The following is an 86,924-nucleotide window of genomic DNA, read 5'->3' on the forward strand; positions in this document are numbered from 1 at the left end:
CGAAATATTAACTTATACGCAGTTTAAAACGCTTAATGGAATAATCAATTCTATTGTGTTGTTTGGGGACAGAGGCTTTGATAATAATGAAGAATACTTTAAAAAAGAATTAAAAAGAAATTTCCCAATATTTCAAGCGAATAAGTATATTAGTTTAAATCAAATAAGGAAAATAAAACTTTATTTGTTTTCAAGATCTATTTATAAAAACTTATTAAGAGTGAAAAGAAAGTATTATAAACGTCCGCTTTATGGAGAAGAATAACTTTTATTTATGAGGAAATATAATGAATAATAAAAGAATGGCAATATCGTTAATAGCTAATATTATTGCGTTTGCTGTAAATATGGGGATAAATTTTTTTCTGACACCATATATAGTAAATCGTGTTGGATCAGAAGCTTATGGGTTTGTTTCATTGGCTAATAATTTTACTAATTATGCGATGATTCTAACAATAGCTTTGAATTCTGTGGCTGGACGTTTTATAACAATAGAATATGAAAATAAAAGATATAATGAAGTACAAAGATATTTTTCTTCAGCACTTTTTGCTAATATTTTTATGTGTGTTGTTTTATTAATTCCATCGATATTGTGCGTATTCTTTTTAGATTCGATTTTAAGCATACCAGAAAAAATAGTAAATGATGTAAAAGTGCTATTTGCTTTTATTTTTTCATCTTTTTTTGTAACATTGATAAATGCTACATATTCTACTTCTTTATTTGTTACTAATAGAAAAGATGTCGAAGCACAAAGAAATATAGAATCTTATATTTTAAAAGCCGCAATATTAATTGTTGTGTATATAGTTTTCAAACCGGCAGTTTATTATATAGGAGTTTCTATGTTGTTGACTTCCGTTTATTTGTTACTGACAAACATTCATTTTACAAAAAAATATTTGAATAAGATACATCCTACTTTACATTCTGCATCAAAAGAGAAAATTAAAATATTGATCTCATCAGGTATTTGGAATTCTTTGACTAAATTAAGTAATATATTAACTGATGGTTTAGATTTATTAATAACTAATTTATTTATTGATTCTCAAGCGATGGGGGTACTTTCAATTGCAAAAATCTTACCAAATGTTATTATAACATTGGTAAGCACAATAGCCGGAGTATTTGTTCCTAATTATACAATTGCATATGCACATAATGATAAAAAAGAATTCATGTTAAAAATTAGGCAGTCAATGATCGTTAGTGGAATTATGTCAAATATGTTTTTAGTTGTTTTAGTCGTTTTAGGAACTGATTTTTATAGTCTTTGGGTACCTTCTCAAGATAGCAACCAACTTTACAAGTTATCGCTTCTAACAATAGCTGGAATGATGATAAATGGAGGAATACAGTGTGTTTATAATATTTTTACTGTAGTAAATAAAATTAAGGTAAATGCTATTGTTAATCTTGTGACAGACTTTGGAATAATTGGAACAGTTTTTTTATTGTTAAAAACAACAAATTTAGGTATATATGCTATTGCTGGCGTAAGTTCTTGTGTAATTATTTTGAGGAGTATTTTCTTTTCAATACCATATGCCGCTTATTGTTCGAAAATTAAGAAGTGGTTTTTCTATAAACAGGTTATTTTAAATTTAATTGCATTTGGTATATCATTGATAATAGTGAGATTTTTTAAACAGCATATTCAAGTTGATTCATGGATTAAGTTGATATTGCAAGCAATGATTAGTTGTGTTATTTCTTTTATTGTAAGTTCTTTAATGGTTACAAATAAACAAGATAAAAAAAGTATCTTTTTAAAATTGAAGAAAGGTTTTGGTTATGAAAATTATTAGTAGAATAAAAAAATTATGGTATACATTTACTTGTAACAGCTATAAAATTCAACAGATTAGAAATGAAGAATTTGTAAAAGCAGGTGGAAAATTAGGGAATAACTTTCATGGTAATGGAACATTTCCTCATGCAGAACCGTATTTGATAGAAATAGGGGATGATGTAACAATTGCAAGCGGCACTCATTGGGTTACTCATGATAATTCTGTAATAAAACTAGGAATAAATGCGACTGATTATTTTGGAAAAATAAAAATAGGTAATAATTGCTTTATTGGAACAAATGTGACATTGTTACCGGGGGTTATGCTTGGTGATAATACAATTGTAGGTGCATCAAGTGTAGTGACAAAAAGTTTTCCAAATGGTAATGTTGTTATTGCGGGTAATCCAGCTAAAATTATTTGTACTGTCGATGAGTTTAAAGAAAAAAAGAAAAATATTTGCATCAATATTGATGAATTGGGCAGAGATAAAAAGAAAGAAATATTATATTCTTTACCAGAAGAAAAGTTTGAGCACAAATAAATAAAAAAAGAGAAATAGTATGAAAAACGAAAACAGAATTGTCTACATAGATTTTTTTAGAGGAATTGGTATTCTTCTTATGGTAATGGGTCATATGTCATTTGGCGGGCTGTATGGGTTTGGTCCTGAATTTGATAAGTTTATATACGCTTTTCATATGCCTATGTTCTTTGTTATTTCGGGATATTTTTTTCATATGAAAGATAACTATAAGGTGTTTTTTAATCAAAAATTAAAAACGCTAATTTTACCGTATGTATTTTTTGGATTTTGTTATAGTTCTTTGTGGATATTGTCGAACAAAGCTACAAATTTTAAACCTGTTTTAAGATTATTGTGGAACAATGATTCGGATTTGCCATATGAAGGTGCGCTATGGTTTTTAACAGCAATCTTTTTTTCATATGTAATTTACGATTTAATACATAGGCTTGTTTATAGAAAAGAATATATATTATTTATAACAGTTATATGCGTTGCAATAGGACATTTAACTTGCTTTTATAATATTGATCTTCCGTGGTCATTAGACGCAGCTTTGATAGGAGTTGGTTTAATGTATTTTGGTGAATTGATACACAGGAAAAAACTATTATATTTGAAGTGGTATTGGTTAATCGCTTTGATTGTTGTAGTTGGACTTGGTATATATTTAAATAAACCTGTAAATATGAATAGTGGAATATATGGAAATGTTTTATTATTTTGGATAAATGCAATTGGAGCCACAGTGGTCGGACTGAATTTGAGCAGATTATTGTGCTGTAAATTTTCAAAAAGTATAATTATTAATTATTTTTCTTGGATAGGAAATAACTCGATAGTTTTTTTATGCTGTAATCATTTACCGATACTTTTTGTATCAAGGTTTTTATTGCGGTTCGGATTGTCAAATACAGTTTTAGCAACAATAATTTCAATGATGTTAATTTCGTTTATTTGTTTAGTGTTTATAAATACACCATTAATTTTATTTATAGGAAAATATAAAAAGAAAAACAATAGAACTTAAGAAGGGATATTATGCAAAATATTGAGTTAAAAAACAAAATGGTTTTAATAACAGGTGCTGCTGGCTTTATTGGCAGTAATCTTGTTCTTGAATTGTTAAAGACACAATCTCCAATAAAGATTGTTGGAATTGATAATATGAATGATTATTATGATGTGTCAATTAAGGAATGGCGCTTGAAGCAGATTGAAGTTTGTGCAAATAATCACGATAAATCAAGATGGAACTTTGTAAAAGGTGATATTTCTGATTCGTCGCTCATTAATTCACTATTTGATGAGTATCAGTTTGATATTGTTGTAAATCTGGCTGCACAGGCCGGCGTTCGTTATTCAATTACAAATCCTGATACATATATTAAGTCTAATTTGATAGGCTTTTATAATATTCTTGAGGCTTGTCGACATTCTTATGATAATGATAATACAGGAGTAGAACATCTTGTGTATGCTTCTTCTTCGTCGGTTTATGGTTCTAATAAAAAAGTTCCTTATTCCGTTGAAGATAAAGTTGATAATCCCGTCTCACTTTATGCCGCAACAAAAAAGAGCAATGAGTTAATGGCTCACGCTTATTCTAAATTGTATAATATTCCATCAACAGGACTTCGTTTCTTTACTGTTTATGGTCCTGCCGGACGACCGGATATGGCATATTTCGGTTTTACAAATAAATTGCTTAACGGTGATGTGATTCAAATTTTTAATTATGGAAATTGTAAGCGTGATTTTACATATATAGATGATATTGTAGAGGGCGTAAAACGAGTAATGACAGGTGCGCCGGAAAGAAAAATTGGGGATGACGGCTTGCCTTTGCCTCCATATGCTGTATATAATATTGGAAATCAAAATCCTGAAAATCTTTTAGATTTTGTTGATGTTCTTCAGCAGGAATTAATCAGAGCAGAGGTTTTGCCTGAGGATTATGATTTTGATGCTCATAAGGAACTCGTTCCAATGCAACCCGGGGATGTTCCTGTAACTTATGCGGATACAAGTGCATTAGAACGTGATTTCGGATTTAAACCAAGCACTGATTTAAGGACAGGATTGCGTAATTTTGCCGAGTGGTATAAAGATTTTTATTTGGATAAAAGGAGAAAATAATGAAAATTGCTGTTGCCGGAACAGGATATGTCGGACTTTCTATTGCTACGCTGTTATCACAAAAAAACGAAGTAGTTGCTGTTGACATAATTCCTGAAAAAGTTGAATTGATAAATAATAGAAAATCACCGATTCAGGATGATTATATCGAAAAATATTTGAAAGAAAAAGAATTGAATTTGACAGCAACGTTAGACGCGCTAAATGCTTATAAGGACGCTGATTATGTTGTTGTAGCTGCGCCTACAAACTATGACAGTAAAAAGAATTTTTTTGACACTTCTGCTGTTGAAACCGTAATAGAAACGGTTATAGAGGTTAATCCAAATGCAATTATAGTTATTAAGTCTACTATTCCGGTTGGATATACGGAACAAATCAGAGAAAAATATCAAAATGAAAACATTATTTTTAGTCCTGAGTTTTTAAGAGAGTCAAAAGCTCTTTATGATAATTTGTATCCTTCCAGAATTATTGTTGGAACAGATTTGAATAATGATAGACTTGTAAAAGCCGCTAATGACTTTGCTAAGCTTTTGAAAGATGCTGCATTGAAACCTAATGTTGATGAATTGATTATGGGGTGTACCGAGGCGGAAGCTGTTAAACTTTTTGCTAACACCTATCTTGCTTTAAGAGTATCGTATTTTAACGAGTTAGATACATATGCCGAAATGAAAAACCTGGATGCGAAAGCGATAATAGAGGGCGTATGCTTGGACCCAAGAATAGGAAATCACTATAATAATCCGAGTTTCGGATATGGTGGATATTGTTTGCCGAAAGACACCAAGCAGTTGCTTGCGAATTACGCTGATGTTCCTCAAAACATGATGTCTGCAATAGTAGAGAGCAATAGAACGAGAAAAGATTTTATTGCCGACAGAGTATTAGAAATTGCAGGGGGATATGGAGCAAATGGAGAGTATAGCGCAGAACTTGAAAAAGAAGTCGTTGTTGGCGTTTATAGATTAACCATGAAATCAAATTCTGACAACTTTCGCCAAAGCTCGATTCAGGGCGTTATGAAAAGAATAAAAGCAAAAGGTGCAACTGTAATTATTTATGAACCGTCACTCGAAGATGGTACAACATTTTTTGGAAGTAAGGTTGTAAATGATCTTGAAGCTTTTAAGAGTCAAAGTGACGCAATTATAGCTAATAGATATGATTCTTGTTTAGATGACGTTAAAGATAAAGTTTATACACGTGATTTGTTTTTTAGAGATTAAAAATATAATATTGATAAAATGAAAATAGTGCGTTGTGTTATTTTGCAGGCTTAACTGTGCTACTGGCAATTTAGGATAAAAAAGATGGATATATGATACAGAAATTCGAATGTTGAGGCGTTGAAAGTTATTGTGTTTTTCATTAAGTTTTATTGTTAATTATTGCCAATCCTTTAAAAACAACTGATTCCGTTTTGTGGGGTCAGTTGTTTTTTTATAATATGAAAAATATTGAATATAAGAAAATTTAAAAATAAAAGCATTAACTTTTAATTTTACAATAATTTAATAAGCGAGTAAAGGAAATGCAGAAAATAGAGAATATTTATGGACAAGTGCTATTTATTTTGACAAAAATATTTACAAAGCTGAAAATGTGTGGTATACTTTAATTGTTCTTATAACATACCAAGAACAATTGGGTTACTACAAAAAGGTAGAAAACCGAAAAGCTCTGACGGCTCCTTTTTGGAGCCGTTATCTTTTTCTATCAAAAAGGAGAAACATTATGAAGTACGGTATCGGATTGGATTGCGGAATCACATCTGTTGGCTATTGTGTAATAGAGCTGGATTCAAATGATGAGCCTAAAAGAATTGTTCGTCTTGGCTCGAGGATTTTTGACAAAGCCGAAAATCCAAAAGACGGCAGTTCTCTTGCAAAGCCGAGGAGAGAGGCGAGAGGACTTCGCCGAAGAATAAGACGCCATCAGCACAGGCTTCAACGCATTAGGTATATGCTTGTAAGTGATGGAATTGTGACTCAAGATGAGCTTGACACAATATTTCAAGGTCAACTGTCCGATATATATGAAATAAGAACAAGGGCACTTGATGAACCGATAAACAATGTTGAGTTTGCAAGGGTGCTTATTAATCTTGCGCAAAGAAGAGGTTTTAAGTCAAACAGAAAAGTTGACGAAAACACAAAGGATAAAGAAACAGGAAAACTCCTCGGTGCTATTGAAAAAAACAGGGAAAACATTGCCAAAAACGGCTACCGTACAGTCGGCGAAATGCTGTATAAGGACGAAAGATATTCAAAGTACAAGCGTAACAAGGGAGAGGATTATCTCAACACGGTATCTCGTGATATGATTGCCGATGAAATAAAGATGATTTTTTCTGTTCAACGCAGTTTTCGAATGCATTTTGCAACGGAGAAAATTGAAGCAAAATACACGGATATAGTTATGTCACAAAGACCGTTTGATTTAGGTCCGGGCGAGGGCAATGAAAAATCTCCGAGTCCGTATTCAGGCAACCAAATTGAAAAAATGGTTGGCAGATGTACTTTCTTCCCTGATGAATATCGTGCGGTAAAAGCAAGTTATTCTTTTCAACTTTTTTCGCTTTTGCAGGGGATAAACAATATCACTTTGGTTGATGACGGAGGCAACGCATTTCCTCTTTCGCAACAGGAGCGTGATGAATTAAAGGAATATTGCTTTAAAACAAAGTCGGTTACTTATGCTTCAATAAGAAAAAATCTTAAAATTTCGCCTGATTTAAAATTTAAGAATATTACTTATACCGAAAAAGGTGTTGAGGAGTCGGAGAAAAAGACAAAATTTCAACATCTGAATATTTATCATCAAATGAAAAGCACATTGGGCGATGCTATGAATTCGCTCTCACATGATGAACTTGATGAAATCGGCAGAATATTTACATTCTATAAAAACGATACAAAGATAGTTGAAGCCCTCGAAAAAACAGACATAGACAAGGGTCTTTATCCTGCACTTTTAAATCTTCCGTCATTTAGCAAAACAGGACACATCAGTGTTAAGGCGTGCAAATTGCTTATTCCGTTTTTGGAAGAAGGCAAAACATACAATGAGGCTTGCGAATGCGCAGGTTTGGATTTTAAGGCGCACAGCAATTCCGAAAAGCAAATTTTGCTTCCGCCAAAATCAGATGAACTTGACGATATCGTTAATCCTGTTGTAAGGCGTGCGGTGTCACAAACCGTTAAGGTTGTAAATGCAATAATCAGAGAAATGGGAGCTTCGCCTACTTATCTTAATATAGAACTTGCACGAGAACTTTCAAAGAGCAAGAAAGAGCGAGATGAGATTGAGAAAAATTATCTGCTTAACAGAGCTAAAAATGAAAAGATAAAGAAAGAGATTGTTGATAATTTTGGTTTTGAGCCAAAAGGACAGGATATTGTTAAGCTAAAACTATATCATGAGCAAGACGGAATTTGTCCGTATTCATTAAAATTAATCGAATATGACAGATTGTTTGAGGTTGGATACGTGGATATTGACCATATAATTCCATACAGCGCTTGCTTTGACGACAGCTACAACAATAAAGTTTTGACTTTTTCTTCTGAAAACAGACAAAAGAGGAATCGTGTTCCGCTTGAATATTTGGCTGAAAATAAAAAATCGGATTATCGTGTTTGGGTAAACAGCTATATCCGAAATTACAGAAAAAAGCAGAATTTGCTTAAGGAACATTTTACAGAAAAGGACAAAGAGGACTTTAAGCAAAGAAACCTTAATGACACAAAATATTTGAGCAGAGTTCTTTATAATTACATAAATGACAATTTGATTTTTGAGGATTTCGCAAACGGCAGAAAACGACATGTTATTTCTGTTAACGGTGCCGCAACGGCTCTTATGCGTAAATGTTGGGGCATTGACAAAATCAGAGAAAACGGTGATTTGCACCATGCTGTGGACGCTGCGGTTATTTCTTGCGTAACTCAAGGAATGGTGAACAAAATATCAAAGTATTCGTTTTACAGAGAAACTATGTTTGATGTTGATTATCGCACAGGAGAGGTCAAAGAGCGCTTCCCGCTTCCGTATCCGAACTTCAGGAAAGAACTCGAAGCAAGAAGCGAAATTGAAGATGAAAAGCGACTTAAAAGTGTGCTATTGTCATTTTCAAATTATAGCTATGACGATGCCGAAATTGCAAAACCTGCTTTTGTATCTCGTATGCCTCGCCGAAAGGTTACGGGTCCTGCACATAAGGACACAATTCGTTCGGGTAAGGTTGACGGATATAAAATTTCAAAGGTTGAGTTGACAACACTTAAACTCAAAAACGGTGCTATAGAGAATTATTATAATCCCGAAAGTGATACTTTGCTTTACAATGCACTTTTGCAAAGGCTTATTGAGTTTGACGGAGATGCAAAACAAGCATTTGCAGAGGAGTTCCATAAGCCAAAAGCAGACGGGACACCGGGGCCGATTGTAAAGAAAGTTAAACTCATTGAGCGTTCATCATCAAGTGTCAAGGCGAGAAATGAAAACAAACTCGGAATTGCAGATAACGGCTCAATGATTCGTATAGATGTGTTTTATGTTGAAAATGACGGCTATTATTTTGTTCCGATTTATGTTGCCGACACTATAAAACCGACATTGCCTAATCTGGCTTGTGTTCCCGGTGGAAAGTCGTGGAAAGAAATGGATGATAAAAATTTTGTATTCTCGTTATATCCAAATGATTTAATTCGCATAACGGCTAAAAAAGATATGAAATTCAGTGTGGCTAATAAAGACAGCACCTTGCCGGCAAATAAATATGACAATGAAGTGCTTGCTTATTATGTAAAAGCCGGAATTTCTACTGCAAGTATTACTATTGAAACTCATGACGGTGCATATACTATTCCGAGTTGTGGTGTTAAATCATTGGTTAATATCGAAAAATTTACCGTTGACCCGCTTGGAAATATTAACAAGGTCAACAAGGAAAAACGAATGTATTTTAATTAATTATGGCTTACAGAAATATTTTTATTGCAAACGAAGCAAAGTTGAAATTGAAAAATAATCAGTTGATTGTTTTTAACGGCGAGGAACTTTCGTTTCCTATTGAGGATATTCGTTCGATTGTGGTTGACAATCCGTACACCTCGCTTACGGGTAAGTTGATGTCAAAACTCGCAGACGACGGAGTTTGTTTGATTATATGCAACGACAAGCACATTCCGTCTTGCGAGCTTTTGCCGATCGGTTCATATTGTCGAATGAATAAGCGAATTAATCTTCAGTTTTCTCAATCGAAGCCACGGCTTAAAAAGATTTGGCAAAAAATTGTGCAGGCAAAAATTAACAATCAAGCAAAATGCCTTGAACTTAATGAAGTTGATGAGTCGCAAACTCTTTATTCGATTTCAAAAAATGTTGCATCGGGAGATACAACAAACAGAGAGGGCTATGCTGCGAGATTGTATTTTAAATCGCTTTTTGGTGATGATTTTAAACGAGATGATGAAAACAGCATAAACGCTGCGCTTAATTACGGATATGCGATTTTGCGTTCGTTTATTGCCAAAACAATTGTTGCTTATGGGCTTGAGCCGTCACTTGGCTTACATCACAAAAGCCAGCTTAATCAATTTAATTTGGCAGATGATATTATTGAGCCGTATCGACCTATTATTGACAATTTTGTTTATCAAAATTATGTTGAGTGGGGCGAAGAATTTTTTACTCCGCAAAAGGCAGAACTTCAACTTTTGCTAAACTGTGCGACCGAAATTGACGGCAACCGTCACAGCGTGGCAAATGCAATAGAACTTACAATTCAAAGCATAATTTCTTCGTTTGAAAATGAAGAAATTGCATTGAAATTACCGAATTTGATTGATATATCATATTTTAATTATGACTAAGTTTATGAGGATGATTGTATTCTTTGACCTGCCGGTTACAGAAAAAGCCGCACAAAAGGCGGCAACTAAATTCAGAAATTTCCTTATCAATGATGGCTATTTGATGGTTCAGTATTCTGTTTATTCAAGAGTTTGCAATGGCTATGATGCGGTTAAAACACATGAAAAACGGCTGAAACAACATTTACCGCCAAACGGTTCGGTGCGATTGCTTACGATTACCGAAAAGCAGTACGAATCTATGCAGATTTTGCTCGGCGAATATATCCAATCGGATATTCCCGTTGCATATGAGCAGTTAACTTTGTTGTAAAAAAGAGAAAAGGCACAGCAGAAAATCAATTCTGTTGTGCTTTTTTATCTCAAATTTTTCTTGAAACGCCCTAATTTACTGCGCTTTTTGTTCCCATATTATAACATACCAAGAAAAATTAGGGAACTACAATTTGCAACACCTGCGATTACAAATGTGATGGATTATAACATACCAAGAAAAATTAGGGAACTACAATATAAAAAGCGTTGTGCCTCTTGTCTTTTGTATTATAACATACCAAGAAAAATTAGGGAACTACAATTGCCGTTTCAATGATAATTAATACCGGGGCATTATAACATACCAAGAAAAATTAGGGAACTACAATGGCGCGGTTATGTAGGTAGAGAAAATGAGTATTATAACATACCAAGAAAAATTAGGGAACTACAATTCTTATATCTCTTATTCTTTGATATTTGTAATTATAACATACCAAGAAAAATTAGGGAACTACAATACGGTCACGAAAATCAAGGAATACATATAATTATAACATACCAAGAAAAATTAGGGAACTACAATGTCTATGCTGGGAAAGAGCATATACACGAAATTATAACATACCAAGAAAAATTAGGGAACTACAATTTTAAATAAAATAGGGGATTTGTTTTCGAGATTATAACATACCAAGAAAAATTAGGGAACTACAATTGTACCCTCTTCCCTTCTTTGTCAACAAAAATTATAACATACCAAGAAAAATTAGGGAACTACAATGGAACTACCCTAACCGTCGGGAAGAACTTCATTATAACATACCAAGAAAAATTAGGGAACTACAATCAAAATATTAAGTTTAAAGTACATATCATTATTATAACATACCAAGAAAAACTAGGGAAGCATAATTATAGATTGAAAAAGATTTTTTCTTAAAAACGTTTTGCATCTGTTAAACTAAATTTGACACGTGTGACATAAAAGTATATTATATAATTGTATCAAATTTGATTTAATGTTAACAGAAAGATATAATTGTTAAAGTTTTATGTTAAATAATAAAAACGGTGAAGTTATGAGAGAAGAAAGCAATATTAAAAAAAATGTCTTGTTTGCTACATTTACGCAAATATTGACGATTGCTTTTGCCTTTATTGTTCCTAAATTATTGATTAATTATTATGGACCTCAAATTCATGGCTTGACTAATACTATAAGCAGTTTAATTTCATATCTTACCCTTGCTGAATCGGGAATAGGGTCAGCCTCGGTACAAAGTTTGTATTCGCCTCTTGAAAAGAAAGATTATAAATTAGTTAATGCTGATTTAAATGCCATTGCAATATTCTATCATAAGATAGGACTTGTGTTTAGTTTGTTGGTTTTTGCAGTTGCATTTTTATACCCGCTTTTGGCTTCTGACGGATTAGATTATTGGTTCGTGTTTGCATTGGTGCTGATTTCGGGAATAGCTAATACTGTTGAGTATTTTTTTACAAGCAAATACAAGGTTTTGTTGCAGGCAGATAAAAAACTATACGTTATCAATTTAATTAATGCTGTAGGTATATTTTTACAAGGTACATTGAGAATTGTATTTATATATTTAAAATTAAGCGTTTTTATTATTCAACTTGTTCCCGCTATTGTATATACTACAAGGCTAATTATTATTAGTATTTATGTTAGAAGAACATATACGTATCTTGATAAAAGCATCAAACCAAATTTTAGTGTTGGAAAAAAGCGTTGGAATGTTTTAGTCCATCAAATAACAAACTTAGTTGTTAATAATACAGATAACATTGTGCTGTCAAGCTTTATTGGATATGCATCTGTAAGCGTCTATGGCGTTTATAATATGATTGTTTCTAATATCAGCGACTTCCTTTCGCAAGCTTTGTCAAAAGCTGTTATGGCTAATTTTGGCCACCTTTTTAGCAATGGCGATAAAAAAACAATATGTGATGTTTATAATAAATATGAAAGATTATATTATTACATAATAGGGGTAATTTTTGGAATATGTGGATTTTCTATTTGCCCTTTTATAAATCTATATATGAATAAAGTAAACGGGATTAATTATGTTGATAACAAATTGGGGTTGTTATTTGTTATTGTTGCTGTGTTGGCAAGTGTAAGAATTCCGTCATTGACTATTATAACTGCGGTTGGACATTTTAAAGAAACGCAGAATTATGCTATTATCGAAGCTGTAATAAATATTGTGGCATCTGTTATTCTTGTTAAAGTATGTGGAATATATGGCGTTTTGATTGGAACGATAATATCATTTTTATATGTTGATATAATGTTTATTCGATATGTGAATCGCTTTATACTAAAAAGAAAAATAATGAAGACTGTAAAAAGTACAACTGTTTTGATAGCGGTTATCGGTATGGTTGTTTCAATCGGCACTGTTTGCAATCATTTTATTGGCATGAACTCTTGGGGATTGTGGTTTTTAACTTGTTTGATTACAGCTGTTGTTTCATTGATAATTCTTTTAATAGTAGTTTTTGCTTTTGATAAATCTGTGTTTGAGTATACACTGTCAATGTTTTTTAAGAAAAAGTAAGTTAGCTAAAAAGTTATATAATATAGATAAGGAGAATAAATGAAAATTGCTGTTGCCGGAACAGGATATGTCGGACTTTCTATTGCTACGCTGTTATCACAAAAAAACGAAGTAGTTGCTGTTGACATAATTCCTGAAAAAGTTGAATTGATAAATAATAGAAAATCACCGATTCAGGATGATTATATCGAAAAATATTTGAAAGAAAAAGAATTGAATTTGACAGCAACGTTAGACGCGCTAAATGCTTATAAGGACGCTGATTATGTTGTTGTAGCTGCGCCTACAAACTATGACAGTAAAAAGAATTTTTTTGACACTTCTGCTGTTGAAACCGTAATAGAAACGGTTATAGAGGTTAATCCAAATGCAATTATAGTTATTAAGTCTACTATTCCGGTTGGATATACGGAACAAATCAGAGAAAAATATCAAAATGAAAACATTATTTTTAGTCCTGAGTTTTTAAGAGAGTCAAAAGCTCTTTATGATAATTTGTATCCTTCCAGAATTATTGTTGGAACAGATTTGAATAATGATAGACTTGTAAAAGCCGCTAATGACTTTGCTAAGCTTTTGAAAGATGCTGCATTGAAACCTAATGTTGATGAATTGATTATGGGGTGTACCGAGGCGGAAGCTGTTAAACTTTTTGCTAACACCTATCTTGCTTTAAGAGTATCGTATTTTAACGAGTTAGATACATATGCCGAAATGAAAAACCTGGATGCGAAAGCGATAATAGAGGGCGTATGCTTGGACCCAAGAATAGGAAATCACTATAATAATCCGAGTTTCGGATATGGTGGATATTGTTTGCCGAAAGACACCAAGCAGTTGCTTGCGAATTACGCTGATGTTCCTCAAAACATGATGTCTGCAATAGTAGAGAGCAATAGAACGAGAAAAGATTTTATTGCCGACAGAGTATTAGAAATTGCAGGGGGATATGGAGCAAATGGAGAGTATAGCGCAGAACTTGAAAAAGAAGTCGTTGTTGGCGTTTATAGATTAACCATGAAATCAAATTCTGACAACTTTCGCCAAAGCTCGATTCAGGGCGTTATGAAAAGAATAAAAGCAAAAGGTGCAACTGTAATTATTTATGAACCGTCACTCGAAGATGGTACAACATTTTTTGGAAGTAAGGTTGTAAATGATCTTGAAGCTTTTAAGAGTCAAAGTGACGCAATTATAGCTAATAGATATGATTCTTGTTTAGATGACGTTAAAGATAAAGTTTATACACGTGATTTGTTTTTTAGAGATTAAAAATATAATATTGATAAAGTAAAAGCCTGACAATTTAGTCAGGCTTTGGTTTTGATTGGGGATTTGGGGAGAAGTTTTGTGCTGAGGAGGAGGGTTAGCGGGAAGAGGGTGGCTACGAGGATGCCGACTTTTAGGTTATCCTTTGCCATTGACGACACAAAGCCGACAAGGCTTGGACCTGCGCTACATCCGAGGTCGCCGCCGAGTGCGAGCAATGCAAACATTGCCGTTCCGCCTTTGGTTAGCATTGCCGACGAAATCGAGAATGTTCCCGGCCACATTATGCCCACGCAGAAGCCACAGATTGAGCAACCTATCAGCGACAGCGCCGGTATCGGTGAAAGCGATATAACCAAATACGCTCCGATACACACAACGCACGAAATCGGGATTAATTTTTCTTGCGGAATTCTATCCCCAAACTTGCCGTATAGTGCTCGTGATGTGCCCATCAACAGTGCGAATGACAGCGGTCCTGCAAGGTCACCGACCGTTTTGGAAATTCCCAACCCCTCTTTCGCAAAAGTTGAAACCCATTGCGAAATTGCCTGCTCGCTTGCACCCGAACAAACCATCATTATGAACAGAATTATAAATACCTTTGATGTGAAAAGCTCTTTTATGCTCATACCTTTTTCGCCCGAATCAATCAAGTTTGCTATTGGCACTTTTGCAAAAACAATACCGTTGATTATTGGTAATATCGCCCAAATCACGGCGACAATTCGCCAATTTTCGATGCCGAAAATATTGAAAAACACGGTGCTTAACAGCACGACTGCCATATGTCCCCAGCAGTAGAACGAGTGCAAAAGACTCATTGCTTTTTCCTTGTTATCGGTTGGGCACGCTTCAACTATCGGGCTGACCAAAACCTCCAAAATTCCGCCTCCGACTGCATAAATCATAACCGAAATCAGCAAACCGATAAACGGACTTGGTAATACAAACGGCAGTACAGCAAGGCTTGCCAGACCGAGTGCCGACAGAAAATGTGCCAAAACCATTGATGTGCGGTAGCCGACTTTGTCGATTGCCTTTGCCGACAGCAAATCAACCAAAAGCTGAACCGTGAAATTGAAAGAAATCAGCAATGTAATTTGCGACAGCGGAATGTCAAATTCTTTTTGAAAAGTAACAAACAGCAACGGTGCAAAATTGTTGACTATTGCCTGAACTATGTACGCCGTGAAGCAAGCGTTGACGGTTGACTTGAAATTCTGTTTCATATTTTTACCTTATTTAAAAAAATAATGCGTGAATTTGTCATACACACATCAATTCTATTATATCATAAAAAAGGAATTTTACAATACTTTTATTAGCTTATAATACAGGGTATAATGATTATAGGGAGGAAAGATATTTCTCTCACTATTGTTCGAATGGAGGCATAAGTATGATTAACATTACAGCAAGAGGCTTCGATTTGAAGCAGGGCGCAAAAGACGGCATTGAAAAGGAACTCAAGAGAATTGAAAGAATGCTGCCGGATAACGCAACATTTGATGTTACGCTCAGCAAGGAGCGTGGAGAATACGAATGTGATATTACGGTGAAAAATGTCGGTTCTTTCATCAGAGGTGAAGCAAGAGCAGACCGCATTGAGCCGGTTGTTGATATGGCGGTTGATGATTTGAAGCGTAAACTTCGCAAGCTCAAGACCTTCTTTGTTGACAAAAAACGCAAAGGCGGAATTGATGAAATCGCAACTGCATTTGATGATTTGGATGAAGATGTTACAATGGATGATTTCGACCAAGTTTATTATGATTCGGTCGATGTCAACAGAGTTAAGCACATCACACCAAACACAATGACGGACGATGAAGCAATCGTTCAGATGGAAATGCTCGGACACACATTCTTTGTGTATATCGGCATTGACGGCGAAACAAAGATAGTTTACAAGCGTAAAAACGGTTACGGCGTTCTCGTTTGTGACTGATTCATAATGATTAATTTAAAAAAACGATGCGGTCGAGAGACTGCATCGTATTTTAGACTGTCGATAAAGCCCCTGAACCACTCCAAAATATAATCAACCGAATTATGCCTCCCATTTTTTAAAAGGTGATTCCCCCGTTAATCGGGGGAAATGTCTGCAACGCAGACAAAAGGGGGCGTCTACGCAGTAAAGGTGGCAACACGAAGTGTTGCCGGTGGGGTTTAAAAAATGCTGTAAGTATCGAACTTGCAGCATTTTTGGCGTTTTTTGTTTTTTGCGAACAAGCGGTACCATCGTACAGCAATGTTCGCAAGAAAACAAAATTCAGAACCTTTCTCAACAGTCTACAGCGTGTTTATTTTGAAATGATGAGTTTGAGGACTTCCTGTGCGGCGGAGCAGGCAGGGCAATCGCAGAATTTTTCACCTTTTGCCTGAAGTTCTTTTGCGTGTGCAAGGAATTCTTTTGCGGTTTCTTCGCCGAATTTTTCCATTGCCTGCGGTGAAGCCATAAACTCAACCATTGCGTCAACGGGGATGATGTCTGCCTTGATTTCGTCAACAAGTTCTCTGAACTTTTTGTCCTCTCTTGTTGTGCCGACAGCAACGAGGTATTCATCAGCCTTTGTTTTGAGTTCCTGACAGCAGGACGGTGCAGAAATCATCTCTCTGATTTTGTCTATAATTTTATATTTAAGCTCTTGTGTCATAACGATTACTCCTTTTATACTTTATATTATAATTGTAACATTACATTTATCGGTTGTAAAGGTTGAAAATCATTTTTTACTTTGGTATAATAAAATATAAATTATATGAAAAAAGGGGATTGCTGTGAGAAAGTTAAAGAAAATAATGGCGCTTGTGCTCAGTGGTGCTATTGCCGTGAGCCTTGCGGGTTGTGGTGCAACGCAGGCACAAAACAGTGCTGTTCAGGAAATATTTACGGACAGCACAAAAATTTCGTACAGTCTTGACTATAAAGAATTAAAAGAGAACAGTAAGAACAAAACCAAAACATGGCGTGAAGGTATGGTTTCCGGCAACGGCTTGCAGGGATTTGTCGAGAGCGGTTCGCCATATGAGGATACATTTATTTTTCAAAATATGCACTTCATTATGCCTAACAAAAATATTCGTACATGCCCCGATACCTCAAACGAACTTGAAACAGTTAAGCAAAGCATCGTTAAAGGTGAAGATATAACGGACGATGCGTCTTACGATGAAGTATACAGCTTTCACCCGGGCGGCCAACTCCGTATTTCTATGGACGGCAAAGGTGCAAAAGATTACATCCGTTATACAGATTTTGAATCTTCGCAGGTCGGTGTGAGATTTACGGATGAAAACGGCACTTGGGACAGAACTTCGTTCACCTCAATGGCAGACGGTGCGGTTATAACAAAGTTGTCGCAGTCGTCGGAGGCGGCTCAACTTAATGTTACATTGACACTTGATGACCTTTCGACCATGGCGAATTTCGGCGATGGTAGTGAAGCGGATATGGAATACAAAAAGGTTGTTGATATTAATGCCAATACGATTTCGCTTGTTGCACATTATCCTAATTACAAAAACAGCGAGCTGAAAAACGGCGGATATGCCACAACTACCTATGTTGTGACCGACGGCACAAAGGAAAAAATCGAGCTTGAAAAGAAGAACAAGGAAGATATTTTCCGTGGTCAAAACAGCGGTATCAAAATCAGCAATGCACAGAATATTTATCTCATCACAATCAGCGACAGAACCTATGATATGGGAAGTTTTGATGAATTTGAGGACAAGGACAGTTATGAACTTGTTGACAATTTGACGGCACAGGCAAAGGCTATCGGGGAAAAATACAGCACAAAAAAAGATTTTGATTACAACAAGGCTTTGAAAAATCATCTTGAGATTTATCAGCCGCAGTTTGATGCGGTTACTCTTGAACTTGAGGACAGCGACAAATCAAATGACGAACTTTTGAAAGAGCAAAAAGGCGAAAAAAAGCTTTCTACCGCACTTGCACAGCGTTCATATTATGCAGGCAGATACGCATATCTCTGCTGTTCGGGATATTCCACAAGCAGACTGTACGGAATGTGGACAGGCGAGTTCAACACAGGTTGGGGAAGCAAGTACACGATGGACGCAAATGTGAATTTGCAGACTTCTTCAATGAATACGGGCAACCTTTCGTCATCTCCGATTGGATATACATATTTTATCCTCCGTCAGCTTTCTGATTGGGAGGAAAACGCAAAGGCGACTCACGGCTTTACAGACGCTATTCAAGCACCGGTGAACACCGACGGCGACAAGGCGGTTATCACAGAAACTTGCTATCCTTATCCGTTCAGATATTGGAACGCAGGCACATCTTGGATGATCGAGCCTTTATATGAAACCTTGCAAACTTACGGAAATATTCAAATTCCGCTTTCTGACGAGTTCGATTTGAACAAGTTGAAGTCCGTGCTTTCGATTGACAATGATGATATTGCAAGATACAAAGAGCAGGACTATATGATGCTCGAAGAAGATATTTTATTGCCTCTTCTTACCAAGTCGGCAAATTATTGGGCACAGCTTTTGACTCCTGAATATTACACCGATAAAGACGGTGGAATTCATTACGAAAAAGGCAAAACAAAGCTGAATGACGGCGAAACATATTGCATAATTCCGTCATATTCTCCTGAAAACAATCCGTCAAATTATGACAGCCCGTCAGATGCAAACTGTGCTATTGACATTTCGGCTTGCAGAAATAATCTTGAAATGTTAAAGGCTGTTATGGCTGATGTTGCACCTGAGGAGAGCTTCGAAAAATGGCAAAACCTTATGGATAAGTTGCCGCCGTATTTGTATGATGAAACAGGTGCTCTCAAAGAATGGGCAACCACAAGTTTTGAAGAAAACAACGAACACAGACATTTGAGCCATCTTTATTGTGCATGGCCTCTGTTTGAAACACAGCATAACGAGGAACTCACAAAGGCTTGTGAGCAGGCTATCGCAAACAGAGAGAGTGAAAACGAGGCTTCGCATGCACTTGTTCATCGATCACTAATTGCGGCAAGGCTTAAGGACAGCGAGGCACTTACCGATGCACTCTTGAAGCTTCAAAATCATAAAATAAGATATGCTTCGCTTATGACAAATCACGATTACGACCGTGGAAGTTGCTATTGCACAGACTTTGCTATCGGCTATCTCGGAATAATCAACGAGGCACTTGTTTATTCAAACGAGGGTGAGATTGAGTTCCTACCTGCACTTCCGACAGGGTTTGAAAAGGGCACAATCAAGGGAATCAGAGCAAGAACAAGGGCAACTGTCGACAGCCTTTCTTGGGATGCCGATTCCGATATTGTCGAAGCAAAAATCACTTCCGATATTGACCAAAAGATTAAGGTTAGATACGGAGATACAGAAAAAACACTCGACCTAAAAGCCGGAGTGTCACAAACAGTTAATTTTTAAAATTATATATGGAGGATATGTTATGAACATTGTTTGTTTGGATATGGAGGGCGTGCTTGTTCCTGAAATTTGGATTGCATTCGCAGAGGAAACAGGTATTCCGGAACTTAAACTCACAACCCGTGACGAGCCTGACTATGACAAGCTGATGAATTACAGAATTAAAATTCTTAAGGAGCACGGCTTGGGCTTAAAGGAAATTCAGGATGTTATTTCAAAAATCGACCTTATGCCGGGAGCAAAGGAGTTTTTGGACGAACTTCGAACAATCACACAGGTTATCGTTTTGTCAGATACTTTTGAGCAGTTTGCAACTCCGCTTATGAAAAAACTTGATTGGCCGACAATTTTCTGCAACACTCTTGAAGTTGCCGAAAACGGCGAAATCACAGGCTTCAAGATGCGTTGTCCACAGTCAAAACTCACAACGGTTAAGGCACTTCAGTCAATCGGCTACGATACTATCGCAAGTGGCGACAGCTTCAACGACCTTGGTATGATTCAGGCAAGCAAGGCAGGATTTTTGTTCAAGTCAACCGACGCAATCAAAAAGGATTATCCTAATATTCCTGCTTATGAGGAGTACAGCGAACTTCTTGACGCAATCAAAAAAGCATTATAAGATAAAAAGGTGTATCAAAATGATGCACCTTTTTTTACTTGATTTTTGTGGCTTATTGTATTATAATCTTCCTGTCAGTTCGCAAAATCCTGACCAGTCACATCCTGTGGCTTCTAAAAACAAAACTAAGGAGATAATTTAATGAGTATCAAAAAGAAAAATGCTTTTATTGCACAGACTGCAATAATTGCGGCTATGTACGCTGCGCTGACTTATGCGCAAACAATCATTTTGCCCGGCTCAACAACAATGGCTGTGCAGTTCAGGGTGTCGGAGGCACTCAATGTTTTGGCATTGTTCACTCCTGCGGCAATTCCGGGGCTTACGCTCGGCTGTATTGTTTCTAACCTTGCAAGTATCGGACAGGGTTTGCCGCTCGATATGATTTTTGGCTCGCTTGCAACCCTCGGTTCGGTTACTTGTATGTACTTTTTGAGAGAGGTTAAGGTCGGCAAATATCCGCTTCTTGCAATGCTTATGCCTGCAATTTGGAACGGCGTAATCATCGGCTGGGAGATTGAGCATTTCTTCATTGACGGCGACTTTCAGTTCGTTGGATTTTTGACACAGGGCGGATGTGTTGCTCTCGGTGAGCTTGGAGTTATGGCGGTTCTCGGCACGGCACTCTATTTTGTGATTATCAAAAACAATCTTCACAAGAAGATTATCAAAAAACCGGAATAAAATAAAAAAATGCGTATGCTTGGAGCGAACAGGCATACGCATTTTTTGTCAGTTTTTTTCTTGTTTTGCGCCGAAAATGTCGGCAACCTCGGTGATTGAGATATAAGCATTTGGGTCGACCGAATGAACAATCTCTCTCATTTTGCCAATCTGAAATCGATTGAGCACAAAGTAAATCACGGTTTTGTCGCTGTCGGAATAATAACCCTTAGCATCAAAAAATGTGATTCCGTTTTCGAATTGCTTTGAAAGTTTTTCGCAAATTTCTTCGTGCTTATCGGTGATAATCATTGCTGATTTTGAACGGTCAAAGCCCTCAACAATGTAGTCGATAACTTTAAGTGCAACGATGTAGGTCACTATCGAATACAGCGGTAAAATCCAGCTGTGGTAGATGACACCGCAAACGATGTAAAGAACAACATTGTATATCATCACGAAAGTTCCGACTGTGAGCGACAGCTTCTTGGCAAAGATAACTGCCAAAACTTCTATGCCGTCCATAGCTCCGCCGTAGCGGATTGCAATACCGCTTCCTGCACCCGAAATGAGTCCGCCGAACACCGCACAGAGGAACAAATCGTCCTTTGCAAACGGCGACAAAAACGAAACATCAATCGGCAAAACATCGGTTATCAGCCACGCTGACAGCGAATAAATTGCAACTACATACACGGCGTAAACCGTAAACAGCCAGCCTTGTTTTTTCGTGCCGAACAAAAATATCGGAATGTTCAGCACGGCAAGGAACAGCGACAGCGACATCCATTCCGGCGTCAACTGACCGAGAAGCATTGAAGTGCCCGATATTCCGCTGTCGTATAATTTTACGGGCGCCAAAAACATTGTGACGCCTATTGCGTTGATTATTCCGGCAACGGTGAGCATAAGAATATTTTTGATTTTGATTTGCTTTAGGTATTTCATCAGTCGTCCTTTATGAGTCGTGGTGATGGTTGCAGTTAGCTTGACTGTTCTGCTTCATTTCTCCGTGTAAAAATTTGATAACGGCAGAGTCGCAGTTGCCTGTGTTGCCACCGTAAATTGTGATTCCTGCGGCTTCGAGTGAGTCAACCGCACCTTGTCCCAAGCCTCCGCAAATGAGGATGTCTACACCGATTTCCTTGATGTAGCCTGCAATTCCGTGGTGGCTGTGCTTGCCCATACTTTCAAGGTGAACTTTTTGGATTTCGCCGCTTTCATCTGTTTCATAAATCTTCATATACTGTGTTTTGCCGAAATGCTGATTAATCATTCCGTTGTCGTAAGTTACTGCTATAATCATAATTTTCCCTCGCTTAGATTATTTATTTGATTATACATTATTTTGCAACTTTTAACAAGGTGGATAATTGTAAAAAAATTATATACGCTGTTTCATTTGTTAATTGTTTTGGTTATAATAGTTTTGTACAGAAAGGAAATTTGATTATGAGCATTGAAGAAGTAAACAAATCATTGGAAAAACTGAAAACCCTGCCTAAGGTTGATTATTCAAAAAAAGACGAGCTTGCACAAAAATTGATTAATACCGTCGGTCATCCGCTTTATACTCTTAGCAAAGAAAACGAGGCACTTAAAAGTCTTATTGAAAAAGCACACAAGGCACTTGACAACGGTTGGGAACTTGACGAGGTGTTTAATGACATTCGTGATGTGTCAATCCATTATGCCGAAAAGGGAGATTTGCTCTATCCGCTTTTAAAGGTGAAGTATGAAATTTCCGGTCCGAGCGATGTTATGTGGACCACGGATGATGAAATCAGGGACGATATTAATGCTCTTGCAAAAGATGTTGAGCGTGGGGAAGAATGGAAAGAAAATTTCAAAATGCTTCTCGGCAGGCTCACCCAAATGATAAAGCAGGAGGAAAAGGTGCTGTTCCCCGTGTCTGCGGTTAATTTTACCGACGAGGAGTGGCACGGCATTTACCGTGACCGATTTTCTTATGACTCGGCGTTCGGAATAAAGGAAGAAACTTGGGATGAGGTAAAGGATTTGCCGAAGAGTGTGGTAGGCTTTACCGATAAAATCAATATGCCGACAGGCAGTCTTTCGCTTGAACAAATTGAAGCACTTATGGACACAATTCCGATGGAGATAACCTTTGTTGATGTTGATGACACAAATGCTTATTACAATGATAACGGTGAAAAATTCTTTAAGCGTCCGCAAATGTCACTCGGACGCAAGGTTTATTCGTGTCATCCGCCCAAGGTTGAAGCAATGGTTAGGGCCATTATTGCCGATTTTAAATCGGGCAAACGCAATGAAGTTCAGGTTTGGAGTGAGAAAAAGAGTATGCCTATGTGTATAACTTATCGTGCGGTGCGTGATAAAAACGGTAATTATATCGGTACTGCGGAGTTTGTGCAAAATATGACCTTTGCAAAAAATTATTTTACAAAAGGAGAATGAAAATGAGTTTGTTTTTGGGCCCCGTCCATTTTTGGCTTTATGATAAAATAAAAAATCAGGAAGCGTTAACCTCGTTGATTGCCGAGCATTTCGACAAAGGCGCCGAATATACAAAGCAATTGCTGCCGCTTGAAGAAGTTATAGATGAGGGCAACATTCACGGTTGGCTGCAATCGCAAATTACGGATGCCGAAACAAGATATGCAAGTCTTGTATCTGTGATTATGAACGAAAATGAAAATGCCCTTGATGAAATAAAAAAAGTCGCCTATGATTTCGGCAGGCAAAACAGCCTGAACGAAAACACAGACGCAGAAAACGCATATCAAGCGTTTAATGATTTTTTTGTAAACGGTATGCCGTGCGACAGAGTGAATATGATTGTATGCAGCGATGTTAATTCGCTCAAATTTAAGGAAACAGCCGATGTTCACTCACAGTATTGGAATGGTGACAGCTCCGTTTATTATCAAATCAGAAACGAAATTATGCGTGGAATGCTGGACGGCACAAGCATTAAATTGAAAGTTGACACAGACAGCTATGTGTTGATTAAAGAATGAATATATATTTTAATCATTTAAAAATGCTTTTATTTCATCGGCACGGTCAAGACCTTGCTTGTAGCCGAGTTGATAAATTGCCTCAAGTTTGGAAAGATCTCGTTCAAGCGATGTGGTTTGAAGCGGTGTATTCGGTTGAATAACAAGCGCCCTGCCGTTTTCTTCGCATTGCTTAACGAATTCAAGTTGAGCATTGTACATAATATGGCGGCTAACTGCCGCTTCACCGATTTTCGGATGCTTTTTGAATAGCTTTTGCACCTTTGGGTTCATCGGCTCTTTGACATAGCTTTTGTGCTGTGTGAGAATAACAACAGCTTTTTTGCAACCGTCATCAAATGCTCTTTCAAGCGGAATCGAATCCACAAGACCGCCGTCAAAAAATGTTGTTCCGCCGATTTCGACTCCATTTGTAACACCCGGAAGCGAACAGCTTGCTTTCAGTTCTTCACAGCCGTCACGCATACTTTTTGGATAAAAATATTCTGCCTTGCCCGTTTGAGCGTTTGTTGCAACCGCACAGAGCACCGACTTGCTTTTGTCAAATTCCTCTTGATTGAGTGGCTTTAGCTCATATGCAAGCTCGCCGAAAATCCAGTCGGTATTCAAAAACGAATGACCCTTTAATATGTTGCCGAACCCCATATAGTTTTTGTTATTTGAGTAATTTATAATTATATCATGCTGACGGCGATAATCCTTTGCAATGAACGATGTTGCATTGCAACTGCCTGCCGACACACCGATTACATACGGAAATTCAATGTTCTTTTCAATGAAAGCATCAAGCACGCCGCTCGTGTAAATCGAACGATTGCCTCCGCCTTCAAGAACCAAACCTACATTGTACATAGTCTGCCACCTCAGTAAAAAATAAGAGCAACAATTCTATATCGTTGCTCTCTGATTATTATAATATTGCTTATTCAGCGTCAGCCTTTTTCTTTGCAGTCTTCTTTTTTGGAGCGTTTTTTTTCTTTGGCTCAGCCTTTGGAGCTTCTTCCTCAGCTTCAACTTTCTCTGTTGCATCTACGATTTCAATATCGTTGTCGCACTCAAAGAAGTCGTTGTCGTCAAAATACTCAGGCTCTTTTTTTGCTGTGAGCTTTTGGATTGCAACATATGCAGCAGCTGCAAGCGCCACGATAGCGGCAATTACGCTGATAACTTTAACAAATTTCTTAAATTTCATAGGTGACCCCTCCTTGATTTATATAATCATTATAATATTTGAAAATGATAAAGTCAATAGCAGAATTTTTAAATTAATTTTATATTCATATGTTTAAAAACCACTATACTTTTTTGGGTTTTGATGTTATAATGAACACGGTGATGCTATGACTAACGAACAGTATATCAAATCAATAGAAAATCGACACTCTCGCAGAGCATATAAGCAAAAGCATTTGTCGCAGGAAATAAAGGATGTCATCAAGCAGATGGTTGATGCCGTCAACGAGGAAGCAGGTCTTGACTTTTTATTCATAGACGATGCGACCCCGTTTTTCAGAATTTTCAGCGGCAAATTCAGTATGATTGTTGTTGCCGGAGATGACAGCCAAAAGGTTCGTGAGGACTGCGGATATTATGGCGAAAGCATAGTGCTTCAATGTGTTTATCACGGTTTGGGCACTTGCTGGGTCGGCGGCACATATAACGAAAACAAGGTGTATGAGGCAATCAAACTTCCGTCAGAGAAAAGAATATATGCCGTTATTACAATCGGTTATCCAAAGGATAAGTATTCTTTTGTAGAAAAGACTATGTACAAGGCAACTCACAAAAATAACAAATCGTATCAAGATATGATTGAAGCGTGTGACGCAAAATTGCCTGAGGCGTATGCTTACGGACTTTCGCTTGTTGAAAAAGGACCGTCTGCCGTTAACAGACGACCTGTAAAATTCAGATATGAAAACGGCGTGTTCAGCGGAAGAGTTGACGAGCCGTATTCTGACAAAAGTGTTGATTTTGGTATTGCGAAGCTTCATTTCGTCATTGGTGCAATGGCAAAAGGGGTAAAAGGAAAATGGAGCTTTGAAAATGTCTTTGAACCTGTTGACAGTCAAAGACTAAAGTTTGAACCGAAAAAGAATGAGGAGGAAAAATCCAATGAGTGAAGCAAAAAAGAAAATGAGCAAGGGCAAAAAAGCGCTGATTATAATTCTGAGCATATTGGCATTTTTGCTTGTCCTTGTTGTTACCGGCGGTGCAGTTGCATTGCATGAATACTGCAAGGTTAAGGATTACACAGTAGCTTCGGCCGGAGATATTGCTGACGATTACACTGTTATGGTTGCACACAGAGGCTTCAGAGCCGTTGCTCCCGAAAATACGGCTCCTGCTTTCAGAGAAGCGGGCAAGGCAGGCTTTGCAGCCGCTGAATGTGATGTTTATCGTACAAAAGACGGTGTTTGGGTTGTTCAGCACGACAGGTCAACATATCGAATGATGGACATAAGCAAGTTTGTTGAAAAGGCAACTTATGAGGAACTTGTAAATGCCAATACCGACAACGGCGTTAACATTGACCAATATCCAAACCTTAAAATCTGTACTCTTGAAAAATTCTTGCAAATTTGCGACAAGTACCAAATGCAGGCTGTTATTGAGCTTAAAGAAGAAAACAATCAGGAATACTACACAGAAATTATTGACCTTTGCGACCAATATCCTAATGTTAAGGTGACATTTATATCGTTCAAAATCACAGATTTGCAAAAACTTCGTGAACTTTGCGATAATGATATGATGTATCTTGTGCAGGAAATTACAGAAGAAGATATTGAACTTGCAAAGGGAATATACAACTGCGGTATAGATTTTAACGGCAATAAGGAAAAGAACTATGATTTTGATTCTTATATGATAAAAAGATGTGTCGGAGAATTTGATCTTGTCGGTGCATGGACTATTGATGACCCTGAGGTTATGAAAAAACTTGTTGACCTTGGAGTAAGATATATTACGACTGATTGCATAACTTATTAATAATCAAGATTATAATATTTTTACTTTTATATATAGTGGGGTGCTCGGATGAGTGCCCCTTTATATTGTGGTTGAATAATAGGCGGATTTTTGGTAAAATAATTTTATTGTTTATTTTGAAAAGAGGTGGGCAAAATGCAGTATCAAATTGTACCTGTTGGCAACGCTTGGCAGTATGGAATGGTTGCCGTGCCGAAAAAAATCGCAACAGATTACATAAAACTTGCAAGTGAATATCAACTAAAGGCATTGTTGCTCATTTTGGCGAATAATGCACCGTGCGACAGCAAATTTGTTGCAAAGGCTCTTGGGTGCACCGAGGCGGATGCAACTGATTTCTTGGAGTTTTGGGTTGAAGAAGGCATTTTGTCGTGTGACGGAGTTGTCAATTCTCAACCGCTTGCGGAAACTGCTCCTGTTACAGAACCACAAAAAAAGGAAGAAGTCAAAGCCGTCAAGGTCAAAGAGTCAATTCCTGTTCCGAAGCTTAATCCGAGCGACATTGTTACTATGTGCAGGGACAATAGTCAGTTGACAGAGCTTATTCATCACGCTCAGGAGGTTTTCGGCAGAACAATCAGCCATATCGAGCAGGAACTTGTTATAAATATGGTGACGTATTATGGGCTTCCGTGTGATGTTGTTCTTGTTATTTTGGAATACTACAAGACCGAAAAGGCAAAGGGCAGAGCAATCGGAACTTCGTATATCGGCGCTATGGCTAAGAATTGGAGCGAGGAGGGGATTGTTACCCTTGAGGCTGCGGATGAAAGATTGCGTATGCTTGAAGCTTCTGACAGGCTGTGGAACGAGATTGTGGCAATCAGCGGAATCAAGCACAGAAATCCTACTATTAAGCAACGAGAAATGATTAGTCGTTGGAGCGAGGATTTTGATATGCAGATGATTACGATTGCCTGTGATATTATGAAAGAAAACACCGACAAGCCAACATTGAAATATGTTGATTCGGTGCTTAAAAATTGGAAGAAAAAGGGCATATTCACTCCTGAGGCTGTTGCCGAGGAGGAAAAGGACTTTCATTCAAAAAAAGAGCAAAAAGGCAAATCTGCCATTGATGAAACTTATGATATTGACGAAATCAATCGTCGTGCAATGCTCAATGATAATTACGATATATAAAGGATAATTATGGCTTATTCAAACGAAATGTACAACAAGGCAAAGAGAATACTTGAAAAAAGACACGACTCCGCTGTTATGGAGGCGGATATGCGTTCTATGCAGATAAAAGAGGAAATCCCCGAAATCAAAAAAATTCAATCGGGACTTCAGCAAATCGGTTTAGAAATCAGTCAGTTGTTTTTCTACAAGCAAAACACGGATGAAAAACTTGCGGAACTTCGTGCAAGAAGTGAGGCACTTGTTGCGGAACGTTCAAGGCTGCTCATGGAAAACGGTTATTCAAAGGATGCAATGAAACCGCATTTTGTTTGTGAAACTTGTGAAGACAAGGGCGTCATCAACGGTAGAATGTGTTTATGTCAAAAGCAGGTTTTAAAAGATTTGATGCGAAAAGAGGTTTGCCGCTTTGCACCTCTTGACAAGTGCACTTTTGACAATTTTGAACTTGGTTATTATAGTGAACAGCCTATGGAAAATGCGATTGTCCCTCGTCAAAGAGCCGAAAAAATCTTTGACACTTGCAGAAAGTATGCACAGAATTTTTCGCTCAACAGCAAGAGTTTGTTTTTCTTTGGCGGTGCAGGGCTCGGCAAAACTCATTTGAGCCTTGCGATTGTGAATGTTGTTATTAACAAGGGATTCAGCGTTTGCTACGGTACAAGTCAAAATATTTGTGATGATTTGCAGAGCGAACAGTTTGGCAGAACCGACAATATTAATTACACCAAAAATCAGGTGCTCGGATGTGACCTTTTGGTGCTTGATGATTTGGGCACGGAAATTGACAATCAGTACAGCATTGCAACGATATATAATATTGTCAACACCCGTTTGCTCACCGGAAAGCCGACTATCATTTCAACGAATTATGCCTTTGACAGGCTTGAGGAAAAATACGACAAGCGTATTACAAGCCGACTCACAGGAGAATATATTTCATTCTATTTTATCGGTAACGATATCAGAAATTTATAATATAAAGTAAAAAGCCTACTTCAAAAAGTAGGCTTTTAGATTGTCGATAAAGCTCCTGAAACACGCCAAATATAATCAACCGAATTATGCCTCCCATTGACGCAAGGGGAGGTGGCAACACGAAGTGTTGACGGTGGGGTTTAAAAAATGCTGTAAGTATCGAACTTACAGCATTTTTGGCGTTTTTCGTTTTTTGCGAACAAGCGGTACCAGCGTACAGCAAAGTTCGCAAAAAAACGAAATTCAGAAACTTTCTCAACAGCCTTTAGCGTGTCGAAAACACTTTTTTGACACGCTGAAAGCCTAATTTAAAAAGTAGGCTTTTTTATTTGACAGGTGATCAGTCACTTGTCTTTTTTCTTTTTGATTTGATTTTTTCAACCAGTTTTTTTATGCCGAGGGTGATGGCAATGCACAGCGGAAAATAAGGAGTGAACGGACCCGCCCAGAAAGCAAGGTATGCCGTTGCCATAACACTGCCCCACGATTTTTTGAATATAAGGTGGATGAGGTAGCCGCCCCACACAGGTGTGTACATAATAACTACTACAATAATGAATAGCACAAGCGTATGCCAATCTTTACATTCGCTCCATATCCAATCGCAGAAGCTTTTGAATTTTTCTATGAGCTTTTGCATTTTTTCTTTCACGGGCGTCACCTCCTTTTTTTATGATTATATCATTTGATTTTTTACATTACAACAGGCTTGTATAAAAAACATTAAAATCTTTATATTTCTTTGAAAACATTGCCTACTGATTTGCAGGGATATACGCTTGGATTGAATGAATGAAGAAAAACAAATTTATTTTGCGATTTTTGGGGTGAAATATGCAGAAACGGTGAATAAAAACGCCGTTTTCAGCCTATAGGTGAAAGGGTTTTGTGACGACAGGTCAACAGACACTTTCAAAATATCGACTTGAGGTGATGAAATGGTGAAGAAAAAGATGTCGCTTGAAGAACAAATTGAAAAGGGGTTGACCGAGCTTGCGTTTGGCTCGTGCTGTGATGCCGTGAAACTCCTTTTTATGAGCGAGGAGGAAATAATGCAGAAACTTCCAAAACTGAAACTCATCAATGTGAGCGAGATAAAACGGCCGAAAGGCGGCGGAATGGAAATCAAATTTTTTGACCGCATAAAGGCGTTTGAAAAGCTGATTGAAAACGACGGCGAGAAGCAGGAAAACGGCTTGAGCTTTTATGAAGCACTTGAAAAGAGTGCTCAAAGCTCGGCTGAGGATGTCGGCAATGGTTAAGTTTTTTCCGTTTTCGCAAAAACAGCTTCAAACGCTTAATTGGTGGTGTGCCGGCAGCAAATATAACACAAAAAACGGAATCATCTGTGACGGTGCCGTGAGGTCGGGCAAAACACTTTGTATGTCGCTGTCGTTTGTGTTCTGGGCATTTTATGCTTTCAATGACACGTCATTTGCACTTTGTGGCAAAACTATAAGTTCGCTCAGGCGAAATGTGGTGACTCCTATGATACCGATGCTCAATTCGCTTGGTTTCAATGTGACGGAGAAAATCAGCAGAAATATGCTCGAAATTCAAAGAGGAAGCGTTAAAAACAGATTTTACATCTTTGGAGGCAGGGACGAAAGTTCTGCTTCGTTGATTCAGGGTATGACCTTGGGCGGTGTCCTTTTTGACGAAGTTGCGTTGATGCCTCGTTCGTTTGTTGGACAGGCTCTTGCAAGGTGTTCGCTTGATGGTTCACGGTTTTGGTTCAACTGTAATCCTGAGCATCCTTTTCATTGGTTTTATAATGAGTGGATTAAAAAGGCTGACGAAAAGAATATGCTCTACCTCCATTTTACTATGGACGACAATCCCTCACTTTCGCCAAAAATCAAAGGTCGATATCAGAAACTTTATACAGGTGCGTTTTATGAACGCTTTATTGAGGGCAAATGGGTTGCCGCAGACGGATTGGTTTATCCGATGTTTTCTCCCGAAAAGCATATCAAATCGGCAGACTCGTTCAGCGAATATTATTTAAGCTGTGATTACGGAACGGTTAATCCGTTTTCGCTTGGTCTTTGGGGCAAAGGCGAGGACGGCTGGTACAGGGTGAATGAATATTATCATTCGTCAAGAGAAAAAGGCGTTCAGTTGACGGACGAGGAATACTACGGTCATCTGAAAGAGCTTGTCGGGGACAAAACTATAACGGCTCTGATAGTTGACCCGTCGGCAGCTTCGTTTATAGAAACGGTACGCCGCCATGGTGAATTTACAGTCATCAAGGCTGAAAACGATGTGCTTAAAGGAATAAACAGAGTTTGCATGGCTTTGAAGCAAAATGAGATTTTTATATCTCCCGTTTGCACCGACACGATAAGGGAATTTTCCATTTATCGTTGGGATAACGATATAAAGCGTGACGCACCAAAAAAAGAAAATGATCACGCAATGGACGACATACGGTATTTTGTCAACACCGTTCTTGATATGAGGAGCGATGACTGTGCGTTTTCCGTTGCAGTAGAAAGGATGTGAAGCCTTGAGTATATTCGGCAAAAACAAAAACAAAGAGCCGTCCGATGCCGTTGCTTCTGCTTCGGTTCAAACGGCGGGTAAAAATTGCCATCCGTTTAGGTATCTCGGCGGTTACACACCGCTTGTGGCATCAAACAATATGGTGTATCGCTCAATCAGAGAAGGAGTGCCGATTATTGACAGTGCAATTAACAAAATTGTGCGTCTTATGGGCGGCTTTGAATTTGATTGCGGTGACGAGAGAATAAATGATGATATGAACAGATTTTTTTCGACAGTAAATGTTGGCGGAAATCAGTGTGGAATACAGTCGTTTGTTGATAATTTTATGAATCAGCTTTTGACTTATGGCACGGCAATCGGCGAAATGGTGGCTGACGAAAACGGTTTTTATGCTTTGTACAACGGCGAACTCGGCTGTGTGAGTGTGAAAAGGGCAGACAATGATATGGATTTGATTTTCTGCTCGGGTCATATGAACAGTCAGACACCGCTTGAACATCAGGAGCGAATTCTGTTCTCGGTGCTTAATCCTGAGCCGGGAGAAATCTTGGGCACAAGTTTGCTCAGAGGTCTGCCGTTTGTATCGGATATTTTGCTGAAAATTTACAACACAATAGGCACAAATTGGCAACGACTCGGAAATTTGCGTTATGCCGTGACCTACAAACCGCAGGGTGACGGAATGGACAAGGCATTTGCAAAAGAGCGTGCCAATCAAATGGCGAAAGCGTGGAAAGACGCTATGAGCAGCACCGACACAATCAAGGATTTTGTGGCGGTCGGAGATGTTAAGGTCAGCGTTATCGGCGCAGACAATCAAATCTTGGACAGCGAAATTCCTGTTCGCCAAATGCTTGAGCAGATTATTGCAAAGACGGGACTTATGCCGTATATGTTTGGTCTTTCGTGGTCAACGACCGAAAGAATGAGTCAACAGCAGGCAGATATTTTGACGACCGAGCTTAAAGCTTATCGCAGAATTGTCACCCCGATTATCAAGAAAATCGGCGAAACATATTTGTCCACACTCGGAATTTACAGAAGTGTTGATGTTCAATGGACGGATATAACCTTGCAGGATGAAATCCAAATAGCACAGGCTAAACTTTACAATGCTCAGGCGGACAAATTAGCAGAGGAGGTAAATCAGTGACAGACGCTTTTATTCAAAAAAGTGCTCCGAGTGAAGAGGATATGAAAAAAATCGGCAAGTTTTCCAGACGAGAGATGTCGGCTGAAGAAGTCTATATCTTCAATGTTGACCTTTGCAACAATGATGTTGACCGAGATTTTGAAAAGTTTTCGGTGGCAACTCTCAACGAACTTGCACAGCAGTTTGTCGGCAAAACAGGAATTTTTGACCATTCAATGAAAGCCGAAAATCAAAAGGCAAGAGTTTTTGATGCTTGGGTCGAAAAGGTTGCAGGCAAGAAAACTGCCGACGGTGAAGATTTTTATGTTCTCAAGGCAAGAGCGTATATGCTCAACAATGATGAAAACAAGGCTCTTATTGACGAAATTGATGCCGGCATAAAGAAAGAAGTTTCCGTGTCGTGCAGTGTTGAAAAGGCGATTTGTTCAATTTGCAACACGGACAATCGTCACGGCAGATGCGAGCATATTCCGGGCAGAAGCTACGGCGGAAAACTCTGTTTTAATGTTTTGAGCAATGCAAGGGATGCCTATGAATTCTCATTTGTTGCCGTTCCTGCACAGCGTGAGGCGGGAATTACAAAATCATTTGAAAACGCAAAGGAGAAAAATATGCAGGATATTATCAAAAACATTGCCTCGGGTGACGGTGTTACCCTCACAAAATCGGAGGCAAACAGGCTCAATTCCTACATCGAGGAGCTAAAGGATGAGGCTGCTCTCGGCGAGGAATACAAAAAGAGTCTTTCAAAGGAAGTTGTTGATTTGTTTAAGTCGGCATTTCCGAATATGGACTCAAAACTTTTTTCATCCGTTACGGCTGTTATGACGGCAAGTGAACTCATCGGTTTTCGTGACGGAATGAGAAGCAATGAATCAAAATCAAAAATTAAGCCTCAGCTTGCACAAGCAACTGAGAGCAAGGCGATAGATTTTTCGCAATTTAGAATTTAGGAGGAAAAAATATGATTTCTTACAATGGATTTGATACAAAGTATATCACTATGGAAGGCTTATATGATGACCCGAAAAGATTGAAAATCGGGGACTTCGTAAAAGTTACAGATGAAGGCACTGTTGATTTGGCTGATCCAAACAAACCGTTTTTCGGAATGGTTGTCGGCAATAATGATAACTACTATACCGTTCAGGTATCGGGATATGCCGAAATCGATTTTGCCGGGGCAGGCTTGCCTATGTATGCAAGACTTATTGTTAATAAAAGAGGCACACTTCAAAACTCTACTTCAACAACATATGACGCACCGCTTCGCAAAGTTATTTGGGTTGACAAAAATGAAAACAGAGCGGGCGTAATTCTTTAATTTAAGGAGGAAATAGAATATGACATTTGATACTTTAAGACTAGATAAGGGACTTTATACTTCTGAAAAGGGATTTACAAAGGCGCTTGAAGAAATTGACCCAAGTGAAAACTACAAGGGCACAGAACTTGAGGGACTTGACGCTTATGAGCGTCAGCTTAAACGTTTTGACATCAAGGTTAGCGGACAGAATTCCGACCCTGTTTCAAAATTTTTCCAAACAAGCGATTCGGCTGTTTTGTTCCCTGAATATATTAAGAGATCGGTTGCGGCAGCAATGGTCAAAAACGATGTTGTTGATAAGATTGTTGCAACAACCACTGTGATTGATTCTCTTGACTATCGTTCTGTTCAATGCCAATCAGTTGAACCGGAAAACATTGAAAATTCTTTCATCAACGAGGGCACATTTATTCCCGAAACCGTTATCAAGACAAAGGAGCACCTTACAAAGCTTAAAAAGAACGGCAGAACACTTGTTGCTTCTTATGAATCAATCAAGTCACAGCGCCTTGATTTGTTTGCGGTAATGCTCAAGCAAATCGGTAATTATATTAATTCTTGTCAGCTTGTACAGGCGATTAAAGCCTTGGATACGGAAGATGCTCCGAGAATCCAAACAGAACTTGTAAACAATCAAGTTTCGTTCACCGACTTTGCCAATTTGTATCTCGAACTTTTACCTTATGAATATAACACACTTATTGTTGAGGAAAGAGCTTTGGCAAGAATTATCAAATTGGACGAATTTCGAGACGGCGCATCAGGTCTTGACTTTCATAGCACCGGCAAGATGATTACACCTTTTGGCGCGAAAATTGTTCCTTGTGCCACAAATATTGTCGGAGCGGGCGTTGTTGCACTTGATAAAAATTATGCTTTGGAAAAGGTACAGTTTGGCGATGTTGTGACTGACTTTGATAAGCTTATTGACCGTCAGATTGAAAGAGCAACCGTAACAAGTACTGTTGGCTTTAACAAGATTGTTGATACGGCATGTGTTGTTCTTGACCAACACTAAGACATTATGAAAACAGAAAATATACTTGAAATTTTATGTACAATCGGCAGAATGTCAGACGATGAGGCTAAGAAGTATGTATCTCTTGTAAAAATCAATTCGCGTCCTTTTGCGGACAAGGAATATGATGAGGGTGATGAGGCACTCCTTGAATACTTTGTTGCGGCAAAGACCAACTATCAGATTGCACTTGCTTCATACGACAGCGAAATCTCATCTTTTAAGGCAGGAGATGTTTCGGTTACTTCAACGCCTGACGGAAATGCCGTGAAAAATGCAAAGGCTCTGTTGGACGATGCGTATTCGACAATATCGCATCTGGTTGCAGACAAGGGCTTTTATTTTAGAGGGGTGTAATAATGCAGTTGAATAATCTTTCAAAGGCGTTGGTGCCGATGATAGAAAAGTATTCGCACAGTTGCACGATTACAACCAAAGACGGTTCGGTCATCACCTCAAGGGTGATGGCTGAGCAACTGTGGAGAAGGGATAAGGTTAGGTTTGAGGCAAATCCAACCGACATAGGCTTTAATCAAAAGAATTATATTATCGGTATTTTTACCTTTGACATAACGGGATTTGGCAGAGATGACATCTTAACTCTTATGGGCACGGATTATTATTTTATTAAATCAAGCACTGTTGTTATAGGCAACGAGATTCTTTACTATACAGCGGTGCTTCGTGAGGCTGTAAAGGGGGATAAGGATGTATTTGGATAACGAAACCGACAGTTTGCTCGAATTGCTCAAATCAAAAAAAGAACTTGAAAGTATAAGCTTTATTAAGGCTTGCCCATATGCAAAAAAGCAGACAAAAATATGCAAAAAGGTTGCTGCGATTTCTCCGGGTGAACTTGATTTGGAGAGCATAAGCGTTGATGATGAAAACTTTTTCGGCAGGTATGCGATTGACATTGACCTTTTTGTGCCGTATGAGTTTGGTTCTCCGATTGCTTATGATGATATGGAAAAAATTGTAAGGGCAATTATGAGCAAATCTGTTTGCGGAATCAGACTTTCGTCGATAGTCAAGGCTTCGTCGGCGGAATGTTACAAAATGAAAGCAACATTTACCTTTTCGCTTGCCTATTCAAAGGAGGCTTAAATATGAAAAACGAAGATGTTGTGATAGGTCGCAGTGAGGCTGAGGAACTAAGCGACTATATTATGCTTGATTCAAGAAGATATGACAATAATGTGAGAGGTGATTGATATGCAGTTTATGAAAATGAGCTATAAAGGCTTTGAATTTAATATAAATCCAAAGAATTTTAAAATCTCTATGAGCAAGAGCACAGCTAAATATAATACTGTTTATGACGGGCAAATCTGTACTGAAAAAGGCAAAGGATGCGCTGTTGTTTCCGGAAAGGGATATTTTGTCGGTGCCGATGCAGCAGGCAAGGCTTTTGAACTGGTACGTGTTTTTAACAAAAAGGGCAGCGATTATTTGTTTTTGCCAAACAGCGTGCCGATAAAAATGCATTTTACCTCTCTTGATATATCGTATTCGAGCGGAAACGACAGGGTGGAGTATTCTTTTGAATTTACGCAGGAATGCAATACAAAGAGTGAGGAACACACGGTCGGTTATACTTATGCGCTTGAAAACGAAAATCTTTTTGACATTGCAAGCAGAACGGGAGTTCAAATTGAATCGATTGTAAAGTGCAATGATATAGGCGATATTTTTGCCGTCAAGGAGGGCGAAAAAATATGGCTGATTTGATATTTGCACTTTACGATTTGAACGATTGCGAAATTGAACTCGGGTGTTTAAAATCGTATGAACTTTGCAAAGATATCGACGCACCGTGCGACAGCTTGAGAATAACTTTTGTCAATGAATCACCGATTCCGGAAGCGTATAAGGCGAAGGCATTTTGTGACGGCAAGTGCGTGTTCAACGGGTATGTGGACACTCAGCGTGAAACATTGCAAAAAAATCATATTGTGTGCTTTTTGTATTGCCGTTCGAGTGCGTGCATTTTGACCGACAGTGAGGCAAAGCCGTTTGCGTATACATCTCCGAGTGCGATGGCTTTGTTTGAAATAAACGCAGGTGATGAGTTTAAGTATAATCTTGGCAGTATTTACAGCGATATTAATTATCAGGTTTGCAAGGGAACATCTCTTTACGGTGCTATAAATGGCTTTGTGTACTCCGTTACAGGTGAAAATATTAGGGTTACTCCCGACAATGAAATTGTCCTTTTGCATACTGAAAACCGTGTGAAACTTGATGAAAAAAAGCTTATTTCTGCAAAGCGAATTATTAACAGAGGCAATGCTTTGTCGCAGATTGATTACAAAATCAGTAATTCGACAGATTATATTTATCACAGGGTCAGTAAATTTATGAATGACAAAAGAATAACCGCTCGCAAAATTCGCAACATTTCAACCGTGCCCGATTGGCAGAGAGAAACTGCGATGAAATCGGTTTTTTTGTCTGCAAATGCAGATTATTGCGGATGGGAACTGACGGTGCAGGGCTATGCCAAAATTGATTTATGTGACGAAATAAATGCGGACATTGAGGGCTTTGATGTTTTTGACAAAGTGGTTGCAAGCAGCGTTGCGCATATTTTTGACTCATCGGGTGAACGCACGGTGATTAAGGCAAATTATATGATTGATTTGGAGGAAATGAGCTATGTGGATGAGTAAAAAAATTGTGGCAACTTCAGAAAATGAGGTCGCCGAAAAAGGCAAGGTTACGCTGTCTGACAATCAATTTGAAGCCGGTGCTACCGTTACAAAACGAAATATTGACAGCTATGCGCCTTATGGATATCAGAGCGTTCCGCCGATTAACGAAGATATTATTATGCTTGAATCAAATGACGGCGCAGTTGTGCTTGGCACATTAAATAAAAACTGCGATATCGAAAGCGGAGAAGTGAAAGTTTCGTCGCTCGGAGGCGCGTATATTATTCTCAAAAATGATGGCAACATTGTTCTCAACGGTTTGGTGATTGACAGCAGAGGAGTGATACAAAATGAATGATACCGATGTTATTGGCGAACTTTTGAAAAATGCCGTAAGGTGTTTTACGGTTAGGAGAGGCAGATTTTATCCCGACAAAAACTTTGGCTCAAAAATAAGTCTTGCGCAGACAAATGCAGAAATTTTGGCTTTTGCAAGACAAAGCGTTGCCGAGGTTGACGGCGTGTTTGTAAAATCTGCCTCAAAAAATAATTACGGAGTCACCTTTGAAGTGACGGTTAACGGAGAAGAAAGGACGGTGACGGCGAATTTTGATTAGTTATAACGAAATACTTGAAAATATGAAAACAACTTATTTTGAACAGTCGGGTGAGGTTCTTGATATGAACAGCGAAACGGGTTTGCGATTTAAGGCTATAGCAACCGAGTTGTTCAATTTGTATGTTGCAGGTGAATATTTGTTGAAACAATCTGCTTGGATGACGGCAACGGGAGAATATCTTGACCGAATTGCCACCGAATGTTCTGTTGAGCGAAAAAAAGCAAGCAGAGCGGTGGGTGAAATTACGTTTTTAATTGACGAGGTCAGGGACAGCGACACGATTATTCCGATAGGTGTTATCTGTTCAAAAAAAGGATATAAGTATATTCAGTACAAAACCGTTGAGCAGGGAATTATCAGTGCGGGTGAAAGAGCGGTATCGGTTAAGGCGGAGGCTTTGTTTTGCGGAGAGGAATATAATGCTTCGTATGGCGAAGTGTCTGTTATGGTAAATCCACCGAGCGGAATTGCGTTGGTTGAAAATCGAGTCAGTTTTATAGGCGGTTGCGATGATGAGGACGACGAGGCGTTGCGTTTGAGGATTAAGGAAGCTCTAAAGTATCCGGCAAACGGAGTGAATGTTGAGTTTTTGAAAGGCAGAATTATGATCTTTGACGAGGTGATTGGCTGTGACATCATAAGAGAGAACGGCAAGCTTGTTTGTGCTTTGAAAACCAGAGATAAGACGATTTCCACCGATTTGGAAAGCAGGGTCAGAAATGTGCTGTCGCTTTTCACGCTGCTTAATTTTGATTTTGAAGTGAGGAATGTTGATGAAAACGGTGCTTGACCGATTGAGAACTTTGTATTCAACGGCAAAAATTGACACGGCGGACGCTTTGGTTTCGGCTGAAATTGTAGCGGTTGCAAGGCAGATTGAAAAGCTGTCGGAGTTTTTGCACAAGATGACGGGTGCAACGGCGGTGAATGTTTTTGATGTTCCCGACAGCGAAAATATTGCAAAGGCTTTTGACGGTATTGAATACAGATTTGACGGCAGAAAAATTTATATTTCAAAATATAATATTGATACGGTCGGTAAAATTTTTAACGGTTGGTTTGGACTTGCGTTTGATTTTTTTCTTGACGGCAATGGTAAATCGTGGAATTTTATCGACAAAGAGGGGCTTGCTTGGAATGATATTGAAAGGCGAGACCTCAGATGGACAATGACAGAAAGCAGGTGAATTTATGGGCAGTACAAACAAAACGGACGACCTTGAATTGAATCAATGGATTGGCTCTGATGTGCCAAAAATGGAGGATTTTAACAGGGACAACAAGATTATTGACAAAACGTTGGGCGAGCATATTTGGAATATTTCAAAGCACGTTACTGCGGAACAGAAAAAGGCGTGGAGTAATCCGATTGGGTTTGCATCATATCTTGGAAGCGGCAGCGACAACAGGAGGATAAAGCTTAATATGGGCTTTGAACCGACTGTGTGTCTTGTGTTTTCGATAGATAACACGGTGAACTTGTCGGACTTCGGAAACAATGTGAACTATAATTATTTTGGTATTGCATCGCTTAACGGCTGTTCTTACGGTTTAAAACTTGACGGAGACGCTCTTGAGGTGAAAAACGGAGTTATAACGGCAAGCTTTGAAATGACCAATTTTAATCAGGTCAACAAAAGTTATCTTGTTATAGGCTTTAGATAATACAAAACGGATAAGGATGAAAGAGTTTATAAACTCTTTCGTCCTTATATTTATGTTGCATAAAAAACATTTTAATGGTAAAATATATGTGGCTATTTTGAATATTACGGAGGTAATTTGTATGAAAGAAGAAAACAGGAAATATGCCCGAGAAGCAATGAGTATTGTTGAACACGCGGCTCACAAAATCGGTTCTCGCTTGCCGGGCACTGACGGCGAAATCAAACTTCACGAATATATGGGCGAAAAACTCCGCGAAATCGGAATTGAACCTAAAACAGAAGAATTTGCCGTTTCTCCTCGTTCGTCAATCGGAGGCTTGTCTTATGCAGGTTGGTCGGGTGTGATTTTAAGCATTGGTGCGATTATTGCAAATGCGTGTCATTTTGACGGCTTGTGGCACCCTCTTGCTTGCCTTGGAATTATAACAATCGTTTGGCTTGTTATGAGTTGCTTTTTCTACAAAACATGGTTTGATATGTTCTTCCCACAGGAAATCAGCCGTAACACTCTCGGTGTTTTAGAACCTGAGGACGGCAAGTACGACTACACAATTATTCTTTCCGGTCACACGGACACATCTTGGTGCTGGCGTCACAGCGAGCACGCATATAAGTATAAGGATACAAAGCCGGTTATGGGACTTATTGCTACATATGGTAAGGTTGGCTTTGGTGCAATTTGTTTCTTTTTCATCGCACTTTTCTCACTCTTTATGTCGATTGCGAATATTTGTGATTTTGCAGGTGCAGATTGGACGGCAAGAATGTTTGCTTCGGCAGGGTTTGAAAAGTTTATGTTTGCAATGAACTTTATTCCTGTTGTGACGGCTATTGGATCTTTCTTTGTTGTTATGTGGGGTGACCCTAATCCGAGAAATGCATCACGTGGCGCTATGGACAATGCAACAGGTATCGGTCTTAGCTATGCTGTAATCAAGTATTTCAAGGAACATCCCGAAAAAATGCCTAAGAATTGCCGTATTGTTGATGCAAATATCGGCTCGGAAGAAGCAGGTCTTCGCGGTTCAATGCACTTTGCACAGGAACATCGCTTTGATGATATGACAAAGAACGCTTGGAATATCAATATCGACTCCGTTGCCGATGAGGATTATTTTGAAGTTGTTGTCAAGGACGATTGGCAGGGTGTCAGATTTGATACGGATATGGAAAAGATGTTCAAGGACACCTTTAACGAGATGGGTATTCAGTCAAAAACAAACGGCTGTATTCACAATCCGGTTGGTGGTTGCGACTCAACTCCTATGACAAGAGCGGGTATCAAGTCGGTTACATTCGCCGCTCAAAATCCAATGCTTACATATTATTATCACACTTGGAGAGATATGCCTGAGCGCTTCTCCGAGGACACAGTCGGTCAGGGCTTTGATGTTGTTCTTTCTGTTATCGACAAAATCGCAAAGTTCCAAGAAACAAACGGCTACAACGGCCCACAAAAGAAAGCATAATAATCAATCAAAAATAAAAACGCCACGGCGGTAGGATTATCTACTGTCGTGGTGTTTTGTTATTGTAGCTTTATCAACCTTGCACCGTGAGGTTCAACCTCTAATGCAAGTGAATTTTTCGCTGTGCCGACTGTTTGATTTTGCCAAATATCGTACACGGTGTACTCCGTGTTTGGCATAAGAATTTGGGTGAGGTCGGCATTTATTTTTTTAGGTTTTGTGTCGGTGTTAAAAACGGCAAGATATTTGCAATTTTTGCCTTGCGCCGACCAAATTATATAGCCCTTGTTGTTTTTCTCTTTTCTCTCAACGCACTGGGAATTTGTCGCCTCTCTGTGCATTTGCATATAGTCGCTGTTGGTGAGGAGCGAAAGAGTGAATTCGTCATTTTCTGGCATGTTTCCGCCGATGAAAAGCGGACTGCCGAAAATTCCCCAAAGCGACATCAGCGTGTAGTGCTCGGGCTTTGTGAAGTTTGACATTCTGTTTTGCTTGCCGTGGTATGAACAAAGCTTTGAAATTCTGCCGATAGGGAGCATATCGCAATCGGGATAGTTGCCTGTTTTGCGTACCCCTTGCCATTCTTCGCATTTGTCGAACATAACATAGAGATGTTCCCACAAATCCCAAAAATCACCTGTCATTCGCCACATATTTGCGTTTTTGCAAAGGTGGTCTGCTTTGTTGCGGAGTGCCGGTCCGGGAGAAAGTGAGAGCACAATTTCTCTGCCGCAGTTGTCAATAGCTTTGCGGAGCATTTCAATTTCGTAATCGGCAGAATATGGGTTGTCCCACTTTCTGAATTCCGTAACCGCAATGTCATCGCATTTGATGAAATCAACGCCCCATTTGGCATACATATTGATGATTGAATTGTAGTAATCCTGTGCACCCTCGCAGTTTTTCAAGCCGTACATATCGGTGTTCCACGAGCACACGGAAAAGTGGTGCGCAACATCTCTCGCCGTGTATTTACTACCGAAGATAGGCAGGTTTTGGTGAACCGCCTGTCTTGGAATACCACGCATAATATGGATGCCGAATTTCAGTCCGAGTGAGTGAATGTAGTCTGCCAACGGCTTGAAACCTTTGCCGTCACTCGCACTCGGAAATCTGTTTTCGGCAGGCATAAGTCTGCCGTATTCATCGGTGACAAGTTCTGCAAAATTGTGATAGTCGTTGCTGTTTGCGGTCGGTTCATACCATTGAATGTCGCAAACAATATATTCCCATCCGAATTGCTTGAGGTTCTTTGCCATATAGTCGGCATTTGCACGCAACTGTTCTTCGTTGACCCCTGCGCCGAAGCAGTCCCAGCTGTTCCAGCCGCACGGAGCAGTCTTTGCCCATTGTTTAAAATTGCTCATATTCACCTTTGTAATTAACTAATTTTAATTCGTTGAGGTTGATTGGTGTTATGTTTAAATCTGCAAGGAATTTCGTTGCTTTTTGCAGGTTTTCCTTGTCGGAATAAACATTCGGTTTGTGTGCGTCAAGTCCGATTACAACCTTGTTGCCGACTTCTGCAATGAGTTTCCACACATCGGGATTCGGATAATTGCGATGCGATGTGAATCCTAAAAAATTGAATTCAAGCGGAATGTCAAGCTCTTTCAGCGTGGTGACGAAGTTTCTCATTTTTTTGAGATAAACCTCTTTGTCGCCCGTAAAATTGATGAGGTCGGGATGTGCAATGTAGGTAAAACAACCCGTTTTTGCACCGAGGGTAACCTGCGAAATGTATTTGTCCAAAACGGCAACGGATTCGGTTTCGTGACCCGAATAATGTGCAAACGCTTCAAATTCGTTGTCGGTGTAGTGTTGACCGAGAATCAAATAATCATATTCAAAGCCCTTAAGGTATTCGATTTCTTTGTCCCAAAGAGCAGGGAAGTATTCAAGCTCAAAGCCGAGTTTGATGTCTATGACGCTTTTGTATTTCTCTTTCAGCGCCTTTATCGAGTCGGCATAATCCTGCGCTTTGTCAAGCTGAATTCTGTATCCGCTGTGGTGACCTTTTGGGAACAAATACGGTGCGTGGTCTGAAAATCCCATAACCTCGTAGCCGTTTTTGATTGCCTCAAGCACATATTCCTCGTCCTTGCCCGTTGCGTGACCGCAACGGTAGGTGTGGTTGTGAAAATTATACATTATCTTACGCTTTCAATAAATCTCAAGAAGCCTGCCTTGCCCTCCTCGTCGCGGGAATAAACACCGCATTGACCGAGAATTGAGGTGAATACAATGCCGATTTCTTTTTTGAGAATATCATCAATGTTGTCCTCGTTGATGTCGTATTTTTGCATAATCATCTCTGCCCACTCTTTGTGGGAAGCGATGGTTTCGTTTGCGGAAATGTCCTCGCCGTTCACCATTGCCTTGCCGAGAACAGCCATTTCGTTTTTAAGTCTTGACGGCAAAACAGCAAGACCCATAACTTCGATAAGACCGATGTTCTCTTTTTTGATGTGGTGGTATTCAGGATGCGGATGGTAGTATCCGAGAGGACAATCTTCTGTTGTAATGTTGTTGCGGAGAACAAGGTCAAGTTCAAATTGACCGTTTCTCATTCTCGCAATAGGAGTGATTGTGTTGTGAGGTGTGCCCTCAGTTTCTGCATAGATGAATGAATCTTTGTCGGTGTAGCCTCTCCAAGCTGTGAGTACCTTGTCTGCAAGTTCAACAAGTCTTGCCTTGTCTGTGCCCTTGATTCTGATAACGCTCATCGGCCACTTAACGATACCTGCCTGAATATCCTCAAAACCGCTGAATGTAACCTCTGTTTCAATCGGAGCTTTTGCCATTGCAAATTCGTAGTTACCGCCCTGGAAGTGCTCGTGTGTGAGGATTGAACCGCCAACGATTGGGAGGTCGGCATTTGAACCTACAAAGTAGTGAGGGAATTTTTCAACAAAATCAAGAAGCTTTGTAAATGCAGGCTTGTCGATTTTCATCGGTGTGTGCTCTGCATTGAAAACGATGCAATGCTCGTTGTAATATACATACGGTGAGTATTGCATAAAGAAGTTTTCACCGCCGAGGGTCATAGGGATGATACGGTGGTTCTGTCTTGCAGGGTGGTTGATTCTGCCCATATATCCTTCGTTTTCCTTGCAAAGCAAGCACTTTGGATATGAAGTAGCCTTCATTTTGAGTGCAGCCGCAATAGCCTTTGGGTCTTTTTCAGGTTTTGAAAGATTGATGGTAATATCAATGTCGCCGTATTCTGTTTTTGTAATCCACTTGAGGTCGTTTTTGATTCTGTATCTGCGTATGTAGTCGCTGTCCTGACAAAGTTTGTAGTAGTAATCTGTTGCGGATTTCTTGTCTTTGATGTACAAAAATTGGAATTTGGAAATAACTTCGCTCGGTCTCGGAGTGAGAAGTCCCATAATTTTTGTGTCGAACAAGTCACGGTAAACAACGCTGTCCTCGCAAAGTCCGTTTTCAACCGCATAGTCAAGAATTGAAGCCAAAATGTCCTCAAGCTCTGCGTTTTCTGCCTCGCAGTCCTCAAACGAATCCATATTGAGTGCTTGGCAAACTGTGTTGATTGCCCAGATTTCGTCCCATTTTTCAATCATTTCGTTGTCGATTGCATATTTAACCAATGATTTAACCGCTGTGTTTATATTCATAATACGACCTCTTTCATAATTTTTCGCTATTATTATATAGGTTATCAATTGCTATTGCAATACAAATTATTACTAAAATTATATAATTTTTTATTAATTTTTATGTAAAATACTTTACCCTTTTGAAATTTCGTGATATTCTTATCATATAATTCAGTATAGTAAACAAAGGAATGATATATATGAAAATTTGTGTTTTTGGTGCGGCAAGCAAAACCATTGACGAAAAATACATAACACCTGTTGAGGATATGGGCGAATATTTGGCTCGTCACGGTCACAGCCTTGTGTTCGGTGCAGGCAGTACGGGAGAAATGGGCGCAGCTTCAAGAGGCTTCAAAAAAGGCGGTGGAATTATCCACGGTGTTGTGCCGAGATTTTTCAAGGAAAATCTTGATGAATTCGTAAATTGGGATTGCGATGAAATGACTCTTACAGAAACAATGCGTGAGCGCAAGGGAATTATGGAAGATTTGGCAGATGCTTTCATCATCACTCCCGGCGGTGCAGGCACATTTGAGGAATTCTTTGAAGTACTCACCTTGAAGCAACTCGGCAGACACAGAAAACCGATTGCGATTTATAACATCGACGGATATTATGACCATATGATTGACGCAATTAATTATTCTATCAAAACGGATTTCATCAAGTCTAATTGCTCACAGCTTTTCAAGGTGTTTGACGAAACACAGTTTGACGAAATGATTGATTATATCGAAAATGACGATATGGGTAATTTGACGGTTAAAGATTTAAAATAATACAGAGCAAGGAGGAATGTTCTATGAAAAAATATGCAATTTGTATCGGCAGGGAGTTTTGCTCCGGCGGTAGAGAAATCGGCAAGATGCTTGCAAAAAGACTCGGCATAGCCTATTATGACGAGATTGAACTGCGTGACAGGTCAAGGGATTTGGGTATAGAGGACGGAATTTTTGAAATGTTCGATGAACAGCCGACCCGTTCGTTCCTCTTTTCCGTTGTAATGGATCCTTATTCAATCGACAGCGCCGTAAATTCGGGCAGAGTACTTGAAGCTCAACGCAAGGTTATTGAATCCGCAACAGATGAAGGTCCGTGCGTTATCGTTGGCAGAAGAGCAGACAAAATCCTTGACGGCAAAGAGGATGTTGAGGTTGTTTCGGTGTTCATCGGTGCAGATATGGAGGACAGAATCGAACGCTTTATGCAGAGCGATGAAGAGGATAAGCCTCGCAATGTCCGCCGTTATATTGAACAAAAGGACAGAGAACGCTCATCGTATTATAATTTCCTCGGTGACGGAAAATGGGGAAGAGCGGCAAACTACACAATGTGCTTCTCAACCTCAAAAATGGATAAGGAAAAGATTTGTGACATAATCTGCAATTATGTAAAGGAGCTCTGATGGAAAATAATTACAAAATCTCGATTAAAAAGAGGCTGATTATAGCCTTGTGCGTAATGGCGATTATTGTTCTGTTTGTGCCGAGAGTTGCTGTTTTAAAAGACGGTGGCAGTAAAGAATTTACTGCACTTACATATCGCATAACAAAGGTGCATTCGCTGAACCCTGTTGAATCGGAAAAAGAATTTGCCACGGGCACAATTATTGAAATTTTCGGCAGAGAAGTTTACAACAATGTAAGTTAATAATATTATTTAACACATTTACCGCAGTGCAAAACTGCGGTATTTTTATGTTTAAAAACCGATTGAAATTTGCTCGAATTGTAAAGATTTTTTATGACAAATGTAAGAATTTAAAAAAGTTGAAAAAAGTTATTGACATATGTCGATAAAGTGGTATAATGCCATTGAAGCAAAAACGGCATAGTCGTTACGGAGGTGTTTTTATGGCTAGACCAAAGAAGCCAAGACGCATTTGTGCCTACCCTAAAACAATGGGGTTTAGACCCTTCGGTGATTATGCTGATGTAGTTGATTTATCGCTCGATGAATACGAGGTTATGCGATTGATGGACACGCTTGGCTACTCGCAGGAGGAATGTGCAAAGCAGATGGATGTTGCTCGCTCAACTATTGCTGCAATTTATGAATCGGCAAGACTGAAAACTGCCGATGCAATTATTAACGGAAAGTCACTTGTCATTCACGGCGGAGATGTGGAGCTGTGCAAAAGCTACTCTTTATGTTGCCACAGATGCGGTCAAAAGGCCTGTATAGATTGTGAGCACGGCACAAATCCGCAGTGCAGAAGCAATGCGACTCGATGATACAAACAAGTAATTTACGGAGGAAAACAAAACATGGAAGCATGGAGAAATTTCAACACCGGCGTATGGTGTGACCAAATCGATGTATCGAACTTCATCAAAATGAACTACACCCCTTATGATGGCGACAGCTCATTCTTGCAGGGTCCGACAGAGAGAACAGAAAGAACAATGAAGAGAGTCAATGAGCTCCTTATCGAAGAAAACGAAAAGGGCGGCGTACTTGACGTTGATACAGAAAGAGTACTTTCAATTCTTTCTCACGAAGCAGGCTATGTTGTTGACAAAGACACAGACATTATCGTTGGCTTGCAGACAGACGCACCTCTCAGAAGAGGCGTTTCACCTTTCGCAGGTTTGAGAAACACAGTTCAGGCTTGTAACGCTTACGGCTATGAACTTTCAGAAAAAATCAAGGACGAGTTCACATACAGAACAACTCACAACACAGGCGTATTCCGTGCATACACAGACACAATGAAGGCTGCTCGTCACGCAGGTATCCTTACAGGTCTTCCTGATGCTTACGCTCGTGGCAGAATCATCGGTGACTATCGCCGTATCGCTCTTTACGGTATGGATTACCTTATCGAGCAGAAGAAACTTGACAAGAAAAAGATGGGCGAGAAAGAAGTTCTTGACGAGGATACAATCCACAATCTTGAGGACCTTTCAAAGCAACTCGACTTTATGAACCAGCTCAAGGGCTTGGCTCTTCGTTACGGCTATGACATTTCAAAGCCGGCTACAACAGCAAAGGAAGCTATCCAGTGGCTCTACTTCGGTTACCTTGGTGCAATCAAGGAGCAAAACGGTGCAGCTAACTCAATCGGCAGAATTGCTGAATTTATGGATATTTATATTCAGAGAGATATTGATGAGGGCGTTCTTGACGAAGTTCACGCTCAGGAACTTATTGACGACCTTGTTGTAAAACTCAGATTAGTTCGTCACCTTCGTACACCTGAATACAACGACCTCTTTGCAGGCGACCCTGTATGGGTAACAATGGCTTTGGCAGGCGTTACAGGTGAGGGTAAGCACATGGTTTCAAAGACTTCATTCCGTGTACTTCAAACTCTTTACAACCTTGGTTCATCAGCAGAACCAAACATCACAGTATTGTGGTCAGACAGACTTCCTGAAGGCTTCAAGAAGTTCTGTGCTCAGGTTTCTATCGATACAGACTCAATCCAGTACGAAAACGACGATGTTATGAGAAGAATGTATGGCGATGACTATTCAATCGCTTGCTGCGTATCTGCTATGAAGACAGGTAAGCAAATGCAGTTCTTCGGTGCAAGATGTAACCTTGCAAAGGTTCTTCTTATGGCTCTTAACGGCGGTAAGGACGAAATCGAAGGTCACCAAATCGCACCTGTAGGCGATATCTTTGAAGAAAAAGAACTTTCTTATGACGAAGTTTATGCCGCTTACAAGAAGTATCTTTCTTGGATGGCTCGTTTGTATGTAAATACAATGAACATCATCCACTATATGCACGACAAGTATGCTTATGAAAGACTTATGATGTCACTTCACGACACAGATGTTGAAAGACTTATGGCTTTCGGTGTTTCAGGTTTCTCAGTTGCTATTGACTCACTTTCAGCTATTAAGTATGCAAAGGTTACTCCTGTAAAGGATGACCGTGGCATTATCACCGACTTTAAGGTAGAGGGCAAGTTCCCTAAGTACGGTAACGATGATGACAGAGCCGACCTTATCGGTAAGGACCTTATCGAATACTTCTATCACGAACTTTGCAAGACTCCTTGCTATCGTGGTGCAAGACACACATTGTCAATCCTTACAATTACATCAAATGTTATGTACGGCAGAAAGACAGGCTCAACTCCTGACGGCAGAAAAGCAGGCGAACCGTTTGCTCCGGGTGCAAACCCAATGCACGGCAGAGATTGCGAAGGTGCTTTGGCTTCTCTTAACTCTGTTGCAAAGCTCAACTATGCTTGCTGTCAAGACGGTATTTCAAACACATTCTCAATCACTCCTGACGCACTCGGTACTGATGAAGAGGACAGAATTGAGCACCTTACAACTATGCTTGACGGTTACTTCGAGCAGGATGCTCACCACCTCAATGTAAATGTTTTGAACCGTGAAAAGCTTATTGCTGCTATGGAAGATCCAACTCTTTACCCATCACTTACAATTCGTGTATCGGGTTATGCAGTAAACTTCAACAAGCTTACAAGAGATAAGCAAGAAGAGGTTATCGCTCGTACATTCCATCAGTCAATGTAAAATCTTGATAAATGGCTTAAAACGTGCCAAATGAAAATTATGCTTCTGTCTTTTTTGTGTAAAGAAGACAGAAGTGCATTTTGTCAGCAGATTATAAAAACGCCTTGAACATCGAGTTCGAGGCGTTTTTGGCACTTTTTGTTTTTTGCTCAGTCGAGGTATTTATATACATCTTCCTTCGCAAAAAAACAAAATTTAAGCTCATTTCTCAAGATTTGTAATAATCTTCTTTTTTATATTGCAGGGACTTTATTTTAAATCTGAATTGTGCTATTATATATGCAACATAAAAATTGCGGAGAATGTTATGGAATTACAAAAGGGCAGACCTGCCGACATCACGGGCAGAGAAGAAAAAGAAATCAGAGTTTACGACCTCTTGGACGAACTCGGAATAGAATATTATCGCACCGACCACGAAGAAGCAAACACCATGGAAAAGTGCAACGAAATTGACAAGGTTTTGGGCACAATCATTTGCAAAAATCTGTTTTTGTGCAACCGTCAAAAGACTGATTTTTATATGCTTATGATGCCGGGCGACAAGGTGTTCAAGACAAAAGACATCACAAAACAACTCGGTTGTTCACGACTTTCGTTTGCCGCTCCCGAATTTATGGAGGAGTTTTTGGATATCAAACCCGGTGCGGTTTCGATTATGGGACTTATGAACGATAAAAACAACCGTGTTCAACTTGTCATCGACCGCCCTGTTGTGGAAAGCGAAACTCTCGGTTGTCACCCTTGCGTGTGCACTTCGTCACTCAAAATGCAAACCAAAGATGTGCTTGAAAAGTTTTTGCCTGCGGTTCGGCACGAGCCGATAATTGTTGATATGCCTGATTACAAGGAGGAAAATAATGGCTAATATTCATTCATTTGAGTCGCTTGCCGCTGTTGACGGTGAGGGATTGAGATTTGATATATTTTTTACGGGTTGCCCGCTGAGGTGTGCTTATTGTCACAATCCCGACACTTGGCACAAGGGCGAAATTGATATGGAAGCCGATGAGGTTTTCAGAAAGGTCAGACGCTACAAGCCTTATTTCAAAAACGGCGGCGGTGTAACTTTTTCGGGCGGAGAGCCGCTCCTTAACGCAAAATTTATTAATGAAATTTATCCTATGCTCAAAAGTGAACAAATCGGCTATTGCCTCGACACTTCGGGTTCTGTTGAACTCACCGACGAGGTTAAAACCGCAGTTGAAAATGCTGATATGATTATCCTCGACATTAAATTTTACGAGCCTGAAGCATATAAAAAATGGACAAAGGGTAATTTTGAATTGCCGGAGGCAATCGGCAGATACGCTTCCGAAAAAGGCAAGAGATTGTGGCTTCGCACCGTTGTTGTGCCTGGCATAAATGATACCGAGGCAGATATGGATGCGTATGCGGAATATACAAAGCAGTTCAAGTTTGAAAAATACGAACTCCTTGCGTTCCACACAATGGGCTTTTTCAAGTATGAAGAAAGCGGAATCGAAAATCCGTTGAAAGATTACAAGGCACTCGATAAGGGCAGACTGATTGAATTGCAAAATTATTTGAACGAAAAAATTAAAGAATCAAAATAAGATTATGGCTCAAAAAATCAGAAAGCCTAACAGATTGCCGGATTATGATTATTCTCAAAACGGAGCATATTTTGTAACGATATGTATAAAAGACAGAGAACCTATATTGTCAAGAATATCCGTAGGGGCGAACTGTGTTCGCCTAACAGATTTCGGCAAGGTTGTTGACGATGAAATAAAGAAAATGAATACGGTTTATGAATGTGTGTTTGTTGATAATTATGTTATTATGCCTAATCATATTCATTTGCTTATTCGTATAGAAAATGACGGTAGGCGACCGCAGGTCGCCCCTACGGTCAGTCGTATAATCAAGCAGTTCAAAGGCTCGGTGACCAAGCAAATAGGAATGTCTGTTTGGCAAAAAGGATTTTATGACCATGTGGTTCGTGATGGATACGACTATCAAATAAGATGGCAATATATTGATGACAATCCGCCTAAGTGGGCAGAGGATGAATTGTACATAAAGTGAAAAGCACTGCGAAATAAAAATCGCAGTGCTTTATTTATTTTACCCTATAAATATTGCCCTCAAACGGTTTCAAAATATCGGTTTTGTTTTCGTTTGTGGAAAGAATTAAATTAAAATTGTAAATGCCTGTCGGTCTTGGTTGCGGAGTTTTGCCGAGGTTGAGTTCGATGTAATATTTTTCTCCCTCGTACTCTCTAAAATAGCAGTAAACAGGTGCTTTGTTTGTTGTTGCAGGGGTAAAATCACCGTAAACAAGTGCCTTTGTGTCCTTGCGGAGTTTGATTGCTCTTTTGAAGAAGCTGAGCACGCTGTCGTCACGGTTCGCTTCGTCCTCTGCATTGTAAACTCTGTAATCGTTGTTGATTTTGAGCCACGGCTTGCCTGTTGTGAAACCTGCGTTTTTGCTGTCACTCCATTGGAACGGAGTTCTTGCATTATCTCTTGAACCGATTGAAGCGAGCTTGAAATATTTTTCTCTGTTCTTGCCTTTTCTGATTGCGTCTTTGTAGAAATTGATTGACTGCACATCGTTCATTTCTTCGATTGAGTCAAATTCCACATTTGCCATTGCGAGTTCTTGACCTTGATAAATGTACGGTGTTCCACGCAAAGTCATTTCTATAAGCGCACAAACTTTGGCGATTTCGTCACGGTATGCACCCGATCTGTCGGTTCTTGAAACAACTCTCGGATTGTCGTGATTTTCAAAGAAAACGGTCGGCCAGCAGTGATTTGTGTAGTCTGTTTGGAATGTTTCAAAGTTTTCCATAACCTTGTACATATCCTGCTCGTAAGGGTCGTATGCAGTGTGACCTTGGTTAATTAAGAAGTCAAAGTTGAATACGGTGTCGAGTTCGCCTCTGAAATCTGCGGTGAGCATTTTGTCCATCTCGATTCCCGCACCGCCACATTCACCGACGGTGTAAACATCGTAGTTGCCGAATGTCTTTTCTCTCATCTCGTGCAAGAATTCGTGCAAGCGTGGACCGTAGAAATAGTATTCCGCACCTTTGTATCCTGTGAGCATACCCATAAATGCGTTTGCTTCCGGCAGTCCCTCGGTCTTGCTGATGAAGTTGATTACATCCATTCTGAAACCGTTAACGCCTTTGTCAAGCCACCACAACATCATTTCGTACACGCTTTGGCGAACTTTCTCGTTTTCCCAGTTCAAGTCCATTTGCTTTTTGGTGAAAAGGTGAAGCGCCCATTGGTTGAGATTTTCGTAGTAGTTCCACGCAGAACCCTTGAAAAGAGAAATCCAGTTGTTCGGCGGAGTGATGCCTGCGTCGGTTGCGTCACGCCATATGTAGTAATCGTGGAATGGATTGTCCTTGCTCTTGAGTGCTTCCTTGAACCATTTGTGTTCATCGGAAGTGTGGTTCACAACAAGGTCAATGACGAGTTTCATATCTCTTGCGTGAATTTCCTCAAGTAGTTTGTCAAAGTCCTCCATTGTGCCGAACTCTGCCATAATTTTTTGATAGTCACGGATGTCGTAGCCGTTGTCGTCGTTCGGGCTGTCATAAAACGGACTGCACCAAATTGTGTTAACGCCCAATTCCTGAAGATAGTCGAGCTTTTGACGAATTCCGTTTAAGTCGCCGATTCCGTCACCGTTGCTGTCGTAAAATGAACGAGGGTAGATTTGATAAATGATTGCTTCTTTCCACCATTTTTCCGTCATCTCACCTCGGTCGGTGATAACCTCGTCTTTTTCGAGATTGAGCATATCGCAAACCATTTGCACGGTCTTTTTGTCAAGAAGTCCGGCTGTTGCGGTTGTGAGCGTTTTAAATTTCAGCTTGCCCATAATTCCCGAATCGATTAAATCTGTCGGCAAACGCAAAACAAGAAAAAGTTTTTCTATAACATCTTTTGCCATAGGGTTAACCATGGCTTCTTTTAATGTTGTGTTCGGCGTGATTTTAATCATGCCCACACCTCCCCTTTAATATATAAATTTTATACATCTTTATAGTAACATACCTAAAACGGGATTTCAAGGAAAATACAAATTAGCACTTTGCACCTCAAAATGCTAACAAAATGTGAATTTTAGAAATTTTTTCAAAAAAAGTGTTGACAAATACTGTTTCGGGATATAATATAATAAATGTAGTTAGCACTCAGGCACAAAGAGTGCTAAACAAAAAGGAGGCGAGGATATGATTGGCAACAGACGGTCGGATATATTGAATTTGATTATTAATCATTATATTCAAACAGGCGAGCCGATGGGTTCAAAAACACTTTGCCAGTTGCTTCCTTATGCTGTTTCCTCCGCTACAATAAGAAATGAGATGGCGGCTCTCGGCGAGCTTGGATTTTTGCAACAGCGACACACATCGGGCGGCAGAATTCCGACAAACGCTTCTTATAGATATTATGTAGATAATTTGCTTGTGCCAAAACCGCTCACACCGTTTGAAAAACAAAAGATAAATCAGGTGTTGAGTGTCAACGCATCCGACCCCGAAAGATTGCTTGCCGACGCGGCAAAACTTTTGTCGGAGGCAACGGGTTGCACTTCGTTTTTCTCAACGGTTAAGGATGAATATGATTGTGTGCAGGGTGCCGATTTGATTCCCGCAGGTGAAAAAAAGGCAATGCTTGTTATGCTCACGGTCGGAGGCAAAATTAAGTCCTCGGTCATTCAAATGCCGTGCAGGATAGATGACAATTTCAGACGACTGTTTTATGTGCTGGCAAGAGAATTTTTTATCGGTGTTCCGGTAAACGAAATCAATATGTCGCTCATTCAGTCAACAGCGCCTGTGCTTCGTGACAGATTGTTTGATATGCTTCCTGTGTTGTCGTCGTTTTGCTCACTTTGCAAAGAAGCGAGCGATGGCACACTTCAAATCTACGGTCAAAACAATTTGCTCAAGCAAGAGGAATTCGGCGAATCGGTGTTCGGACTTCTTACATTCCTTGCAGAAAAGACAAAGCTTGAAGATATGCTCACGCAGATTGCAAAGAGCAAAATGCAAAGCGCACTTTTCCTCGGAGAAGAAAATCCGATATACGAGCTTAAAAACACAGCCACGGCGGTTGCAAAGTTTGAATATTATGACGACCAGCTTGCAACTCTCGGCATTATAGGCTCATTGAGAATTGATTATAGCTCTATTCTTCCGAGAATAGATTATATAGTAAAAACCTGTTCTGATTTGTTAAAGGAGGGTGGAGTAATATATGAGTAAGAAAGAAACCAAAGCAAAAGAAAATAAAGAACAAAACACTTCTGCCGAAACAGAAGAAAAGGCAGTTGATACCGAGGTTGAGGAAACAAAAGAGCCAACCGTTGAAGATCAGCTTGCGGATATGAAAAAACAGCTTGCTTATACGGCTGCTGAATATGCAAATTTCAGAGTGAGATCGGCAAAGGAAAAGGAGCAAACCTATTCCAATGCAAAAGGCAATGTAGTTGCCGAGATTTTGCCTGTTATTGATAACCTCGAAAGAGCACTTAACCAAGACGGTGAAGATTTTGAGGCACTCAAAAAGGGTGTTGAAATGACGCTTGAAGGCTTGATGTCAACTCTTTCAAAAATCGGCGTTGAAGCCTATGGCGAAAGCGGTGAGAGTTTTGACCCTAACTTCCATAATGCAGTGATGCATATTGAAGATGACGGACTTGAAGAAAATGTAATCACCGATGTTTTCCAAAAAGGATACAAAATCGGCGACCGAGTTATCAGACCGGCTATGGTAAAGACAGCCAACTGATAACAAATCAAATTAGTAATTATTCAGAAAAGGAGATATTTTATTATGGGAAAGATTATTGGTATTGATTTAGGTACAACAAACAGCTGTGTTGCAGTAATCGAAGGCGGCGAAGCAGTTGTAATTCCAAACGCAGAGGGCGCAAGAACAACTCCTTCTGTTGTAGCATTCACAAAGGACGGCGAAAGAATGGTAGGCGCTGTTGCAAAGCGTCAGGCTATCACAAATCCGGACAAAACAATTTCATCAATCAAAAGACATATGGGTAGTGACTACAAGGTAGACGTTGACGGCAAGGACTACACTCCACAGGAAATTTCTTCAATCATTCTTCAAAAACTCAAGGGTGATGCAGAGGCTTATCTCGGTCAAAAAGTAACAGAGGCTGTTATCACGGTTCCTGCTTACTTCACAGACTCACAGCGTCAGGCAACAAAGGACGCAGGCAAGATTGCAGGTCTTGAAGTAAAGAGAATTATCAACGAGCCTACAGCTGCCGCTTTGGCATTCGGTATTGATAAGGAAGACGATCAAAAGGTTATGGTTTACGACCTCGGCGGCGGTACATTCGATGTATCTATCATCGAAATGGGCGACGGTGTTCAGGAAGTTCTTGCAACAGCAGGTAACAACCACCTTGGCGGTGATGACTTCGATAAGAGAATTATGGATTGGCTTATTGCCGACTTCAAGGCACAAAACGGCATTGACCTTTCAGCAGATAAGATGGCTATGCAGCGTGTTAAGGAAGCAGCAGAAAAGGCAAAGATTGACCTTTCCGGTATGACTCAGGCTCAAATCTCACTTCCGTTCATTACAGCAGACGCAACAGGTCCAAAGCACCTTGAAGCAACTCTTACAAGAGCAAAGTTCAATGAAATGACAGCAGACCTTGTTGAAGCAACAATGGGTCCTGTTCGTCAGGCAATGAAGGATTCGGGTCTTTCAATGAACGACCTCGACAAGATTCTCCTTGTCGGCGGTTCAACTCGTATTCCTGCAGTTCAGGAAGCAATCAAGAACTTCTCAGGCAAAGAACCGTTCAAGGGCATTAACCCTGATGAATGTGTTGCTATGGGTGCCGCAATTCAGGGCGGTGTTCTCAACAACGATGTTGACGGCTTGGTACTTCTTGATGTTACACCTCTTTCACTCGGTATCGAAACAATGGGCGGTGTAAACACAGTTATCATCGAGCGTAACACAACAATTCCTACAAAGAAATCACAGATTTTCTCAACAGCCGCAGATAACCAAACTTCAGTAGAAGTTCATGTTCTTCAGGGCGAAAGAGAATTTGCAAAGGATAACAAGACTCTCGGTATGTTCCACCTTGACGGTATTATGCCGGCTCGCCGTGGTGTTCCGCAGATTGAAGTTACATTCGATATTGATGAAAACGGTATCGTTCATGTAAGCGCAAAGGATCTCGGCACAGGCAAGGAGCAGAATATCTCAATCACAGCTTCTTCAAATATGTCTAAGGACGATATTGACAAGGCTGTAAGAGAAGCAGAGCAATTTGCAGAAGAAGATAAGAAGAAGAGAGAAGCTGTTGATATCCGCAACAACGCAGACCAAATGGTATATCAAACAGAAAAGATGCTTTCGGAAGATGCAGACAAGTTCTCTGCAGATGACAAGAGCGCTCTTGAAGCAAAACTCAACGACCTCAAGGAAGCATTGAAAGGCGACGACACAGACGCTATCAAGGCAAAGCAAGAAGATCTCACAAACAAGTTCTATGAGGTTTCTCAAAAGGTATATGAAGCAGCACAGGCAGCACAAAATGCACAGGCAGGTGCTCAACAGCAGGCAGACCCTAATGCAGGACAGCAGGGCGGCAACGCAGGCTATACAGATGCTGATTATACAGAGGTTGACGACAACTAATAAAAATCAATAAGCAGAACGGGGTGGCTTCGGTCACCCATTCTGTGATATAATAGGAGGGCAATCAATTTATGCCTGAACAAAAAAGAGATTACTATGAGGTGCTCGGTGTACAAAAGGGCGCAACAAATGACGAAATCAAAAAAGCGTTTCGTCAGGCTGCAAAAAAATATCATCCCGATTTGAACAAGGACGACCCATCGGCAGCTGAAAAATTCAAGGAATGTAACGAGGCTTACTCTGTTTTGTCCGATGCAGATAAAAGAGCAAAGTACGACCAATTCGGCTTTGCCGGTGTTGACCCTAATTATGCGGCAAGCCAAGGCGGATACGGTGGCGGAGCAGGTGGCTTCGGCTTCGACGGTGATATAGACCTCGGCGATATTTTCAGCAGCTTCTTCGGAGGCGGCGGAGGCTTCGGCGGATTTGGCGGAGGCAGAAATCCAAATGCTCCGCAACGAGGCAGAGATATTCAAACAACCGTTACCATTTCTTTTGAGGAAGCCGCAAAAGGTTGCAAGAAAACCGTTGAAGTGTCAAAGGTTGAGGATTGCTCAAAGTGTCACGGCACAGGCTGTGCAGAGGGCACAAGTCCAAAAACCTGTACACAGTGCGGCGGCAGCGGTCATATTACCGTTCAGCAAGGCTCGGGATTTTTCCAAGTCAGCTCAACAAGACCTTGTCCAACCTGTAACGGTACGGGTAAAATTATCGACAAGCCTTGCACCAAGTGTGCGGGCAGAGGTAAGGTTCGCAGAAAGACAAAGGTTGACATCAACATTCCTGCCGGCATTGACAACAATCAGGTTGTTACTGCAAGAGGTTTGGGCGATGTCGGCATAAACGGCGGACCTGCGGGCGACCTTAGAGTCGGCGTTATCGTTGAGGATCACAAGGACTTTATCCGTGACGGCTACGATATTCATTACGAAAAGCATATCAGCATTGTCGAGGCTTGCCTCGGCGTTAAGGTTCGTATTCCAACCCTTGACGGCGATGTTGAATATTCCGTTCCGTCGGGAACACAGCCAAACGAAGTGTTCAGACTCAAGGGCAAAGGTATTCAGCGACTTAACAGCGTTGCAAAGGGCGACCTTTATGTTCATATCGTTGTTGATATTCCAAAGTCACTCACCGAGGAACAAAAGAAGTTACTTAAAGAATTTGACAAGTCCTATGTTGCCAATAAGGGCAAAGAAGGATTTTTTGACAAATTCAAAAAGAAATAATATTTTAAAATTAAAAGACAGAACCGATTTCGGCTCTGTCTTATTTTTTTATAAAATCAGTGATTTTTGAGATTTTTATATGCTTCTTTGCATCGGATATGTTGCGGTAAACGGTTAAATCTCCGCTTGGAATTTGATTGCTTAGTTGCTTTTTGAAGTTGCCGTTATTGATTGAATTTACAAATTCCATAAGCGTGCATTGCAGGTCGTAAGCTGTTAAAGATTCGGTATTGATATAGCATATATGTTTGTTTGATTTTGTATCGGGGAAGTCATTTATAACAGCGTAAACACCGCTTTCGTCCGAAGCAAAAATGTTTATGTAAGGTATGGCATAAATTTCCGTTGAACAGTCCCGTTCATCAAGAAAAAAGTTTATGCCGTATTTTTCTTTTGCTGTGTTAATAAAATTTGAATCATCCTCGTCAACAATCGGAATTGTGATTTTTCCGCAAGTTATAAATTCGTCATTCTTTGAATTGATGAAATGAGCGGAGCAATCATCAAAAAATATTTCGCTTGTATCAATGTAGTAAATCATAGGTTTGACACCCTTGTTTTGTTGTAATCTAATTATAAACTTTATTGAAATGAAAAGCAAGTTTAAAAATTTTTTGCCGTTTTGGATGTTTTTATGCTTTTGTTGTTGCATATAGCGAATATCAGATGTCCGCAAAATAACACGCTTGGTTGCAGGGGCATATTATGTAATGTAATATAGAAGCTGTCCCCGAGGGTGCTGTGCACCTTTATTTGAAAGGAGCGAAAGCGTGAACAGCTTGGCGCAAATTATCATAACCGTCGGTGCGGTGGTGACGGCTTGCTTAACTGTTTTCGGTGTGTGCAAATCGCTTGCAGGATATATTTATTCGCTGAAAAATAATTCTCGAATGCAGTCGGAGCGAAACACCGCACAGGATAAGGCTATTGCAAGGCTAAAGGAAGAAAACAAGCTTATTTGCTACGGACTTTCCGCCGCACTTGACGGTTTGGAACAGCTCGGCGCAAACCACTCTGTGCCGATTGCAAAAAACAAATTGCAAAAATATTTAAATCAACAGGCACATAAGTAATTTATGAGCCGTGACAACTTGAATTTTATTTTAAAGGAGGACAAATATGACTTGTACAAAGACAACATTAAAACGAGCAGGGCGAACTTTTATCCAGTCTGCACTTGCTTATATCACGGTCAATGTGGTGTATATCAATTTTACCGATGACAAGGTGAGCGTAAAGTCTGCGATAACAGGCTTACTCATTGCGGCGGTGTCCGCAGGGATTTCCGCTGTGATGAACCTTGAAAAGAAAGAGGGCGAATGTTGATGACCTTTGAAAAATGGGTGAGCCAAAATCTCGGCAAAAGCATTGATTATGACGGTGTTTACGGAGTTCAGTGCGTTGACCTTGCAAAGCATTATATCAAGAATGTTCTTGGGGTGAAGCCTGAAAGCATCGGTAATGCTATCGAATATTACAACAAACGCAAAACGAGTGAATATCTCACTAAGAATTTTAAATGGATTGACAACACGGCGGAGTTTGTTCCGAAAAAGGGTGACCTTTGCGTGTTCACTTCAAAAAGCGGAAATGGGCATATTTCCGTTGCAACTGGCGAGGGAACTACCTCGTATTTTTATTCTTATGACCAAAATTATCCAAAATCAAAGCACGAGCCAATGACCCTTGTTAAGCATAACTATACTTCGTTTTTGGGCGTTCTTCGACCTAAAAAGAAGAAAAAAACGGTAAAATGCTTCAAGACCTATAAGGGTGATAGCCTGAGCATAGTTGATGCTTTAGAGGCTGTTGGCGCAAAAAGCGATTTTGCTTATCGCAAAAAGATTGCCGCAAAGAATAAAATCAAAGATTATAAGGGCACGCCCGAACAAAATGAAAAAATGCTTGCGTTACTCAAAAAAGGTAAGCTTGTAAAACCGTAAAAATAACCCCACCAATTTGAGTTGGTGGGGTTTTGTTTATTCCTCTATGAGGTTGTTTTCTCGGAGCAGATTGATGAATTTCTCAACATCGGCTTTTGCTTTGCTTTCGTCAACATCATATTCCAAGGTGACCTTTTTTACCACTTCGTCAACGGTGGTGTCTTTGAGCAATGCATTCCAAAAAAACGTTCCGCTTTCGTTGAGGGTAATCATTCCGTTGAAAACTCTTTCTGCGTTGCCGACAGGAACAACAATGTCAGATCCGGCGATGTTTCGCACGGTGAAGCCTTTTTTAATTCTCATTAGCCTTTTAGCCCTCTTTCTTGTCTGTCCATATCTTCAATGACAATATCGTAAATTTCGCCGAGACTTCTGCAATATTCCAAAACTTTCCACGGTTCGTTGGTGTGGTAGTGGATTTTGATTAAATCCTCGTCACCGACTGCGATGAGGCAGTCGCCCTTGAAGTGCTCCACAAAGTAATCGTTGATTGCATCCTCGTCAAGGTCTGTGCCCTCGATGAGAAGTTGTGTGTCGTATCTGTATTCAAGCATTGTAAAATCTCCTTTGGTTAAATCTTGTTGAGTGCTTGCTCGATGTCTGCGATAATATCCTCTGCAGCTTCAATACCGCAAGAAAATCTTACCAAGTCAGGTGTTACACCGCATTCTGCGAGTTGTTCGTCTGTCAACTGACGGTGAGTTGTTGATGCAGGGTGCAGGCAACATGTTCTTGCGTCTGCAACATGGGTAACAACGGCTGCCAATTCAAGGCTGTCCATAAATGTTGTTGCCGCATCTCTGCCGCCCTTAACGCCGAATGAAACAACACCGCAAGTGCCGTTTGGCATATATTTTTGAGCAAGTGCGTATTGGCTGTCGTTTGGAAGCATTGCGCATTTAACCCATTCAATTTTTGGATGATTTTCAAGATACTTTGCAACCTTTTTTGCGTTCTCGCAATGTCTTTGAACTCTTAAATGCAATGATTCAAGACCGACATTCAAAAGGAATGCTTCGTTTGGTGATTGAACAGAACCCAAATCTCTCATAAGCTGAACGGTTGCCTTTGTGATGTATGCGCCTTTGCCGAATGTGTCGGTGTAAACAACGCCGTGGTAGCTGTCGTCGGGAGTTGTGAGTCCCGGATATTTGTCGTTTTGAGTCCAGTCAAAATTACCGCTGTCAACGATTGCACCGCCGATTGTTGATGCATGACCTTCCATATATTTTGTTGTTGAATGTGTAACAATATCAACGCCGAAATCAAACACACGGCAGTTGATAGGGGTTGCAAATGTGTTGTCAACGATGAGCGGAATTCCGTTCTTGTGAGCAACCTTTGCAAATGTTTCGATGTCCAAAATATCAAGGCTTGGGTTAGAAATTGTTTCGCCGAAAATTGCCTTTGTGTTCGGCTTAATGGCAGCTTGGATTTCTTCCTCTGTTGCGGTTGGTGAAACGAATGTGAAATCAATTCCGAGTTTTCTCATTGTGACATTGAAAAGATTGAATGTTCCGCCGTAGATTGCAGATGATGACACAATGTGGTCGCCTGCCTGTGCAATGTTGAACACCGCATAGAAGTTTGCCGCCTGACCCGAGCCTGTGAGCATTCCTGCCACTCCGCCCTCAAGAGCCGCAATCTTTGATGCAACATTGTCGCAGGTCGGATTTTGAAGTCGTGAATAAAAATATCCGCTCTTTTTCAAATCAAACAAGTCGCCCATCTCGGCACTGCTGTCATATTTGAATGTTGTTGATTGAACAATCGGTATAACTCGTGGTTCACCGTTTTTTGGTTTGTATGTGCCTTGCACACAAATGGTATCAAGCTTCATTTTAATTGTCCTCTCTAAAAATGAAATTATTTATTTTTGTTATATATAATTCGCAGTCCGTCAATCAAAAGATTTTCATCAATTATCATATCGTGACTGCAATTTTTTGCTATTGATTTGCCAAGACCGCCTGTGACAACAATCGTTGCCTTTTCGCCGAGTTCTTGCTCAAATTTGTCAATGAGTCCGTCAATCATACACGCTGTGCCGATGACGCATCCCGATTGCATACTCTCGATTGAATTTGTGCCGATGATTTTTTTCGGCGCTGTTATGTCAATCTGCGGAAGCAAAGCCGCACCTGCCGATAAGGCGTTTATAGAAGTCTTTACTCCTGTTGTGATTGTTCCGCCCAAGAAGTTGCCGTCTTTGTCGAGCACCGAGCCTGTGGTTGCAGTGCCTAAATCAAAGATAATGGTTGGCTGCGGATATTTTTCTTTTGCCGCAACCGCACCTACAACAAGGTCTGCACCGAGCTGTGCCGGGTCGTCAATTTTTATTGAAAGTCCTGTTTTTATGCCGGGACCGACAACTATTGCGTTCACCTTGCAAACGGTGTAAATTGCTTTTTTCAGCGTGGTGACAAGTGCAGGAACAACCGAAGAAATGATTGCTCCGTCAATTTGTATGTTGTCGTGCAAATTCAAAAAAGAATATATCTTCATTGCACATTCGTCTTCTGTTTCGTATATATTGGTGGAAACTCTGCCTGAACTGACAAGTTCCTCGCCGTCAATAACTCCGAGCACGATGTTGGTATTGCCCACATCAACTGCAAGTAACATAGTCATTACCTCACTTTAGTTTGTATCTAATATATATTATCATATATGCTACGCTTTGTAAAATAAAAAATTTTAAATTTTCTATTGACAAATGAAAAATTTATGCTATAATAAATGACGTTGACCACGGAAGCATAGCTCAGCTGGGAGAGCATCTGCCTTACAAGCAGAGGGTCACAGGTTCGAGCCCTGTTGTTTCCACCAAAAAACATAGACACTCTTTTGAGTGTCTATGTTTTTTTTATTGAGTAATTTAGGGACTCGAACCTTGGGAAGATTTTGACACCGTAGGGGCGAACTGTGTTCGCCTAATGAATATCAATAAATTATTTAATTAACCTCTTGACTTTTCGCCGTTTTCTGCTATAATAATTAAGCCGCATATTATGGGCAGTAAGAAATGCACCTCGGTGTGTTCGCCTATCGTAGCGAGACTTATGAAGGAGAGTTATTACTATGTACGCAGTTATCGTAACAGGCGGAAAGCAGTACAAGGTATCTGAAGGTGATGTTCTTTACATCGAAAAGCTCGATGCAGAAGCAGAAGCAAAAATCACTTTCGATCAGGTTCTTGCAGTTGGCACAGACAAGGGTCTTAAGGCTGGCAAGGATTGCGCAAAGGCTACTGTTGACGCAACAGTTGTTAAGAACGGCAAGGGCAAGAAAATCACTGTTTTCACCTACAAGCCAAAGAAGAACGAAAAGCGCAAGATGGGTCACAGACAGCCTTACACAAAGGTTGAGATCACAAAGATTAACGCTTAATTGTTTGATTTAATGATTAACAGAATAGAATTTTTCAAAAGCGGTGATATGCTTACAGGATTTGAATGCAAAGGTCACACCGGATTTGCCGACGAGGGCAATGATGTTTTGTGTGCATTCATCAGCAGTGCGTGTTATCTCACGGCAAATACAATCACGGATGTTATCAAACTTGATGCCCGTGCTTCTGCTTCCGACGGATATATGTCATTGCGCATCAAGTCATCACCGGAAAAGGCACAGGATATTCTCAACGGTTTGGTTCTTCATATGACGGAACTCCAAAAAGATTATCCTCAAAACATAAAAGTAACTATATCGGAGGTGTAATTATGCTTAAGCTTAATGTACAACTTTTTGCTCATAAAAAAGGTATGGGTTCTACAAAGAACGGCAGAGACAGCGAATCAAAGCGTTTGGGCGCAAAGAGAGCTGACGGTCAGTTCGTACTTGCAGGCAACATCCTTTATCGTCAAAGAGGCACACACATCCACCCGGGTACTAATGTAGGTATCGGCAAGGACGACACTCTTTTTGCTCTCGTAGACGGTACAGTTAGATTCGAAAGAATGGGCAAGGACAGAAAAAAGGTTTCTGTTTACCCAGTTGAGCAGTAATTGACAGATTCATCCGCAGTCGCAGGATTGCGGATGTTTTTTGTTTGCTCGGTTGACAATCGGGCAGAATATAATTATAATTAAAATGTTGCAAAGATAATGACAAAACGAATTGAATTTTTTTGCAAATATGTCTCCGTAGCTCAGTAGGATAGAGCGACTGCCTCCTAAGCAGTAGGCCATCGGTTCGATTCCGGTCGGGGATGCCAAAAACACAGCCGAAAAGCCTAGTAAAATCAAGGCTTTTCGGCGTTTTTTTCATTTTTGCGAAGAAACAGACTGATAACACAAGGCAGATACACTGATGCAGTAGATGATATTCTTTGCAAAGTAATGTCTGCTAAGAAGCAGAAAATTCGCTATATATAATTATGAAACACCACCTACTATTTGATAAGTGGTCTTAGTTCTAATATGGTTGAAATGAAGTATTAACTTTCAATCCTACCTTCTGTGTATGTTATATAGATTGTGTTAATAAAACCTATACCATCGTTGTTTATTCTATATTGCAATATTGTGAAATTATTTTCTTGGTCATAATAATAAATTTCATTGTCATATTCTACTTTTTCCAAAGAACACAAATATCTATTAATAAAAATATTAATTCCGTCAGGTTGTTTTAATGTTTTTAATTTTGTGGTATATACATCCATTCCGCCTGTTCCTCTATAATAAGAATGTTTAGGAATTGGAATACTGACACCACTAACAAAATCAGAGGTATATTTTGTTTCAAAAAAGGTTTTGTTAAAAGACAGTATTGCCATTGTTAGGAAAGTGCATAAAACAATTACAATTATGATTAGTAAAAGAAACATTTTTTGTTTTTCTTTTCGTTTAATATATCTATTATAGCTCATCATAGTTTCTACTGATAAATGTTCTATGTTGTTTTCTTTTGTTTTTTCACCTTTCAGCAATTCGTTTATGGATATATTTAATTCTTTGCAAAGTGGTTCGAATAACGAAACATCTGGCAAACCTCGACCGTTCTCCCATTTAGAAATAGCTCTATCAGTTACTTTTAATTTGTCGGCTAATTCCATTTGTGTCATATTGTTTTCTTTGCGAAGTTCGGCAATAAATTTTCCTATTTTTTCTTGGTTCATAAATCACATCTCCTTTCACAAAAATTATAGTATAAAAATACAACAAATACACCAAACGAACCGTAGAGTCCGATAGAATTTATGCTTTTTATCAGGATTAGATTATATTATACCAAATTAATATGAAAATTTCTATCCACCGCCTATTGACCTCAAGATGAGGAAAATAGGCGGTATTTTTATGTCTGAAATTTTTTAGAGATTTTCAACTTCCTATAATTCTTTGCATTTGTATCCTTGATAATCTTATATCGAGATATCGAGGGTGTTTTGTTTTTTGCCGAAATTTCTTTTTTTCTTTGACAGATTTTTATTTTTTTATGTTAAATAAAGAAAATCGGTCAAGGAGAATGTATTTATGAAAAAATGTTTTTCTGTAATAATCTGCGTTGTTTGCATATTGACTTTGTTTGCTTGCGGTAAAAAAGCAAATCCTATTGTATTGCCTCAAAGCAGCGATGTTGTTTCTGTTGATGTGACTGTTGGTGAAAACACCATGAACTGCTTGGACAAAGCTTGGATTGATGAAGTGATAAACGGTATGACTGATTCCAAACCGACAAATAAACAAAGCGTTCAGGATTTTCCTCAAGTTGATAATTATATAAAAGTTGAACTTAATTCGCAAACAGAAAAAACTACCGTTTTTGTGTATAAAGATAAAGGCAAATTCTATATTGAACAGCCGTATAGCGGAATTTGTATTATTGATGAAGAAATATATAATCGGTTGAAAGAAGTTAATTGAATGTTACAGTAAAATAAGGCAACCCGTTGGATTGCCTTATTTATTTTTTGCTTTTTTGATTGTTTTTATAATTTTTTCAATGCCCATTGCCAGCAGGAAGATTGCTAATTCAATAAACGCTATGATAGTTGCGTATTGCAAGCCGTAGTCAAATATATCTGAACAATAGATTGCGCTGCCGACAAGCAGTTCTATTGCCGAAATAGGGATGAAAATAAATTTCCAAACAGGCTTGATGTTCAGGAATGACAACAGCAGGGCTGAAAGTGCACCGCCGATTATTGCCATAAGAGGAACTGCCATTGCGTCAGTCGGAGTTGCGGTCAGCGGTACGCCAATGGTGAAAACTGCGTTTACCAAAACAACAACCGCATATAGCAATATATGCAATGTGCGAAGTTTTTTGTTAGAAGTTTTTATCGTTTCAACGATGATTTCGTCCGCCTTTTTGCTTTCTTCCGTGGTGATGCGTTCGCCTATAATCAGTTCGTTGACTGAAATATCGAGCAGTTCGCACAATGGGAGAAACAAGGATACATCAGGCATATTTTTGCCTGTTTCCCAACGGGATACGGATTTGTTTGAAACTCCTAATTTTTCTGCAAATTCTATCTGCGTCAAGCCTTTTGCTTTTCGATTTTCTGCAATGAATTTACCGATTTTTTCTTGTTCCATAGCCACCTCTCCTTTCAATGCCAATATAACACGGCATGCAAAAATTGTAAAGGACACGGAGCGAGAATTGGTGAAACTTCGTGAGAATATGGGGCTGTGGCACAAAAGCCTTGAAATTACAATGGGTGTTTGTTATAATATAAAAAATATTTGGTATAATTATACCGATGATAATGATATATGAACACGAACTTTGGGGTTGTCATAATTGACAGCCCATTATTAAAATGGTGATAATATGTTTGTAGATATTGCAAAAATAAAAATCAAAGGTGGCGACGGCGGTGCCGGTGCGGTTGCCTTTCACAGAGAAAAATATGTTGCGGCAGGCGGTCCAGACGGCGGTGACGGCGGAAAGGGCGGAGATGTTGTTTTTGTAGTTGACGACAATCTTGCAACTCTTGCCGATTTCAGATATAAGCGCAAGTATTCCGCACCGAACGGCGAGGGCGGAAAAGGCGGTCGTTGCAACGGCAAAAAAGGTCAAGACCTCGAAATCAAAGTGCCTCGTGGCACAATCATCCGTGAAGCGAACAGCAAGGCTGTTATGGCGGATATGAGCAAAACGGAGCGTTTTGTTGCCGCAAAAGGCGGAAAAGGCGGATGGGGCAATATGCACTTTGCAACTTCAACCCGTCAAGTTCCTCGTTTTGCAAAGCCGGGTGTTCCGGGCGAGGAGTGGGAAGTTAGCCTTGAATTGAAACTTCTTGCGGATGTCGGTCTTGTCGGTTATCCGTCAGTCGGCAAAAGCAGTCTTATTTCCGTTGTTTCACAGGCAAAGCCGAAAATCGGCGATTACCACTTCACAACTCTTGTGCCGAATCTCGGCGTTGTAAGCATGGGCGAGGGCAACAGCTTTGTTCTTGCCGATATTCCTGGACTTATCGAGGGTGCAAGCGAGGGCGTTGGCTTGGGTCATCAGTTTTTGCGCCATGTTGAGCGTTGCAGAATGCTTATTCACATTGTTGATGTCAGCGGCAGCGAGGGCAGAAATCCGATTGATGATTTTGAAAAAATCAATGAGGAACTCAAAAAATTCAATCCCGACCTTGCCGAGCGTCCTATGATTGTTGCAGGCAATAAGATTGATATGGCAGAGCCGGAACAGATTGAAGAATTCAAAAAATATGTCAACGACAAGGGCTATGATTATTATTCTATTTGTGCACCGATTATGGAGGGCACAAAGGAATTGATGAATGTCACTTGGAATATGCTCAAGGAGCTTCCGCCGATTAAGGAATACGAGGTTGAGGAAATTCCGCTTGAGTCACTCATTCCGGAGGATGACAACAGCTTTAAGATTACTCAAGAGGACGAGGGCTACTATCTTGTTGAGGCAAAGTGGTTCCCGAGAGTTCTCAAGGGCATTGATGTCACCGACTACGAGGCACTTCAGTATATGCAAAGAGTGCTTGAAAAGAGTGGCGTGTTTGACGCATTAAGAGAGAAAGGGATTCAAGAGGGCGATATTGTCAGCCTTTATGACATTGAATTCGAGTATATTCCGTAATGAGATTTACAGATAAAGAAGCGCATCCAAACGAACTCAGTCCGCTTAATCTTGCGTTTATCGGCGACTGCATTTATGAAATGCTTGTGCGTGAAACCTTGGTGCTTGATGCAAACCGTCCCGTAAATGATTTGCACAAGGAAAGCGTAAAATTTGTGTCGGCAAAGTCTCAAACTTTGGCTTATGATAAAATCAAGGATGTTCTCACCGAGCAGGAAACCGCAGTGTACAAGCGTGGCAGAAATGCCAAGGTGGGGCATAATCCAAAATCCGCAAGCCAGGGAGAGTACCACATCGCAACAGGTGTTGAGGCACTTTTCGGATATTTGTACCTCACCGAGCAGGACGACAGAATCAAAGAACTGTTTGGAATTATAACAAAATAAAAAGCAATTTAATAAGAATAACCGTTCTTGTATTCCCGTAATACAGGGCGGTTATTTTTTTGAATAAAGTTGTAAAAATACGGTTAGATACGGTATTATTATTTTCATGGCTTTATCTGCCGACATTAAAATTATAAATTTAGTGTATTGAATTTTATTGACACAAAAAGTACACAATGGCATTATATACTTATGGCAAGGAGGGAGAAAAATGTACAGAGTTTTAGTTGCAGATGATGAAAAAGCAATCAGAGAATCGATTTCGGATTATTTGAGGGCAAAGGGCTTTTCCGTAGCTGTGGCATGTGATGGCAAAGAAACTGTTGAAAAAACAAAGTCGGATTCGTTTGATTTGCTTATTCTGGATGTTCGTATGCCGAATATTGACGGTTTGAATGCTTGCAAACTGATTCGTGAATTTTCTTTGGTGCCGATACTTTTTCTTTCGGCTTATGGCGAAGAAGATGATTTTTTAAACGCTTATAAGGTTGGCTGTGATGATTATATTGTTAAACCGTTTCCGCTGTCGGTACTTGTTGAAAAGTGTAATGCAATGATTAAGCGAAACAAAAGCATTGATACCGAAATTATAACCGTCGGAAGTATTTCGATTGACGCTGAAAGGCGAAAGGTTTTCACTCCCGAAAGCGTTGTAAATTTGAGTAATGTTGATTTTGAACTGCTCTTGTATCTTTGCAGAAATAAAGGCATTGCCCTTAACAGGGATATAATTTTAACTCGTGTTTGGGGCTATGATTTTGACGGCGACGCAAGAGTTGTTGATACACATATCAAGAGGATAAGAAAGGCCCTCGGCAGGCATTCCGCTCAAATAAAAACAATCTCCGGTGTCGGTTACTCTGTAGAGGAGGTGTGATTATGAACAAGAAAAGAATGAATTGCATAATCACTTTGTCGCTTGCCGTGTTGTATGTTATTTGTGCCGGACTGTCATTTAATATTTGTTATTCCAAAGAAGGACGGGATTTTGAAAACGCTTCTATGAATTATGTTAATTTGCTTTTAGATAATATCAATAATATTATTTATTCCGATGGCGGAGCACAAAATCTTGACGAATTGCAGGAACAGCTTGCAACTGCCTATACCGAATTTTATCCGTCTTATTACGGGGTTTACGATAAACACGGAAAACTTGTGTTCAAAAACAGTTCGTATATCCAAAGCGATGATATAGGCTTTATTCCTGTTGATGCGAATGATGAAGTAACAGAGCAGTATTTGTTGTTTGACAAAGAATTAACTTCATATCCCGTGATTGATAAATTTTGTTATGTTACAAAAAACAATAAGATTGTTCCGACAAAATTATATTTTGTTTCGGCAGATGAGAACATCGATAAAAATGCTTCAAAAGTTATTGTGCTCAGCAATAAAAAAGCAACAGGTGAATATATAAGCAAAACCGAATTTTTAGGTTTTACAAGTAATATTTCGTATAATTATAACAAGGTTAATAAAAAGATAAAAAATGATTTGATTGATTTGTATTTCAATAAAAATGTAAGCGTTTCCGATATAGGAAATACGGGCGGATATAACGGATGCGAGGAAGCAAAATATACAAGCACTTTTGAACTTGACGGCAAAAAATATTATTTTATTGTTCATGTAAAGCACAGTTTGTTTTACGATACGCTTATAAGTCAAACTTTTAAAAACAGTATTTACAATCAAACTTTTTTGTTTTTGATTGTTGCTGTCGTGCTGTTTGTTACACTTAATAAGATGTTTGACAAAAACGAAAAACTAAATCAGGCACGGCAGGCTTTTACTTCGGCAGCGGCACACGAACTTAAAACGCCGATTACAATTATCAACAATCAATGCGAATGCCTGATGGAAAATGTAGCACCCGAAAAGCAGCAGGAATACATTTCAAATATTTATAGGCAAAACAGGCATATGTCGTCACTTATAGGCAACCTTTTGCAGTACAATCGCATTGATTTCGGCAAAGTTCAAAAAACAAAATTTGATTTTAAAATTGTATGCCTTGAAGAACTTGAAAAGTACGAGTCACTTATTGAAAATAAAAACCTAAGTATTGATACATCGGAAATTTATGATGACGAAATGACGGCAGATGAAAAACTTATCAGGCTTGTTGTTGATAATTATATTTCGAATGCTGTAAAATATACTCCGAACGGAAAGAAGCTAAAAATTTCATATGACAAGTATAAGGGCTTTATTGTGTTTAATGAAGGCAGTCATATTGATGAAGCGGATAAAAATAAGATTTGGGAAGTGTTTAACCGTTCGGTCGGCGATGAAGTGATTGAATCAAGCGGTATGGGGCTTGCGGTTTGCAAAAAGATACTTGACGCACATAAGTTTAAGTACGGATTTAATAATCTTGCAACCGGTGTTGAATTTTATTTTAAAACAAAATAATTCTTTACAAATCCGATTTTGTGTGATATAATCTTTTTGCTTAATGCGGATGACTCGGTTCTGGGGGCAAGTCGGATACGACATACACCGAGCCCACTACTGTGTTTTTCGCAATGCAAATATTATTATGAAAGGTGATTTTAATTATGACACAGGCAGAAAAGCAAGCTATTATGGCTGAATACGCTACTCACGAGGGTGACACAGGTTCTGCACAGGTTCAGGTTGCTGTTCTCACAAAGAGAATCAACGAACTCACAGAGCACCTCAAGGTTCACAAGAAGGACCATCACTCACGCAGAGGCCTTCTCAAGATGGTAGGTCACAGAAGAAACCTTCTTGCTTACATCTACAAGAAGGATATTAACGAATACCGTGCACTTATCGCAAAGCTCGGCATCCGTAACACTCTTGAGCGTAACATGGCTGAAAACGAGGACTAATAATCCGTTGGCAAGTGATACCTGTTTGGCATCGCTTGCCTGTTTGTTTTTGATTCCAAAGGAGGAGCAAACAATAGTAGTAAATTGAGGGTGTAATTGCACAGATTTATGCCTTGAGTTTATTACTATTGCCCTCCTTTTGATATATAATAAAAATATTAATTTAGAGAGGTAAAAGTATGTTTTTCAAGAATTTTAAAGTATGGGAAACAGAGCTTGCCGGCAGAAAACTTACCCTTGAAACAGGTAAGATGGCAGGCCTTGCAAACGCATCAATCCTTGCTCGCTATGGCGAAACAGAGGTTTTGTGTAATGTAACAGCTTCGGCAAAGCCGAGAGAGGGCGTTGATTTCTTCCCACTCAGCGTAGACTACGAAGAGAAAATGTATTCGGTTGGCCGTATTCCGGGCTCTTTCCAGAGAAGAGAGGGCAGAGCTTCCGAAAAAGCTATCCTCACATCTCGTTGCATCGACCGTCCTATCCGTCCTTTGTTCCCAAAGGATTTGAGAAACGATTGTTCGGTTGTTGCAACAGTTATGTCTGTTGACCCTGATTGCTCACCTGAAATCACAGCTATGATCGGTGTATCTGCTGCAATCGCAATTTCGGATATTCCGTGGGACGGTCCTATTTCAGGCGTAAATGTCGGTCTTGTTGACGGTCAAATCGTCATCAACCCCGGTCTTGAGGACAGAGCAAAGAGCGACCTTGTTCTTACAGTTGCTTCAACAGCAGATCTTATCGCTATGATCGAAGCAGGCGGTAACGAAATCAGCGATGACCAAATGTTTGACGCTATTATGGCAGGTCACGAAGAAAATAAGAAGATTGTTAAGTTCATTCAGGGCATTGTTGATGAAATCGGCAAGCCGAAGTTTGCTTATGAATCATCAGATCCTGATCCTGAAATCCTTGCTCAAATCGAGGACTTCTGCATTGAGGATGTTAAGAAAGCACTTGACACAGACGACAAGAATGTTCGTGATGAGGCTCTTCTTCCTATTTATGACGCAGTTCATGAGAAGTTTGACGAGCTCTTTGAGGGCAACGAGGGCAAGATTGACGAGATTATGTATCTTGTTCAAAAGCATGTTGTTCGTGCTTGGCTCAAGGATGAGCACAAGAGAGTTGACGGCAGAGGCATTGACGAAATTCGTCCTCTTAATGCCGAAATCGACCTCCTTTCAAGAGTTCACGGTTCAGGTATGTTCACAAGAGGTCAAACACAGGTACTTTCAGTTGCAACACTCGGCCCTATGAATGACGCTCAAATCCTTGACGGTCTTGATGAGCAAACCGAAAAGAGATATATCCACCACTACAATTTCCCATCATATTCAGTTGGCGAAACAAAGCCGTCAAGAGGTCCGGGCAGAAGAGAAATCGGTCACGGTGCTCTTGCAGAAAAGGCACTTGTTCCTGTTCTTCCGTCTGTTGATGAGTTCCCATATGCAATCCGTGTTGTATCAGAAGTTCTTTCTTCAAACGGTTCAACATCACAGGGTTCAATCTGCGGTTCAACTCTTGCTCTTATGGCAGCAGGTGTTCCGATTAAAGCTCCGGTTGCAGGTATTTCTTGCGGTCTTATCACAGGTGATGAGGGCGTTTACGGCGACTTTATGACAATGGTTGACATTCAGGGTCTTGAGGACTTCTATGGCGATATGGACTTCAAGGTTGCAGGTACAAAGAAAGGCATCACTGCAATTCAGATGGACCTTAAAGTACACGGTCTTACTCCTGAAATCATCAAGGAAGCTTTTGCAAAGACACATAAGGCAAGAAATTACATCCTTGACGAAATTATGCTCCCTGTTATCAGCGAGCCTCGTAAGGAACTTTCAAAGTACGCTCCAAAGATGTACACACTTCAAATCGACCCTGACAAGATTGGCGATGTAATCGGCAAGGGCGGTAAGGTTATTCAGGAAATTCAGGCTGAATACGAAGTTAAGATTAACATTGAAGAAGACGGCAGAGTATTCATTTCAGGCGTTGACGCTGACAAGTGCGAAGGTGCAGTAGGCGTTGTTAAACTTATTGCAACCGATCCTGAAGTCGGCGCTTTCTACAACGGCGTTGTAACAAGAATTATGAACTTCGGTGCTTTCGTTGAGATTGCTCCGGGCAAGGAAGGTCTTGTTCACATTTCCCGTCTTGATGTTAAGAGAACAGAAAAGGTTGAGGATGTTGTCAATGTCGGCGATTCAATCATTGTTAAGTGCATTGAAATTGACGATCAGGGCAGAATCAATCTTTCAAGAAGAGACGCTTTGATTGAACTTGAGGGTATGAAACCTGAAAATGATATTGAAGAAGCTCCTCGCAAGCCAAGAAGAGATAATCGTCGTGGCGACAGAAGATAATTAAATATCAAAATTACAACACAGCTTTCCTTGCTTGCAGGGAGAGCTGTTTTTTGATTGAAAACGAATTTCGCTTTGTTTAAAAATTGTTTGCTTGATTATGCGGTGCTTATATAGTATAATATTTATATTATTTTTAAAGGAGAATTTTTATGAGTGATAAAATTCCAAATATGGATTATGACGCTGACGAAGTAATCGGCAACTTCAAATCAAAATTCAAGTGGCCGTCAAGCAGTGATGTTGAGGTCGTTGTTAAGCCTCCGAAGGCAGGACTTGAATTTTTGATTTCGTTTCTTATCACGGCAGTTGCGGGTGGCGTGCTTTATTATTTGACTATTCCTGCAATGAATTTCAAATCAACTGATTTTTATACATTTTGGTTTGCACTTATTGCGATTTTCTGCGTTTCGTTCTATTTTCTTTGCGGTGCAAATAAGAAAGTAGAACGCCGAGAATATTGCAAAAAGCGTGCGATTTATCCGATTGTTTTGGTTGCTATGATGCTTATCGTGATGGGTGTCGGCTGGCTTGCCGGTTGCACACTTTTCCGTGCAAAGAGCTACAGCGAACTTGTCGATGTTAAGGAAAGTAGCTTTACAGAGGATTTTGAGGATATCAACTATACAGATGTGCCTCGCCTTGATGCACTCACATCAAAAGTTCTTGCGGACCAGCAGCTCGGCTCACTTTCAGAATATAAGAGCCAATATGTTGTTTCAAATGTTTCAACTCAAATCAACTACAAAAATCATCCGGTCAGAGTTGCGTATCTTGAATATGCAAATGTGTTCAAGTGGTTCAACAACACAAAGAACGGCTTGCCTGCATATATGCTCACCGACCTTGTCAGCCAAAATGTAACTGTTGTTAACTGCGTTGAAAAATTCGGAAGCGGTATCAAATATTCTCCGACAGAATTGTTCAACGAAAAACTCATTCGTCATTTGAGATTTCAGTATCCGACCGCTTTGCTTGACACCCCTAATTTTGAGATTGATGATGATGCACACCCTTATTGGATTACACCTGTGCTTGACAAGACTATCGGTCTTTTTGGCGGCACCGATGTAAAGGGAGCAATCGTTACCGACGCACTCACAGGCGAAAGCGAATATTACAGTATGGGGCAAATTCGCACAAACGATTCCCTCAACTGGATTGACGTTGTTTATAACGAAAATCTTGTTATTCAGCAGTATAATTATCACGGCAAACTTTCACACGGCTTCTGGAACTCTATTATTTTCCAAAATGATGTAAACATCACTTCAAACGGAAGCGGTGTAATTGCTATGGACGATGACGTTTGGGTTTACACAGGCGTCACCTCTGCCGAGTCTGATGCGTCAAACTTTGGCTTCATCCTTTGCAATCAGCGTACAAAGGAACTCAGATATTACAAAAACGGCGGTGCACAGGAGAATTCCGCACAAGCTTCCGCTGTTGATATGGTACAGCAATATCGCTATCAGGCTACATTCCCGATTCTTCTCGACATTGAGGGTCAGCCGACTTACTTTATGTCACTTTTCGGTGACGGCTACACAGTTAAGGGCTATGCACTTGTAAACCTTGATGACAAAACAATCGTGGGCACAGGACTTCTCGACAACGAAAAATCACATTCAAAAGCACTCAATGCTGCTGTTGAAAACTACATTTCGGCACTAAAGGACAAGAATAAAGTTGCCCAAGATGCAGACGCAGACGACTACAAGGTTGATGAAAACGAATCAACAACAATAGTTGACGGTGACGCTTCATCAAGCACAGCACCTGAAAAACCGCAGGAGCAAAAACTCACGGTAACAGGTGAGGTTAAGGACATCAAAACTTCTGTAAATGACGGTAATACGGTTTACTATTTGCAGCTTAAGGGTAAGTATTATTACATCACCGTGACCGATTGTATGGATGTTCTTCTCATTAACAAGGGAGATAAGGTTAAAGTTACCTACACCAAGGATGGCGATAAGTTCGTTCTTGCAACTAATGTTGAAGTTGTAAAATAGTTTAATAGCTCGGAGACTGCTAAGAAAGTCTCTGAATTTCGTTTTCTTGCGAGTGGGAGCTGTACGATGGTACCGCCCCCGAGCAAAAAACGGAAAACGCCAAAAATGCTGTAAGCATCAAACTTACAGCATTTTTAAAACCCCACCGTCAACACTTTGTGTTGCCACCTCCCCTTTTCCTAAAAGAGGAGGCATAATTCGGTTGGATTATATTTGGCGTGGTTCAGAGGCTTTATCGGCAGTCTTTTGTTTTTTGCAACCGTAAGTTTACATTATGGAAGCCTTTTTTGATTGCTAAAAAGGTTGATTTTTGCTATTATTAGGTTAGCAAAGGAGGTAACTGATATGAAGTTTGATGAGAACTTGAGAGCGTTTAGAAAGCAAAAGGAGTTTTCACAGGAATACCTTGCGGAGAAAATGAATGTATCCCGTCAGACTATTTCCAAATGGGAGAACGGCACGGCTATGCCCGATTTGAAAAAGTTGACTGATTTGGCAAGTCTTTTTGATGTCAGTATGGACGAACTGCTCGGAACATCTGCACCCGAATACAAAACCTCGGTGTCCGACAATGCCGAACTTGAAAATTTGAAGCAGGCGTTTGATGAATACAAGGCTAAAAATAAAAAGACGACAATCATATTCGGTGCTGTGTCAACAGCGCTTGTTGTTGCGTTGATTTTTACAACGGTCAATTTGTCAAATTCAATCGCAAATCTGCAAAGCAGGGTGAACAGCTTGCCGTCGGGGCAGGTGATTTATCAAAATGACGGTGATGACGACAGCAGTATTCTGTGTGATGTTGATTGCCTCGTTTCAAAGGTGGACAAGGACAATCCCGACAAAGTTGAAATGACCTTTACTTATGCACCTAAAACTTATGTCAAAGGTACGAGTGTAAAGTTTGTTGTGACCGATGCGTTGAAATCTACCGACCCGCAAACAACATTTGAAGCGGAGTTGAGCGGTAATTCGTTTTGTGCTGTGATTCCGATTAAAATGTCGGGTTCAAACACGGTGAATATTTCGGTTGATGACGGCACAAATGTCACCTCCGAACAGATGGATATTGATTGGGTAGGCGAGTATTACTCCTTTATAAATCAAATCCAATATTATGACATCGATTCGACAGGTACAAACGAAAGAATAATTTTTAATGAGAACCCTATTAATTGGGAAGAAAATACCGAATGTCCGAAAATTACAAAGGCTTATCTCGAAGCCGAGGACGAAAACGGAAAAATCGTTTATTCCAAAAAATGCAAAATTAAGTTATCCGATTCTGTTTATTCGGTTGATGCCGAAAGTTTTGACAGTGCTGTGAAAATTTCCGCTGTCTATATAAAACTTATTGATGAATACGGCACAGAATGCAAAATGAAATGTGCTTATCTTTATAACGAATCTGACGGCTTTGATTCAACTGCCGAATCGCTTGAAGTGACTCCCGAAGCAGTAATAAGATTTCCCAATGGAATGAAATTGACTAGCTAATCAAAATTATGCCTCCCATTTTTTAAAAGGGGAGGTGGATTTTGCGAAGCAAAAGACGGTGGGGTTTTACTTCGGGTTTAACCTTTAGTTTGTTTTAACCCCTCAGTCGTGCATAAAGCACGACAGCTCCCCTTTATTGCAAAAAAGGGGAGCCTTAATATTTTGGTGAATCTGATTGGTGTTGTCTGTCTTCCATTAAATGTAAGGGGAGATGGAGTTTGCGAACAAGCGCACCATCAGCTGACATGCTAATTAAAAATAAAAAAGGCTATTTTGGCGTGAATACCAAAGTAGCCTTTTTGTTATGTTTGTCAGAATGCGATTTTTTCTTCAATGAATGCTTCGAGTTCTGAAATAGGAAGTCTAACCTGCTCCATTGTATCTCTGTCACGAACTGTTACGCAACCGTCCTCAACAGAGTCAAAGTCGTATGTGATGCAGAACGGAGTACCGATTTCGTCCTGTCTGCGGTATCTCTTGCCGATTGAGCCTGCGTCATCATAGTCAACCATAAACTTCTTTGAAAGGTTTTGGAACACTTCCTCAGCCTGCTCGTTGAGCTTCTTTGAAAGAGGAAGAACTGCGCACTTGTATGGTGCAAGAGCCGGATGGAAGTGCATAACGATTCTCTTGTCGTTCTTTTCCTCATCAAGCATTTCTTCGTCATATGCTTCGCAAAGAACTGCAAGGAAAAGTCTTTCAACACCGAGTGACGGCTCGATAACATATGGAATGTATCTCTCGTTTGTTGTGCCGTCAAAGTATTCAAGATTCTTGCCTGAAGTTTTGATGTGCTGTGTGAGGTCGTAGTCTGTTCTGTCTGCTACGCCCCAAAGCTCGCCCCAACCGAATGGGAAGTTGTATTCAAAGTCGGTTGTTGCCTTTGAGTAGAAGCAAAGTTCTTCTGGGTCGTGGTCACGAAGTCTGAGGTTTTCAGGCTTGATGTTGAGTGAGTAGAGCCAATCTCTGCAGAAGCCTCTCCAGTATTCAAACCATTCAAGGTCTGTACCCGGCTTGCAGAAGAATTCAAGTTCCATTTGCTCAAATTCACGAACACGGAAGATGAATTTGCCCGGAGTAATTTCGTTTCTGAATGACTTGCCGATTTGAGCAACACCGAAAGGAACTTTTCTTCTTGTTGTTCTTTGGATGTTTGCAAAGTTAACAAAGATACCCTGTGCAGTTTCAGGACGGAGATAGATTTCGTCCTTGCTGTCCTCTGTTACACCCTGGAAAGTCTTGAACATAAGGTTGAACTGACGAATGTCGGTGAAGTTGTGAGCACCGCAGTTTGGACAAGGAATGTTCTTTTCCTTGATGTAATTGCTGAGTTCTTCGTTTGACCAGCCTGCAACATTTGTGCCGTCAAAGTCCTCAATGATTTGGTCTGCTCTGTGACGGGTTTTACATTCACAGCAGTCCATAAGTGGGTCAGAGAAACCGCCCAAGTGTCCTGAAGCAACCCATGTCTGTGGGTTCATCAAAATTGCGGAATCAAGACCTACATTGTATTTGTTCTCTTGGATAAACTTCTTTCTCCAAGCGTCCTTGATGTTTGTTTTGAGTTCAACACCCAACGGACCGTAGTCCCAAGTGTTTGCAAGTCCGCCGTAGATTTCACTGCCCGGATATACAAAGCCTCTGCCTTTGCAAAGAGCAACGATTTGGTCAAGTGTTTTTTCAGAATTTAACATTGAAATGTCCTCCAATTTTTGATGTCTTATATTATACTATTTATATTGTTTTTAGTCAACTTATTTTGTAATGCTCGTCTTTGAGCACCGCCTCGGCACATTTGATTCCGTCAACTGCGGCAGAAACAATGCCTCCTGCATATCCTGCACCCTCTCCGCAAGGATAAACGCCCTGAATGTTGCATTCCAAGAATTCGTCACGCAAAATACGGACACTGCTTGAACTTCTTGTTTCGGGTGCCGTGAGCACTGCGTCATATAGGTTGAAGCCGTGGAGCTTGTTGTCCATTTGCACTATTGCGTCTTTCATTGTTGCCGAAACTTTCTGCGGCAAACATTCTTCAATGCTTGTGAGCGTAACTCCCGTAGGGCAAGTAGGCTGAACATCGCCAAGCTGTTTGCTTTCTTTGCCTGCAAGAAAGTCGCCGACAAGTTGTGCCGGTGCTCTGTAATCTCCGCCTGCAAGTTCAAACGCTTTGTGCTCGATTTCTCTTTGATAATATATTCCTGCAAGCGGATGGTCAGACGGGAAATCCTTTGGCTCGATTCCGACCAAAAGTGCGGAGTTTGCGTTTTCTCCGTCACGGGCAAGCGAACTCATACCGTTCACGATAACGCCCTCTTTTTCGCTTGCTGCGGCAACAACCGTTCCGCCCGGACACATACAAAATGTGTATGCGCCTCGCTCGTGAAGTCCGTGGCAGGCAAGCTTGTAATCGGCAGCACCCAATTTAGGGTGCCCTGCGAATTTGCCATATTGCGCCTTGTTGATGAGGCTCTGCGGATGCTCAATTCTTGCACCGACCGAAAACGGCTTTTGAATAATCTCGACTCCAAGGTTGTACAGCATTTCAACGGTATCTCTTGCGCTGTGACCGATTGCCATAATTACGCTGTCGGTTTCAATGTCAAAGCGTTCTCCGTGGCAGATATATGACACACCCTGAACCGCTCCGTTTGCCGTGTGGAGTTTGTCAAGTCTGCATTCGAGTTTAACCTCTCCGCCCAGTTGTTCAATCCTCTTGCGGATGTTTTTTACAACTATTGCAAGCCTGTCCGTGCCAATGTGTGGCTTTGAAGAATATAAAATTTCCTCGGGAGCACCTGCTTCGTAAAGTTCGTCAAGCACCTTGCGGATGAACGGACTTTTGATTCCCGTTGTGAGCTTGCCGTCCGAAAATGTGCCTGCTCCGCCCTCGCCGAATTGAACATTGCTTTCTTCGTCAAGTTTGCGCTTTGTCCAAAATTCATTTACATCACGTTGTCTTGCGTCAATGTCCTTGCCTCGTTCGAGGATAATCGGCTGTGCGCCTGCCTGTGCAAGTATAAGTCCTGCCAACATTCCTGCCGGACCGAATCCGACAACAATCGGACGAAACTGTGAGTCTCTGTTGTTTGCAGGTAATTCGTATTTGTAAGGCTTAACTATCATAGCCTTGTTTGATTTGCACTTTGCAACAATCTGCTCCTCGTCAAGCGATATTGTCACATCAACGCTGTATGTGAAATGAACATCATCCTTGCGTCGAGCGTCAACACTCTTTTTGAATATCGTCAGATTTGTGATGTATTTTTCGTTTATTTTTAAGGTCTTTGCCGCCTTCGATTTGAGGAGAGCCTCGTCGTCATCAAGCGACAGCTTTATTTCGTTAATTCTTATCATAGTTATTCAATGTCAATCTTTTTGTAATGCTGTTTGCGGCGTTGAGTCCGCTGTATATTGCGTAAGTAAGGTTGAAACCTCCACATTCAAATTGGTTGTCGGTCAACTCGCCTACTATATAAAGGAACGGCACAAGCGTTGATTCGTTTTCATCTGTCAATTCGTTGTTAGGAACTCCGCCTTTTGTGATTTGGGCAAATTCGTATCCCTTTGTTCCTGTGATGATTATTCGCTGATTCTTGATGCACATTGCCGCTCTTTGGATGTCACCGCCCGATTGCTTTTTGATTATTGTTGCAAGCTTCAGCGGAAGTATTCCGTCAAACGAATGAAATTTTTCGCAGTGAGCCACAAGTTGTTCTTCACTCATTTCAGGAACGAAGTCGATGATTGCAACAGTCTTGTCCTGTCCCGATTGAAGTCTTTCGTCGTTGATGAGGGTTGAAAGATTCATCACAACGATGCCCGAAAGACCGTAGTCCGTAAACAACAATTCGCCGTATTCTTCACCCAAAATCTCACCGTCGGTTTCGATTTTAACAAGGCATTTTGTTCTCGTGCCTTTTAGCGAACGGCAATTCTTGTTTGATGATTTGAGCTGAACAAGGGCAGGGGAAAGCTCGGTGATTGAATGACCGAGAGCCTTTGCGTAATCGTATCCGCTGCCGTCCGAGCCGAGTGATTTCTGCGCCTTGCCACCCGTAGCGAGCACAAGGGTAACACAGTCGAATACACCTTTGTTTGTGTAAACATAAAATCCGTCACCAAAATGTTCAACTCTGTTTATTTCACATTCGGTCACTATATTTATGCCGAGTTCGTCGCATTGGTTCTTGAGCACTTCAACAACGGTTGAGGCTTGAAGAGAATACGGATACATTCTGCCACATTCGTCCTCACGCAAAACAATACCCACGGAATTCAAGAATTCAAACACTTCGTTGCAGTGCTCGGCATTTTTGTTTGCAATGTTGCATCTGCCGTTGCCTGTTGCATGAATTTTCTTTAGTATATCGTCAAGATGCTCCAGCACGGTTACATCAAGGTTAGGATTATTCTGTTTTATTCTGACAGCAGTCGCAATGCCCGAAGCACCGCCACCGATAATAACCGCCTTCATATTAATCTCCCTGTATGCGAAAAAAATGTTGTAATAAAATTGTATATATATTATAATACATTATAAATAAATTTCAACATAAATTTTAGCTTAAATATATACATTCTTGTATATATGCTTCATATCGAACGCAACATTTAAAAAAGACTTGACATTGATTGACATTTGTGGTATAGTCTTTGTACCTCGTAAAAAGGGTTTTTATTTTTGTGCCCTGTTTTCGACAGGTTCGTAAGCGTTGCGAACCCAGACAGCACGAGGGAGATTGTTATCGAAATTAATTAGGAGGTGCCAAAATGAGAGTTAAGATTACATTAGCTTGCACTGAATGCAAACAACGCAATTACAACACAATGAAAAACAAGAAAAACACACCTGACAGACTTGAAATGAACAAGTATTGTCGTTTCTGTAAGAAGCACACACTTCACAGAGAAACAAAGTAACGGAGGAATAACGATGGCTGAAGATAAAAAGGCTAAGAAGACAGACGCTAAGAAGTCAAAAAACGATAAGCAGAAGTCTAAGAAAAATCCGTTCAAGTCAATCGCAAGTTTCTTTAAGAGTGTAAACAGTGAAGGTAAAAAGGTTTCATGGCCTAAAGCACAGGAAGTGTTAAAGAACACTCTTGTTGTTATCGTAGTAATCGCTATCGTAAGTGCGGTAATTTATGTTATCGACCTTGGTCTTACAAGCGGTATGAAGGGCATCAAGCAGTTGGCACAAACAACTACAAGCCAGTCAGAATCAACAAACGAGAAAACAACAGCAGAGGCTCTTACCGAAGCTACAACAGAAGCCACCACTGCCGAATAATCAAGGAGGCACACGATGGAAGAAGCAAAATGGTATGTTGCTCACACATTTTCAGGTTATGAAAACAAGGTAGCAACCGACCTTAAAAATAAGGTCGAAAACCTTAATCTTACTGATATGATTCAGGATATTGTCATTCCTACCGAAACCGTTGTTGAAGTTAAGGACGACGGCACAAAGAAGGAAATCGAGAGAAAAATATTCCCTTCATACATTATGGTAAAGATGATAATGACAGACGACACTTGGTACATTGTCCGCAACACAAGAGGTTGTGCAGGTTTTGTTGGACCTGAGGGCAAGCCTGTTGCTCTTACCGAGGAAGAAGTTAGAAATCTCGGCGTAGAAAAGGTAAGCGTAGAGGTTCAGTACGAAGTGGGCGATATGGTAACAGTTATTGACGGTCCTCTTGAGGGCTTCACCGGTACTGTTGAATCAATAGACACAGCCAACAACAGCGTACAAGCAATTGTATCTATGTTCGGCCGTGAAACTTCAGTTGATTTTGAACTTGACCAATTGGAAAAGGTCAAAGATTGATTTTAGTAATCAGCAGCTTTGCTGCATTTACCGTAGGGTGTTATTTATAGCATCTTATGAGTGGGAGGAGATATGCTTCTCCGCCAATAACCACATTTTTTAGGAGGAAAATAATTATGGCTCAAAAGGTAGTAGGTTTAATTAAACTTCAAATTCCTGCCGGTAAAGCAACTCCGGCACCACCTGTAGGACCGGCTCTTGGTCAGCACGGTGTAAACATTGTTGCTTTTACAAAAGACTTTAACGAAAGAACAAAGAATGACGCAGGTCTTATCATTCCTGTAGTAATTACTGTATATGAAGACCGTACATTCACATTTATCACAAAGACACCGCCTGCAGCAGTTCTTATTAAGAAAGCATGCGGAATTGACAAGGCATCAGGCGTACCTAACAAGACAAAGGTTGCAACAATCTCAAAGGCTGATGTTCAGAAGATTGCTGAGCAAAAGATGGCTGACCTTAATGCAGCATCAGTTGAAGCAGCTATGTCAATGATCGCAGGTACAGCTCGCAGCATGGGTGTAGTAGTAGAAGACTAATTCCCAATGTGGGAGGAAAAATCCGATTAACCACTGGAGGTATTTTAATGAAACACGGAAAGAAATATACAGATGGCGCAAAATTGATTGACCGCGCTAATTTATACACATCAAAAGAAGCTTTGGATCTCGTTGAAAAGACAGCTAAGGCTAAGTTTGATGAAACAGTAGAAGTACATGTTCGTTTGGGCGTTGACTCTCGTCATGCAGACCAGCAGGTTCGTGGCGCAGTTGTTTTGCCAAACGGTACAGGTAAGGATGTTAAGGTTGCAGTATTCGCTAAGGGCGATCTTGCAAAGGCTGCTCAAGAAGCAGGTGCAGATTTCGTTGGCGATATGGACTTGATGCAGAAGATTCAAGGCGGCTGGATGGAGTTCGATGTATGTATCGCATCTCCTGATATGATGGGCGTTGTTGGTCGTTTGGGTAAGGTTCTCGGCCCTCGTGGCTTGATGCCGTCACCAAAAGCAGGTACAGTTACTATGGATGTAGCAAAGGCTGTACAGGAAGCTAAGGCAGGTAAGATTGAATACCGTCTTGACAAGTCAAACATCATTCACTGCCCAATCGGCAAGGTATCATTCGGTACTGAAAAGCTCCTCGAAAACTTCAATGCTCTCCTTGACGCAATTATCAAGGCAAAGCCTGAAGCAGCAAAGGGTCAGTACATTAAGTCTTGCGCAGTGGCTTCAACAATGGGTCCAGGCGTAAGAATCAACCCTTCAAAGGTTGGCTCTGTAGCATCTGCAGAATAAACGAATTATTAAAATTGTGTAGTTAGTCAATAGATTTTCTACACAATTTTCTATTTAGAAGGAAAAATATTATGAAAAAGAAATTTGTATCAATATTGTTAAGCTTGACTATATTAATTACATCATTTATGAGTTGTATTACTGCACATGCAGAATATATAGGAAGTGTTAATACTAGTAAAACTGCTTATGATATATCGGTTGGCGAAACTCAAACAATAAGCTTTATAAATAATAATTCTGAATGGGTAAATAGTGATGATGCTGATTGGATAGATCAAGGAGAAGGTTGGTTTAAGTTTACAATAGTAAAAACTGGATATTATGAGGTCGAAATTCTCAATCCGCTTATTAACAGTTCTGGATATTCCGATTCATATGCGTATGTTAAAAACGCTTATGGCGATGATTTGTTCTCTACAACAAATAATGATGTTACTCATAAGGAAAGAGGGGCTGGAAAGTTAACACCTGGAATTTACTATATTGAAGTGAATTGTTTACTTGAAGATGATCAAAAATATGATGCACAAATAAAACTTTGTGAGCATATTCATGATTATCAAATTAATAGATTTTCAGATGAGCTTACTTATTATTCATGTAGAATTTGTAATTATTCTTTTTATAAAGATACTGTAAATTCACCAAGTAAAACATCTATAAAAACTTTATCTTCTGCAAAAAAAGCACTTGTTGTTAAGTGGACAAAACCTTCAAATGCATCCGGATACCAAATTCAAATTTCGACTGATAAAAAATTTAAAAATAATAAAAAAGTGGTAACTATTAAAAATTCAAGTACATTATCTAAAAAGATAACCGGATTAAAATCAAAGAAAAAATATTTTGTAAGGATAAGAACATATATAACTGTGAACGGCAGTAAAAAATACTCTTCATGGTCGAGTGTAAAAAGTGTTAAAACAAAATAAATATTTTAAAAGCTATTGACAAGAGCGCTCTCTTGTGATACAATATACAAGCTGTTCAACCAAAGACAGTAGGTGTCCCTGTGACATAAGCATTGTCGCCTACCGAGGAATGAGCATTATGTAGCACTTTCGTGCAAATTTATGTAATGTCGTGCATCCTCGATTTGGGGATGCACTTTTATATTTGTTGGATAGCTCCAAAGTCCGCTTGTGCGGCAAAATAATTATGGAGGTAAACTAAAATATGCCAAGTACAGTAGTTCTTGAAAAGAAAAAGCAACAAGTTGCCGATCTTGCAGAACGCATCAAGGGTTCATGCGCAGGTGTAGTTGTTGACTACAAGGGTATCAACGTTGAAGACGATACAAAGCTCAGAAAAGAGCTTCGTGAAGCAGGCGTTACTTACACAGTAGTTAAGAATTCTATCCTTAAGCGTGCAGCTGAAGAAGTTGGACTTGAGATTGCGGATTCTGTTGTAGAAGGTACAACAGCAGTTGCAACATCTGTTGACGATTACGTAGTAGCAGCTCGTATCCTCAACAAGTACGCAGAACAAAATGAAAGCTTCAATATCAAGACAGGTTATCTCGATGGCGCAGTTATCGCTAACGAAGAAGTTGTAGCACTCGCTAAGCTTCCTTCAAGAGAAACTCTCCTTGCAACTATCGCAAGTGTTGTAGTAGAACCTATCGCTTGTATCGCTCGTGCAGTTAATGCACTTGAAGAAAAGGGCGGTGCATCAGCAGTTGAAGCAGCTCCTGAGGAAGCTCCGGCTAAGGAAACTCCTGCAGAAGCACCGGCTGAAACACCGGCAGAATAATTACTAAATTTAATTCTAATTATAACGGAGGAAAAAATCATGGCATCAGAAAAGATTACAGCAATTGTAGATTCAATCGCAGAACTTACAGTTCTTGAACTTAAAGAACTCAAAGAAACAATCGAGGAAACATTCGGCGTAACTGCAGCAGCAGTAGCAGTAGCAGCAGCTCCGGC

Annotated in this window: 93 protein-coding genes, 2 tRNA genes, 1 pseudogene, 1 CRISPR repeat array and 1 other annotated feature (1 of these 98 only partly in view); of the genes and pseudogenes, 75 read left to right on the top strand and 21 right to left on the bottom strand. The window is 39.9% G+C overall.

Features of this window, described 5'->3' with window-relative positions; translation table 11 throughout:
* From Q0E03_RS07045 to Q0E03_RS07095, 11 genes are all read left to right on the top strand, one after another.
* Positions 1-265, top strand: the final stretch of a protein-coding gene (locus tag Q0E03_RS07045) for a glycosyltransferase family 2 protein (protein WP_297130938.1). The gene continues 734 nt to the left of window position 1, outside the view; 265 of the gene's 999 nt are visible here — the last part of the coding sequence; its start codon lies beyond the left edge, outside the window; its stop codon occupies positions 263-265.
* 22 nt (positions 266-287) lie between these two features.
* Entirely contained in the window at positions 288-1,817 is a 1,530-nt protein-coding gene (locus Q0E03_RS07050; RefSeq protein WP_297130941.1) for a lipopolysaccharide biosynthesis protein, read from the top strand.
* The gene (locus Q0E03_RS07055; protein WP_297130944.1) at positions 1,804-2,346 is read left to right on the top strand and encodes a DapH/DapD/GlmU-related protein; all 543 of its coding nucleotides are present in this window, start codon (positions 1,804-1,806) and stop codon (positions 2,344-2,346) included. Before Q0E03_RS07050 ends, Q0E03_RS07055 begins: the two co-directional genes overlap by 14 nt.
* 19 nt (positions 2,347-2,365) lie before the next feature.
* Positions 2,366-3,358 (top strand): acyltransferase family protein, encoded by a 993-nt coding sequence (locus Q0E03_RS07060; RefSeq protein ID WP_297130947.1) that lies wholly within the window; start codon positions 2,366-2,368, stop codon positions 3,356-3,358.
* A gap of 11 nt (positions 3,359-3,369) precedes the next feature.
* Positions 3,370-4,467: a GDP-mannose 4,6-dehydratase gene (locus tag Q0E03_RS07065; protein WP_297130949.1), complete on the top strand. Its 1,098-nt coding sequence runs from the start codon at positions 3,370-3,372 to the stop codon at positions 4,465-4,467.
* Positions 4,467-5,699 carry a nucleotide sugar dehydrogenase gene (locus Q0E03_RS07070; RefSeq protein ID WP_297130952.1) on the top strand — a complete coding sequence of 411 codons (1,233 nt, stop codon included), beginning with the start codon at positions 4,467-4,469 and terminating at the stop codon, positions 5,697-5,699. Before Q0E03_RS07065 ends, Q0E03_RS07070 begins: the two co-directional genes overlap by 1 nt.
* Before the next feature lie 508 nt (positions 5,700-6,207).
* A complete protein-coding gene (gene cas9, locus Q0E03_RS07075) occupies positions 6,208-9,447 on the top strand; it encodes a type II CRISPR RNA-guided endonuclease Cas9 (protein WP_297130955.1) in 3,240 nt (1,079 codons plus the stop codon).
* A gap of 2 nt (positions 9,448-9,449) precedes the next feature.
* Positions 9,450-10,349 (top strand): type II CRISPR-associated endonuclease Cas1, encoded by a 900-nt coding sequence (gene cas1 / locus Q0E03_RS07080; protein WP_297130958.1) that lies wholly within the window; start codon positions 9,450-9,452, stop codon positions 10,347-10,349.
* On the top strand, positions 10,342-10,662 hold the full coding sequence (gene cas2, locus Q0E03_RS07085; RefSeq protein ID WP_177664507.1) for a CRISPR-associated endonuclease Cas2: 321 nt from the start codon (positions 10,342-10,344) through the stop codon (positions 10,660-10,662). Before cas1 ends, cas2 begins: the two co-directional genes overlap by 8 nt.
* 97 nt (positions 10,663-10,759) lie before the next feature.
* Positions 10,760-11,520: a CRISPR direct-repeat array (repeat unit 36 nt; unit sequence ATTATAACATACCAAGAAAAATTAGGGAACTACAAT).
* Between the two features lie 139 nt (positions 11,521-11,659).
* Positions 11,660-13,195 carry a polysaccharide biosynthesis C-terminal domain-containing protein gene (locus Q0E03_RS07090; protein WP_297130960.1) on the top strand — a complete coding sequence of 512 codons (1,536 nt, stop codon included), beginning with the start codon at positions 11,660-11,662 and terminating at the stop codon, positions 13,193-13,195.
* A gap of 39 nt (positions 13,196-13,234) precedes the next feature.
* Positions 13,235-14,467 carry a nucleotide sugar dehydrogenase gene (locus tag Q0E03_RS07095; RefSeq protein ID WP_297130952.1) on the top strand — a complete coding sequence of 411 codons (1,233 nt, stop codon included), beginning with the start codon at positions 13,235-13,237 and terminating at the stop codon, positions 14,465-14,467.
* Between the two features lie 38 nt (positions 14,468-14,505).
* Here the strand turns inward: Q0E03_RS07095 and Q0E03_RS07100 are convergent, their stop codons facing one another.
* The gene (locus Q0E03_RS07100) at positions 14,506-15,696 is read right to left on the bottom strand and encodes a sugar MFS transporter (protein WP_297130963.1); all 1,191 of its coding nucleotides are present in this window, start codon (positions 15,694-15,696) and stop codon (positions 14,506-14,508) included.
* Between the two features lie 170 nt (positions 15,697-15,866).
* Between Q0E03_RS07100 and raiA the strand changes: the two genes are divergently transcribed.
* The gene (gene raiA / locus Q0E03_RS07105; RefSeq protein WP_078767925.1) at positions 15,867-16,415 is read left to right on the top strand and encodes a ribosome hibernation-promoting factor, HPF/YfiA family; all 549 of its coding nucleotides are present in this window, start codon (positions 15,867-15,869) and stop codon (positions 16,413-16,415) included.
* A gap of 355 nt (positions 16,416-16,770) precedes the next feature.
* Here raiA and Q0E03_RS07110 read toward each other — a convergent pair whose 3' ends face one another.
* The gene (locus Q0E03_RS07110) at positions 16,771-17,124 is read right to left on the bottom strand and encodes a molecular chaperone Hsp90 (protein WP_297130966.1); all 354 of its coding nucleotides are present in this window, start codon (positions 17,122-17,124) and stop codon (positions 16,771-16,773) included.
* A gap of 124 nt (positions 17,125-17,248) precedes the next feature.
* Here Q0E03_RS07110 and Q0E03_RS07115 point away from each other — a divergent pair, with 124 nt between their 5' ends.
* The 3 genes from Q0E03_RS07115 to Q0E03_RS07125 all read left to right on the top strand — a co-directional run bounded on the left by Q0E03_RS07115 (position 17,249) and on the right by Q0E03_RS07125 (position 21,194).
* A complete protein-coding gene (locus Q0E03_RS07115; protein ID WP_297130968.1) occupies positions 17,249-19,888 on the top strand; it encodes a glycosyl hydrolase family 95 catalytic domain-containing protein in 2,640 nt (879 codons plus the stop codon).
* 22 nt (positions 19,889-19,910) lie between these two features.
* Positions 19,911-20,510: a bifunctional phosphoserine phosphatase/homoserine phosphotransferase ThrH gene (gene thrH / locus Q0E03_RS07120; protein WP_297130971.1), complete on the top strand. Its 600-nt coding sequence runs from the start codon at positions 19,911-19,913 to the stop codon at positions 20,508-20,510.
* Positions 20,511-20,651: 141 nt separating this feature from the next.
* Positions 20,652-21,194, top strand: a complete 543-nt coding sequence (locus Q0E03_RS07125; protein WP_277658432.1) for a QueT transporter family protein — start codon at positions 20,652-20,654, stop codon at positions 21,192-21,194.
* 48 nt (positions 21,195-21,242) lie between these two features.
* Here the strand turns inward: Q0E03_RS07125 and Q0E03_RS07130 are convergent, their stop codons facing one another.
* On the bottom strand, positions 21,243-22,121 hold the full coding sequence (locus tag Q0E03_RS07130; protein WP_297130978.1) for a YitT family protein: 879 nt from the start codon (positions 22,119-22,121) through the stop codon (positions 21,243-21,245).
* 10 nt (positions 22,122-22,131) lie between these two features.
* The gene (locus Q0E03_RS07135) at positions 22,132-22,479 is read right to left on the bottom strand and encodes a NifB/NifX family molybdenum-iron cluster-binding protein (RefSeq protein ID WP_297130980.1); all 348 of its coding nucleotides are present in this window, start codon (positions 22,477-22,479) and stop codon (positions 22,132-22,134) included.
* Between the two features lie 146 nt (positions 22,480-22,625).
* Here Q0E03_RS07135 and Q0E03_RS07140 point away from each other — a divergent pair, with 146 nt between their 5' ends.
* Positions 22,626-23,612: a PAS domain-containing protein gene (locus Q0E03_RS07140; protein ID WP_297130983.1), complete on the top strand. Its 987-nt coding sequence runs from the start codon at positions 22,626-22,628 to the stop codon at positions 23,610-23,612.
* A 2-nt stretch (positions 23,613-23,614) separates the two neighbouring features.
* A complete protein-coding gene (locus Q0E03_RS07145) occupies positions 23,615-24,175 on the top strand; it encodes a hypothetical protein (protein ID WP_294799391.1) in 561 nt (186 codons plus the stop codon).
* Between the two features lie 9 nt (positions 24,176-24,184).
* Here Q0E03_RS07145 and Q0E03_RS07150 read toward each other — a convergent pair whose 3' ends face one another.
* A complete protein-coding gene (locus Q0E03_RS07150; RefSeq protein ID WP_297130985.1) occupies positions 24,185-25,027 on the bottom strand; it encodes a patatin family protein in 843 nt (280 codons plus the stop codon).
* A 70-nt stretch (positions 25,028-25,097) separates the two neighbouring features.
* Positions 25,098-25,367, bottom strand: coding sequence for a hypothetical protein (locus Q0E03_RS07155; RefSeq protein ID WP_297130988.1), 270 nt, complete (start codon positions 25,365-25,367; stop codon positions 25,098-25,100).
* Between the two features lie 148 nt (positions 25,368-25,515).
* On the opposite strand from Q0E03_RS07155, the gene Q0E03_RS07160 reads away from it, so the two are divergent.
* The 4 genes from Q0E03_RS07160 (at position 25,516) to Q0E03_RS07175 (ending at position 29,290) form a co-directional block, all read left to right on the top strand.
* Positions 25,516-26,298 carry a nitroreductase family protein gene (locus tag Q0E03_RS07160; RefSeq protein WP_297130991.1) on the top strand — a complete coding sequence of 261 codons (783 nt, stop codon included), beginning with the start codon at positions 25,516-25,518 and terminating at the stop codon, positions 26,296-26,298.
* Positions 26,291-27,169, top strand: coding sequence for a glycerophosphodiester phosphodiesterase family protein (locus Q0E03_RS07165; protein ID WP_297130994.1), 879 nt, complete (start codon positions 26,291-26,293; stop codon positions 27,167-27,169). Before Q0E03_RS07160 ends, Q0E03_RS07165 begins: the two co-directional genes overlap by 8 nt.
* Before the next feature lie 135 nt (positions 27,170-27,304).
* On the top strand, positions 27,305-28,312 hold the full coding sequence (locus tag Q0E03_RS07170; RefSeq protein ID WP_297130997.1) for a DnaD domain protein: 1,008 nt from the start codon (positions 27,305-27,307) through the stop codon (positions 28,310-28,312).
* A gap of 9 nt (positions 28,313-28,321) precedes the next feature.
* Positions 28,322-29,290, top strand: a complete 969-nt coding sequence (locus tag Q0E03_RS07175) for an ATP-binding protein (protein ID WP_297130999.1) — start codon at positions 28,322-28,324, stop codon at positions 29,288-29,290.
* A gap of 340 nt (positions 29,291-29,630) precedes the next feature.
* Here Q0E03_RS07175 and Q0E03_RS07180 read toward each other — a convergent pair whose 3' ends face one another.
* Positions 29,631-29,942, bottom strand: a complete 312-nt coding sequence (locus Q0E03_RS07180; RefSeq protein WP_297131002.1) for a hypothetical protein — start codon at positions 29,940-29,942, stop codon at positions 29,631-29,633.
* Positions 29,943-30,228: 286 nt separating this feature from the next.
* Between Q0E03_RS07180 and Q0E03_RS07185 the strand changes: the two genes are divergently transcribed.
* The 17 genes from Q0E03_RS07185 (at position 30,229) to Q0E03_RS07265 (ending at position 41,709) form a co-directional block, all read left to right on the top strand.
* Positions 30,229-30,552, top strand: coding sequence for a hypothetical protein (locus tag Q0E03_RS07185; RefSeq protein WP_297131005.1), 324 nt, complete (start codon positions 30,229-30,231; stop codon positions 30,550-30,552).
* Complete coding sequence (locus Q0E03_RS07190; RefSeq protein ID WP_297131008.1) at positions 30,545-31,798, top strand: PBSX family phage terminase large subunit; 1,254 nt, start codon at positions 30,545-30,547, stop codon at positions 31,796-31,798. The genes Q0E03_RS07185 and Q0E03_RS07190 overlap by 8 nt, the downstream gene beginning before the upstream one ends.
* A gap of 4 nt (positions 31,799-31,802) precedes the next feature.
* On the top strand, positions 31,803-32,954 hold the full coding sequence (locus tag Q0E03_RS07195; protein ID WP_297131011.1) for a serine/threonine protein phosphatase: 1,152 nt from the start codon (positions 31,803-31,805) through the stop codon (positions 32,952-32,954).
* Positions 32,951-33,907, top strand: coding sequence for a hypothetical protein (locus Q0E03_RS07200; protein WP_297131014.1), 957 nt, complete (start codon positions 32,951-32,953; stop codon positions 33,905-33,907). The genes Q0E03_RS07195 and Q0E03_RS07200 overlap by 4 nt, the downstream gene beginning before the upstream one ends.
* Before the next feature lie 11 nt (positions 33,908-33,918).
* Positions 33,919-34,278 (top strand): hypothetical protein, encoded by a 360-nt coding sequence (locus tag Q0E03_RS07205; RefSeq protein ID WP_297131017.1) that lies wholly within the window; start codon positions 33,919-33,921, stop codon positions 34,276-34,278.
* Positions 34,279-34,297: 19 nt separating this feature from the next.
* Entirely contained in the window at positions 34,298-35,299 is a 1,002-nt protein-coding gene (locus tag Q0E03_RS07210) for a phage major capsid protein (RefSeq protein ID WP_297131019.1), read from the top strand.
* A 6-nt stretch (positions 35,300-35,305) separates the two neighbouring features.
* A complete protein-coding gene (locus Q0E03_RS07215; RefSeq protein WP_297131022.1) occupies positions 35,306-35,656 on the top strand; it encodes a hypothetical protein in 351 nt (116 codons plus the stop codon).
* 2 nt (positions 35,657-35,658) lie between these two features.
* Entirely contained in the window at positions 35,659-36,021 is a 363-nt protein-coding gene (locus Q0E03_RS07220; protein ID WP_297131026.1) for a hypothetical protein, read from the top strand.
* Complete coding sequence (locus Q0E03_RS07225) at positions 36,008-36,406, top strand: hypothetical protein (RefSeq protein WP_297131029.1); 399 nt, start codon at positions 36,008-36,010, stop codon at positions 36,404-36,406. The genes Q0E03_RS07220 and Q0E03_RS07225 overlap by 14 nt, the downstream gene beginning before the upstream one ends.
* Before the next feature lie 108 nt (positions 36,407-36,514).
* A complete protein-coding gene (locus tag Q0E03_RS07230; RefSeq protein ID WP_297131032.1) occupies positions 36,515-37,030 on the top strand; it encodes a hypothetical protein in 516 nt (171 codons plus the stop codon).
* Positions 37,018-37,971 (top strand): hypothetical protein, encoded by a 954-nt coding sequence (locus tag Q0E03_RS07235; RefSeq protein ID WP_297131035.1) that lies wholly within the window; start codon positions 37,018-37,020, stop codon positions 37,969-37,971. Before Q0E03_RS07230 ends, Q0E03_RS07235 begins: the two co-directional genes overlap by 13 nt.
* Entirely contained in the window at positions 37,964-38,311 is a 348-nt protein-coding gene (locus Q0E03_RS07240; RefSeq protein WP_297131038.1) for a hypothetical protein, read from the top strand. Before Q0E03_RS07235 ends, Q0E03_RS07240 begins: the two co-directional genes overlap by 8 nt.
* A complete protein-coding gene (locus tag Q0E03_RS07245) occupies positions 38,304-38,570 on the top strand; it encodes a hypothetical protein (RefSeq protein ID WP_297131041.1) in 267 nt (88 codons plus the stop codon). Before Q0E03_RS07240 ends, Q0E03_RS07245 begins: the two co-directional genes overlap by 8 nt.
* A 22-nt stretch (positions 38,571-38,592) precedes the next feature.
* Positions 38,593-39,363, top strand: coding sequence for a baseplate J/gp47 family protein (locus Q0E03_RS07250; RefSeq protein WP_297131044.1), 771 nt, complete (start codon positions 38,593-38,595; stop codon positions 39,361-39,363).
* A complete protein-coding gene (locus tag Q0E03_RS07255) occupies positions 39,347-39,760 on the top strand; it encodes a hypothetical protein (protein ID WP_297131047.1) in 414 nt (137 codons plus the stop codon). The genes Q0E03_RS07250 and Q0E03_RS07255 overlap by 17 nt, the downstream gene beginning before the upstream one ends.
* Positions 39,761-39,764: 4 nt before the next feature.
* On the top strand, positions 39,765-40,238 hold the full coding sequence (locus Q0E03_RS07260; RefSeq protein ID WP_297131050.1) for a hypothetical protein: 474 nt from the start codon (positions 39,765-39,767) through the stop codon (positions 40,236-40,238).
* 121 nt (positions 40,239-40,359) lie between these two features.
* Positions 40,360-41,709 carry a M28 family metallopeptidase gene (locus Q0E03_RS07265; RefSeq protein WP_297131052.1) on the top strand — a complete coding sequence of 450 codons (1,350 nt, stop codon included), beginning with the start codon at positions 40,360-40,362 and terminating at the stop codon, positions 41,707-41,709.
* Between the two features lie 59 nt (positions 41,710-41,768).
* Here Q0E03_RS07265 and Q0E03_RS07270 read toward each other — a convergent pair whose 3' ends face one another.
* Genes Q0E03_RS07270 through galT form a run of 3 tightly spaced genes read right to left on the bottom strand, consistent with a single transcriptional unit; the run spans position 41,769 to position 45,347 of the window.
* On the bottom strand, positions 41,769-43,076 hold the full coding sequence (locus tag Q0E03_RS07270; RefSeq protein ID WP_297131054.1) for a glycoside hydrolase family 27 protein: 1,308 nt from the start codon (positions 43,074-43,076) through the stop codon (positions 41,769-41,771).
* Entirely contained in the window at positions 43,063-43,860 is a 798-nt protein-coding gene (locus tag Q0E03_RS07275; RefSeq protein WP_297131056.1) for a histidinol-phosphatase, read from the bottom strand. Before Q0E03_RS07275 ends, Q0E03_RS07270 begins: the two co-directional genes overlap by 14 nt.
* Positions 43,860-45,347 (bottom strand): UDP-glucose--hexose-1-phosphate uridylyltransferase, encoded by a 1,488-nt coding sequence (galT, locus tag Q0E03_RS07280; RefSeq protein ID WP_297131059.1) that lies wholly within the window; start codon positions 45,345-45,347, stop codon positions 43,860-43,862. Before galT ends, Q0E03_RS07275 begins: the two co-directional genes overlap by 1 nt.
* Positions 45,348-45,529: 182 nt before the next feature.
* On the opposite strand from galT, the gene Q0E03_RS07285 reads away from it, so the two are divergent.
* From Q0E03_RS07285 to Q0E03_RS07320, 8 genes are all read left to right on the top strand, one after another.
* Entirely contained in the window at positions 45,530-46,111 is a 582-nt protein-coding gene (locus Q0E03_RS07285; protein WP_297131062.1) for a TIGR00730 family Rossman fold protein, read from the top strand.
* Positions 46,112-46,134: 23 nt separating this feature from the next.
* Positions 46,135-46,737 carry an AAA family ATPase gene (locus Q0E03_RS07290; protein ID WP_297131064.1) on the top strand — a complete coding sequence of 201 codons (603 nt, stop codon included), beginning with the start codon at positions 46,135-46,137 and terminating at the stop codon, positions 46,735-46,737.
* Entirely contained in the window at positions 46,737-46,982 is a 246-nt protein-coding gene (locus Q0E03_RS07295; RefSeq protein ID WP_297131067.1) for a hypothetical protein, read from the top strand. The genes Q0E03_RS07290 and Q0E03_RS07295 overlap by 1 nt, the downstream gene beginning before the upstream one ends.
* Positions 46,983-47,185: 203 nt before the next feature.
* Positions 47,186-47,566 carry a DUF134 domain-containing protein gene (locus Q0E03_RS07300; RefSeq protein WP_294836328.1) on the top strand — a complete coding sequence of 127 codons (381 nt, stop codon included), beginning with the start codon at positions 47,186-47,188 and terminating at the stop codon, positions 47,564-47,566.
* 33 nt (positions 47,567-47,599) lie between these two features.
* Positions 47,600-49,831, top strand: coding sequence for a formate C-acetyltransferase (gene pflB, locus Q0E03_RS07305; RefSeq protein WP_297131069.1), 2,232 nt, complete (start codon positions 47,600-47,602; stop codon positions 49,829-49,831).
* Between the two features lie 307 nt (positions 49,832-50,138).
* Positions 50,139-50,699 carry a prolyl-tRNA synthetase associated domain-containing protein gene (locus Q0E03_RS07310; protein ID WP_297131071.1) on the top strand — a complete coding sequence of 187 codons (561 nt, stop codon included), beginning with the start codon at positions 50,139-50,141 and terminating at the stop codon, positions 50,697-50,699.
* Positions 50,692-51,408 carry a radical SAM protein gene (locus Q0E03_RS07315; RefSeq protein WP_297131074.1) on the top strand — a complete coding sequence of 239 codons (717 nt, stop codon included), beginning with the start codon at positions 50,692-50,694 and terminating at the stop codon, positions 51,406-51,408. Before Q0E03_RS07310 ends, Q0E03_RS07315 begins: the two co-directional genes overlap by 8 nt.
* 4 nt (positions 51,409-51,412) lie before the next feature.
* Positions 51,413-51,883: a transposase gene (locus tag Q0E03_RS07320; protein ID WP_297131078.1), complete on the top strand. Its 471-nt coding sequence runs from the start codon at positions 51,413-51,415 to the stop codon at positions 51,881-51,883.
* A gap of 34 nt (positions 51,884-51,917) precedes the next feature.
* On the opposite strand, the gene Q0E03_RS07325 is transcribed toward Q0E03_RS07320, so the two are convergent.
* On the bottom strand, positions 51,918-53,819 hold the full coding sequence (locus Q0E03_RS07325; RefSeq protein ID WP_297131081.1) for an alpha-glucosidase: 1,902 nt from the start codon (positions 53,817-53,819) through the stop codon (positions 51,918-51,920).
* 232 nt (positions 53,820-54,051) lie between these two features.
* Between Q0E03_RS07325 and hrcA the strand changes: the two genes are divergently transcribed.
* The 4 genes from hrcA to dnaJ all read left to right on the top strand — a co-directional run bounded on the left by hrcA (position 54,052) and on the right by dnaJ (position 58,737).
* A complete protein-coding gene (hrcA, locus tag Q0E03_RS07330) occupies positions 54,052-55,089 on the top strand; it encodes a heat-inducible transcriptional repressor HrcA (protein WP_297131084.1) in 1,038 nt (345 codons plus the stop codon).
* Positions 55,082-55,615 carry a nucleotide exchange factor GrpE gene (grpE, locus tag Q0E03_RS07335; RefSeq protein ID WP_297131087.1) on the top strand — a complete coding sequence of 178 codons (534 nt, stop codon included), beginning with the start codon at positions 55,082-55,084 and terminating at the stop codon, positions 55,613-55,615. The genes hrcA and grpE overlap by 8 nt, the downstream gene beginning before the upstream one ends.
* Before the next feature lie 45 nt (positions 55,616-55,660).
* Positions 55,661-57,508, top strand: coding sequence for a molecular chaperone DnaK (gene dnaK / locus Q0E03_RS07340; protein WP_297131089.1), 1,848 nt, complete (start codon positions 55,661-55,663; stop codon positions 57,506-57,508).
* Positions 57,509-57,579: 71 nt separating this feature from the next.
* Positions 57,580-58,737, top strand: a complete 1,158-nt coding sequence (dnaJ, locus tag Q0E03_RS07345) for a molecular chaperone DnaJ (protein ID WP_294836310.1) — start codon at positions 57,580-57,582, stop codon at positions 58,735-58,737.
* A gap of 40 nt (positions 58,738-58,777) precedes the next feature.
* Here dnaJ and Q0E03_RS07350 read toward each other — a convergent pair whose 3' ends face one another.
* On the bottom strand, positions 58,778-59,278 hold the full coding sequence (locus Q0E03_RS07350) for a hypothetical protein (protein ID WP_297131091.1): 501 nt from the start codon (positions 59,276-59,278) through the stop codon (positions 58,778-58,780).
* Positions 59,279-59,507: 229 nt separating this feature from the next.
* Between Q0E03_RS07350 and Q0E03_RS07355 the strand changes: the two genes are divergently transcribed.
* From Q0E03_RS07355 to Q0E03_RS07365, 3 genes are read left to right on the top strand one after another with little or no spacing between them, the layout of a single operon-like run.
* Positions 59,508-59,810, top strand: coding sequence for a hypothetical protein (locus tag Q0E03_RS07355; protein ID WP_297131094.1), 303 nt, complete (start codon positions 59,508-59,510; stop codon positions 59,808-59,810).
* A 46-nt stretch (positions 59,811-59,856) separates the two neighbouring features.
* Positions 59,857-60,063 (top strand): hypothetical protein, encoded by a 207-nt coding sequence (locus Q0E03_RS07360; RefSeq protein ID WP_297131097.1) that lies wholly within the window; start codon positions 59,857-59,859, stop codon positions 60,061-60,063.
* Positions 60,057-60,680, top strand: a complete 624-nt coding sequence (locus Q0E03_RS07365; protein ID WP_297131099.1) for a CHAP domain-containing protein — start codon at positions 60,057-60,059, stop codon at positions 60,678-60,680. Before Q0E03_RS07360 ends, Q0E03_RS07365 begins: the two co-directional genes overlap by 7 nt.
* A gap of 36 nt (positions 60,681-60,716) precedes the next feature.
* On the opposite strand, the gene Q0E03_RS07370 is transcribed toward Q0E03_RS07365, so the two are convergent.
* The 4 genes from Q0E03_RS07370 to Q0E03_RS07385 are packed head-to-tail and all read right to left on the bottom strand — an operon-like array spanning position 60,717 to position 63,305.
* The gene (locus Q0E03_RS07370; RefSeq protein WP_297131102.1) at positions 60,717-60,983 is read right to left on the bottom strand and encodes a PqqD family protein; all 267 of its coding nucleotides are present in this window, start codon (positions 60,981-60,983) and stop codon (positions 60,717-60,719) included.
* Complete coding sequence (locus Q0E03_RS07375; RefSeq protein WP_177664608.1) at positions 60,983-61,234, bottom strand: kinase to dihydroxyacetone kinase; 252 nt, start codon at positions 61,232-61,234, stop codon at positions 60,983-60,985. The genes Q0E03_RS07370 and Q0E03_RS07375 overlap by 1 nt, the downstream gene beginning before the upstream one ends.
* Before the next feature lie 17 nt (positions 61,235-61,251).
* Positions 61,252-62,520 carry an O-acetylhomoserine aminocarboxypropyltransferase/cysteine synthase family protein gene (locus tag Q0E03_RS07380; RefSeq protein WP_297131105.1) on the bottom strand — a complete coding sequence of 423 codons (1,269 nt, stop codon included), beginning with the start codon at positions 62,518-62,520 and terminating at the stop codon, positions 61,252-61,254.
* Between the two features lie 26 nt (positions 62,521-62,546).
* Positions 62,547-63,305 carry a type III pantothenate kinase gene (locus tag Q0E03_RS07385; RefSeq protein ID WP_294836301.1) on the bottom strand — a complete coding sequence of 253 codons (759 nt, stop codon included), beginning with the start codon at positions 63,303-63,305 and terminating at the stop codon, positions 62,547-62,549.
* 128 nt (positions 63,306-63,433) lie between these two features.
* Here Q0E03_RS07385 and Q0E03_RS07390 point away from each other — a divergent pair.
* From Q0E03_RS07390 to Q0E03_RS07410, 5 genes are all read left to right on the top strand, one after another.
* A tRNA-Val gene (locus tag Q0E03_RS07390) sits at positions 63,434-63,509 on the top strand.
* 252 nt (positions 63,510-63,761) lie between these two features.
* Positions 63,762-64,070: a 50S ribosomal protein L21 gene (gene rplU, locus Q0E03_RS07395; RefSeq protein WP_078767874.1), complete on the top strand. Its 309-nt coding sequence runs from the start codon at positions 63,762-63,764 to the stop codon at positions 64,068-64,070.
* A 12-nt stretch (positions 64,071-64,082) separates the two neighbouring features.
* Positions 64,083-64,400 carry a ribosomal-processing cysteine protease Prp gene (locus tag Q0E03_RS07400; RefSeq protein WP_078767873.1) on the top strand — a complete coding sequence of 106 codons (318 nt, stop codon included), beginning with the start codon at positions 64,083-64,085 and terminating at the stop codon, positions 64,398-64,400.
* A 2-nt stretch (positions 64,401-64,402) separates the two neighbouring features.
* Positions 64,403-64,687: a 50S ribosomal protein L27 gene (rpmA, locus tag Q0E03_RS07405; protein WP_078767872.1), complete on the top strand. Its 285-nt coding sequence runs from the start codon at positions 64,403-64,405 to the stop codon at positions 64,685-64,687.
* 132 nt (positions 64,688-64,819) lie between these two features.
* A tRNA-Arg gene (locus Q0E03_RS07410) sits at positions 64,820-64,896 on the top strand.
* A gap of 222 nt (positions 64,897-65,118) precedes the next feature.
* Here Q0E03_RS07410 and Q0E03_RS07415 read toward each other — a convergent pair.
* Positions 65,119-65,802, bottom strand: a complete 684-nt coding sequence (locus Q0E03_RS07415; RefSeq protein ID WP_297131108.1) for a helix-turn-helix domain-containing protein — start codon at positions 65,800-65,802, stop codon at positions 65,119-65,121.
* Between the two features lie 358 nt (positions 65,803-66,160).
* On the opposite strand from Q0E03_RS07415, the gene Q0E03_RS07420 reads away from it, so the two are divergent.
* On the top strand, positions 66,161-66,550 hold the full coding sequence (locus tag Q0E03_RS07420; RefSeq protein ID WP_297131111.1) for a DUF5301 domain-containing protein: 390 nt from the start codon (positions 66,161-66,163) through the stop codon (positions 66,548-66,550).
* Between the two features lie 36 nt (positions 66,551-66,586).
* Here Q0E03_RS07420 and Q0E03_RS07425 read toward each other — a convergent pair whose 3' ends face one another.
* A complete protein-coding gene (locus Q0E03_RS07425) occupies positions 66,587-67,225 on the bottom strand; it encodes a helix-turn-helix domain-containing protein (RefSeq protein ID WP_297131113.1) in 639 nt (212 codons plus the stop codon).
* A 238-nt stretch (positions 67,226-67,463) separates the two neighbouring features.
* On the opposite strand from Q0E03_RS07425, the gene obgE reads away from it, so the two are divergent.
* From obgE to Q0E03_RS07465, 8 genes are all read left to right on the top strand, one after another.
* Positions 67,464-68,738, top strand: coding sequence for a GTPase ObgE (gene obgE / locus Q0E03_RS07430; protein WP_294799283.1), 1,275 nt, complete (start codon positions 67,464-67,466; stop codon positions 68,736-68,738).
* On the top strand, positions 68,738-69,124 hold the full coding sequence (locus tag Q0E03_RS07435; RefSeq protein ID WP_297131117.1) for a Mini-ribonuclease 3: 387 nt from the start codon (positions 68,738-68,740) through the stop codon (positions 69,122-69,124). The genes obgE and Q0E03_RS07435 overlap by 1 nt, the downstream gene beginning before the upstream one ends.
* A gap of 211 nt (positions 69,125-69,335) precedes the next feature.
* Positions 69,336-70,001 (top strand): response regulator transcription factor, encoded by a 666-nt coding sequence (locus Q0E03_RS07440; RefSeq protein ID WP_297131120.1) that lies wholly within the window; start codon positions 69,336-69,338, stop codon positions 69,999-70,001.
* Positions 70,002-70,003: 2 nt separating this feature from the next.
* Positions 70,004-71,542, top strand: a complete 1,539-nt coding sequence (locus tag Q0E03_RS07445; protein ID WP_297131124.1) for a sensor histidine kinase KdpD — start codon at positions 70,004-70,006, stop codon at positions 71,540-71,542.
* 146 nt (positions 71,543-71,688) lie between these two features.
* A complete protein-coding gene (gene rpsO / locus Q0E03_RS07450; RefSeq protein ID WP_078767868.1) occupies positions 71,689-71,985 on the top strand; it encodes a 30S ribosomal protein S15 in 297 nt (98 codons plus the stop codon).
* Between the two features lie 179 nt (positions 71,986-72,164).
* Positions 72,165-74,351, top strand: coding sequence for a polyribonucleotide nucleotidyltransferase (locus tag Q0E03_RS07455; RefSeq protein WP_297131127.1), 2,187 nt, complete (start codon positions 72,165-72,167; stop codon positions 74,349-74,351).
* A 152-nt stretch (positions 74,352-74,503) separates the two neighbouring features.
* On the top strand, positions 74,504-76,366 hold the full coding sequence (locus tag Q0E03_RS07460) for a CvpA family protein (RefSeq protein WP_297131130.1): 1,863 nt from the start codon (positions 74,504-74,506) through the stop codon (positions 76,364-76,366).
* A gap of 345 nt (positions 76,367-76,711) precedes the next feature.
* Positions 76,712-77,863: a helix-turn-helix domain-containing protein gene (locus tag Q0E03_RS07465; RefSeq protein WP_297131133.1), complete on the top strand. Its 1,152-nt coding sequence runs from the start codon at positions 76,712-76,714 to the stop codon at positions 77,861-77,863.
* A gap of 311 nt (positions 77,864-78,174) precedes the next feature.
* Here the strand turns inward: Q0E03_RS07465 and Q0E03_RS07470 are convergent, their stop codons facing one another.
* From Q0E03_RS07470 to Q0E03_RS07480, 3 genes are read right to left on the bottom strand one after another with little or no spacing between them, the layout of a single operon-like run.
* Entirely contained in the window at positions 78,175-79,557 is a 1,383-nt protein-coding gene (locus tag Q0E03_RS07470; protein ID WP_078767864.1) for a glycine--tRNA ligase, read from the bottom strand.
* A gap of 55 nt (positions 79,558-79,612) precedes the next feature.
* Positions 79,613-81,220 (bottom strand): NAD(P)/FAD-dependent oxidoreductase, encoded by a 1,608-nt coding sequence (locus Q0E03_RS07475; protein WP_297131136.1) that lies wholly within the window; start codon positions 81,218-81,220, stop codon positions 79,613-79,615.
* Positions 81,207-82,340 carry an aminoacetone oxidase family FAD-binding enzyme gene (locus tag Q0E03_RS07480; RefSeq protein WP_297131140.1) on the bottom strand — a complete coding sequence of 378 codons (1,134 nt, stop codon included), beginning with the start codon at positions 82,338-82,340 and terminating at the stop codon, positions 81,207-81,209. The genes Q0E03_RS07475 and Q0E03_RS07480 overlap by 14 nt, the downstream gene beginning before the upstream one ends.
* A 296-nt stretch (positions 82,341-82,636) precedes the next feature.
* Here Q0E03_RS07480 and rpmG point away from each other — a divergent pair, with 296 nt between their 5' ends.
* The 8 genes and pseudogenes from rpmG to rplL all read left to right on the top strand — a co-directional run.
* Positions 82,637-82,786, top strand: coding sequence for a 50S ribosomal protein L33 (gene rpmG / locus Q0E03_RS07485; protein ID WP_022194415.1), 150 nt, complete (start codon positions 82,637-82,639; stop codon positions 82,784-82,786).
* A gap of 13 nt (positions 82,787-82,799) precedes the next feature.
* Entirely contained in the window at positions 82,800-83,156 is a 357-nt protein-coding gene (secE, locus tag Q0E03_RS07490) for a preprotein translocase subunit SecE (protein ID WP_294836267.1), read from the top strand.
* Between the two features lie 15 nt (positions 83,157-83,171).
* Positions 83,172-83,696: a transcription termination/antitermination protein NusG gene (nusG, locus tag Q0E03_RS07495; RefSeq protein WP_078767860.1), complete on the top strand. Its 525-nt coding sequence runs from the start codon at positions 83,172-83,174 to the stop codon at positions 83,694-83,696.
* A gap of 116 nt (positions 83,697-83,812) precedes the next feature.
* Positions 83,813-84,238, top strand: a complete 426-nt coding sequence (gene rplK, locus Q0E03_RS07500; protein WP_297131143.1) for a 50S ribosomal protein L11 — start codon at positions 83,813-83,815, stop codon at positions 84,236-84,238.
* 47 nt (positions 84,239-84,285) lie between these two features.
* A complete protein-coding gene (gene rplA, locus Q0E03_RS07505; RefSeq protein ID WP_297131146.1) occupies positions 84,286-84,993 on the top strand; it encodes a 50S ribosomal protein L1 in 708 nt (235 codons plus the stop codon).
* 71 nt (positions 84,994-85,064) lie between these two features.
* Positions 85,065-85,928, top strand: a complete 864-nt coding sequence (locus Q0E03_RS07510) for a fibronectin type III domain-containing protein (RefSeq protein ID WP_297131149.1) — start codon at positions 85,065-85,067, stop codon at positions 85,926-85,928.
* A 41-nt stretch (positions 85,929-85,969) separates the two neighbouring features.
* Positions 85,970-86,119: a sequence feature (ribosomal protein L10 leader region), on the top strand.
* A gap of 53 nt (positions 86,120-86,172) precedes the next feature.
* Complete coding sequence (gene rplJ, locus Q0E03_RS07515; RefSeq protein WP_297131152.1) at positions 86,173-86,748, top strand: 50S ribosomal protein L10; 576 nt, start codon at positions 86,173-86,175, stop codon at positions 86,746-86,748.
* Positions 86,749-86,787: 39 nt separating this feature from the next.
* Positions 86,788-86,924: pseudogene (rplL, locus tag Q0E03_RS07520) on the top strand (50S ribosomal protein L7/L12); the annotation flags it as partial.

Source organism: uncultured Eubacterium sp. (assembly GCF_934525195.1).
Taxonomy (GTDB): Bacteria; Bacillota; Clostridia; order Oscillospirales; family Acutalibacteraceae; genus Eubacterium_R.

Excerpts from the sequence above, each read along its gene's own strand:
- Q0E03_RS07050 (WP_297130941.1), top strand. The coding sequence starts at position 288 with ATGAATAATAAAAGAATGGCAATATCGTTAATAGCTAATATTATTGCG.
- Q0E03_RS07055 (WP_297130944.1), top strand. The coding sequence starts at position 1,804 with ATGAAAATTATTAGTAGAATAAAAAAATTATGGTATACATTTACTTGT.
- Q0E03_RS07060 (WP_297130947.1), top strand. The coding sequence starts at position 2,366 with ATGAAAAACGAAAACAGAATTGTCTACATAGATTTTTTTAGAGGAATT.
- Q0E03_RS07065 (WP_297130949.1), top strand. The coding sequence starts at position 3,370 with ATGCAAAATATTGAGTTAAAAAACAAAATGGTTTTAATAACAGGTGCT.
- Q0E03_RS07070 (WP_297130952.1), top strand. The coding sequence starts at position 4,467 with ATGAAAATTGCTGTTGCCGGAACAGGATATGTCGGACTTTCTATTGCT.
- cas9 (WP_297130955.1), top strand. The coding sequence starts at position 6,208 with ATGAAGTACGGTATCGGATTGGATTGCGGAATCACATCTGTTGGCTAT.
- cas1 (WP_297130958.1), top strand. The coding sequence starts at position 9,450 with ATGGCTTACAGAAATATTTTTATTGCAAACGAAGCAAAGTTGAAATTG.
- cas2 (WP_177664507.1), top strand. The coding sequence starts at position 10,342 with ATGACTAAGTTTATGAGGATGATTGTATTCTTTGACCTGCCGGTTACA.
- Q0E03_RS07090 (WP_297130960.1), top strand. The coding sequence starts at position 11,660 with ATGTTAAATAATAAAAACGGTGAAGTTATGAGAGAAGAAAGCAATATT.
- Q0E03_RS07095 (WP_297130952.1), top strand. The coding sequence starts at position 13,235 with ATGAAAATTGCTGTTGCCGGAACAGGATATGTCGGACTTTCTATTGCT.
- Q0E03_RS07100 (WP_297130963.1), bottom strand. The coding sequence starts at position 15,696 with ATGAAACAGAATTTCAAGTCAACCGTCAACGCTTGCTTCACGGCGTAC.
- raiA (WP_078767925.1), top strand. The coding sequence starts at position 15,867 with ATGATTAACATTACAGCAAGAGGCTTCGATTTGAAGCAGGGCGCAAAA.
- Q0E03_RS07110 (WP_297130966.1), bottom strand. The coding sequence starts at position 17,124 with ATGACACAAGAGCTTAAATATAAAATTATAGACAAAATCAGAGAGATG.
- thrH (WP_297130971.1), top strand. The coding sequence starts at position 19,911 with ATGAACATTGTTTGTTTGGATATGGAGGGCGTGCTTGTTCCTGAAATT.
- Q0E03_RS07125 (WP_277658432.1), top strand. The coding sequence starts at position 20,652 with ATGAGTATCAAAAAGAAAAATGCTTTTATTGCACAGACTGCAATAATT.
- Q0E03_RS07130 (WP_297130978.1), bottom strand. The coding sequence starts at position 22,121 with ATGAAATACCTAAAGCAAATCAAAATCAAAAATATTCTTATGCTCACC.
- Q0E03_RS07135 (WP_297130980.1), bottom strand. The coding sequence starts at position 22,479 with ATGATTATAGCAGTAACTTACGACAACGGAATGATTAATCAGCATTTC.
- Q0E03_RS07140 (WP_297130983.1), top strand. The coding sequence starts at position 22,626 with ATGAGCATTGAAGAAGTAAACAAATCATTGGAAAAACTGAAAACCCTG.
- Q0E03_RS07145 (WP_294799391.1), top strand. The coding sequence starts at position 23,615 with ATGAGTTTGTTTTTGGGCCCCGTCCATTTTTGGCTTTATGATAAAATA.
- Q0E03_RS07150 (WP_297130985.1), bottom strand. The coding sequence starts at position 25,027 with ATGTACAATGTAGGTTTGGTTCTTGAAGGCGGAGGCAATCGTTCGATT.
- Q0E03_RS07155 (WP_297130988.1), bottom strand. The coding sequence starts at position 25,367 with ATGAAATTTAAGAAATTTGTTAAAGTTATCAGCGTAATTGCCGCTATC.
- Q0E03_RS07160 (WP_297130991.1), top strand. The coding sequence starts at position 25,516 with ATGACTAACGAACAGTATATCAAATCAATAGAAAATCGACACTCTCGC.
- Q0E03_RS07165 (WP_297130994.1), top strand. The coding sequence starts at position 26,291 with ATGAGTGAAGCAAAAAAGAAAATGAGCAAGGGCAAAAAAGCGCTGATT.
- Q0E03_RS07170 (WP_297130997.1), top strand. The coding sequence starts at position 27,305 with ATGCAGTATCAAATTGTACCTGTTGGCAACGCTTGGCAGTATGGAATG.
- Q0E03_RS07175 (WP_297130999.1), top strand. The coding sequence starts at position 28,322 with ATGGCTTATTCAAACGAAATGTACAACAAGGCAAAGAGAATACTTGAA.
- Q0E03_RS07185 (WP_297131005.1), top strand. The coding sequence starts at position 30,229 with ATGGTGAAGAAAAAGATGTCGCTTGAAGAACAAATTGAAAAGGGGTTG.
- Q0E03_RS07190 (WP_297131008.1), top strand. The coding sequence starts at position 30,545 with ATGGTTAAGTTTTTTCCGTTTTCGCAAAAACAGCTTCAAACGCTTAAT.
- Q0E03_RS07205 (WP_297131017.1), top strand. The coding sequence starts at position 33,919 with ATGATTTCTTACAATGGATTTGATACAAAGTATATCACTATGGAAGGC.
- Q0E03_RS07210 (WP_297131019.1), top strand. The coding sequence starts at position 34,298 with ATGACATTTGATACTTTAAGACTAGATAAGGGACTTTATACTTCTGAA.
- Q0E03_RS07215 (WP_297131022.1), top strand. The coding sequence starts at position 35,306 with ATGAAAACAGAAAATATACTTGAAATTTTATGTACAATCGGCAGAATG.
- Q0E03_RS07220 (WP_297131026.1), top strand. The coding sequence starts at position 35,659 with ATGCAGTTGAATAATCTTTCAAAGGCGTTGGTGCCGATGATAGAAAAG.
- Q0E03_RS07225 (WP_297131029.1), top strand. The coding sequence starts at position 36,008 with ATGTATTTGGATAACGAAACCGACAGTTTGCTCGAATTGCTCAAATCA.
- Q0E03_RS07230 (WP_297131032.1), top strand. The coding sequence starts at position 36,515 with ATGCAGTTTATGAAAATGAGCTATAAAGGCTTTGAATTTAATATAAAT.
- Q0E03_RS07235 (WP_297131035.1), top strand. The coding sequence starts at position 37,018 with ATGGCTGATTTGATATTTGCACTTTACGATTTGAACGATTGCGAAATT.
- Q0E03_RS07240 (WP_297131038.1), top strand. The coding sequence starts at position 37,964 with ATGAGTAAAAAAATTGTGGCAACTTCAGAAAATGAGGTCGCCGAAAAA.
- Q0E03_RS07245 (WP_297131041.1), top strand. The coding sequence starts at position 38,304 with ATGAATGATACCGATGTTATTGGCGAACTTTTGAAAAATGCCGTAAGG.
- Q0E03_RS07250 (WP_297131044.1), top strand. The coding sequence starts at position 38,593 with ATGAAAACAACTTATTTTGAACAGTCGGGTGAGGTTCTTGATATGAAC.
- Q0E03_RS07255 (WP_297131047.1), top strand. The coding sequence starts at position 39,347 with ATGAAAACGGTGCTTGACCGATTGAGAACTTTGTATTCAACGGCAAAA.
- Q0E03_RS07260 (WP_297131050.1), top strand. The coding sequence starts at position 39,765 with ATGGGCAGTACAAACAAAACGGACGACCTTGAATTGAATCAATGGATT.
- Q0E03_RS07265 (WP_297131052.1), top strand. The coding sequence starts at position 40,360 with ATGAAAGAAGAAAACAGGAAATATGCCCGAGAAGCAATGAGTATTGTT.
- Q0E03_RS07270 (WP_297131054.1), bottom strand. The coding sequence starts at position 43,076 with ATGAGCAATTTTAAACAATGGGCAAAGACTGCTCCGTGCGGCTGGAAC.
- Q0E03_RS07275 (WP_297131056.1), bottom strand. The coding sequence starts at position 43,860 with ATGTATAATTTTCACAACCACACCTACCGTTGCGGTCACGCAACGGGC.
- galT (WP_297131059.1), bottom strand. The coding sequence starts at position 45,347 with ATGAATATAAACACAGCGGTTAAATCATTGGTTAAATATGCAATCGAC.
- Q0E03_RS07285 (WP_297131062.1), top strand. The coding sequence starts at position 45,530 with ATGAAAATTTGTGTTTTTGGTGCGGCAAGCAAAACCATTGACGAAAAA.
- Q0E03_RS07290 (WP_297131064.1), top strand. The coding sequence starts at position 46,135 with ATGAAAAAATATGCAATTTGTATCGGCAGGGAGTTTTGCTCCGGCGGT.
- Q0E03_RS07295 (WP_297131067.1), top strand. The coding sequence starts at position 46,737 with ATGGAAAATAATTACAAAATCTCGATTAAAAAGAGGCTGATTATAGCC.
- Q0E03_RS07300 (WP_294836328.1), top strand. The coding sequence starts at position 47,186 with ATGGCTAGACCAAAGAAGCCAAGACGCATTTGTGCCTACCCTAAAACA.
- pflB (WP_297131069.1), top strand. The coding sequence starts at position 47,600 with ATGGAAGCATGGAGAAATTTCAACACCGGCGTATGGTGTGACCAAATC.
- Q0E03_RS07310 (WP_297131071.1), top strand. The coding sequence starts at position 50,139 with ATGGAATTACAAAAGGGCAGACCTGCCGACATCACGGGCAGAGAAGAA.
- Q0E03_RS07315 (WP_297131074.1), top strand. The coding sequence starts at position 50,692 with ATGGCTAATATTCATTCATTTGAGTCGCTTGCCGCTGTTGACGGTGAG.
- Q0E03_RS07320 (WP_297131078.1), top strand. The coding sequence starts at position 51,413 with ATGGCTCAAAAAATCAGAAAGCCTAACAGATTGCCGGATTATGATTAT.
- Q0E03_RS07325 (WP_297131081.1), bottom strand. The coding sequence starts at position 53,819 with ATGATTAAAATCACGCCGAACACAACATTAAAAGAAGCCATGGTTAAC.
- hrcA (WP_297131084.1), top strand. The coding sequence starts at position 54,052 with ATGATTGGCAACAGACGGTCGGATATATTGAATTTGATTATTAATCAT.
- grpE (WP_297131087.1), top strand. The coding sequence starts at position 55,082 with ATGAGTAAGAAAGAAACCAAAGCAAAAGAAAATAAAGAACAAAACACT.
- dnaK (WP_297131089.1), top strand. The coding sequence starts at position 55,661 with ATGGGAAAGATTATTGGTATTGATTTAGGTACAACAAACAGCTGTGTT.
- dnaJ (WP_294836310.1), top strand. The coding sequence starts at position 57,580 with ATGCCTGAACAAAAAAGAGATTACTATGAGGTGCTCGGTGTACAAAAG.
- Q0E03_RS07350 (WP_297131091.1), bottom strand. The coding sequence starts at position 59,278 with ATGATTTACTACATTGATACAAGCGAAATATTTTTTGATGATTGCTCC.
- Q0E03_RS07360 (WP_297131097.1), top strand. The coding sequence starts at position 59,857 with ATGACTTGTACAAAGACAACATTAAAACGAGCAGGGCGAACTTTTATC.
- Q0E03_RS07365 (WP_297131099.1), top strand. The coding sequence starts at position 60,057 with ATGTTGATGACCTTTGAAAAATGGGTGAGCCAAAATCTCGGCAAAAGC.
- Q0E03_RS07370 (WP_297131102.1), bottom strand. The coding sequence starts at position 60,983 with ATGAGAATTAAAAAAGGCTTCACCGTGCGAAACATCGCCGGATCTGAC.
- Q0E03_RS07375 (WP_177664608.1), bottom strand. The coding sequence starts at position 61,234 with ATGCTTGAATACAGATACGACACACAACTTCTCATCGAGGGCACAGAC.
- Q0E03_RS07380 (WP_297131105.1), bottom strand. The coding sequence starts at position 62,520 with ATGAAGCTTGATACCATTTGTGTGCAAGGCACATACAAACCAAAAAAC.
- Q0E03_RS07385 (WP_294836301.1), bottom strand. The coding sequence starts at position 63,305 with ATGTTACTTGCAGTTGATGTGGGCAATACCAACATCGTGCTCGGAGTT.
- rplU (WP_078767874.1), top strand. The coding sequence starts at position 63,762 with ATGTACGCAGTTATCGTAACAGGCGGAAAGCAGTACAAGGTATCTGAA.
- Q0E03_RS07400 (WP_078767873.1), top strand. The coding sequence starts at position 64,083 with ATGATTAACAGAATAGAATTTTTCAAAAGCGGTGATATGCTTACAGGA.
- rpmA (WP_078767872.1), top strand. The coding sequence starts at position 64,403 with ATGCTTAAGCTTAATGTACAACTTTTTGCTCATAAAAAAGGTATGGGT.
- Q0E03_RS07415 (WP_297131108.1), bottom strand. The coding sequence starts at position 65,802 with ATGAACCAAGAAAAAATAGGAAAATTTATTGCCGAACTTCGCAAAGAA.
- Q0E03_RS07420 (WP_297131111.1), top strand. The coding sequence starts at position 66,161 with ATGAAAAAATGTTTTTCTGTAATAATCTGCGTTGTTTGCATATTGACT.
- Q0E03_RS07425 (WP_297131113.1), bottom strand. The coding sequence starts at position 67,225 with ATGGAACAAGAAAAAATCGGTAAATTCATTGCAGAAAATCGAAAAGCA.
- obgE (WP_294799283.1), top strand. The coding sequence starts at position 67,464 with ATGTTTGTAGATATTGCAAAAATAAAAATCAAAGGTGGCGACGGCGGT.
- Q0E03_RS07435 (WP_297131117.1), top strand. The coding sequence starts at position 68,738 with ATGAGATTTACAGATAAAGAAGCGCATCCAAACGAACTCAGTCCGCTT.
- Q0E03_RS07440 (WP_297131120.1), top strand. The coding sequence starts at position 69,336 with ATGTACAGAGTTTTAGTTGCAGATGATGAAAAAGCAATCAGAGAATCG.
- Q0E03_RS07445 (WP_297131124.1), top strand. The coding sequence starts at position 70,004 with ATGAACAAGAAAAGAATGAATTGCATAATCACTTTGTCGCTTGCCGTG.
- rpsO (WP_078767868.1), top strand. The coding sequence starts at position 71,689 with ATGACACAGGCAGAAAAGCAAGCTATTATGGCTGAATACGCTACTCAC.
- Q0E03_RS07455 (WP_297131127.1), top strand. The coding sequence starts at position 72,165 with ATGTTTTTCAAGAATTTTAAAGTATGGGAAACAGAGCTTGCCGGCAGA.
- Q0E03_RS07460 (WP_297131130.1), top strand. The coding sequence starts at position 74,504 with ATGAGTGATAAAATTCCAAATATGGATTATGACGCTGACGAAGTAATC.
- Q0E03_RS07465 (WP_297131133.1), top strand. The coding sequence starts at position 76,712 with ATGAAGTTTGATGAGAACTTGAGAGCGTTTAGAAAGCAAAAGGAGTTT.
- Q0E03_RS07470 (WP_078767864.1), bottom strand. The coding sequence starts at position 79,557 with ATGTTAAATTCTGAAAAAACACTTGACCAAATCGTTGCTCTTTGCAAA.
- Q0E03_RS07475 (WP_297131136.1), bottom strand. The coding sequence starts at position 81,220 with ATGATAAGAATTAACGAAATAAAGCTGTCGCTTGATGACGACGAGGCT.
- Q0E03_RS07480 (WP_297131140.1), bottom strand. The coding sequence starts at position 82,340 with ATGAAGGCGGTTATTATCGGTGGCGGTGCTTCGGGCATTGCGACTGCT.
- rpmG (WP_022194415.1), top strand. The coding sequence starts at position 82,637 with ATGAGAGTTAAGATTACATTAGCTTGCACTGAATGCAAACAACGCAAT.
- secE (WP_294836267.1), top strand. The coding sequence starts at position 82,800 with ATGGCTGAAGATAAAAAGGCTAAGAAGACAGACGCTAAGAAGTCAAAA.
- nusG (WP_078767860.1), top strand. The coding sequence starts at position 83,172 with ATGGAAGAAGCAAAATGGTATGTTGCTCACACATTTTCAGGTTATGAA.
- rplK (WP_297131143.1), top strand. The coding sequence starts at position 83,813 with ATGGCTCAAAAGGTAGTAGGTTTAATTAAACTTCAAATTCCTGCCGGT.
- rplA (WP_297131146.1), top strand. The coding sequence starts at position 84,286 with ATGAAACACGGAAAGAAATATACAGATGGCGCAAAATTGATTGACCGC.
- Q0E03_RS07510 (WP_297131149.1), top strand. The coding sequence starts at position 85,065 with ATGAAAAAGAAATTTGTATCAATATTGTTAAGCTTGACTATATTAATT.
- rplJ (WP_297131152.1), top strand. The coding sequence starts at position 86,173 with ATGCCAAGTACAGTAGTTCTTGAAAAGAAAAAGCAACAAGTTGCCGAT.